Source organism: Deltaproteobacteria bacterium, assembly GCA_022340465.1.
Lineage (GTDB): Bacteria > Desulfobacterota > Desulfobacteria > Desulfobacterales > B30-G6 > JAJDNW01.
Genome location: JAJDNW010000100.1, coordinates 1 through 94,883 on the forward strand (window position 1 = coordinate 1; position 94,883 = coordinate 94,883).

Genomic DNA, 94,883 nt, shown 5'->3' on the forward strand with positions numbered 1-94,883 from the left:
CGAAATTGACCGGGATCATCATGAAGGGCAGATTGAGCAGACGCTGCCTCGCCTTGAGCATCGATGGCCCGGGAATCTCTTCATGCGGGCTGTGGGAAAGAAAGGCGGCCAGAGGCTTCAAGATCCGGTGCATGATAGCAACCAGCAGGCAACTGCTCAACGCGATCAGAAACAGCAGGCCGAAAAACCGCCGAGCAACGATCCGCCCCCATAAAAAGTGGTCGCCCGGCGCCCCGGGATTCAACTGGTCGAGAATGTATTCGAGGGGGGTAAACATATTGAGGATCACGATCACCGTCAGGCCGATGGCGGTCGAAAGAATGCCGATGACATACAGCCCGGCAAGCGATCTTTTCGATTCAGAAATGTTCTGGGCTTTAAAAGACAAAATGATGGCCTACGAAAAGCAATGGGAATAATCGATTCCTAAAAGCTGAAACGCTCACTCCGGATAAAAGATTTCCGAAAATACCCGGGACCCGGAAAAGCGCTCATCCACCAACAGGGTGGCATCCCTGATCATTTCACCCCGGCCGCACAAGTAAAAGTCATACACACCCGCTTCGATGCGGGTGCGCATGTAATCGGTTACACGCCCGTCGAAGCATGCCGGCATCTGTTGCGAGCCACCGGGAATGCAGGCCACATAATGGCCGGCAGCCGCGGCCATGGTCGTTTGATAATAGAGCTCCTCCGGTTGGCGCACCCCGTGCAGCAAGGTAAATCCGGCAATACCGGACCTGGCCATGGCGCAGAACGGGGCGATGCCGGTTCCCGTGCTCACGCAAACGACGCTCCGACCGGATAGATTAAACTGAAAATAGCCCGAAGGCCCTTCGATCCGAAGTTCGGTGCCGAGAGCACACGTCGCCAGCCACGCGCTCATCCTGCCTTCCGGAACATGGCGAATGCACAGGCGGATGACCGGTTCCGAAATACCGGAGGCGATGCTGTAATCTCTACTGATGCCGTCACCGAGAATATTGATCCGCTGCCCGGCTGAAAAAATGAAATTGTCGGGTCGCGTCAACATCAGTTCGAATGCCTTCTGCGACAGCCACAAACGCTCCTCGATTGCCGTGGTATGGACGATTGTTTTCATGGGGCGCTGCATTAGGTCCCCGGGCACCCAGAGCCCGGTACCGAAGTCTGCGATTGTCTGCGGTTAATAATCATTTTCTGCGTTCTCTGCGCGCTCTAACGAAGTGGGCGAGAGATATACTCGCTAATCCAAATAACCCAACAAACCCACTTGCACGCTAACCCGACCACCGACAGCTTACATCCATCCGGCCGGATTCTCACCGCCATTCGATATCCGACTCCCCCTGTATCTGATTGCAATACCGGGCCAGGACAAACAGGTAATCCGACAAGCGGTTCAAATAGCTTAGAATCGTCTCGTGGACACGGTCCCGGGCCGCGGCGTGGTCGTTTCTGAAGATTCGCACGGCCTGGCGTTCGGCCCGCCGGCAGACCGACCTCGCGATATGGGCCCAGGCAGAGGTCATGTGCCCCCCCGGAAGAATGAAGCGGGTGAGGGTCGGCAGGGATTCCTGCAGGGCGTCGATATGCTTTTCCAAAGCGGCAACCCTCTCGTCCTCAAACACCTCGATCTGTTTTGCCGCCGGAGAGCCCGGTGTGACCGCCATCCAGGCGCCCACCACAAACAGCTCGGCCTGGATCCCCCGCAGGGTTTCAATCAGTGCACGCCGATCCGGCGGTAACGCGGCCGCCAATGCACCCAGAATCGAATTCAGCTCATCCACGCTACCGTAGGCTTCGATTTTTTCATCGTCTTTGGCGACCCGCTCGCCACTGAACAGACCTGTGTTTCCCCTGTCGCCGGTTCGCGTGTATATGTTCATTTGACTTCCCTTCTTTCTTTTAACCCGGATAGACCGCAAACAATAACATCTGATATCAAACTGATAGACAATTTCAAATTGCCTACCGCAATCGATCATTCCCGTCAACACGATACCAACCATTTCCTGAGGATTTGTCCACTGCGGCTGATTCGTTTCTCCAAGACCGTCATCACCGTTTCACATACGGGCTTGCATTTTTCCTGTTTTTCATTATAAAGACATTTCTATTTTTCAGGAATCGAGATGAAAATATCCTATATCTGGTTCGACATCGGCTACACCCTTCTGCGCATGAAGCGGGAAGTCACCTATCGCCAAGCCCTGAAAACGTTTGGTGAAGATATTTCCGTGGAAATCCTGGAAAGGGAATTTCACTGGGTGGACAAGCTGTTCATGCGGGAATACCCCGGTGTATTCCTGAAGGGCAGAGGGGTTTACATGCCCTGGTTTCTGGGTGTTCTGAATTACCGCCTGGGCATCAGCCTCGATGTTGCCGAAGTGGACAAGTGCTGGGAAAAAATCCAGCTTGCAACCGAGGATTACTGGATCCCTTTCGGCGATGTGCACGAGGTGCTGGGGGAATTGAGAGACAGTTCCCTGCGCATGGGGGTTATCTCCAACTGGGACCGTTCCGCCAAGTACCTGCTGAAACGCCACGGCCTGATCGGCTATTTCGAGCACTGCATCATCTCCTCCGAAGTCGGCCTCGACAAACCCGACCCGGCCATTTTCAATCTTGCCATGCAACAGGCTGAAGCAGATCCCCGGGAGTGTGTTTATGTGGGCGACAACTATTACGACGATGCCGTGGGCAGCCGCCAAGTAGGCATGCAGGCCCTTATCTTGAACCGTTTCGGCACGCTCGGTGTGGAGGAGATCGATGATGCGCCGATCATTCAGAACCTGGGCCAGATAAAGGACTACATCGCCTAAACAGCAACGTTGCATAAACAAGGGGAGAAATCATGCCTGAACCCATCATCGGCATCGATCGGGGGGCGTCCTTCACCGACCTTGCCGTTCTCAGGGGCAGGACTCTCATCGACCGCCGGAGCCTGGAGACAAGAGACTGGACCGCTATCACGGCCGCCCTGGAAGAACTGCGGGAAAAACACCCGCGCAGCCATCTGGCGTTCAGCGGCGCTGCCAGCGGCATGCCGCCGGGCATCGTGGAACGCGTCACCGTGGTTCCGGAAATCGATTCCATCGGCCTGGGAGGCGCCACCCTGGCGGGCACCCGGAAATGCCTGGTCGTCAGCATGGGAACGGGAAGCGCCATGGTACACGTGGATCAGGACGAGGTTACCCATATGGGGGGAACCGGCGTGGGCGGAGGCACCATCAAGGGTCTGGGAAAGCTCATCTGCGGCAGCGAAGACGTTCACAACCTGGAACGGCTCGCCCTCGAAGGCAATGCCGCCCAAATGAACCTGACCATCGGGGACCTGGGGCTGAATGACCTCAGTTTCCTGTCCGCCGATGCCACGGTTAGCAATTTTGCCGGCATCAAATCCGACGAAACCGAAGACAAAGCCGCCGGTATTCTGTCCCTGGTGGCGGAGACCATCGGCATTATCGCCTCCCTGTGTGCCTTGCACGCCGGCTGCGGCGACCGCATCGTCGCCGTGGGCAAGGTCGCCGCCAACCGGCACATCCGGCACACCCTCGATTTGGTCGGCGCCCTGTACAAAACACGGTTTTCGTTTCCCGATAACGGAGGCTGTGCCACGGCCTATGGTGCGGCGATCAAGTACATGAGCATGGCATGACCTGGATGTTATTTGCACTTCATGCGTCAGCGCTAAATTTGAAACGCTCAACTCGGGTAAAAAGGAGCACACCATCAAACTGACCATCATCGGCTGGTGGGGAGCGTACCCGGATGCCGGACAGGCGACTTCGGGCTATCTGCTGCAAACCGGCGGAAAAAACATACTGCTCGATTGCGGCTCCGGCGTTTTGGGGCGGCTCCAGACATACCTGGCCCTGGAAAACATCGACGCGGTCGTCCTGTCCCATTATCATCACGACCATGTGGCCGATCTGGGCTGTCTGCAATATGCCGCGCGGGTCCTGATGGACCTGGGAAAACGCGGGAAACCGCTGGACATCTACGGGCATGCCGAGGATCATCATTTCGCGTCCCTGAGCTATCATGCGTTTTCCATCGGCCATGCCGTCGACACCGAAAATGCGCTTCTTCTGGGTGAAACCACTTTTTCGTTCTGGCGCAATGTCCACCCGGATCCCTGCTATTCCATGCGCATCCAAGCGGACGGCCGGGTGCTGGTCTACATATCCGACACCGAGTGGCACGACGGATTGGTGGAAGCGGCGCAGGACGCGGATTTGCTGATATGCGAATCCAGCCTTTACAATGAGTACAAAGGCGTGGTAGGCGGACACCTGACAGCCGGTGAAGCCGGCACGATTGCAGAAAAGGCCGGGGTGTCGCGCCTGGTGCTGTCGCACCTGCCGCACTTCGGCCGCCACGCGACCCTCGCCACCCAGGCGGCCGAGGTTTTTCACGGGCCGGTCGAACTGGCCGAGACCGGTAAAAGCTGGGAACTGTAAAAAGCAATGGCATATTGGATTGGTGGGGTAATGAGTGATGGGTAGCGGATAGCTTTTTTTCAGGCCATAATACTTTAAAAAGCACTAGCACGACCGCCATCGAAACCAATATTCCAATACGCCAACACTCCAGTATTCCAGAAAATTTGTTTGTGGCCAAGCCTAATGGCTCTGACCTGGCCCAGAGGGCCACGTTTCAAATACTGGAATGAAAAAATAGCACATCCGATATTGGATGTTCATTATCAATACAGGGGACTATTGCCATTTTACTCTTTGCGCTCAGGCGGTTCGGACGTCTAATTCTGACGGTCCTGATCATATCGACCATCGTCTTCCTGGTAATCAGGGTCATCCCGGGCGACCCGGCCCTGACCATTGCCGGCGTGGACGCGTCGCAAAGCGATATCGCCGCCATCAGGGCCAGGCTGGGCACCGACCAACCCATGTTCAATCAGTATCTGCAGTGGATCTGGGACGTGTTCCGGTTCGATTTCGGCCACTCCATGACGTCGGGCCGGGCGGTCAGCGACCTCATCATGGAAAGGTTCCCTCTCACGCTGACCCTGGCGGTGCTGGGCATTGTGCTTTCCATCTTCATCGCCATCCCCTTAGGCGTCATATCGGCGGTCCGACGCTGGTCTTTCTGGGACTACATCGGGATGCTCTTTTCCCAGGCAGGCATGGCCATCCCCAGTTTCTGGCTGGGAATTCTGCTGCTCCTGCTTTTGTCTATCAAATACAGGGTGTTCCCGCTTTTTGGCTCGGGCAGCATCATGCACCTGATTCTTCCGTCGATTTCCCTGGGGATAGCCCGGGCGGCCGTGCTGCTGAGGCTCACCAGGGCTTCCATGGTGGAGGAACTCAGCAAGGAATACGTGGTTACGGCCAGGGCCAAAGGCCTCACCGAAGGGATGGTCAACTACAAGCACGCTCTTAAAAACGCCCTCTTGCCGGTCATCACCATCGCCGGCATTCAACTCGGTTACATGCTGGGGGGGGCGATTATCATCGAACAGGTGTTCTCCCTGCCGGGTCTCGGGCGCCTGTTCCTCTTTGCCGTGTATCAGCGGGATTTTCCCCTGATTCAGGGCGGCGTCGTCTTCGTGGCTTTTGTTTTTTCGTTCATCAATTTTGCGGTGGACATCCTTTACAGTGTGCTAAACCCCAAAATCCGAATCAGTTGATTTTACCTTGCCTGTGGAAGTCTCCGACTCGTGCAAAATCAACTGCGGGTGCATGAAATTTGATGAACATATTAATTTGAACCGAGATAGCGAGCGCATTCCCTGCAGCTTGCTGCAGGGTAAGCGAGCGAATCATAATTGATAGAATTCCTTACGGTGAAGATTCCCCTTAAGCTTGCTGCGGGGAGTGCTCAATATCGTGAACCGATGATGAATGCATCAAGCAACAACTTGCTGGAAATAAAAAACCTGGATGTCAGCTTTGTGCAGCGACGGGGGACGGCGCATGCCCTGAGGGGGATCGACCTTTCCATCGCGGCGGGCGAAATCCTGGCTCTGGTGGGTGAGTCGGGCTCCGGAAAAACGGTGACATCCATGAACATCATGGGACTCGTCCCCATGCCGCCTGCCCGGGTCAACGCCGGCAGCCTGCTGTTCAAGGGCAGCGACCTTATCGGAAAATCCCATGCGGAAATGCGTAAAATAAGGGGCAATGAAATTGCCATGGTATTTCAGGAACCGGCCAAATACCTTAATCCTTCCCTTAAGATCGGGGAGCAGATTACCGAAATGCTGGTACTGCACCAGGGCATGTCCAAGAAACAGGCCGTGGAAAGAGCCCTGGAATGTCTCGATGTCGTTGGGTTGGGAAAAAGCCGCCGGGTGCTGAACAGCTACCCGCACGAGCTTTCTGGAGGCATGAAACAGCGGGCCATGATCGCCATGGCGATCTGCTGCAACCCCTCCCTGTTGATCGCCGACGAGCCCACCACGGCGCTGGATGTCACCCTGCAGCTGCAGATTTTGAAACTGATCCGCAGCCTCAAGGCGAAATTTTCCATGGGCATCCTTTTTATTTCCCACAACCTGGGCATCGTAAAGGAAATTGCCGACAGGATCTCGGTCATTTACGCCGGCAAAATCGTCGAATCGGCCCCTAACAGGGATCTGTTCGGGAGCACCCTGCATCCTTACACCAGTGCCTTGCTGCAATCCATTCCGGATGCAGGCAAAAGGGGCCACCGCCTGCGGGCCATACCGGGCAGCGTCCCGGATGCAGAGGCCATCCCCGCAGGTTGCAGCTTCCATCCGCGCTGTCCACTGGCAAAAGAAATTTGTGCCCGGGAAATGCCCCTGACCAGGGAATACGGCCATGGCCATTCGGCGGCCTGCCATATGGTATAAAATCGTGTTCCACGATTTTATTAAACGCGACTTCGTCGCTATTTGAAACCGGTATAAAGCGGAAGAGATACGTTGAAGCGCTTCGTCGAAATAAAAAACCTGGAAAAAACCTATTACGGCCGCGGCATCCTCAAGCGGGGAAAAAATGCCGTCAAGGCCGTGGACAGGGTCAGCCTGGGGATCGAAAAAAAGAGTGTTTTCGGCCTGGTGGGCGAATCCGGGTGCGGTAAAACCTCGCTGGTCAGGTCCGTATTGTACCTCGATCCCCCCACCGCCGGTGAGGTTTGGGTCGACAACACCCTGCTCGGGGATCTGTCCCGGCGCGGTCTGAGGACCTTCCGGCGGCGCATGCAGATCGTTTTCCAGGACCCCAACAGTGCCCTCAACCCTAAAATGAACATTCAGGACAGCCTTGAGGAGGGGCTTGTCAATCGCGGCATCGATGCCGTCCAGAGAAAAAAACAGACGACACGCATGCTGGACCTGGTGGGGATTTCCCCCTCGCACAGCGCTCGGTACCCGCACGAGTTCTCCGGCGGCCAGAAACAGCGCATCGTCATCGCCAGGGCCTTGTGCATGGAACCGGACTTTCTGGTGCTGGATGAACCGGTATCCAACCTGGACGTGTCCATCCAGGCCCAGATTATCAATCTTTTGCAGGACCTGAAAAGCGAACTGGAACTGACCTATCTGTTCATCTCCCACGACCTCAATCTCGTGGCCTATCTGAGTGACCGCATCGCCGTCATGTACAAGGGCCGCCTGGTCGAATCCGGTTCCACGGATGAAATCATGGGACGTCCGCTGCACCCCTACACCCTGCGGCTCTTTTCGTCCATACCGGGAATGCAAGCCGATACCGCCCCGGAAGGATTGCCTCCGCAGGCGGAACCCGTCGCGGCAAGTCATAAAAAGACGACCCTCGGCACAGGCGGGTGCAATTACGTCGATTTCTGCCCCATGGGCGACGGGGATTGCACCCTGCGCGAACCGCGGCGGGAGACGATAGCCGGCAGCCACAAGGTTGCCTGCTTCAAGATCGGAAATAACGATTGATTAATATCTATTTTCCTTGAATAATAGTGCCGAACACCTTGGCAATCGACAGTTTAACCGTTCTTCAACAATAAAAGGAGGCTGCCATGAAAAGAACCCTGTTTTTAATCATTGCCTTAACCCTTGCGGTGCTGACCCTGAGCGGGCTCGCCGTGGCCAAGGAGCTCAATTTCGCTCTTTCGGGAAACCCGGATACGCTGGATCCGCACAAAACGTCCGGGACCCTTACCTTTCAGACGCTGAAAAGCGTTTACGACACGCTGGCCGAACCGGACCAATCCGGCAAAATCGTACCGGCCCTGGCCGAAAAGTGGGACATCAGCCCGGACGGCATGACCTGGACCTTCACCCTGCGCAAAGGCGTTGTTTTTCACAACGGCGACAAGCTGACCTCCCGGGATGTCAAAGCCACCTTCGAGCGCATCCAGGCCAAGGAGACCGCATCCCCCAACGCCAATGAATTCGCCGTCATCACCGCCATCGAAACCCCCGACGATATGACGGTGGTGCTCAAGCTTTCGGCACCCTCCGCCCCGCTTTTGGGAACCCTGGCCTCGGGATGGGGCGCCATCCTGCCCAAAGGCCTGATAGACAGCGGCCACGATTTTGCCGCCGAACCCGTGGGGACCGGCCCGTTCAAAATGACCCAGTGGGTCAGGGACGGCAAGATCGTCCTCGAAAAAAACAAGAACTACTGGATGAAGGGCCTTCCAAAACTGGACAAGGTGACCATGCACATCATCCCCGAAAGGGCCGTCCAGGTCCAGGGGCTGATCTCCGGCCAGGTGGATGTCAGCTACATCATCGACCAGGAAGACGTTCCCCTGCTTGAGAGCAGCCCGGACGTGGAAGTCAGGAAGACCCTGACCTCGCTCATCTTGGTCATGCCCATGAACTGCAGCCGCCCACCCCTGGACAATGTCAAGGTAAGGCAGGCCATCACCCAGGCCATCGACAAGCAGAAGGTGCTCGACGTGGCCTACGGCGGCGGCAAGCCCATCGGCACGTTCATGGACTACGGCAACGCCTACTACAAGGACTTCACCGACCTTTATCCCTACAACCCGGCCAAGGCCAAAAAAATGCTGGCGGAAGCCGGCGTGGGCAAGGACACCGAATTAGAAATGTTCCTGCCCCAAAATTATCCGCCGCATGTCAAGGCCGGTGAGATCTACCAGGATATGCTGACCAAAGTGGGCCTGAACGTCAAGATCAAACTGGTGGACTGGTCCACCTGGATCGGGGATGTCTACCGCCAGGCCAAGTACGATTTAACCGTCATCGGCCACACCGGCAAACTCGACCCCAATGGCACCCTCGCCAATTACGGCAAGGAAAAAAGATATGTGCGCTGGGTCAACGCCAAAGCCGCCGAACTCATAGACAAAGCCGCTCAAACAGACGGATTCGAAAACCGCAAGAAGCTTTACGACCAGGCCCTGCAGATCATGGCCGAAGAAGTGCCTTTCATGTTCCTGGGCTCTTCCTACCGCCGCATCGGCCTCAGGAAGAATGTCAGCGACTTCCGCATGACGCCCAGCCTGGACACCTTCGACTTCCGCTGGACGAACGTAAAGTAGAAAAAGAACCCAAGAGGGTAAGAAGGTAAGTAAGCCAACCTTCTTACCTTCTTAAGTTCTCACTTTCTTTTTGAAAAAACGACTTATGAAATCAGACGCTTCAACAATCCTGTTCTACCTTTCGATCCTATTTCTAGTTGTCCTGGGAGTTGCCGCGGCCGCGGCACCCGCCATAGCCCCCTACGACCCGGTGGAACAGAACCTGGACCAGCGGTTTTCACCGCCGGCCGGATCCCACCTGCTGGGGACGGACAACCTGGGCCGGGACGTGTTCAGCCGCATCATCTACGGGTCCCGCTCGGCACTGATAGTGGGAATCGTCGCCGTCGCCATCTCGGTGCTGCTGGGATCGCTGGTGGGATTGGTGGCCGCCCTCTCCAGTGAATTGACCGACAACACCCTCATGCTGCTCATGGACAGCCTGCTCTCCTTTCCCACGATCCTTCTGGCCATTACGGTGGTGTCTTTTTTAGGCTACGGCCTGTTGCAGGTGATGATAGCCATCGGCGTCATTTTCAGTCCTGTTTTCGCCCGGCTGGTGAGAGCCGAGACCCTGGTCATCAAAACCGAGGGCTACGTGGAAGCCTCGCGCTCTTTGGGCAGCCCGGTGGTCAAAATCGTTTTCAAGCATATCATCCCGAACCTCCTGGGCAAGGTGGTTGTTCAGTGCTCCATCACCTTTGCCCTGACCGTGGTCATCGAGGCGTCACTTTCCTACCTGGGGCTGGGGACCCAGCCACCCACCGCCAGCTGGGGACTCATGCTGAAGGATGCCCGCAACTACCTGGCCCTGGCTCCCTGGATGGCCATCTATCCGGGTCTGGCCCTGGCGCTGACGGTCTTCGCCTTCAACATCTTAGGGGACGTGCTTTCGGAAAGGCTGAACCCTAAAATCTAAGAACCCGGGCGAGGCCCGCCCGGATTCTTAAATCGAAAAGGAATAACAGTGAGAATAGGCCTCCTCTCCGACATCCATGTAGACATCAACCGGGACGCCGGCAAACCGGTCATGGAAGGCCTTAAAAAGGCTATCCCATCCAAAAACCTCGACAGGATGATCATTGCCGGAGACATGGCCAGCGACTATGTGTTGACCCTTGCCAGCCTCAGGGAGATAGAAGACGCCACCGGCGTCGAATGCCTCTTCGTGCCGGGGAACCACGATATATGGAACGAAAACCATCCCGGCATCACGGCCTGGGATGCGTATGAAAAGCTGAGGTCGTTCACAGGCAATCTAGCCAACGGCCCACGCGTGTTGACCGGTAACTGGATCGCCATCGGCGACATCGGGTGGTACGACTACTCCTTCGGTAGCCCCGACTATTCCACGGAAGAATTCGACCGCATGCAGATAGACGACCGCCTGTGGCAGGACAAGGTCAAGGCTGTCTGGGACCGCTCCACCGTTGAAATGCACGCCTACTTTTTCGAAAAACTCAAGCGGCAGCTCGACGCCCATCGCGGCAATAAAATCATTCTGGTCATCCACGCCCTCCCCATCCGTGAATTCACGGTCCAGGATCCCGGGCGTTTGTGGTCCTACCTGAATGCCTTTCTCGGCAGCAGTCAATACGGCGCCCTGGCCCTTGAATACGGCGTACGCTATGTTGTCTGCGGGCATGTCCACTACCGCAAAACCGCCCGCATTCGGAAAACCGAGTTTATCTGCAACTGCCTGAATTACAGCGATCAGTGGATCGACAGCGAACCGGACCGGGAGATTGCCGACGTTCTCAAGGTTATCGAAATCGCATGACCCAATACCAAACACTTGCACCGTCCGTTTTTTTTTCGGTAAATAGGCCTCCGCCATCTTCGGCGGCCAATGCAGCGAGCTCCGGCAGAGCCTCAAAATATAGTGAAGGACCATCGAAGGCGCCTGCTCTGCCGTCGAAGCTGATTTGTTTCAAAGAAAACGAAACGATATGCTGATTACCGAATTGCTTACAGAAAATGCGCGTTTATGTGGGAATGAAATCGCGCTTGTGGAAAGGGAACCGCAACACGACAAACGGCGGGTGCTGACCTGGGGGCCTTCGAAGAAGAAGCCAACCGCCTGGCCGCGGGACTCGTGGCGCGAGGCCTGAAGAAAGGTGATCGGGCGGCAGTGCTGATGACCAACTGCCTGGAATGGCTGCCGGTCTATTTCGGAATCCTGAAATCGGGTGCCCTGGCCGCCCCGTTGAACTTCAGGTTCGACGCCGGCACCATCGCAAGATGCCTGGAAACCGCCGACGCCAACGTCCTGATCTTCGGTGAGGAATTCATTGACCGCATTCGCAGCATCAAGCCGGATCTCGACCGCTTTGTGCAGATCTATATTTTCGTCGGTTCCGTTGACGTCATACCGGAATTCGCCGTCCCTAACCGCCAATTCGTGACTGCTGCCAAAGCGGACCTATGCCTTGACGAAAAAAGCCTGTCTCGTTTTTGTGAGGCGCTCCCGCGCTACAAGCGCCCCAAAAAGTTCTTCCTCGACGACGTCCCGCGAAATCCAACCGGAAAAATAGAAAAGCCTGAACTCCGCAACAAATTCGCCGGAAAAACCGAGAATTGCAGCTTCCCCGCAGCAAGCTGCAGGGAATACGCTCGCTATCCCGGTTCAACCACCTTCGGCTGAAGCCGAAGGCTTAACGACATTCTGAAACGCAAACCGCTATTCCGAAAAAATTTCCCTCTGATTTTGTGTGTGATCGATGATGTAGCGCACATCGAAATTTTCCACCAACTCCTTTCTAAGGGAGCCCATCCGGGACCGTTCGATATGGCGCATACGGATATAAACCTTCCGGCGGTTTTCGGACGCCTGATCGTAGGATGAAAGAATGCTGACCATCTGCCCGCCGTAGCCTCTTATCAGGTCGGCAAGCTCTTTGATGCTGCCCGGCCGGTCTTCGACCAGGCAGGCGACCTGAACGCCGCCGTTCTCAATGCCGGTCAGGGAGGTCAGCACCCTGAAGATGTCCGTCTGGGTGATCACGCCCACAACCGATCGATCGGCAACGGTAACCGGAACACCGGATATTTTTTTGTCCAGAAGCAGCTGAGCCGTTTCCTCCACGGTCCATTGAGGATCCACCGTGATCGGATCGCGGGTCATAATCTCCTCGATTTTTATTTTCGTGAGCAGATACAGGAGTTCATGAATCTCCAGGCTGGTGGCGTCCGATGCGGATGCCTTTTTGAGATCGCGGTCCGTGATGATGCCGACCAGCTTGGAGCGTTGCAACACCGGCAGCATCCGAATGCGGTGCTCCTTCATCAGCGCGGTCGCATTCTGCATGGATTCCCTGGCGTCAATGGTCACGACCTTTTTGCTCATCCAATTTTTAACCAGCATAATGACCTCCTCCACCGTTTGTGGTGGCCGTTTGATCGGTTTGAAGTTCCCAGCCGCCCTGCCGAGAAGCGGACGCTTCGCTTTGCCTCGACAACGGGCGGGAAAGGCGGTCCCCAGCGTTGCAACGATGGGGTTATGGCTCAGGCGGTGCTTCCCGACACCCTATGGATGTTACCCTTTCCGCTTCGCTCGCTTTCGCGGTTCACGTCCCTTCCGTGGAGAGCACCTCGGCCAGACAATCCAGAATGATGCCGGCGGTGAAAGGTTTGGCGACGATCTTCCGAACGCCTGCCTGGATGGCCCTTTGTTCGACGGTTTCCGTAGGATAGGCCGTGATGAGAACCTTGACGGCATCCGGACAATGCCGATCGATTTTACTGATAAATTCGATGCCATTCATGCCGGGAAGCTTGTAATCGGCAATAATGATGTCGAACCTCTGGTCCGCCAGCGCGTCCAGGCCCTCCTCCGCGGTTTCAAGGGCAACGATATGGCAGCCTTCCGACTCGAAAAAAATGCACAGCGAATCTCTGATCCACTCGTCGTCGTCGATTAAAAGGATGCACATCCCTCTCAATATGTGAAAAATATCCATGCACTCACCGGGGTATCTCAAGCTATGTCGTCGGGGAGGTCCGCGGGCAGCGGAATGATGAAAACCGGTTTGTGCGTACGGCGTAAAACCCGCTTAGCCGTGCTCCCCAAAAAGGTATGGGCAATCGCTCCTTTCCCGTGCGTTCCCATGAGGATCAAATCGCAGTTGTATTCACTGGCCGTGCGCAGGATTCTTTCCGCCGGGAAGCCCTCGCACAACTCGATCGACAGGTCAAGCGCTTCATAAGCGGGGTCTTTCCGGGCATTCTCGTCAATCACCCGTTTGAGACGCCCCCCTATGATAGCCCGGGTCTGGGCGATTCGCTCTTCGATGAGGCTTTTTTGCTCTTTTCCGGTAATGTAAACATCCAGCAACGGTACAATATGCGGGTAGACTTGCTCAAGCACGTGCAATATGATGATTTCGGCATGATGGTTTTTTGCGGTGCTCAACGCAAAACGGAGGGCGTAAACCGAATTCGGCGACAGGTCCGTCGCATATAGAATCCTTTTTATTTCCATGGCCATGCATCCTCTCTTTGAGTTTCTGAATTCTGACCTCTGACCTCTGCTTGTTACCATACCTGCCCCTCGCAGCAGCATATTGTATGCCAAAAAACATATTTTTTTATTTATAAAATCAAATCAAGGAGATAGTTAAATCTGCGATCTGAACTCACGCGCATCGGCATCCGGAAGTAGCAATAATTCTATGCGTAGTTTGGAAATATCCCGAAAGGGGCTAGTGGGTAGACAATTTTTTACGGCGGTAGCGGAAGGTGTGATGATTCATGCCCAGAAGCCTGGCAGCCTGACTTTCGTTTCCTCCAGCCACCCTGAGGGCTTTCTGAATATAGCGTTTTTCGATGCCTGCAAGTCTGGATGTGAGGCAAAAGCCTTCTTCCGGGAATTCTTCTTTGCAGTCAGGCCAGTCGGCAGCCACGGCATCCCCCCCACCGTCCGGAAAAGCCGGTTCCAGGTCCGCCCGCAGGAGTTCCGGCCCCCTGGCTACCAAAACGGCCGCCTCCATCACATTCTTCAGTTCGCGGACATTCCCCGTCCAGTTGTAATGCAACAGGGCCTGTTGCGCTTCCGTCGAAATGCCGGAAAATTTCTTTCCGAACCTTTCTGAAAATTCCTTCAGGAAATGCTTTGCCAGAGGAAGGACATCATCAGGGCGCTCGTTCAGGGAAGGAATCTTGACCCGGACAACCCCCAGTCTGAAGTAGAGGTCTTTTCTGAAATCACCCGCTGCCATCATCTTGACAAGGTCCCGGTTAGTTGCCGATACCACCCGGGTTTTAATCTCCATCCGTTGGGAGCCGCCCAGGCGGTAAAATTCACCCGACTCCAAAAAGCGCAGCAACTTGGCCTGGGCCTGCGGGCTCAGGTCACCGACCTCATCCAGAAACAGGGTGCCGTTGGCAGCCGCCTCCACCAGCCCCTGCTTTCCGTCCGCCGAGGCGCCGCTGAAGGCCCCCCTGGCGTAGCCGAAAAGCTCGCTCTCGATGAGATCCTTGGGGATGGCGGCGCAGTTGACGGTGGCAAAAGGAGCCTTCCAATGGGGACTGTTGTAGTGAATGGCGGCGGCAATCAGTTCTTTCCCGGTACCCGTCTCCCCTTGAATCAACACCGGCGTGTCCTGGCTCCGGGCAACGGTTTTGATGAATTCCATCACCTCCCGTATGGCTTTGCTTTCACCGATGAAACAGGGGATGTGCTCCTCCAGGTACCTGCTTTGGAGTGCCTTCACTTCCTTTCGCAGGCGAATGGTTTCCAGGGCATTGCCGATGCTGATCTCCAGGCCCTCCATGTGCAGAGGCTTGACCACATAGTCGTGGGCACCGGCCTTCATTGCGGATATAACCGTGTCGATATCCTCGTACGCCGTGATCATGATGACCAGCACTTCGGGATGTTCGCGCTTGATCTTTTTCAGTGCTTCCAGGCCGGACATGCCCGGCAGGCCGATATCCATGAGAATCAGATCCGGGGGCGCCTTCCTCATCGCGGAAAACGCCTTTTCCGCGGTCGCATAGGCGATCATCCGGTACCGATCCTCCAGGCTCATCAGGATGCTGTCCCGAATGGCCTCTTCATCGTCGACAACGGCAATGGAATAATCAGGCATTGGAAGGGCTTTCCTTTTTGACCGGGATTTCGATCGTAAAAGCCGCACCGCCCAGCCGGCTTTTTCCCAGGCGCAAAATCCCGTGATGGTCGCTGGCGATCCGGTGACAAAGGCTGAGACCGATACCCGTGCCATCCCGCTTGGTCGTGAAAAAGGGATCGAACACCTTGTCGCCAATCTCCGCAGATACACCCGGGCCTGAATCCGACACCCTGATAAATATGTGCTTCCCGGAAGAGCCGGATGACACCACAATTTTTTTATCTTTATCAACGTTGCGCATGGCCTCGGCCGCATTGTTCAACAAATTTAGCACAGCCACCTCTATCAGATTGGCATCGGCATAGCAGGGCGCTATGCCTTTATCCAGGCGATTTTCCATCCGAATGCCGCTTTTTCTCAGTGTGACGGCGGTCAGGTTCATGGCGTCCTCGACCGGTTTGTTGGGATCGATCCGGGAAAATTTAGGCTCGCTGGGTTTGGCGAAATCCATGACCTTCTTGATGACCGACTCGATTTTCCGGGAGGCCGACTTCAACTGGGCGATAATCTGAGCCACCTTGTCCCGGCTGCCAGGCTGATCCACCATTTTCTGCAGTGCCGTCAGGTAGATATTGATGCCGGAAAGGGGATTGCGGATTTCGTGGGCGATGCCTGCGGCCACCCTTCCCAGGGAGGCCATTTTGTCCTGCCTGAAAAGCAACTGTTCCAGTTCCATGATCTTGGTCATGTCGATCACATTCACCAGGATCGATTCCCGGCCCTGATACTCCATCGGTAAAACCCGGCAAAAAACCCGTTTGAGGAGAAGTTCTTCACCATCGCCGGCTTTGATCAACCGGAAATCGAGATCGAATTTGGTACGCTGGCCCGATTGGATGGCCCGGCTTGCCTGCATCACCGTCTCGACATCGTCGGGATGAATGTGGTCATAATCGCCGAGCAGCGAGGTTCTGGGCAGAGGCCCCAGCAACTTTTCCTGCTCCCGGTTTTGATAGACGATCCGGTTGCCCTGAATGATGGAGATACCGGTGATGGTGTTTTCCACCAGATTCCTGAAGCGCTGCTCGCTTCTCTGCAGGGCCTCCTCGGTCCTGTGACGTCTGATCATCTTGCATAGGCGCTCGGCCACCGCTTCTAAAAAATCGGCCTCCTCCTGAAAATAGCCCTTGGGTTCATTGGCGATTTCAGGAGATTCATAGAAAACCTCCAACGACCCGACGGCCAGGCCGTCCGTCGTCAGATCACACATCTGCCTGTGGGCGGTTTCTGCAAAATCCCGGGTCGTGAAGGCCCTGCCGTCGAGCAGAATCCTGACCCGGATATCTTCAGACCGCAGCCATGCCCCGGGAAGAATGTCGACAATATCCTGTATCGTTCTTTCCAGGGAAAGATCCTGCTGTTCGACAATCTTGGAAATCGCAAACAGACAATTCAGCTCTTTGTTCCGTTGGGTCAGTCGGTCGATGCTGTTCTTCAGAACGCCGTCCGGATCTTCCATCGTCTCTTTCCCATGCGGCATTGCGCATTTAGGGCACACAGATTCCCCAGCGTTGGGGTCACCTCCTGCTTGAAGGTGATGCTGCCGTCATATCGATTGCCTTAAGTCTGTTCCGGGCTGAAGAGGTCGTCCCTTATATTTTCCGGCAACCACTCTAACCACACAACCCTGTGAGAGCTCGCATACCGTTAAACTTGTATCTCAGGCGGCTCTCCTTTTCAAGCCGGGGGCTGTTCGGTCGTCGATCAATCTCCCACGTCAAGTTTTTTCAGACTCTGCAGAATTTCACGCGGCGACTCTCCGATAGCCACCTTCATCAGGGATTCGATTTTTTTCTCATCGATATTGCGACGGTTCATAACCTTTTTCTTATAGGCGCTGACGAGCACCTCCAAAAGTTTGTCCAGCTCACACGGCTTCTGGAGATAGGAATAGGCGCCTTTACGCGTACAGTCCGCCGCCGATTCGACCGAACCGTGGCCGGTGAGGATCACGATCTCCATCCACTGGTAGGCCTCCTTCAACCGCTGCAGAGTTTCCTCGCCGTTAATGCCCGGCATTTTCAGATCCACCAGGGCAATGTCGATCGGCTGTTCCTTGGCGGCGGCAATCGCTTTTTCTCCCCGATCCACTGCAATCACATTGAACCCGCGTACATTCAGGCGTTTGGAGATGGAATTGAGGAATTGCTCCTCATCGTCAACAATCAGCAGGTTTATGAGTTTTTCGTTCATTGTAATGCTCCTTGTCAGTTGGGTTTCACCATCACCCGGCAACCTTCCTCAGGGTGAATCAGTGCTCCAGCTTCAACCCCCAGCCTTCGAACATGAACATGACGGCAAATCCATACCACAGGGTGTACACCACATAGAATACCAGGGAAAGGGTGACCACCCCCATGCTGCCGCCTATTTTTTTGGCCTCGATGCCGAAGTAGTTATAGGAACATTCCAGCGCTTTTTTCTCCACCAGGGCGACCATTTTAGCTTCCTTGAACTGCTTTCCGGCTTTGAGACCCTTGTCCATCAGCTTGAAGGCGCTCCACCAGTTGTAGATCACCTGCTTGCCGCTGTAACCGTATTTTTGCTGAAGCGTCTCGGAATCATTGCCGTACATGGCGTCGGCATCGTCCAGGCAGCTTTCGATAATGCGGCCCAGATCACCCGCTACGTGTAAGGATTCACCGTTGATTTTCACCCGGGCTCCGGCTGCCTCGTACAGCTTCGCGCTTTGGGCGGCCGCCCGGTCCGAAGGCATTGGCAGCGTGAGATCTACCGTTTTCCCGGCAAAGGCGCTGTTGGCTTCCCGCACTTCGGGAATGTAGTAGGCCGACCCCTTTGAAATGGAATTGTACAGCGCATCCAGGTACTCCAATCCGTTGTTCCCTTTAAAAACAGGCAGAAAAATGACAATCAGCACCGCGATGAATCCCACCATCATGGCCAGGCCCGTGTAGAATTCTTTTTTATTGGCAATCATGCGTCCACCCCCTCTCCCTTCAGGACGTTGATGTTTTTGAAAAACGTGCCGACGACCCAGACACCGAAGCCGCCGATGACCACAAAAAAGGCCCACACACCGATGGTTTCGAGAACGGCGCCCGTCTGTTTGGAAAGTGGAATGACGCCCATATCGGTCAGCTTTGCGGGCAGGGCGAAGATTCGATTCATGAAGCCCGCCAGCACCGCCATGGCGTAAAAACCGCGAATGGTGATGCCGGGAACGACCTTGGTAACCATGGCCCCTATCTGAATGCCCAGCAACGATCCCAGCAGCATTCCGATCGCCAGGGTGTAAAATATGAACCCGTAAACGGCATACTGGCTGATGGCCGCATAGCCGGCGGTAAAAACAATCTGAAAGATGTCGGTGCCCACGGTGGTCATGGATGACACCCCGAGCACATAAACGAAGATCGGGAACGTCAGAAAGCCGCCGCCGACCCCCATGATACCGGCTGCCAGCCCCACCAGAGCTCCGGAAAGCACTAGAAAAACCCACGAGATTTTGCGCCCCTGAGGCGTCAGATCGAAATCGAACCTGATCATGGGGGGGAGATTGAGGGCCTGCAGCTTTTTAGGCAGGCTGCCGATTTCGGCCCCTTCCGATTTGGCACCGTGGAAGTCGCCGCTGTCGCTGGACTTGCGTGCCTTGAGAAAATCGATCATGGCGTAAAGGCCCAAAAAGCCGAGCATCAGGGAATAGATGGTGGTAATGAAGGCATCGCTTAAAACGGGATTGATTTCATAAAGCACTCGATTGATGATCCCGCCGACGGTGGCCCCGATAATCGCCCCGATTAAAAAGACGGCCGCCAGCGGCACCGATACATTGCCCAGTTTGCGATGGATGACACTGCCCATGATCGCTTTTGCAAAAATATGAAACAGGTCCGTCCCTACGGCCAGGATACCCTTGATGCCCGCACTCATCAATGCCGGCGCGATAATGAAGCCGCCGCCGGCACCGATACAGCCGGTTATCAGACCGGCGCCGAGGCCGATCAGGATGGACACCAGAAAGATGGCATTGGTGTAGAATGCCGGGCTGTACGCCTTTTTCCCCCCGAGAACCTCCGGAAGCACACCGCCGGCATCGCCGGCCAGGACGAACCCGCCCAGGATGATCGGAAGCGTCAACAGGCCCAGGATGAGCAACCGCTTGCGGTCACGCAAAATGGTGAAGGCCGTGTCGATTTCCCATCGGGCATGGGCGCGTGCCCCCATCATCATGAACTTACCCCACTGTTTTAAAAAATTCATCGCTTTCTGCTCCTTTCGCGCTTACCGTGACTACCCTCTAAGCCGATTCTCCGTTGTCGCGGATCGGAAGAGATATAGTGAATGAACTTCCTTGTCCCTTCATGCTTTGGGCCACGATCGACCCGCCCAGGGCCTCGACAATACTCAAGGAAACACTCAGCCCCAGGCCGGTTCCCCTGCCGACCTCCTTGGTCGTAAAAAAGGGATCGAATACTTTTTTTATGTCCGACTCGGACATCCCCGTGCCGGAATCACGGATGGTAATCTCAATCTTATCCTCCCGGGAATGGGTCACGATCGTGATTTTTCCGGTATCTCCGATGGCATCGCCGGCATTGTTGATGATGTTCAAGAAAACCTGTCGAATCTGATCTGCATCCAGGAGTGTCTGGGGAAGGTCGGGATCGTAGTCGCGAACGATTTCGATGTTGGCGACCTTGAATTCGCACGCCTTGACACCGTCGATGACCTCGTCCAGGATGGCGTTGACATTGCAGAGTGACAGGCTGGGTTTGTAGTCATGCCCGAAATCGAGCAATTGCCGCGTAATTTTACCTGCCCTGAAAGCGGCCGACTCGATGATGTCGATCTCCTTGATGATCTTCTCCGGTTCAGCGTCCATACCGAATTCCGGATCGAGCATATCCCGGATCACGCCGCTGGTGGAAGTGATGATGGCCAAGGGATTGTTGATTTCATGCGCCACGCCTGTGGCCAGTTCACCGATAGAGGCCAGTTTGGAGGCATGGAGGAGCTGTGACTGCAGGTTCTGACTTTTCTCCAGGAGCACACGATGGCGGTCCACCTGCTTTTTCGTCAGCAGCACGATAATGAAACCGGTGACACCCAGTAGAATGACCAAACTGGTCATCATGATTTTACGTGCCTGATACATCTGTTCATGGGCGATGGCAAAAGGCTGCCGGACCAGAAGCGCCCAATCGGCTTCCTTGAGCCAGGTGTAGGCGATCAGGATGTCGTCGCCCTCGATTTTCATTTCAGTGACGCCGGCGCCGCTGTTTTTCGGAGGGATGAAGGCGCTCATGCCCAAAAGCGGCCCCCGGTCGGGATCCACAATCTGGTAGCGGCCATCGGCGTTGATCAGTGTGGATTCAACCCCTTTGCCATGACTCAAGGTTCTCAGAAACATGTAGAACTTATCGGGATCCAGCGTGGAGCGCATGACGTGCCACCTTCCGTCGATAAGTTGCTTGGTAGCGATGGTGAAATGAGGTTTGTTCCTGAATCCCAGGTAGATGTCACTGATGTAGTAGTCGCCCGCCTGGCCCATGAGGGTTTGAAACCACTGCTCCCTGCTGTAATCCTTGCCCTGCAGATAAGGAAACGGACCGGCATAGCCTATTTGAATCCCGTCGGCACTGAGAAACCCCACGTCCATGAAAGCGTCGCTGACCTGGCGCAAAAGCTGAAGATAGTTGCCCATCTCGAGGCTGCCGGGATGGATGCTGAACTCCCGGCTGTGAAACAGGTTGAAGAGGTTTACCACTCTTTCCTGAAGAAACAGATCGATGGTGTTGCCCTGGCTTTCGGAAAGAGCCGCCAGATTGAGCTTGTCCGTTTTTGTAAGTGAGTCGGTGAACTGGATGTGAAAGTAGAGGGTAAAAAGCGCGTGGGGCACAATGAAGATGGCGATCAATCCGGCGATCAACCGGATGCGCATCTTCTTGAAATAGCGATCCTCCAGTGAACCACCGGGAGCGGCAACCGTCCCTTCCTTGTTTTCAACCGCTTCACCCTCGTTTCTCGTTTTCATCACCCATCCCGCTCCGTGAGTTGAAGACAGCCTGCAGCCAATCAAATAGCAGATTGCATGCCAACCAGGAGCACAACAGGGATGATGGTATTTTCCCTCTTGATATCGATAGGTTAATTTATGTGATCGTCAAGGCGGTTATCGGGGTGAGAAAGGCGCGTGGATTTTCGAACGCGCCCGGATTTGGAAAGATTTAGAAATGCATTTGGAAAAATTTAGAACCTAGCGCATTTGCCATATATATGTTCCGCTTCAACATTCGATTGGAAGGTGGCGGGCTAGAATTTTTTCAACCGATAGCGAAAGGTGTGCAGGTTCATGTTCAGGAGTCTGGCCGCCTGGCTTTCATTGCCTTCGGCCATGGCAAGGGCCGTTTTGAGATAGTGCTCCTCGAAGGCTCGCTGAAGCTCCGGGAAATCAATGCCTTCTTCAGGAATCGGTGGGTAGGGATCGGGGGTTTCCGCCGGGGTGGGTTGGCTGCCGGCGGTCTCCATCCCCAGGTCCTGAAGCGACAGTTCCGGCCCCTGCCCGATGAGGGCGCCCCGTTCGATCATGTTTTTCAGCTCGCGGACATTGCCTGTCCACCGGTAGCCGACCAGGGCCTGTTCCGCCTCGGAATCGATCCCGGTAAACCGCTTGTCGAACTTGTGGCCGTAGTGCTCCAAAAAATGCTTGGCCAGGGGCATGATGTCCCCGGGGCGTGCCTTGAGGGCCGGCACTTCCAGCTTGATGACGCCCAACCTGAAATAGAGGTCGCTTCTGAAGGTTCCCTGCTCGATCATGGCGTCGATATGCTTGTTGGTGGCAGAGATGACCCGGGTCTGGATGACCTGTTTCCGGGTGCCGCCGACCCGGTAGTATTCTCCGTTTTCAAGAAAGCGCAGGAGTTTTGCCTGGGCCTCGAGATTCAAGTCCCCGACTTCATCCAAAAACAGGGTGCCGTTGGCGGCGTCTTCAATCAGGCCCTTTTTCCCTGCAGGGCCCGCACCGCTGAAAGCGCCTTTCTCATAGCCGAAAATTTCACTTTCGATGAGATCCCTGGGTATGGCTGCGCAGTTGACCGTCACCAACCGCCCCCTGTAGTTGGGGCTGCGGTAGTGCAGTGCCTCGGCCAGCAGCTCTTTTCCCGTCCCGGTTTCGCCAAGAATCATGACGGGCGTATCCGGGCTTTTCGCCACCCGGCCCAAAAAACTCATCATGTCCTGAATTTCATCGCTTTCACCGATAAAGCAGGGCAGGTTCTCCTCGATATAGCGTTCCTGAAGGTCCCTGACCTCCTTGCGCAGACGGATGGTGTCCAGGGCGTTTTTGATTGTCACCTCCAGGGCATCCATCTGGATCGGTTTGACAATGTAGTCATAGGCGCCGGTTTTCATGGCGGAAATAACGGTGTCGACCCCTTCGTAGGCGGTAATCATAATGGCCAGCAGGTCCGGGTGCAGGCGCTTCATGATCTTGAGCGCTTCTATACCACCCATACCCGGAAGACCGATATCCAGCAGAACCAGGTCGGGCAGTTCACCGGGAAGGGCTGCCAGCGCGCTTTCGGCATCACAAAACGTCGCCACCCGATAATCGCTTTCAAGAGCCGATGCCAGGCCTTTGCAGATGATCTCTTCGTCATCGACGACAAACAGCGAATAAGGCTTCATTAACGCTTCCTTTACATGGAATCCGTGCGGTCATATTGCCGCTGACGGATAGGTATTTTGACCGTAAAAACGGCCCCCCCCCATTCACTGGTCCCGGCATCCAGCGATCCGCCGTGATCCGTAATAATGCGGTGACAGATGCTGAGTCCGATGCCGGAGCTGTTGTCTTTGGTGGTGTAGAAGGGGTCGAAAATGTTGGCCATGATCTGTTCGGCGATCCCCGGGCCGGAATCGCTTACGGTAATACAGATGGAATCCCCTGCCGGCCGCGTGGTGATTTTGATCTTTTTCTCTGCCGTCATGGAGGCCATGGCTTCCGATGCATTGGCGATCAGATTGAGGATGACCTGTTCGATCATGTGAGGATCCGAGCGACAGGGCGGCAGATTCGGATCCAGATCCGCTTCGATGCGAATGCCCTTTTTATTGAGCGTCAGCGATGAAAGATCGACGGCTTCCTTCACAGGCAAATTGATTTCCGTCAAAACAAATGCCGGCTCCCCCGGTCGGGAAAAGTCCATGACCCGTTTGATTACGGCTTCGATCTTGTTGGAGGCCAGTTGAAGTTGAGACAAAATACCGGTGGACTCCTCGGCATGCTCAGTGTTTGAGCACAATTTATTCAGCGTTTTCAGATAGATATTAATTCCCGATAGCGGATTCCGGATCTCGTGGGCAATTCCGGCCGCCACCCGACCCAGCGACGTCATCTTGTCCTTGATCCTTAGCAGCTGCTCGAGTTCCTTGGCGCGTGAAATGTCCATCAAGTTCAATAGGATGGCCTCTTTTTCACGGTGTTCGATCCTGCAAACCCGGCAGTGAAGCCATCTGAAATCGAAGGCGGCATCGGTGTCCCCCCGGCGGCCGAACCTGAATTCGATGTCGGTCCTCGGCAGGCACTCCCTTGTAAAATCGGATATCGTGCGCTCGACACGCCCGAGGTCATCCGGGTGGATCAGTTCCGAATTCGGCGGAATCAACAGGTTCACGTCTGAACCGAAAATCCGTTCGTATTCCGGGTTGCTGTAGACGATCCGGCCGTTCTGCACAATGGAAATGCACGTCAGTGAATTTTCCACCAGGTTGCGGAAGCGCCGCTCGCTGTTCTCGAGCGCCCTGCGGTCTCTTTTACGTTCGATAATTTTTCCCATGCGCAGAGCTGCCGCTTGCAGAAGCTGCGCCTCTTCTTTATGAAAGACGCCGATGGTATCGAACGGACGCTCCTCCAGGTAGCCCACCTCCAAAAGGCCGATGGCTTGATCGTCGACATGGATAGCCCGGGAAAGATGCCAGTCGGTGCGACAATAGTTTTTCGTCTGATAGGTAAAATCTTCCAACTGGATTCTGGCCCAGGCAATCTCGGGATACTGCATGGCCTCCGGCAGCATGTCGACGCCGCCGCTCAGGATCTCCTCCAAACCGATCTTTGGTTTTTCCACAAGCTTGGAAAAGGAAAACAGATAATTCAACTCATTGACCCGTTTTTCAAGGGCGGCATCCGCCCTGCGATGGGCCTCTTCCCGCTTGAGCCTGTGAATGCCAAAGGCGACATCACCCGCTATTTCATCGATAAGCGCCCGCTCCACATCGTCCGAAACCAGCTCCTTGGGAATCGAGATACACAGCAGACCATATACCCCCCCCCCGTGCATCAAGCGCACCGTGGCCACCCCCCACCCGCTGTGGGCCTTTGACAACGGACAGACACCGCAGGCTTTGGACGGATTCTCCACCCACACCATCTCCTGCCGGGACAAGGCCTTGCGGATACAGGGAATCGTCTCTTTCGGGCTGCCGGAAGTTACGGCGGCTTCGAAGTCACTGCCGATCCCCGCTTCGGCACAGGATTCGGGTTCTCCGTCATCATTCAGCAGGATGATCCAGGCCTTGTCGTAGGTGCGGCTCCTGATCAGCTCACGGCAGACGGCCTTCAGCATCGGGCCAAGCGCCTCCTCCCGGATCAGCAACCGATTGATTTTTCGGATGGTTCTAAGGGCGTCATTCAGGTGCTCGATTTTTGATACGTTCATTGCCATGCGATAAGGTTCGACCCTTTCCAAAGATGCGGCCGCTTTGATTAATTTTATAAAATGAATGGCATCGTTTTGAAATTTTTCTAAACGTATATATAAAATCCGGATGAATGGCAAGCCGACCAGTCACTTCCCGGTCATGTTCGGTAACCATTGCCAACAGGGGTATCAATAGGCTATCCTGTTGAAACAAAAGGAAGTAACCCTCAAATCGGCCTCTCTTTCCCAATTAAGGCATGCTTATTGCTTCCTTGTTGACCAAAGCAGCAACCGTTGTCACGTTTCAGAGAAGGAGACCGATCAATATGGAACCTTTTACCGTTGTTTTCGTGGACGACGAAGCCGATTATGTGGAATCGCTCATCAAGCGGATGCGCCGGCGCAACATCCAAGCCTATGGCGCCGGAAGCGGCGAGGCCGCCCTCACCCTGCTGGCGGACAAGCACCGGGAGATCGATGTCATCGTCCTGGACGTACGCATGCCGGGCATGGACGGCCTGGCCGTACTGAAAGAGGTCAAAAAGCGCCATCCTTTGATAGAAGTGATCATGCTGAGTGGGCATGCCAACCTGGCCGTGGCCAAAGAAGGTATGGAAATGGGCGCCTTCGACTATCTCATGAAACCCGTGGATCTCGATGAACTGCTCTACAAACTCCAGGATGCCCATCAGAAAAAAAGCCTTCAGGAATCCAAGATCGCCGGACTCGAACGGGCCAAAACGATGCCATGACCTTCTTGAACAGACTATACCGGCGGATCACAGGCGAGCCGAAGCGCAAGCCGCAAAGCGATGTCGAAGCGCTGCGCATCGCTTTCAAGACCCGCTATAACGCCTTCAAACGCCTGCTGGCGTCCAACCGAAAGGCCATGGACATCATGGCGGATATCGAATTGCGCCTGGCCGCCGACCACCCGTTTGGCATGTCTTTTGTGCGCGGCAGCGCGACCGGCGTTTCCGTCAATGTTCTTAAAATGATCCGCCTTCTCGCAGAGCTGTCTCCAGGAAAGTTTCCCGGATTGAAACCACGCTTCGAGGAAATCAACAATCAGATCCAGGGACTGATGACCAGCCGTAAACGGCCCTCCGACACACGCCTTATCGTGGATTTTCAAGACATGGATGCAGCGGCGGCCGACGTTGTCGGCAATAAAATGGCCCATCTGATCGAAATTAAAAATCATCTCGATTTGCCGACCCCGGAAGGCTTCATCATCACGGCGGCGGCGTATGAACGCTTGGTCCATGCAAACGACCTCCAGGCCGAAATCGATCGGCGCTGCCAATCGGCGGATACCGCCCACATGGACCGCCTCCACGCCCTGAGCTCGGAGTTGCAGCAACTGATCATCCGCTCCCGCGTGCCCGATGAGATTCGCGAAGCCGTCATCAACGCCCATGCCGACCTCCTGCGCCGACGAGGCCCTGCCACGACCGTGGCACTTCGCAGCAGTGCCATGGGTGAGGATTCGGAGGGAACCGCCTTTGCCGGACAGTACCGCAGTGTTCTCAATGTCGGCGCCAACAGCCTGCTGGATGCCTACAAGGAGGTGTTGGCAAGCAAATACACCCTGCAAGCCATGGCGTACCGATTGAATCTGGGCATTCGCGATGAAGATGTTTCCATGAGTGTCGGCTGCCTCGAAATGGTAAATGCGTTTTGCGGAGGGGTCGTCTACAGCCGCAGCCCGGTCAGCGTGGAAGATGATTCCATTTTTATCAACGCGGCCTGGGGATTGCCCAAATCCGTGGTGGACGGCAGCGGCGGTTTCGATGCCATCGTCGTTTCCAGGAGACCCTCCCTATCCATTCTTCGCATGGAACCGGGCCACAAGACCCACAAGCTGGTCTCCTTCCCGGAAGAGGGCCTGCGCCGGGTCAAATTACCGGACCGTCTTGCAGACAATTTGTCCCTAACCCCTGAGCAGGCTTTGCAGCTGGCTGAAATAGCGATGGAAATAGAATCCTACTACCAGGCCCCCCAGGATGTCGAGTGGGCCATCACCGCCGAAGGCGCCGTCTTCATTCTCCAATGCCGCCCCCTTCAGCAAATGCAGATGGCGCCATCGGCGCCCTTGCCGTCTGCTTTTACCAGCGGGGGAAATGCCCTTTTCAGCGGAACAGGGGTTACCGCCAGCTGCGGTGTGGCCGGCGGAACGGTTTTTCAGGTGAACAAAAACATGGACATGCTCCAATTCCCCCAAGGTGCGGTTCTGGTGACGAGGCAGGCACTGCCCGCCTGGGCCCCCCTGTTGAACCGGGCCGCCGCGGTGATTACCGAAACAGGCGGCTTTGCGGGACACCTGGCCAATGTTGCCCGCGAGTTCGGTGTGCCCGCTCTCTTTGGCGTCAGCGGAGCCATGGACCGCTTGGCCAACGGACGCCTGGTCACCGTGGATGCAGACCGCAGAAGCATATATCCGGGCAAACCCGAGGTCATGCCGGATAGACCGGGGAAAAACCCGAGTCGAATTGTTAGTTCACCGGTCTATACCACGTTGCAAAAAATCAGCCGCCTTATCGTGCCCTTGAGCCTGCTGGACCCCTCGGCACCTGAATTCACGCCGGACAACTGCAAAAGCCTGCATGACATCACCCGCTTTGTGCATGAAAAGTCGGTTCACGAAATGTTCAATTTCGGCAAGTCCCACCATTTTTCTGAACGGTCGGGCAAGCAGTTGCACTACAACGTACCCATGCAGTGGTGGATTCTCAATCTGGATGACGGATTCGTGCATGAAGTCCACGGTAAATATGTCAAGCTGGAAAATATCTGCTCCATTCCCATGCTGGCCTTCTGGGAAGGATACACCGCCGTGGCCTGGGACGGACCGCCGCCGGTGGACGGCAAGGGGCTCATGTCGGTCATGTTCCGCTCCACCATGAACCCGGCACTATCCACGGGGGTGAAATCGAATTACGCGGAACGCAACTATTTCATGATTTCGAAAAACTTCTGCAGCCTTAACTCGAGGTTGGGATACCATTTTTCGATCATGGAAGCGCTGGTCGGTGATCGGATCACCGAAAACTATGTCAGTTTCCAGTTCAAGGGCGGCGCGGCGGACCAGGGCCGCCGCTACCGCAGGGTGGCCTTCATCGGCGACATTCTCGAGGAGCATCATTTCAGGGTCGAAATCAAGGAAGATCATCTGGCGGCCAGGGTGGAAGGCGACACCCGCAGTTTCATGATCGAGCGCCTTAACATATTGGGGTATCTGGCCCTGCACACCCGTCAGTTGGACATGATCATGGCCAACGGAGCCACGGTGGAGCATTACAGAAACAAGATCCACCGGGATTTGGAAAAAATCATCCACGGCACCTAACCCGGATAAACCGGAAATAATATTATCCGAAATCAAAATCTTAGCAAACATGACGGGATTTGAACAAATAAGTACTAATATGGGTGACGAATCATGTGGAATAAGCTGACATTGAGGGGCAAGGTAATGGGAATGCTCGGCACGCTCATGGCCCTGACCCTTTTGGGGGGAGCGGTACTCATCGGGTACACCTATCGCATCGAGGATCTTTTCCTGGAGGTAACCGAAAAGGAACTGCTCGCTTATCAATCCGCCGAAGCACTGGCGACGTCGCTGGTAAACCAGAAGGGTTTCGTTTCCTATTACTTCATGGACGGGGACCCGGACTGGCTCAGACAGCTGGGAGAATACCGCCAGATCTTCAAGGGGCGTCTCAAGGAAGCCCGAATCTATTCGGAGGATGAAAACGAAAGGAGCCTTCTGGACACCATTGCCAGGGAAAATAGGCGTTTCGTCCAGACCCAGGATATCGTTATCTCCCATTATGAGGCCGGGCAGCGCAAAGCCGGCGAAACGCTGCATCACGAAGCCCGCAAGGACTTTTTCCAGATTCTGGAACACTGCGCCTTTTACAAGGACCTCAGAAAAGAAAAAATCATGGGCGCCAAGGAGGCCAATCAGGCACTTGCCCGCCGTCTGCGGATTTCAGCGGTGAGCGGCATCATGGCTTTCCTCCTGGTGGGGTTTTTACTGGCCGCTTTTCTGATCCGGGAAATTCTGCAGCCCATCCGCAGGCTGGCTCTGGAAACCGGTGAGCCGGAACAGTCCGTCGGATCCAAGAACGTTGTCCAGAGCTTGAGTCTCAGGATTCACGACCTGGTGCAGGATTACAATCAAACCTCCGTCCACCTTGAGAAAAGCCGTGCCCACCTCCTCCAGGCCGAAAAAATGGCCATGGTCGGAAAGCTCGCCGCGGGAATGGCGCACAGTATCCGCAATCCCTTTACATCGGTCCAGATGCGCCTTTTTTCATTGAAGCGCTCTTTGGAAATGGACCCGGTGCAACAGGAGGACTTCGACGTCATCGCCGAAGAAATTCAGCATATCGATACCATCGTGCAGAATTTTCTCGAATTTTCCCGAACGCCTAAAATGAAAATCCAAACCGTCAGTCCCTCCACCATCGTCGACAACACCCTGCAGCTCTTGAAACATCGCCTCAATTCCTATGATGTCACGGTTAAATTGACCCGTGAGGAGCCCCTTCCGAAGGTCCAGGCCGATTCCGAGCAGATCAAGGAAGTGCTTATCAACATCATCATCAACGCGTGTGAAGTAATGAACGCCGGCGGCTCGATAACCATTTGCGAGGAGGCCGTCGGAGAGCCCGGGGAACAATCGGCGGTGATTCATCTGACCGACGATGGTCCGGGCATGCCCGCCGCGGTCAGCGAAAAGGTGTTCGACCCCTTTTTCACCACCAAGGAGGAAGGTACGGGCCTGGGTCTCAGCATTGTCAAACGCATCATCGAAGAGCACGGGGGCAGTGTATCCCTTGTCTCCAGCGAGGGAGGCGGGACGACTTTCACCATCGACATCCCTGTCGAAGGAGGCATTCGTTGAATAAAATTTTAATCATCGATGATGACGATCAACTGCGCAAAAGCTTCGAAAGGTTGTTGCGTGAAGAAGGCTACAAGGTCAGCAGCGCCCCGTCGGGGGAAACCGGAATCCGCATGATCGAGGAGGCCTGTCCGGATCTCGTTATCGTCGATGTTCGCCTCCCGGGCATCAACGGGCTGGAAACATTCAGGACTATCAAAGAGATTGAAGCCAAGCTGCCGGTCATCATCATGACGGCTTACGGCTCCACGGAGACCGCCATCGAGGCCACACGCCAGGGAGCTTTCGACTACGTGCTCAAACCCTTCGATATCGACGAAATGCTACGAATCATCAGGCAGGCCTTGGATGCCGGGCGCTTCATGCGCTATGCCGTGGATATGGACGCCGCTCCGGGGCAGATCGAAAAGGATGCCATCATCGGCCGCAGCGAAGCAATGCAGGCAGTCTACAAGGCTATCGGGCGCGTGGCGGTTACCGATGCCACCGTTCTCATCCGGGGAGAATCCGGCACCGGCAAAGAACTGATCGCCAGAGCCGTGTATCAATACAGCCGAAGGGCGGAAAGGCCCTTCCTGGTGATCAACTGCGTGGCCATTCCCGAAACCCTCCTGGAAAGCGAACTGTTCGGCTATGAAAAAGGAGCCTTTACGGGTGCGGCTCACCGGCGTATCGGCAAAATAGAGCAGGCCAACGGTGGAACCATTTTCCTGGATGAAATCGGCGACATGCCCTTGAGCCTGCAAGCCAAGATATTGCGGCTGCTTCAGGAAAAGAGCATCGAGCGCCTCGGCGGCAGACAAACCATTCCGGTGGACGTCCGCATCATCGCGGCCACCAACAGGGACCTGGAGGCATCCATAGCGGAGGGAACGTTCAGGGAAGACCTCTACTACCGCCTCAAGGTGATTACCATATGGCTGCCGCCGCTGCGGGAAAGGGCCGCCGACATTCTCCTGTTGACCAATTACTACCTGACGCGCTACGCTGCCGAGTTGGGTCTGAAAAATCCCGGGATCACCGAAAAGGCCCTGGACCTGCTGTCTGCCGGTGCCTGGCAGGGCAACATCCGCGAGCTTGCCAACATGATTCAAAAAATGCTCATCTTCAATCGCGGTGCCCCCATAGATAAAGAGGATGTCGTCCTTGCTTCGAGCGGAATGCAGCCGGCTGCCGAAGCCGCTCAGAACAGCAGCCTGGAAAACGAAATCAGAATATGGGTCCAGGAAGCTGTCAAGCGGGGCGACCGCCAGCCCATTTTTGAAAGCAGCATGGATAAATTCGCCGGCATCGTGCTCAATGAAGTTCTGACCATAACCCAGGGAAACCGTTCCCAGGCCGCTAAAATTCTGGGGCTCTCCAGGCCGACGCTGCACGCCAAAATTGAAAAATACAACCTCCAAATCGAAACCATGGTAAAAAAGATGACACCTTCGTAAACGCCGGCCGGTGACCCCCTCCACCCAGTCCATACTTTTTTTATTAATTATCAATGGGTTGATAACTAATCCCAGCCTCTTTTGTTTGGCATGGATATTGCTGATTATTTTCGTAAGTCAGGTCAGGCAGCCTGCCTGGTCACACGATGCCCGGCTTTTCGGCAGAAGCGACCGGGACCCGGCAGTAAGCCTTCAACTCCTTAAACGTGTAAGACATGGGCGCTGGTATTCCTATGGTCCGTTCCCACAAGCAGCATCTGATATTGATTGCCGACCGCAACCCCCGTGTACGAGGCTATCTGAAACGCGAAATGCAGCAGGCAGGCTACGAGGTCAAACTCGCCGCCGCCTGCCGGGAGGTCATTGAAGCGTTAACCGTTTACCCGAAAATCGCGGGCATTATCATCGATCCCGATCTACCCGGTGCGGAAACCGATGCCCTGCGGAAAATGGTAACATCAGACCCGCATCGGATACCCATCATCATTCACTCCCTGTTGGAACAAAGTAAACCGGACTTCTTCTTCTGTCCGGAAGAAATCATCGTCGAAAAGGGCGGGGCCAGCGCCGAGCAGCTGAAGCAGGTCCTCTACCGTCTTTTTGGAAGGAGCCGCCCGTCGGAGCGGTTGTCAGCCAACCATCCCGTTTAGCGCACAGGACTGCTCCTGCTATTTTCAAAGCGGCATGCCACAACATTGCCTGTTTGCTACCCGCTCGCTCGTCAAGGGTAAAGCCAGACGACACCCCCTGTAAAGAAAGCCGACACCCTGCCGCTCCCCTCTTTTTAGATCACGACGCAATACAAATAATTTCTACATAATTCAAATGGGTTAGAAAGTACGATCTTTTTTTCCGACTCTTGGTACGGAGCTTGCTTTTTTTGAAACCAGCAACCGCTTCCAGGAGTGTATATGATCGTCAGTTCAGCTAAGAAGAAGGAATACGCATCCATCAACCGCACCGTTCTCACCAGCATGATTCTGGTGCCCATGATTCCCTTTACCCTGATTTTGTGCATCGGGTTCATTCACTTTAGATCCTCGATTCAAACCGGCACCACGACCAACATGCAGCGCATCGTGGAAGACCACTGTCAGCTCATCGAAGCCTTTCTTGAAGAACGGCGCTCGGATCTCGAATTGATTGGCAACGCTGTCCCCTTCGAGGAACTGCGGCAGCCCACCAAGCTCCGCTCCATATACGACCACATGCAGAAAGTTTCGCAGGCCTTTGTGGACATAGGCGTGTTTGACGAAAACGGCACGCACCTGGCCTACCATGGCCCCTACAACCTGGAAGGAAAAAATTACCGGGATGCCGACTGGTTCAAAGAAGTCCTCGACCGGGGATATTACATCAGCGACGTGTTTTTAGGGTACCGGCATGTGCCTCATTTTGTGATAGCCGTTGCCCGCCGGAACACGAAAAACACCTGGGTCATCCGGGCCACCATCGACTCTCAGCTGTTTCAGACGCTTGTCGACAAAATCAGGATCGGCGATACGGGCGAAGCCTATATCATCAACCGCCAGGGGGTGCTGCAGACCCGGCGCAGGTCCGGCGGTGACCTTCTGCAAAGCGTCGAACCGCCGCCGGGTGCATCCCTTTCCGGCCGACAGACCGAATCACACCTGTACCAGGATCAAAGCGGCATCGACTTTCTCTATACGGTCACGCGGCTCAAAACCAAGACATGGTACCTGGTCGTGCGCCAGGAAAAAAAGGATGCTTTCAGGGCGCTGCGTTCAACCGCGTTCATCATCACCGTCATCGCCGTTGCCGGCGGCCTGATCATTATCCTGACCGCCGTATACCTCACCGGACGCATTGTCTGGCGTCTCCAACGCATCGATACGGAAAAAGAGCAACTCAACCAGCAACTGGTGGGGGCCAGCCGCCTGGCCGAACTCGGCGAAATGGCCGCGGGTTTTGCCCATGAAATCAACAATCCCCTCCAGATCATCAGCAACGAACACGTGCTCATCGAAATGGGAGTCGATTCGTTGCGGGAAAGCTGCGCCGATCAGGAACAGGAAGCGTTTCAGGAAATCAGCGAATCTTTGTCACAGGTCAAGCTTCAGCTTTCGCGCTGCGCCAGGATAACCCAGGCCATACTCAAGTTCGGCCGCCAGGGAGAGCCGACCTACGAGGATATCGATTTAAACGCTTTCGTTCGTGAAACCACGGCCATTGTCGCTCAGAAAGCCCGCGTGAACGGCATTCTGCTCAAAGAAAACATCATGACCGACAGGGCCGTCATCCACGGGGATGCCTCGCAGCTTCAGCAGGTGCTCCTGAACCTCTACAACAACGCCTTCGACGCCATTGCAAGCAAACACGGGACGTCCGGCGGCATGCTGTCTGTGGAAACCCTGAAAAAAGATCGAGGCATGGTGGAAATCCGCGTGCAGGACAACGGGTGCGGGATCCGCAAGGAAGATGCTGCCAAGGTGTTTTCACCCTTCTTCACCACCAAGCCGGTGGGACAAGGAACCGGCCTCGGACTTTCGGTCTGCTATGGCATTGTCCAGAAAATGAACGGCAGCATGGAGGTCGAAAGCAGTCCCGGAGCCGGCGCGACATTCATCATACACCTGCCGATAACGTCGGCCGGAGGAAAAAGCAGGCACGGGGGATGACATGGAAGATCTGAAAATCATGCTGGTGGACGACGAGGAGCGTTTCCTGGAAACCACCAAAAAAATTTTGACCAAAAGGGGATACCACGTGGAGACGGCCTCCAGCGGCGTCGAAGCCCTGGAGAAGCTGCGCACCACCCCGGCCCAGGTGGTCATTTTGGACGTCAAGATGCCCGGTATGGACGGCAACCAGACCCTGGTGGAGATCAAAAAGCTCTTTCCCATGGTGGAAGTGATCATGCTCACGGGGCACGCCACCGTTGAATCGGCCATCGCCGGGTTGAAGTCAGGAGCCAGCGACTACCTGATGAAGCCTGCCGACATCGGTGAGGTGATCCAGAAAGCCGAAGAAGCCTTTGTACGGCGTCAGAATCTGGAATCCAAAATTCGAGTGGCCCAGATGCGCCGGCTGATGGGGTCCCCCAGAGAGATTATAGAGACATCCGACTGAAGCCTGCAGCGGTCGCAACCCACAAGGCCTTAAAACGGCAGACACGCGAGGGTGTCGATTCTATTGCAGCGTAAAGGAGCACGGTATGACTGGTCAGAAAAAGCCCAAACCAGCTGGTTATGACAAGTATGTAGATTGGAAGTTGTTCATTATTCCGGTAGTGCTGTTCGCCATTATCCTGGTGTTGCCCACGCCCGACGGCATGCGGGACGTGGGTACTGAATACGCGGTGGGACCCGGGGCGGTGGTCAACCATATTGCCGAAAAGCTTTTTCATAAAAAGAGGAGCGATCTCGAACAGTGGCAGCTTTTGACCGCCCAGATGATGGAGCGCAGCATGTGCATGGGCGCCATGGGTCGGAAGCGCTTTCTCGAACGCGACCTCAAATGGTGCCGGAAGTACAGCATTCAGGCCGACGCCGTCAACCTGGAACGCGGCAGGGACTACATTCAACGCACGGTTTCCGAAGAAAACTTCAGGGCCATCATGCAAGAGGCCCTTCAGCTGAGACAGCAGGACCTCGTTTACGACCAACTGTCCGGATCCGATAAAAAAGCGGCCGACAAAGGAACCTGGCATATCAAGGTGGCCATGGCCATGGTCGTGTTCGTGGTCTTTTGCTTTCTGACCGAGTGCATCCCTCTCCCCGGCGTGGCTTTCTGCATCGGGCTGATCCTCGTCTTTACCGGCGTCACTTCGCGTCAGACAGTAGCCATGCTCTACTGGAGCGATGCCTGCTGGTTCATCATGGGCAGCCTCATGTTCGCGGCCGCCTTCGTAAGAACCGGCGTGGACAAGCGGGTCTGCCTGGCCATCTTCCGGAAACTGGCCGTGCCCAACGTACGTTGGATCACGCTCATCTTCTTTATCATCATCGCGCCCTTGGCCTCGTTCATTTCAGACCATGCCCTCGCAGCCATGTTTCTGCCCATCGGCATCCTTTTGTATCAAAACAGCCTGACCCCGGAAATCCCGGAGGACCCCGAACTGGGTAAAATGCTGATGATCGCCATCGCCATGGCCTGCAACATCGGCGGGTTCGGAGCGCCATCCGGCGGGGCTCGCAACGTGATCATGATGACCTACCTGGAGGACATGTTCGGTTTTGACATCGGCTACTTCCAGTGGGTCAGCTACGCCATGCCCTTTGTCCTGGTGATGATTCCCATGACCTGGCTGGCGGTCAACTGGCGCTTCAAACCCAGAATCACCTCGCTGGCGCCGGCCATGGAACACCTGAAAAGCGAAATCGCCAGGATGGGCGGCTGGAATCGCAGCCAGATCATGGCCCTGATTATCTTCCTGGTCATGCTGTGGGGCTGGTTCACGGAAAAGATTTTCTTCGATCTGGGCATCTATCCGGTGCGCCTGGGTATCGGCGTCATCGCCATCGCCGGCGCCGTGGCCTATCTTTTGACCGGCATCGTCAATTGGCGCGACTATCAGGAAAAAGTGGACTGGGGGGTAGTCTGGCTATATGCCGGGGCCATCATCTTCGGGCGGGTCCTGGATGAAACCGGAGCCGCATACTGGATGGCCAGGAGCTGTATCGAGCTTCTGACGCCGCTGGGGCTGAACGAAGGCCTGCCCCTGATGCTCATCAACAACGGGCTGACCGCCGCCCTCACCAACCTGATGGCCGACGGCCCCGCCGCCGCCGCTGTGGGCCCCATTTCATTAAACATGGCCGGCCTGGTGCATCCGGGCACTACCTTTCTGCCCTTTATCGCCATGGGAACAGCCGCGGCTTCATCCTTTGCCTACTGTATGATCATCGGCACGCCACCCAATGCGATCGTATACGCCAGCGGCTACCTGGGGCCCAAGGATTATCTCAGGGTGGGTTTGATCATGTGGTTTGCTGCCAACTTCGCCCTCATAGCGCTGACCGCCCTTTACTGGATAGTCAGAGGGTTCGGCGGCCTGCCGGCTTTCTAGAAGGCGACGGGGGTAACAGCGATCTTAAAGGAGCACTACCCATGCAAACACAACATACGGCGGAATCGAGCCTCAAAAACGGCAGGACCAAGCGCGGCAGGTTCTACTTCTCCAGGGAAGCGGAACGAAAATTTTTCTTTGTTGCCACCATGCTCATGCTGGTTGCGGGCGTCCTGTTCAAAATCGGCCTGTTTTGAAACACGGCGAACCACCCTTTGAAGGAGATATTCAAAATGAATAAACGCATAAAAGTGTTGATGGTCGACGACGAAGCGCAGTTTCGCACCACAACCCAGAAAATCCTCTCCCGCAAGGGATTCGACACCGTTCTGGCAGCCGATGGAAAAGAAGCGCTTTCCCTGCTGTCTGAAAATCCGGACGTCGTTATTTTAGACATCAAGATGCCGGGTATGGACGGCCTTGCCGTTCTGGAAGAGATCCGGAAGCGGCAGCCCCAAATCCCCGTGATCATGCTCACAGGGCACGGGGGGCTTCCTTCGGCCCACAAGTCCATGGAAGAAGGTGCCTTCGACTATCTGACAAAACCATGCGACGCCGACATGCTGGCTTCGAAAATTACCGAAGCCGTCGAAACCGGAAAAAGGCCGGAAGCCGAAGACGAAAGGCGCGTTTTGGGGGTCATGGTACCGCTGAAGGAGTACACCGTCGTCAACGGTAAACAGTCGGTGCGGGAAGCGGTCATGGCCCTTCAGCAATCGTTCATGAGCAGCATGGCGACCGACCGGATTCTGGAAATCGGCCACCGGTCCATCCTGGTAAAGGGCGACAGCGACGAAGTGATCGGCATCCTGGCGATTACCGACCTGCTAAACCTGATCATGCCCGACTACCTGACTTCACCCAAGCCTTCCCTGGCCGACAGCATTCAGTACTCACCCATGTTCTGGAAGGGCATGTTCTGTAATGAAATCAAGAAAAAGGCCGACCGTAAGGTTGAGGACGTCATGTCACCGGTGCCCCTGACCATCGATGGAACCGCGTGTCTGATGGAAGCGGCCTACAGCATGTATCGCAACAAGGCGAGACGCCTTCTGGTCGTGTTGTCCGGAAAGACCGCCGGGATACTGCGAGAACAAGACCTGTTTTTCGAAATGAAACGCTACCTGGAAAATTGATCTGCGAGGAGGAAGCATGCCGAGCCCAACTACAACCGCTAACACCCCGGAAAAAGACTGGTTTTTGCGAAGCCGGCCCGGATACAAGCCCATCCTGTTCATCATCGCGGCCATCCTGTTTGCCGCCGTGGCCCTGCTGCCCGCCCCCCAAAGCATGGTTGCCATGGTCACCCGGTCCCATCCGCCGGGTTACCAGTTGGGCCGGGGATGTACAACCATCGCCGAGACCGTGAACCAGAAACTGCGCCCGGCCGCTTTTTCACAACAGAAGGAAAATCAGCAGGAAACGGCGGCGCACGATCACGACCCTCTCCTGACCGCAACGGAAGTTGCCGACATGGCCAAGATCATGGTGGCCATCCTTTTTCTGGCGGCCTTTCTGTGGGGCAGCGAGGCCCTTCCCCTGGGGGCCACCGACATCATGGTGGGGGTGCTGCTCTATCTTTTTGCCATTCTGCCCATGAACGATATCTCACGGGCCTACATGAAAGACGCGGTATTTTTCATCTTCGGCATCCTGGCTGTGGCGGTCGGGGTTGCCAAAACCGGCCTGGACAAACGCATCGGACTCATTCTGCTGAGCCGTATCAAAAGTACCAAAGCCTTCGCCTTTCTGTTCCTTCCCATGCTGGCCGTATCCGCCGGTTTTCTCTCCGAACATGCGCTGGTGGCGCTGCTCATACCGGTGCTGATGGGCATATACAAGGTCACCTGCAGAATGTATGGCGTGGAAAAGGACCGCGCCCTGGCCGTATTTCTGCTGCTGGGGGTCTGCTTCGCCGCCAACCACGGCGGGCCGGGATCGCCGGCCGCCGGCGGGCGTAATGCCATCATGGTGGGCTATCTGATGGAATACGGGACGCCGGTAACCTTTTTGGAATGGGTCAAATACGGTATGCCCTTCGTCCCCCTGATGTCGGTGGTGATCGGCGCCTATATGTATATCCGCTGCCGACCCCACTTCAGGGTCGACGGCATCAACCCCAGCGACGTCGTCAGGGCCGAGGTCAAACGCATGCCCAAGTTCGGGGGGCAGGAAGCGGTCATGGCCGTTATCCTGGTACTGCTTGTGGCGGCCTGGATCGTGCTAGGGGAACACGCGGGTCTGGGAGGTCCCACGCTCTACGCGGTGTTCGCCATGTTCGTTTTCCGCATCGTCAACTGGGAGGATGTCCAGGAAGGAGTGGCCTTTGACGTGGTCGGATTGTATGCGGCCGCCTGTGCCATGGGCGTGGGGTTGAAGTTCACCGGCGGCGCCCTGTGGCTGGCCGACACCTTTGTCGGGCTTTTGCCCGATGTCCTGACCCGCGGCGACGGCCTGATCATCGGTGTGAGCCTCTTGACCGGTACCATGACCAACTTCATGAGTGACGGCGCCACGGTAGCCGCTTTGGGCCCCATCGTGCTGCCCATGGCGACCCTGGCCAACGTCAGTGCGGTCAAGGTGGGGCTGATCACCAGCTTCTCCTCCTCTTTTGCCAATTTTCTGGTGGTCGGCACCCCCAACAACGCCATCTGCTTCGGCATGGGCCGTGACCCTGAAACCGGTGAACGGCTCCTTTCGGTGATGGATTTCGTAAAATACGGCCTGCCGGTGACCCTGCTCGCCTGGGCCGTTCTATGGGTCTGGGCGGTTTTCGGGTACTGGAAATTTCTGCCGTGGAATTGAAAAACCCATGGCTTTATCATCGTTGTTCGTGGGCGTGAATTGCCCGAAAAGCGATAACCTGGTATTTTTGATGGACAAACTCGGTACCATGGGGCGTTCCGGCCCCATGGCCCGCCGCCATCGATAAAAGGGGCACCATGTACAGAAACCTGAGAATAAAGATCATTTGCCTGACCCTGATGGTCTCCGTCGCCCCCCTGGTCATTTTGGGAGGGGTGATCTACCAGCAATTTTCCGAGGTGTGCGAACAGAAGGTCAGGGATCAGATCCGGCAGCTGGCCAGGAGTCAAAGCAACGCCATCGATGTCTTTTTGAGGGAACGCACCAACATCCTGATGACCATCGTCAACACCCATACCATCGACGAGCTGAGCCGGCAGGCAGACCTCTCGCGCCTCTTCAACGTTCTGACCCGCCAGACCCAGGGGCTTGGGCTCATCGACATCGGCATCATCGGCGAAGACGGCAGCCATCTGGCATACGTCGGCCCCTACGACCTCGCCGGTTTGAACTATGCCCAGCAGCCCTGGTTTGGCATTACCATGAACAAGGGCAGCTATATCAGCGATGTCTATCTGGGTTTCAGGCAGCTTCCTCACTTCATCATCGCCGTCCGCGGCCATACCGGCTATCGTCACTGGATCCTCAGAGCCACCATCGATTCCGACGTTTTCAACAGTCTGGTGCGAACGGCGCAGGCGGGCAAAACAGCTGACGCCTTTATCCTCAACCGCGCCGGCGTCTACCAGACTCAGCCCCGCTTCGAAGGCACCATCCTGGAGGCATCCGCACTGGATCCCAGGACGTTCGGCGAGGGCACCACCCTGATGGATCCCCCTCCCAGTGGTATGCGTACCGCCTTTATTGCGGGATCCTGGCTCAAGAACGGTGAGTGGTTGTTTGTCGCCACGCAGCAAACCTGTGACGAAGCCGGCTGGTTGGCCAGGGCCCGCAGCCGGGAAATTGCGATCATCATTACCGGCTGCCTGGCGATCGTCCTGGCGACCATTCTGATCGTTCACATGACGGTCAACCGGCTCGAAAAGACTGACAGGGAAAGGGACCGCCTGACATCGCAGCTGCAGCAAAGCGACAAGCTGGCCGCCCTGGGAAAAATGGCTGCCGGCATCGCCCACGAGATCAACAACCCCCTGGCGGTGATCGGCGAAAATGCAGGCTGGATCAAAGACCTTCTCGCTGAAGAAGAGTTGAGAACCAGTCCGAACTTTCTCGAGTTCGAAAAATCGGCGGAAAAGATCGAAACCCACGTGGAAAGGGCACGCAAAATAACCCATAACATGCTCGGTTTTGCGCGGCGCATGGAACCACGGCTGGATGACGTGGACGTCAACCACACCCTTGACGAAGTCATCAGCCTTCTGGAAAATCACGCCCGCACCAACAACATCGAAATACAGACCGTTTTCCACGAAAACCTGCCTGTCATCGCCAGCGACCAGTCCCAGCTTCAACAGGTGTTTTTGAATTTGATGAACAATGCCATCGACGCCATCGGCAAGGACGGGCTGATCGACGTCCTGACCCGGCCCCGTGAAGACACCATCGAAGTGGAAATCCGGGACGACGGCCCCGGCATCCCCAAAGGGTCGGAAGCAAAGATTTTCGACCCCTTTTATACCACCAAGCACAACGGCAAGGGGACGGGGCTGGGGCTTTCCATCACCTACAGCATCATCGAAAAAATGGGCGGCAGTATTCGTTTCGAACGCCGGGAACCGCGCGGCACGGCTTTTTTCGTCAATATCCCCGTCATTATTCCAGAAAAAAAATAAGGAGAAAGCGACCATGGACATGTTTCGAATTTTAGTCGTCGACGATGAGATCGATTTCCTCGAAACCATTATTAAGCGCCTGCAGAAAAGAGAGCTCGACGTCACCGGCGTCAAAAGCGGAGAAGAGGCCGTCGCAATGATCCGTGAAAAGATGTTCGACGTCGTGCTGCTGGATGTCAAGATGCCGGGCGGTATGGACGGCATCGAAACGCTCCGGGAAATCAAAAAAATCAAGCCCTTGACCGAAGTGGTGCTGCTGACCGGACACGCCTCGGTGGAAACCAGCATCGAAGGGATGAAACTGGGCGCCTTCGACTACCTGCTGAAACCCATCAAGATAGAAGAACTGATGATGAAGCTGGCGGCCGCTTTTCAGCGCAAGGACACCCAGGACCAGAAAATCCGCAGTGCCAAGATCAAGGAATTGACGCGGTACCCGGGCAGGGTGTTCGACCAGATCAAGAAAAACGGCGCATAAAATCCGTTCTTCTGTCTGATTTTCGAGAGGGGGAATCAGGTCGTTGGCTGCCGTGGAAACGGTTGACTGCTGATGCCCCTTCTTCACACAAGAAAATGAATTTCCCCCGCAGTTTTTTTGAAGCAATTAAAAAAAGCCGGGTCGTTTGACCCGGCTCATGCGCCTTTGAAAACGATCGGCTAACTTTGTCAAACGGTGCGCCGGTCTTTGCCCGTCCGTCGATCGTGCATTCTTCGTTCAGGAATATGCACGGCACAGCTGAACTGCCGCTGATCGGCACCCGATCGTCTGCCTCCATTATCAAAAAGCGAGTTTCTGTTCACGGTTTAGTTTCTCCTAAAGCGATTTCTGCCGATACCGGCCAGGCCGACAAGGCCTGTGCCGATGAGGAAAAGGGTCGCCGGTTCGGGTACCGACGGTGGTGGGTCATTACTTCTATCATCTCTGGAGGAGAAATTATAGAGAGAGATGTGAGAAAGCCCATACTGACCATCTTCAGTAAAATACTCTGGCAATACCACATCACCAACAAAACCTTCGCCGAGATACCAGACCCAGGACCCGGCATTCCCGGCATCGTATTTGCCAAGAACGTAGGAAAATCCGGTCGCGTCGATTTCACTATCGAAGCCCGCATCCTCACTTTGTTCTTTGACGGCATCAGTCAAGACCGCTGTCGGGAATTCGACGTCGAGATCGCTGCCAATCCGGTTGTATGTTTCGGTTCCGATAACAGTGTCACCCTGTCCATCACTCAAGGTTATCAGATAATTGACGTAGTCTACCTCATTTTCTGGATTGGAAGGGATCCCATCGTTAATGAGACCAACATAGGCGTCATCCCCAAAACTCAGGGCGGAAGCGCTGGTTACTGAAAACAGCGCAAAAAGTATAGAGGCAACAAGTGCCATATAAAATTTTCTCATTTTGGACCTCCTTTCACAACGTTTTGTAACGTTTGCTTTCAGGATGCGGCAGGCTTAACACCACATCGTGGTACTATATGACAGCAAGAAACGGGCCAACAATTATATATATTCAGATAGTAATGATTTTAATGGGTTACGTTTTTTCCGATACGGACAGATGGAAAATTGTGAAAAACAGATAATAAATTCTATCACCTAAATGCCACTATGTGGTATAAATAAACACCATTAATTGACCGCCAAGGGCTTTAAAGGGCGATTGGACGCGCTGCAACGGTTCGAAACTACGGAATCCCGATTTTTTGTCCGCGGGTTAAAATAATGAATGATTTCGAGGGCTAGAAAGTTTTTCGATGAGAAAGAGGCCGCATGCTAGGGAAAAATCCATGGCATGGTGTTCGCGATGACAATTGCCTCGCCCCAATACAGTTTGCGCTGAAAAAAGACAAATAAGGTAAACACAAGCGCAAGAAATAGATGCTCATGCAAGATAGGGTGAGGATATTCCTTACAGGATCTCCGTTTATTTTGTAAGACTTGAATAATGGCAATATATTGTCGGCGCTGGCGAGCTAACCCCGTCCAGGGGTTAGCCAGGGCCTGGCTATCCGGGGCAAGACATTTAGTTGAATTGTTTTCTCAATTCCGTTTTCAATATTTTACCCGTAGGTGTCCTGGGTAACGCATCCGTGACCACCACGGATTTGGGAATTTTGAATTTTCCAATCTTGCCCTGACACCACTCGATCAATTCTTCTTCGGTCAGTGTCTGCCCTGCCTGAACAACCACGATGGCCTTGACGGCTTCACCCCATTTTTCGTGGGGATAACCGATAACCCCCACATCGACGACTTTGGGATGGTTTAACAGGGCATCTTCGATTTCCGCCGGATAAATATTTTCACCACCGGAAATGATCATGTCCTTTTTGCGGTCAAGGATATAGAGAAATCCGTCCGCGTCCATTTTGGCGACATCACCGGTATGCAGCCAACCGTCTTTTATGGCGTCATCCGTCTCTTCAGGCCGGTTCAGGTATCCCTTCATCATGTTGGGTGCTCGCAACAAGACTTCGCCTTTCTCTCCCGGCGGCAGATCCTGCCCGTTGTAATCGACCACACGCACCTCGGTATGAAAAAAGGGCCGCCCGCAGGACCCGACTTTTTCAATCGCATTTTCGGAATCCAGCACCGTGCCGGTGTTGCATTCGGTCAGGCCATAAAGCTGGCGCACTTCGATACCGCTGGCTTGATATTCTTTAATTAAGGTTACGGGGACCGGAGCGGCGTACACCAGGATAGTTTTAACAGAACTCCAGTCATATTTTTCAAAATCAGGTACAAGTTTCAGAAAATCCAGGAGCTGGGGGACTGAACCGAAACCGCTAACCTTTTCTTCTTCGATAAGCTCGAGAAAACGTTGAGGATCCAAAGTTCTCAGCAGGACCACTTTTCCACCCGAGTGAACGACCCAGGGCGGACCCGCCAGAGCACCGATATGAAAAAGCGGCAAAGCGATTAAGGATGTATTTCCGATATCCAGTCCCAGCGTGCACATAAGATTTACCGAGTTCCAGTAATAGTACGCGTGGGTAAGTTCGGCGCCTTTTGGCCTTCCGGTCGTTCCGGATGTATACAGTATAGTTAAGGTGTCATCGTCGCCGCCGACGATTTGCGGTTCCCCGTCGGGTGCGTCACCGATCAACGTTTCGTACGATTTGGCCCAATCCGGTGGATTCTCGGAAATAGCGATGAAATCTTTGGTGGGGATGTCACTGCGGATGGAGTCGACCACCTCCGCGTACTCCGGACCGAATACAAGTACCTTTGAATCGGAATCTGACAGGATGTACTGTATTTCAGGACCTGCCAGACGGTAGTTGACCGGCACCAGGATGGCCCCGATTTTACCCAATCCAAAATACATATCGTAATATTCCGGCTCGTTGAAAGCCAGTATGCCTATGCGGTCACCATGTCCGATGCCCAGAGCTGTCATGGCATTGGCCAGGCGGTTGGCGCGATCGTTTAGGTCTTGATAGGTGCGGCGGACATCCTCACAGACCAATCCCTCTCTGCCGGGAGTTATTCGTGAACGTCTGGTTAAAAAATCTCCGATGTTTATTTTCATAGTTTCCCCCTTTCATTGTAATAACGAAATTACCATAACGTCAGCAGACGGTATGACTCTCGATTTACGGGTGACTTTTTCTTCGAGAGACATGAGATCACCTTCGTAAGGCAAAGGCCGATTGCATTCTCCTTGATTGGTATCTCAATAGAGGGATGTTGTTTGGATACCGCTGGAGCAGGCAAATACTAAATCCCAATTAATCTATTTTCAACAAAACAAGGGGGTCAAGGATTCAAGGATCCGAGGGTATGACCTTAGAGGTCAGAGGTCACAGGCGTATGGCAGGGTTGAAACCCTGCGCTACACAGCCGTAAGCTATATGCTATGTAGACCAGGATGTCAACACGTCATCAAATTAGACTGGCCAACCGACGCACCCCTTCTATAATTTGTTTTTCATTGCAATAGGAAAAATTGAACCGCAGTGCATTATTCTTCATCGATCCTTGCGGATAAAATTTGCTTCCCGGAATAAAGGCTACCTTATTTTCTACCGCACGGGTGAACAAAGCATCTGTGTCGACAGACTCATCAAGCGTGACCCAGACAAATATTCCGCCTTCGGGATCTGTCCATTGCGCGTGGCCGGACATATATACTTCGAGGGCCTTGACCATAGCATCTCTGCGCGGGCGATATAAATCGATAACTCTCTGGATCTGTTCTTGCATGTGGCCCTGCTCTATAAAACGCGCGGCCACACGCTGCGTAACACCTTCGGGACTTACCACGCTTTTCTGGGCCCACTTCACCATCGGTTTCGTTATTTCCGGAGGGCCGGATACAAATCCAAGTCGCAGCCCAGGGCCTAATATTTTAGAAAAAGACTTGGCAATGGTTACAAGCTTGGACTCGTTGAATTCGGTTCGGGCCAATTCCCACAGCGTACAGATATCTTCTCCGTGAAAGCGCAGTTCCCGATACGGTTGATCTTCGAGAATAGGGACCTCATATGTCAGGGCTGTCTCGATCACCGCCCGTCTCCGGTCCAGATTCATGGTTCTCCCGGTGGGGTTTTGAAAGTCCGGGGTGGTATAGATAAACTTAACTCTCTCACCGGTATGAAAAAGCTTTTCTATGCTTGCCTTCAAGCTGTCCGGCTTCATACCGAATTCATCCATTTCGATGCCGACTAGGCGGGCGCCACAGCTTTCCATGGCGGAAAAGGAACCCGGGAACCCGGGCGCTTCACAGATGATAATATCGCCCGGATCGATGAGCGTACGCGTGAAATGGTAGATCCCGCTGGTGGAACCAATGGTAATCATGATTTCATCGTCGGACAGATCGGGCACCCCCTCATACTTTTTCAGGGCGTTTTTCAATACACGATCCCCGTCGCTCGCACCGTACTGTAAAACATCATCCCCTTCGTGGGTGATGACACCTGAATACAGATCTCTAAACACGTCTTTGGGAAACGAAGCTGGACTGGGAAGGCCGCCGGCAAAGGATATCATATCCGGGACGCCCCTGGTCGTATTCAACATCTCCCGGATAAAAGAGTGCTGCATGCATGCTGTCATTTTCGAATAGAGTCTATGTATCGCTTTGTCCATTCTATGGCCTCTCCCGCTTTATTTCCTGATAAAGGCGACCAGACCCGGATGCCGTCATGACAATAGCCCCGGTATGCCGGACAGATCGTTCAGCACAGGATCGATTCCCACTCGTCGAGCCAGATCGGAAGTAAACAGCCCGTCCGGGTCGAGTCGCTTTTTGATCGCCAAAAGTTCTTTGTATCGCGGAAACACGCGGTAGAACTGTTCCGGACGCAGCACCTGATCCTTGGCAAGATGGATCTTGCCTCCCCTCCGAATGGTGGCCTCGATAAGTTGATCTACGGCTTCCCGGCTGGCATCCATGTGGCGCTTTTTCGGGTGGAATTCAAAGTTGAGGCTGTAACCGTCTTCCGAAAAAGATATAAGGCAGTCATCCGGTTTGTGGGACCGCAGAATCGTCGTCACCGGGGGGCAGGGTGACGACTGGCAAATACCCATCAGTTCGACGATGGCCTCCCGCGCCTCTGACCTGGGAAACGTAAGCTGCACCGTGTAGCCGTGGGGTCCGCAGACCAGGTGGGCAGGTGGCACCGTAAAACTGGCCTCGAAGCCGAACCTGAGGAAGAGCTCTGTATTGGAAGAACGCCCGGTGGTCTCCAAAAACCGGCATCCGGCATAGTACATCTGGTTGAACGTATTCATCATGGGGCGCTGAAAATGCAGCATAAGCGACAGCAGGGGACCGAATTTTTCGTGAAGCGCGAGGCCGAACTCGCGGTGCTTTTCAAGGCGTTCGTAGCCTGCAGCAAGGATTTTCCGTCGTTGGGCCGGCGTATCCCGTCGCTCGACCCATTTGGCGGCATGGATCACGGAGCGCCCCACCCGGCTGCCTCTGGCGTAAGCATCCACCCAGACAACCGCCGCATCGTGTGATGTCTCGACACGCGCAATTGTCTTTAGCATCTCGTCGACATCCGGCACGGGTATGCGGTCGATCCTGACAAAGGGAGATGGCACTGGACAAAGTTGCAGCGTCGCGTCTATGATGATACCGATGAGGCCTATACCCCCTAATACGGCATTGAAAAGCTCATGGGAACGGTCTATTTCAAGGGTGCTGCCGTCTGCCAGCATCAGGGTAAAGCGAACGACCTGATGGGCAAAACTGCCGTGGTGCCAGGCGTCCTTTCCGTTGACGTTGACACACATCGCTCCGGCAACGCTGGAGTGTGATTCGGTCGGACTCGCCGGCAGGTAGAGCCGGTGATGGTGAACCACCCGGTAAATATCGATGAGCCGGATGCCGGCCTCCACAGTGATCTGGGCCGCGTCGGCATTGAAGTCGAGTATCCGGTTCATGGCGCTCATGTCCATCAGCGCCTGGCCGTCGTTGAGTGCCAGATCACCATACCCGCGCCCCGCACCGCGTGCGCAGACAGTCATACCCTGTTTGCGGCAGTAGGCAAGCGCCTCGCGGCATTGCTCAATCGATGTCGGCTGCGCAACCAGAGAGCGCGTCTTCATCGAGCCCACTAGAGACTCGAGCGCTTTCCATTTCATAAAGCCCGGTGGGCGTATCGTTCCAGAATTCATCAAGACTCTCCGCGGGCCGCCGGCTGGAAGTTGAGCATATCCAGGGCCTTTGCAAGCACCTGTTGCACCCCGATGCTGGTAAGACACACATTGTCTCCGTCGCAGGGTGAGTTGCGGTGGTTATAGGCTGAAAGACAGGGCGAACAGGACAGGGACGAATGAAATACAACCGCGTTATCGCTTAGGGGCCCATAGAGGACAGGTGTTTCCGGGCCGAAAAATATGATGGTCTTAATGGGTGTCATGGCTGAGAACTGACCCGGTCCACCGTCATTGGTGATGAGCAGCGATGCCAGGTGAAATAGAATCATTAATTCGCGCAACGTTCGTGTGAAGCCGGTAAGGTCGATACAGTCCTTGTGACGGCAATGGGCCTGGATGGTTTGTGCCAGGTGCCGGTCCTCCTTCATTCCGATGATGCCCACGGCGCAGCCGGCCTGCAGCAGTTTATCCGCCAGGCGGCAATAGGATTCCAGGGGCCAGGCCCTTATGGGCAACAGGCCGCCGCTTGGATACAACAGGACCAACGGCTTCCCTTCAACAGCGGGGGCATGGGTATGAAACCGTCTGGTAAATGCCTCGGTCACGGTCGGTGTCAACCGGACCTTTGGCAATGTTGTCTTCACCGGAGCTACCGACCGCTTTGACCGGGGAAACGTTTCTGATTCCATGGCATCCGCCAGCGTGATGAACTGCTGGGATATGTGCTGGTAGGGATTGTAAAGCACCGGGCAATTGATGAAATCCCCCCGGTAGAGACCTTCCTGGGTGTGCCTGTGAAAGCCTACGCGTACAGGCGCGCCGCTCAGATATGAGAGCATGCTGCTGATCCGGTGGAAAAGCTCACAATCGATGGACACATCAAATTTCTGGCGGCGCAGTTCAATCACCACCCGTATAATGCCCACGAACAATCTGGCTGGGGAAGAGGGATCGATGGTGTAAATGTTTTCATTGGGAACAACTTCCATGATCTCCATGATCTCCCTGTTCTCTTTAAACTGCAGTACACTGATGGCTGCTTTCGGATACCTCGATTTCAGGAGTTGAAACATCGGGTGGGCCAGTACCAGGCTACCCATCTCGGACAGCAGGATAACGAGAATTTTCCGGGTGTTCCGTGGGGTTGTCTTTGCTTGACGGCTGAAACAGAACAGGGAGAGGACCCGGCACAGGATTGCCCCTATAACCTGGTCAATTTTGCGCTGCAGTTTAACATTCATGGATAATTTCAACTACATGAACCCGTATACCAAGTCAAGTGAATTAACCGGCATGCTTTTGTTTTTCAAACTTTTCACTTGACCTGGCAATAAATCCCATTATGATAAATCAATTTTTCGAATGGATTTCCATGCTGCCGAAAATGCGGATTGAACCATGCGTTTGCGGTTGAAAAGCTTGGGACGCTTGATGCGTGCAGCCAACGGAAACAACGCCATGGAAAAACAACCAGAGTCCCATGCCCGGGAAGCACCGTTAGGCGAGGATAAAAGCCTCAAGCAGAAAATGTGGAGCTGGCCGACCTATGCCAGCATCGCCGTCTCCATCGTCATTCTTTCCATCCTCGTGTCCATGCTGGACATCAAAGAAATCTGGCGTGAATTCGAAGCCGCCGACAAGTTCTACATCCTCATCGCGGCACTCTCCCACTATGCCACATACCTGGTGCGGGGTATGCGTTGGCGAAATTGCCTGACACGCTTCAATCTTAAAGACGGCTCGTTGAGATTTTCCCTGTTGGTATTCTTTTATAATTTTGTAGACAACGTGGTTCCCGCCAAATTCGGAGATCTCTACGCTTCCCACATGGCACGCATCAACTTCGGTGTCAGACGCTCGGCCGCCATCGGGTCAATCGTTTTTCTGAGAATGATCGACGCCTGGGTATTGCTGATCCTGGCAGGGGTGTCGTCCTGGATCCTGTTTGCCGCCAAACTGCCGAACTCGGTGCTCTGGAGTCTGATCCTTGGCATTGCCATAGCCGTGGGTGCAACTTCGATTATCCTGGTTTTCTTTTTCTTTAAAAAGTCCATCCCCGGCTTCTTACCCGAAAAGGTCGTTGAGATGATTAAATCTTTTCAAGATGGTATGTGGCCTCAACCCGAAAGGCTGATTCTGATCGCCGGTCTCACCGTGGTTATCTGGATGCTGGAATCGCTGTGGATCTTCTTTCTGTGCATGGCCTTCGGGTTCCGGTTGTCAGTGGTCGAGCTCGTTTTCCTGACCATGATTCCCCTGCTGGCCACCTCTTTTCCATTTACCCCTTCCGGGACCGGGGTGGTCGAACTGACCCTGTTCAGTTGTTTGCGGCTTGTGGGTGCTGTTTCGCCGGTGGCGGCCTCCATCACCGTTGTCAACCGGTTCATCGATTTCTGGCTCCACATCGGTCTGGGGCTGGTGGTGTTCGCCTTTCGGCGGATGTTGAACCTGCGCACCTGGCGCGAGGTGCCCATGAAAACGGACAACCTGTCCAGCAGGCCCCCCCAGACACCAAACGTTCAGGAAGGTTCGGAACTATTGACTCGGGTGGAGCCGTGACCTATTTTCATGCTCTCGAGATCGAGGCAGCCGGACACGACGCCTTGCCACGAGATCCAGAAAAGCGAGTCTTACGATAATCCGCGCGCAGTCCAAGGCCTGTAATCGGTCGATAGAAAACGCGTCGCTAATGTAAAGAGAGGTCGAAGCATGACACTAATAGGAAGCGTACCCCGGCGGGCAGTAAACCTGGCACCGGGAACCTTGAGAACCCTCATCAGACACCTGCCGGGCAGCAAGGCCCAGCAGGGGCCCTCCATCGAAGCATTCTATCAGGCTTTCGGCCAATGGCTCGGCACCCCGCATGTATTCGGTGCCGCCTCGGGCCGTTCGGCCTTTCAACTGGCATTGAAATCCCTTGAACTGAAAAAGGGCGCCGAGATCATCTTCCCCATTTTTACCTTCCCGGTCATGCCGATGGTTGCGAAAATTCTCGGCTACCGACCTGTTTTCTGCGAGGTGGATCCCGTGACGTTCAACGCCGGCCCCGAGCATATCGAACCCAAGATCACCGCTGACACGGGTGCCGTGCTGGCCACGCATCTGTTCGGGAAACCCTGCCCGATCAATGAAATCAAAGCGTTGGCCCGGCAACGGGGTATCCGTCTGCTGGAGGACTGTGCCCATGCCTGCGGTGTACGCGTGGACGGGAAAGCGGTGGGGACTTTCGGGGATATCGGCCTGTTCAGTTTCGCCGAGGGGAAAAACATGCCCTGTTTTGGTGGGGGTGCCATTGCCATATCGGATCCTGTGATCGCAGCTAGAGCCGGGCAAATATTGGCCGAATCGGCCATGCAGTCCAAAGATGAAATAGTCAAAAAGGCGATCTCGGTCTGGCTGAAATGGCTGGCTACGATTCCCTGGGTATTCGGCATCACCATGTATCCGGCATTGAGACTCAAACAGATGCTGAACCAGCCGTTGCTGGACTCCTCCGTAGGGGACGACCTGCTCTACCAGTTTGAGCGATCACAACCCCAAATCAAACGCATGTCCAACCTGCAGGCCGCCGTCGGGCTCGTTCAGCTGCGTTACATCGATGCCTTTAACGAAGGCGCGCGGCTAAATGGCCAGGCATTGACCGAGGAGTTGGGGAAGGTAAAATCGGTCACGGCGCCGCCGACCTCGGACAAAAATAACATCTACGTGTACTATCCCCTCTCGGTCTCACCGGAAATGCGCGATGACCTGCGCCATTTTTTGCTCAGGCACGGGATCGATTCGAAGATAACCGATATGTCCGACTGCTCCGTGCTGACACCTTTCCAGAATGGCCGCAACGATGACAAACACCGGGAAGGGCCCAGCGAAGCATCTATCCTGGAAATCTGTGTGTACCCTATGATCTCAACGGCCAAAATGCGTCGTATCGGTCGGGTGATACGAGCCTGGGATGCCGCAAAACACTGACCGCATAAATCGGCGATCTCCGGTAGAGCCTTAAGATATGAAGCAGCCCCCCGAAGGGGCCTGTTCTGCCGCCGGCACTGATTTGTTTGGGGTTGACACAATGCTTCAAAGGACAGCGGTTTGAAACATGATTGCTGCCAGTTATACCGATTCTCATACATCTGTTCTGCTTGAAACGCACGAGCCGCTTTTTTTGCACCCTGTAAAATAAACTGACGATCCCGTCGTCCCCCGGCCACCCGCCCCTCCTTCTCGAGAATTTAATAGTATACATATTTTCAGCATGTTGTGAATTTCGTACGTTTTCCCTGCGGGTGGCACACGGCTTGCATTTCCACCTTTTCAGATCAGCGATCCTAGCAAGGAGACATTGTAAAAGGACATGATGCATAAACCGACCAAGGAGGGACTCAATATGAAGAAAATATTTTTCCATCTGTTTGTCATCATCGCGATCGGCCTGATGGGCGGCTTCTTTGCAGAAACTGACCATGCCTGTGCCGAAGAAGCGATCCGCTATGCCGGTTCCAACCAAATATACAAGGCCTTTGACAGCGAGCTCATCCCGGCCTTCAGTAAAGCCACCGGCGTCCGGGTCCAGGTAAAAACCTCATCGTCCGGATCCGCTTTTTACCGTCTGATGAACGGCTACAGCGATATTGCGTCCATTGCCAGGAAGCTCTATCGCAAGCATGAGGACTACGGATATATACAGATCCCCTTCTGCAAGGACCCACTAGCGGTTATCACCAGTAGCAAATGCGGAGTGGACAACCTGACTGAAAGCCAGGTGCAGGACATCTTCAGCGGCGATATCGTCAACTGGAAAGAGATCGGCGGAAGGGATTTGCCCATTCTGGTAGTGGTCCCGGAAGAGGACACGGCTGCCAACAAAAATTTCCGGCGCCAGGTCATGCGGCACAAGGAAATCACCTATGCGTTTTCCGCCTATGACTCGACCATGGCCATCGAAGCCATCAAGAGCCTGCCGGTAGGTGCGGTGTCCTTTATTGCCAATGGCGCCATTTCCCATGAAGCGCAGATCAAAACGGTAAAGATCGATGGCAGGCTGCCCACGGATGGAGACTACCCTTACTTTCAGATATTCTACTACGTTACCCGTGGAAAACCTGAAGGCAGCCTGAAGGCTTTCATCGATTTCGCCTTTTCGAAAACAGGAAAAGAAATCATGCAGCGCAACGGCATGCTGCCCCTCCCAGATCCGCGTTAATCCGCCCCCCGTATACGGCCCACCCCTATTGAAAGGAGCGGCATGCAGTCTCGGCCGCTCCTTTTCCAATCGATATAATTCTAAAAATTTGAGATGCCCGGCTTGGGTGAAAAGCGGGTTCGCATCACCGGGCCGGCAGGCTGATGGCGTAGGCGACACGCTTGTAAAAAAAATTGACACCCTACGGGTCGCACATTTCGAGCGGGCCCGGGCCCTTTGCAATAACTATTTGAATATAAATGAAATACAACCCAATCTTCTGAGTACCTATACTGGCATGACCATTGCTATACCATGAGGCAAAGACGGGGACGTGTTTTTACCTGAATTAAAATTTTTATTGGCCATCAGCATTCGAACGCAATCCTGCCATGGAACCAACGACAAGACCGGGGCTTGAAAAACGCATATTCTGGGGAGTCCTGATGACGGCCTGTTCCATTCTGGTAGCAGGAACGATTCTCTCCGTGTGGTCATCGAAAGAGGCCCGGACAAGCCTTTCCCGGATGTTCAACGACCAGCAGCTGATCAGCGCCCGTTACGCAGCCGGATTGATCGAGCACCAGTTGGCCTTCATCAGAAAAAAACTCGTTTTTCTGCGCAGCGATATCGTGCTGAATGCCGGCGACCCGGCCCTCGTGGACCAGACGATTCAGAATGGGTTGTCACGGCTTATGGAAAACGGCGTCCGCAAATTCGAAATCATCGACCCGCATGCGCACATCACCAGCGTTCACCTGCCCTATGGACGCAGAGGCGAAAAAACCTGGACCTCGGAAAGTGTGAACCGCCTGCCCCTGCCTCAGTCTATCGAGGCCGGTGATATCTGGAGCGAACCCTATATAGCCAACCCGGGCATCCCCATGCTCGCCATGATAACGTCTCTGAATGACAGGGCCGGAAGGTTCTTGGTCTGCCACATCGACATCGCCTGGTTCATATCACCCTATTTAAAAAATATTCTTTCCGGAAAAACCGGCTACGCCTGGGTTATCGACGACCAGGGCACCTTCCTGTACCATCCCGACGCACGGTTCACCGGGAAAAACGCCTTTGCGGTCCGCAAAGAAAAGTATCCGGAACTCTCCTTTGAAATGATCAACACCATCCAGAAGAAAAAAATGATTGCCGGGAAAGAGGGCACCGGCAGGTATTTTTCAGGATGGCACAGAGGCGTCACCGGTAAGATCGAAAAACTGGTGGCCTTCTGCCCCATCGATGTGTCGGTTCACCCTCCCCGAAAATGGTCCGTTGCCGTGACCGCACCGGTTTTGGAAATCGAAGATGCTCTCAAGGAAGACGAACGGCGCCGGTTGATTTTCCAGGCGCTCACCCTGCTGTCTGTCATTCTCGGCGCGGGTGTAATCCTTTTTCTTGAGGTCCGATGGTCCCGACGGTTGGAAGTCTACGCCGAACAACGCTCCGAAGCCTTTAAGCGCAGCGAGGAGAAATACCGGTCCCTGGTGGAAAGTGCCGAGGATTTGATCTTTACCGTCAATGAAAAGGGCCGCTTCCTGACCATGAACAGCTTTACAGCCGAATGGCTGGGCGGCAGAAGGGATGAACTGATCGGCGGGCAGATTGGCGACTATTTCCCTTCTCGGGCGGCCGAAAAGCAGATGGAGCACATTAAAAAGGTCTATGCATCCGGGAAAAGCCTCAGAACGGAAATCGAGCTTTTGGCAGGGACCGACCGTTCCTGGTTGAGCACCAATTTCATGCCCTTGAAAGACGCCGACAAAAATGTCAGCGCGGTTCTATGTATTGCCAGAGACATCACCGATGACAAAAACCTGGAGGAACAACTGGTAAACACGGAAAAACTCGCTTCACTGGGGACGCTGGCCGCCGGAGTGGCTCATGAGATCAACAACCCGCTTGGTGTAATCCTCGGATTCTGCGACCTGCTGATCGAAAATACCGACAAACAATCCCGGATCCATGACGACCTGAAAGTGATCGAGCGCCAGGGGCTCCACTGCAAGGAGATAGTGGAAAACCTTCTCAGTTTTTCGCGAACGGACAAGCACGAACCTCAAGACGTGGACCTCAACCTGTGCCTGAAAGATTTGATCCAGATTGTGGATCACACCCTCGAGCTGCGCCGCATCGTGTTGATCACCGATCTGGCTGAAGGTATTCCCAATATCAAAGCGGAAGCCCATCAGCTGCAGCAGGTTTTTCTGAACCTGGTCAACAATGCGGCAGCGGCCATGGACAAGGGAGGGGTATTGAAGGTTCGGACCGCCTTTGATCGTACCAACCGCAAGGCCGTCGTCCAGATAATTGACAGCGGTCACGGTATAGCGCCGGAAAACATGGACCGCATCTTCGACCCCTTTTTCACCACCAAACCGGAAGGCGAAGGCACCGGGCTGGGTCTGTTCGTCAGCTACGGTATCATTACCCGCCTGGGGGGAGCTATCCGGTGCGTCAGCCATCAGGCGCCCTCACGGGAAAAGCACCGGGAAGAGGGCGACATGGTGGAACGGGAAACGACCTTTACCATCACGCTGCCGGTGTGACAACCGGCCCCTTACATCCGGTAAAGGAAGCCGGGAAAGGAAAGTCGATGGCTCAAAAAATCCTGATTGTGGATGATGAAAAGGACATGCTGACGCTGCTAAAGCGTATCATCACCACAGACACGCTGCACACCGTCGAGACCCGCCATGACCCTCGGGACGCTTTGGAAGCGTTTAGAGAAGGCGCATTCGACCTCGTCATCTCCGACTTGAAAATGCCCGCCATGGACGGGTTGACCCTGCTGCAGGAGGTAAAAAGACATCGTCCGGAAACAGCCGTGATCATCATGACAGCCTACGGCACCATCGAAACGGCGGTGACATCGATTCAAAAGGGCGCCTTCGACTTCATCACCAAACCCTTCAAAAGGGAACGGGTGCTGGTCACCATCGATAAAGCCCTGGAGTGGCAGAAGGTGCTGGATGAGAACAAGGCCCTGCGCAGTGCCCTGGCAGAATCGAAAGGGTTTGCCGACATGATCGGAACGACGCCGACCATGCTGGAAATTTTTGACCGCATCAAGCTCGTGGCTACCACCGTAGCCACCGTGCTGATCACCGGCCCCAGCGGAACCGGCAAGGAACTGATCGCGCGTGCACTCCACCGGTACAGTTCGAGAAGCAACCGGGAGATGCTGACCGTCAACTGCACCGCCATTCCGGAAAACGTACTGGAAAGTGAGCTTTTCGGCCATGTCAAGGGCGCCTTCACCGGCGCCTGGAAAGATAAAAAAGGGATTGTCGAAAGGGCCCACAAAGGGACGCTTTTTCTCGACGAAATTGCGGATCTGAAACCCGAGCTGCAAACCAAACTCCTGCGCCTTCTGCAGGAAGGGGAATACAAGCCCGTCGGCAGCGAAAGCACCTGCAAGGCCGATATCCGTTTTGTGGCCGCGACCAATCACGACCTCAAGGCCGATATCAAAGAAAAAAGATTCCGGGAGGATCTCTACTACCGTCTCAATGTCATCACCTTTGAACTGCCGGCGCTCAAGGAAAGAAAAGACGACATACCGGCTTTAGGTTTTCATTTCTTAAAAAAATATGCGGCCATCAACCAGAAAATGGTCACGGACATATCCCCTTCCGCCATGCAGGTGCTGACCCAGTATGACTATCCCGGCAATGTGCGCGAGCTTGAAAATATCATCGAACGCGGGGTGATCCTGTGCCGCTCCAATATCCTGTCGGTAAAGGACCTTTCCATCGACAGCAGCCCCTTTACCTGTTTCGACGGAGGGGAAGAAGATCTGTTTCAACTGTCCTTCAGGGAAGCCAAGGATAAAATGAACCACTTGTTCCATAGGTACTACATCCGGGAGCTGCTCAAGCGCAACAACGGCAACATCAGCCACGCAGCCAGTGCCGCAGGAATCCAGCGGCAGTACCTGCACAGGCTGATGAAGGAGGAGGACATCCATGCAGAACCATTCAAAGACAAGTCGTGAGGGTCTTACGAGAAAGTTTTCGATAGTAATATTGCTGATCGCCTTGACACCTCTTTTGATTGTCACCGGGGTCGTCATGGATCAATACCGGGATGCCTACGAAGCCAAAACATACGCCCATCTGACCGAACGGGTTCAAAAGCACGCCCGCCTTATCGACATTTTCTTGCAGGAGCGCCTGGGGGATATCCGCTTTCTCGCGCAAGCCTTTGACGGCGAAGCCCTTACCCGAAAACCCTTTTTGCAGCGCTGCCTGGACCTTCTCCGGAAAGAATGCGGTTCGGTGTTTACGGATATGGGTGTGGTTGAAATCGGCCCCCGGGGCCGCCAAATCAACTACGCCGGCCCCTTTCAGCTGGAAAATGCGCTTTACGGAAAAGCGGGCTGGTTTCAGATAGCCGCCGCCAGAGAGCATTTCATCAGCGACACATTCATGGGGCTGCGCGGCTTTCCCCATTTCATCGTTGCGGCCCGCAAACGATGGGGTGGTGGCGACTGCATTGTGCGGGCCACCGTCGACTTTACCGCTTTCGACAATCTGGTTAAAAGCCTTAAAAGCGGCGTCAGCGGCTATGCCTTTATTATCAATCGGGCCGGCAGCCTGCAGGCCGGCAGCCCGGGGGTGACCCCCCTTCCCGGCAACGCCGAAGTCAATACCCTGTTCGAACTCGCCGACAATCAAACGTTTCTATCCAGCAGTGAGGACAACGCGGCCTTTTATGTTACCGCCCTTATTAAAAACGGCGCATGGCTGCTTGTATACCACCAGACGAAAGCCGACATATTTTCACAGTTGCGCCGCACCCACAAAATTGCCTTTGCCGCTCTCTTTATCGGCAGCGTGGCCATTGTCTGCACGGCACTTTATCTGCCGCTGGCTATTCTGCTAAAAACGGAACAGGGATCCGGAGAACAAAAGCAGAGGTAAAAAAGGAGATTCCATGCCCGAAACCGACGCCCGACTTCTGCTGGTCGATGACGAAACCGTCTTTCGCCGGAACCTCGCCAGACTGTTGCAGTCGCGAAACTTTACGGTTTTCCAGGCGGAAAACGGCCATGACGGCCTCGAGCTCCTGCTCCGGCAGCCTGTCGAGGCGGTTATCCTTGATGTCAAGATGCCCGGCATGGACGGCATAGAAACCCTGCGTCGTATCAAGGCCGGATATCCGGCCATCGAAGTCATTCTGCTTACCGGGCAGTCGTCGGCAGCCGATGGCGTGGCTGGCATGAAAGCCGGCGCTTTTGACTATTTGAGTAAACCCGTGGAGATCGATCACCTGGTCGGTAAACTGAAACAGGTGCATGAAAAAATTGGACTTGAAGAGGCCCATCACCGGGAAGCGGCTTTCCGGGAAAAAATGAAAAAGCGCATGGCGGCTGCGGAGCGTCTCGCCTCCCTGGGAACGCTGTCCGCCGGCCTGGCCCATGAAATCAACAATCCCCTGGCCATCATCGGACAGTCGGTGAAGTGGATTCAACTGCGGCTGAAACCGCACGCCCCGGGCAGCCTGATTGTATCGAGGGCTGACATGGAGAAAAGCCTGGACAATATCAACACCTCGGTTGACCGGATTCGGCGCATTACGCATCAACTGTTGGGATCGGTCCGCCGGCAAACACCCCGGATGGATGAAGTCGACCCGAAGCAGTTGATCGATGAGGCCGTCGAGCTGGTCAAAGGGTTGGCCGGCGACAAAGGCGTCGACATTCGCAAGGATTTTCACGGCGGCCGGCAACGCATCTGGAGTGATCCGGGCGCCTTGCGGCAGGTACTGACCAACCTTATGATCAATGCGGTGCAGGCCTCGGGCAACGGTGGCAGCATCACGGTTTCCACGGACAAGTGGGATGATGGCGTGCAGATGCGTATCGAGGACAACGGCGAGGGCATTCCGGAAGAAAATCTGGAACGCATTTTTGAACCTTTTTTTACCACCAAAGCGCCCGGAGAAGGCACGGGCCTGGGCCTGTTTGTCATCAAAACCATTATGGAAAAGCTTGGCGGAAGCATCGACGTTCACAGCCGTGTGGGACAGCGGACCGTCTTTACGCTGCGCCTGCCCAAAATAGATGCCCGGGACCGGGAGAAGCGGCGCCGATCCTCGAACCCGGGTTGATTTCACCCAAACCTCATCGTTCGGGTAGGGTTGCAGTTTACCTGTTCAGCAGGATCTAATCTGAGCGATTGACGACCTAGGTAGCCGTTGTCATGGTGCGGATAATGGGCGGTTTCCAGGCGTGAGACCATGCGTGGCACCCGGTATTGCGTCGAAATTTCCCGGCAACCGCTATAGTGGCATTCATTTTGCTTAAATAAGCTTAGATAGGCTTAGACAAAAGGCGCAATAAACGGAAATTGATATGTATTAACCCGACATCAGAGGAGGCATTATCTTATGAAACGACCTACCCGCTTAATGATCGTAGACGACGAAAAACGCTTTACCGAAATGCTGTCGCTGACTTTGGGAGAGATGGGGGTGGGCACTGTGACGGCTTTCAGCGGAAAAGAATGCCTCGATAAGCTGGCGGAAAACGATATCGATGTCGTCATCCTGGACATCAAGATGCCCGGCATGGACGGCATCGAAACGCTGAAGGAGATCAAGAAACGGTTTCCTCTGGTGGAAGTCATCATGCTGACCGGTCACGGCACGATCGAAACGTCGGTCAAGGGGATGAAACTGGGCGCCTTCGATTACCTGCTCAAGCCGCCGGAATTCGATGAACTGCTCAGCAAGGTGGCCGACGCCCGCGAACGCAAGGACGCCCACGAAGAGAGAATCCGCCTCGCCGAAAACCAGGAACTGCTGCGGGAAAGCCGCAAGGGAGGCCGGAAACCTTTTTGAGGCGCTTGCGGGGCGCGCGACCGTTTGCATCCATCCCCGCTTAACAATAGTCTTTGAATGGTTACCTATAAGGGGCCGATGGGAAAAAAGCGCGTAGCTCATAGCTGATAGCGTGCCATGAGTTATGACCTGTCAGCTATGAGCTCATCTCTGTTTCTCTCGGCCCCTGGACCCTGTTTCATATGCAGCGGTCAGGTTTATGCCACACTGGGATAGTCTTTTACCTCAAGCCCCAGCGCCAGCAGCGCATCCGTCAGATGGACCACACCGATGGGCTTGCCCCGGCGAACCACGACCATGCGCTGGACGTCGTTTTCCAGCATCTTCTGGACGGCACTGGATATCGTATCGTCAGCCGACAAAGTCGGCCTGACCGGGGTCTGCCCCTTGTAGAGGCGTATAATTTCAATGACTTTTTTTTGTTCCACTCTGGCATCTCATTCTGCGCCAGTTACGCCTTGGCGTGGTTGCCCTCGAACCCGGTTCGGGCTCTTTGCGAACAAAGGCGGCGACATTGCTTACCTTATTTTCACCTAAGTCGATGTGGCTATCAACCTGTAAACCAAATTCCAGTCTGACGGTAGGCAAAGCAAAATAAATGCCAAAGCCGGGAATCGGTTTCCCCCTATAAGCGTGGATGACCGATTCCCCGATATACCTTGCCCTAAGCTCTTTCCACCTGCAGAACACCGGACCCTAAGTCGGGATTAGGTCGAAACAATTCCTCCCCAAAAAACGCCTCGATTGTCTCTTGCGGGGATACACCCCTGTAACCCCCGAGTTGCGTCCCTGCCGACAAATCTCCCTGTCCCATTCGGTCCCAAATAAAAATATCATTTATAATCAATAGATTATCAAATAAAAGCCGCCTGTCCGTCGTTGGCACACCCCTTGAAATAACTGAGGATAAGCAAACCGGGCCGCAACGGGCGCGGTCGACGACAGGTTGATGCCCTGCCGAGCCGCCCATCGGAAAGGAGATCAATCAATGGAAGTAACCATGCTCACTGCTCTGATCATCTTCTGCATCAGCATCGTTCTCGTCATCACCGGCATCATCGACACGGTTATTGCCGCCTTTCTGGGGGTAACGGCCATGATCGCCTTCCATGTCATGACCGATGTTCAGGCCTTCAAGGTCGTTGACTGGAATGTCATCTTCATTCTCATCGGCATCTGGATTATCGCCACCTATCTCGGCAAGACCGGCCTGCCGGAGTACCTGGCCACGCGCCTGCTGATTCTTTCCAAGGGAAGCGTGCCCCTTTTCATAACGCTGATCGGGGCTGCCGCCGGCTTCGTTTCTTTGCTGGTGGACAACGTGGTGGTGGTGCTGATGTTCGCACCGGTCCTCTTTGCCGTGAGCCGCCGGTATGCCTTCCAGGCTTACGGCGCCATTTTGTTCATCGGCCTCTGCTCCAACTTCATGGGGACGGCCCTGCTTCTGGGCGACCTGCCGCCCCAGCTGCTGCACTCCGTAACCGGCATCGAGTTTAGCGGTTTCCTCTGGCATTCCGGGCGGCCCTCCTCCTTTTTCGTGCTGACCGCCACCTATGCCGTCGTGGTAGCTCTTTTTTACTGGATTTTTTCCAGAAAATTCAGAGGGCAGAAAATGAACTTCAACGCCGATGAGGAAAACCCCTCCGAACACCTCAAAAGCCCTCTCTTTGTCTGGATCGTCAGCCTTGCCTTCGTCGGCACCGTGGTGGGCATGGCCATCCGGCCGGTGTTCGGCGTCCACCTGGGCATGATCACCCTGTGCGGCGCCGCTTTGCTGATCCTTTTTCTGGAAATATTCAAAAAGAAACTCGAAGCACCCTCTTTTGAAGAGATCCTGGCCGAACTGGACTGGCGCGCGGTCATGTTTTACGTGGCCCTTTTCGCTTTGGTGGGCGGGCTGGAAAAAGGCGGTGTCATCGAATCCGTGGCCCATTGGCTGGTGCCGTTCATCCAGTCCAGCCTGATTCTGGGAACGACGGTGCTGTTCTGGGTGTCGGCTGCCATTTGCGGCATCGTCGAACACGACGCCTATATCCTGACCCTGCTGTATGTCATCCGCGACCTGGCATCTCAATCGGCGGCCGTTGAACCCTGGCCCCTTTACTGGGCCCTGCTCTGGGCCGGAACCCTGGGAAGCAACCTGACCATCGCTGGAGCACCGGCCCTGTTCGTAGCCGTGAACCTTGGAGAAAAGGAGGACAGGCGCAAGGTGCCCCTGAAGGAGTTTTTCAGCTACACGGTCGTTTACGTGCTGGCCTCTCTGGGCACCTGTTTCATCATTACCATCCTGCTGTGGGTGCTGCCCTATTTGTAAACTGACTGAGGACAACGATGTCACCGTTTAGCACAAAACGATCTTTAACCCGAAAAAAAGGAGGATCATCATGACTGTGGAACAGAAAAAAATGGGATGGGAAGTCGCCCGTGAGCTGGAGGCGAGCAAACCCTCCATGTCCGACCGGGCAAAACTTTCCGGGAAACAGTTGAAGACGCTGCTGATTTATGCCGCTACTTTCGCGGCCCTCTTTCTCGTAGCCGTCTGGCTGGCCGGTAATCCCTTCGAATTCACCCAGAGGCTTCCCTCGGCCTTTGTCAAGGCCAAGGGATGGGTGGGAACCAACAACTGGATGATCGTCTGGTGGGTGGTCCTGGTCTGCGCCTTTTTCGAGTACATGGATTCGGCCGGCGGGATGGGTTACGGCACGGCCCTCACCCCCCTCATGCTGATGGCGGGGTTCGATCCCAAGCAGATCGTCCCCTGCGTCATGATCACCGAGATGTTCACCGGCCTGATTGCGGGGTTGATCCACGGGGAATTCGAAAATGTTTCCTGGCAGTTCAAGCCCATGAACGAAACCACCAAGCTCGTCGTCATCGTGGCCGTCATCGGCATGCTATGCGTCGGATTTTCCATTACGGCGGCCTACAAGATATTCAATGTGGCCAAGTTCTGGATCAAGCTGTACGTGGCGGTGCTGCTCATCGTCATGGGCATCTGCTCTCTGCTGACGGCCAAAACCTTCAAGAATTACCGGCCCAAGTGGATGTGGCTGTTTGCCGGTTTGGCGGGCTTCAACAAGGGCATCGGCGGCGGGGGCTACGGCCCGGTGGTCACCGTGGGCGGCCTGTTCGCAGGCGTGCCCGTGAAAAGCATGGTCGCCGTGACCTCCCTGGCCGAGGGGGCGACCTGTCTCTTTGCGGTGATTGTCTGGTTTGCCCTGCTGACCAGCGGCGTGGTCATCGACTACCTGCTGCTGCCCTCCTTTGTCATCGGCACCGTTCTCGCGGCCGTCGGCGCTCCCTACACCACCAGAATTCTGCCGGAAAAATTCTGGAAATGGGTGGTCCCGATTTACTGCTGCATCCTGGCCGTGCTCTGTTTCTGGAAGCTCTGGCCGGACATTCAGAAACGGCTGCTTTCCTAGTCACAACACGCCCCGTGCTTGGGCACGGGGCGTGTTCACCACGGTCAAAAACGGATGCCCGGAGGCGCTGAGCCACAGCCCTCGCACCCCGGATCGATACGCACGGGCTCCGGGAGAAGGGGAAACCACATGAAAACGATTACGGATTACAACCAAGCGTCTCTGTTCAAGCGCTGGTGGAGCGGCCGTGACTATCTCCAGAAACGAATGATCCGCATGTGTCTGTCCATGCTGGTGATGGTCGTCTGCTTTCCATTGTATTATCTCGGCCTTTTTGGTAGTGTGGAGGGGCCTTTGAACCCCGCCGGCATCGGTGATTTTCTCGCAAACATGGGAATGACCCGCACCCACTTCATGGTGCTCTTTCTTTCCTTTTTGATTATCGCCGTATCCTGGAACTGGATCTACAACGCGGTCAGCATGGGGATCGGAGCACGTCTGACATGCAGTCGCAAAATGGGCGAAGACGGGCATCTGTGCGCCGCCCGGGTGACACGCACGAAAGTGGCCCACAAAAAAACAGGGCGCGTGACCGTCACGTACGTGTGCGCCCGAGGGCACACCGGAACCGATGCGCATTTTCACCCGCTTACAAAAGGAACCTTCAGCCACACGCTTTGGCTGACGTCGCTTTGCTTCTGCGTCATCGTGTTTTTCATGTCATGAGGTAGCTGCCATGGACAAAGGCATTCGGGTTCTACTGGTGGACGATGAAGAAACCTTCGCCCGCAACCTGGAGCGGCTGCTGAAGTTCAGGGGGTTCGACACCGCCGTGGCCCTGGATGGATACAGCGCCCTTGCCTCGCTGCAGGACCCGTCCGGATTCGACGTCGTGGTCCTGGATGTCAAAATGCCCGGGATGGACGGCATCGCCACCCTCAAACAGATCAGGAAAAGCCGCCCCAAGGTGGAGGTGATTATGCTCACCGGCCACGCTACCGTGGAGTCCGGTGTCCAGTCCATTCGTGAAGGCGCCTACGACTACCTGATGAAGCCCTGCGACATCGAGGATCTTGCGGAAAAAATCAGGGAGGCCTGCCGGGTGGAGCAGATCAGGAACAAGCCGGTGCTCTGGCCCCGCAACCGCGTCAAGGAGATCACCTGGCCCGTTTTTTTCAAGCTGCGGACCACGGACCGGCTGCAAAGGGCATTTAACCTGTTTAACCGGGAGAAACGGCTGCCGGCCTGGGAATCTCTCTACATCCTGGACCGTGCGGACCACCTAGTGGGCACCGTCAAGCGCAGCGACCTGATCCAGGCCGCCCGGCAAAAGGTTCCGGACAAGCCCATCGACTGGTCGGACCTGAAGTGCGACCCGGAATTGCTCCCCGATATGGACATTGCAGCCGTCATGCGCACCGGCCCGCACATAACCACCCACCCCGAAGAAGCGTTGACAACGGCCGCCCGGCGGATGATCGAGCACAACATTCGCTGTATGCCGGTTGTGGACAACGACAGGGTCAGGGGATTTATCCGGCTACAGGATATATTTCAACATGCAAACGACACCAGCCAATGATTTTCCCTATTTCAGAAAATTGTGGCGCAGCATTACCGCCGCACTGTTCGCTGCCGCATTTGCCCCGTTGATTCTGATCGGCGGCAGCATGTACTACTATGCGGTTTCGGCGCAGAAGGAGCAAACCGTCACGGCGCTCAGCAGGGAGGTCTATCTCCACCAGAAGGCCATCGACAGCTTTTTAAAAGAGCGCATCCTGGATCTCAAGTCCATGGCCGAAACCAGCGACTTGTGGGAACTGATTCAGCCGGGTGCCCTGCAGAAAGTGTTCAACGCCCTGCAGCCCGGAGCGAACCAAACGCTCTACACCGATCTGGGTATCATCGACCAGGATGGACGGCATGTGGCCTATGTGGGCCCCTACGATCTGATCTCCCGCAATTATAAGAATACGGACTGGTTCCCCGCCGTCATGGCCTCCGATGCCTATATCAGCGATCTTTTCGGCGGCTTCCGCAATGTTCCCCATTTCATCGTCGCCGTGAAAACGAGGCAGAACGACCGCGACTGGATCATGCGGGCCACGATCAAGGCGGAATACTTCAACCGCATGCTCTTCGAGGCGTTCGGTACAAAAGGCGATGAAGTGATGCTGGTCAACCGCCGGGGTGACTACCAATGGATTCCCCACCGGCAGGATCTCATGATGACACCGTCGGGCCTGGAGATTCCCGGACATTTCGACGGCTACCGGATCGCACCGAACGGTTCGAAGCTGACAGTCATGGCCTGGCTCGACAATGTGCCCTGGCTCTGCGTGGTCCGGATGGACAGAAGAGCGATTTTCGCTCCCTTGAACCGCCAGCGCAATGTGGGCATTTTCGTCTTCATCCTGGGGGCCATACTGATCGGTCTGACCATTTTGCTGACAACCAATTACCTTGTACAACGGCTGGAAGATAAACGCAGCAAAATCAACCTTATGAGCCAGCACCTCCGCCAGGCCAACCGGATGACCCTGTCGCTTCACCTCTATGAAGGCTTTTTCCGTCAAATGAACGATTGCCTGGCAAACATCGGCAGTGCCGCGGAATGGATCGGCCAGATCAACCGGGAAGGAGGACGCCACGATGAGATACGCCGCGATATCGAAGCCAGCCTCGTCCAGATTCACGGTGAAATCAAGCGTTCCCAAAAGACCCTCCAGGAGCTTTCTCACTTCAGCCGGACAGAGGACCCCATCGTGCGCCGGGTGGACGTCAACGCCATGCTCGAAGAACTGGTCGACCTGTTCCGGCGGGAATTCTATTTCAAGGCCGTCGGCCTTAATAAGGACTTTGAAAACGACCTGCCCTGGGTCCGCTGCGAGCCGCAGCTGCTGCGCCAGGTGTTTCAGAACCTGATGGTCAACGCCCTGGAGGCTGTCGGGAAAAACGGAGAAATTCACCTGAAAACCCGCACCCAGGGCGCCATGATCCAGATCACCGTTGCAGACACCGGCAGGGGCGTGCCGCCGGATCTCGCGGAGACGCTCTTTGACCCGCTTGTCAGTCACCAACCGGGCAAACTTGGCCTGGGACTCGCCATCTGCAAGGATTTGCTGACAAAAATGGGTGGTGACATCCGGCTGTTGCATAATTCCGGACAAGGCGCTGCATTCATGGTTGACCTCCCCCATGCTTAAAAAGGAACACATCCGCCAGGCCATCCAGGGCATTGCCGCCCGGGACCCGGATATCGGTTACACCCTGGACACCATGCTGGGCATGGGCCGCATCACCCCCGCCCGCTCCGCCCCCCATACGAAAACAGACGCGGGAAGCGGCGGGGATTTTCAGTTTCTGTTCGACGGAGAACCGGTGGCGGTCAGGCGGATCATTTTCTTCAATACCGGCCCGCCCTACCTTGAAGAACTGCTCCTGATCCAATACGGGCGAATGCTGAAAAAGCAGTCCTATGCCCGAAAGGGTGCCGGGGTCGCATTCCAGAAGGCCGCCCGCGAGATCAACACCTTCGGCCTCGAGTTCATGGTGCGCCACAAAATTGACCAGGCATTGGCCCAATTGCGGCAAGACGGCCGCGCTCGGGGCCAAGGTGCCGCCGCCGGGGGCGAGCATGGCTCCGGCGGCCGCCACCAGCAGAGCATCCGTCGCCTGGAAATGCTGAGAAAAAACGAAGCCAGCGATTCGACGCTTCTGCAACTGGCGTCCGCCAAGCCCCCCCCGGAAAACTGTTTCCGGGGCCTGCTCGCTGACGAGACCCCCGCTTTTTTTATGCCGTTTCCCTTTTGCATGGAGGCCCTGACCCAGTCCGCGGACCTGAACCTGGAATTTTTTCACGTGGGGTTCCTGCTGGACTGCCTCGGCCGGGGAGTGGCGGACAACCTCTATGCCTGCCTCGTGGACAGGCGCCTCATGGGCATGGTCTATCTGACCCTGAAAAAGGCCTACACAACCCGAACGCTAAAGATCCAATACATTGCCTCGGCGCGCGCGCGGGCGGGCACGGAAACCCTCGAGCCCACAACGGCGCTGAAAGGTGTGGGCACCCTGCTGGTAGCCGGTGTCTGGATGGTGTGGAAAAACCGACATCCACAAATCAGAGAGCTGGCCCTCGATTCGGAAGTCGGGGCCCGGCAGTTCTATGAGGGCATCGGGTTTCAGCCCCGCGGATTGTCCGGGCTGTTCCTGAAAAAACCGCAGGGACGCCTGGCAGCCGCCATCGTGAATATGGCCGCTCACCGCCGGGAAATGCCTGCAAACCTGATCAGCGAGATTCAAGCCGTCGTCAGGGACCAGGCTAAAATTCTGGCGAAACGGGACTTCTTGCGAAGGAAAAACAGGCGGGAAATGTCCCTGGAGGCAATCAAGGCCTGTTTCAAGCCGGGAATTCCAAACGCTATCCGGTCGACGGCCGGCGACGAGGTGAACCGGCACCGCCGCTCCATACCGGAATATGCAGAGCTGCTGAAACTGATGGGAGAGCCGTGATGGAACCTCTATTGGCCGTTGTCAGCGATTCACGCTACCGCCTTCACCTGGAAAACATGTCTCACCTGGAAAGCCCGCGGCGGCTGCAGGCCCTGGATGCCATTCTGCAGCATGCCCCCTTCGCTAAGCGGTGGATGGGAGTGGAGCCGCGCCTGGCAACGGTCGAAGAAATCGGCTGGATCCATTCGGCAGCCTACATCCAAAAGGTCGAAAAAACATCGGGGTGTCAGCTGTCGTCCTTCGACATCGACACTCAGGCCAGCGCCCGCTCTTATGACACCGCCCGTCTCGCCGTAGGCGGCGTGTTTGCGATGCTGGATGAAATCATTCGTGGGAGGGTGCGGCGGGGGTTTGCGTGTATCAGACCCCCGGGCCATCATGCGGAAAAGGAAAAAGCCATGGGGTTCTGCATATTCAACAATGCAGCCCTGGGCGCACGCTATCTGCAGACGTGTTACGGTCTTGAAAAAATCATGATCGTCGATATCGACGCCCATCACGGCAACGGCATTCAGTCCGCCTTTTACGACAGCCCGGCGGTGCTTTACACATCCTGGCATCAATTTCCCGGCTTTCCCGGAACCGGCAATTTGAACGAAATGGGGAACGGCCCGGGGCTGGGATTCACGGTCAACATTCCCCTGGGCAAGGGGCAGGGGAACCGCGATTTTGCCAGGATTATCCGTTATCTGATACGCCCGTTGGCGTTGGCGTATCGGCCGCAAGTCCTGCTGGTCCCCTGTGGTTTCGACCTATACCGGCGCGACCGCTTAGCCGGCATGGCCTGCACGCCGGAGGGCTACGCCCTGCTGGCCCGGCTTTTAATCCAGATAGCTGAAACGGTCTGCCAGGGTCGCATCGGTTTTATCATGGAAGGCGGCTACAGCTTAAGAGGCATCGAGGCCTGCGGCCTGCGCCTTTTGCAGGAGCTCTGCGACCTGCCCACCCTGCCCGAAAAAACCCTGTGCAATGCCGGTCTGTCCCGCCCCCTGCCCTTTTCCACCCTTTACAAGGTCATTCAGGTACAGAGGGCCCACTGGCCGTCACTACGGTAACCTACTTTTTTTTGGGAAAAACATCGAACACCGCCCGGGGTGATTCCACTACCTTGTGGATGTTCGACTGCATATCGACTTTCTGGGCATCGTCCTTCTTTTTCCAGGCGCCCTCGATCTTTTCCACCAGTTCGTCGATTTCACAGGGTTTGGTCAGGTAGTCGTAGGCCCCCAACTTAATGGCTTCCAGAGCGGTATCGATGGACCCATGGCCGGTCAAAATCAACGTCTCGGTGAAAAGTCCCAATTTCTTTATCTCCTGCAGCGTCGCAATGCCGTCCATGCCCGGCATTTTAAGATCCAAAACAATGACGTCGAAGGACGCTTCCTCCAGTGCATCGATGGCGGTGCTGCCCCGGTTGACCGCGGTGACCCGGTACCCGCGGCTGTTCAATAGCCTCGACATGTTGTTCGTAAAAATTTCTTCATCGTCCACCAGTAAAATTTTGGCTCCAATCATTTTTACGTCTCCTTTTTAGGCAACATGGAAAACTCCCCGCAGCAGCCGGCCAAAGGGGGGCCGCCCTGTGTGGAATGGATCTGTTTCGCCTCTCAACGTTTACCTGGACTCAAGCGGCAACCTCCTTTGCCAACTCCCCGGGGGGACGCAGGGGAAGCCACAACTCGAACTCGGTCTTTCCGGGTTGGCTGGTCACACGGATATCTCCTCCCAGGCGCTGTATAATGCTGTAGCACACCGACAGACCCAGTCCGGTCCCCTTGCCCACCGGCTTGGTGGTAAAAAAGGGATCGAATATTTTTTCCAGGTGTTCCGGACGGATGCCCGCACCGGTATCGGCAACAACGACCCGTACCCCCTGCCTGGCTTCATCGGTCCGGGTGGTTATGTTGATGGCGCCGTAGGGCATACCCTCGTGGGCGTCCCTGGCATTGGTGACCAGGTTCAGAAAAACCTGCTGCAGCTGCGAGGGGTCGGTCTGGATCTCCGGCAGGTCTTCCGCCAGATCCGAAAAAAACCGGATGCCCTCGGAGCGGGCTTCCCGTTCCATCAGCTCCACAATTTCACCGACAAACCCGTTCAGGTCGATGGGCTCGATCATCGATTGCGTCCGCCGGGAAAAGCGCAGCAGGTTCTGGGTAATCCGCTTGCATCGCTGAATCTGCGTGTCTATTTGTGCCAGTGAATTTAAAAACTGTGATTTGAACGCCGCGTCCATGTCGGCAACGCGGCTGCCCTCGTCCAGCAGAATCTGTCGCTCGGTGAGGATGATGGCCAGCGGATTGTTGATCTCATGGGCGACACCGGCGCTGAGCTGCCCGATTGCGGCCATTTTGCTGGCCTGCAAAAATTGCTTGTTGAGCTGGTCGGCTTCCACATCCCTTCGCTTGATCACCGTAATCATGTGCCGGGTCACTAAAACCGTAACCGCCAGAATGATCAGCGCACTCACGTGCAGACCGACGAGGGTGAGAAGGTTGGCATGGTTGACGTCGTTCAGGGCTTCGGCGTAGTCCTGACGGATCATCAGGAGCCATCCGGGTTCTTTCAGCCAGGTCCGGGCGGCGATCTGTCTGGGAATTCGCCTGTTTTCCGCATCCAGGGCATCTTTCTGAATGTCGACACGGATATCCCCGTGAAATTCTCCCGGCGGAAAAGGCGCTTTCTGCATGATGCTGCCGCTGAACTTTGGATTGGTCTGAAACACCCCTTCCCGGTTCATCAGCAGCACCTCGCCGGACTTGCCGACCTTGGCGCTTTCCACCAGGGAGCGGAAAATGTCCGTGTCCACCGTGGCCCTCAAGATCCAGCGCCCGATGCCTTCCTCCTCCCTCACAACGGCGATGATGAAGTGCGGTACCCTCCTGAATCCCATGAACATATCACTGATGAACACCCTGTTTTGCATGGTTTTCTTGAACCATTTTGTGCCGGCATAATTCTTTTCCAGAAGATCGAACGGACCGATGTAGGCCAGATGGTTGCCGGCGGCATCGATGATCCCCAGGTCGGTGATCGATCCGTCTTCGCCGTTGAGGTTTTCAAACACGCGATTCAAGACGGATGGATCCCTCAATTGGTCGAGAGATCCGGTCTGGGCCACCGCGTTCAGCTTGGACACATGTTCTTTAAGAAACAGCTCGATGATGGTGCGGTGGTGGGCGAGCTGGGTTTTCAGGGAATCGATCATGCGCTCCTTGGCAAAACGGGTGTAGTGGATATTGATCCCCCATCCGACCAGCAGCAGGGGGACCAGTGAACAGACCATGGTCATCAGTACAAACCGCCTGAACAGCTTGGCATAATGTGATTTCTTGGGCGATTCCGATTCCACTGGATGGCCCCGGGTGTCCGGGGAAAGTTTAGGCTTCATGGCATTCCTTTCTCGATGTGCGAACCGCCTGCTTTGTGTCCCCTTCGAGGAGTCTCCACATCGTTTTCCCTGCGTGTTGATGCGATGATGACCGGTCATGCATCGATCATGCACCGTCGGGTTTTGGATGATCATTCTTCGGCAGCAGCATATTCAACTCATACTCACCGGCATCCCGGGATCTCTGAATCTTGAACCCCAGCTTTTTACCCAGGGCCAGCATCTCCTTGTTTTCCGCTAAAACGGTGCCCCAAACCCGCTCGATGTTGTGCTCGGCGGCGATGGAAAGGCAGCGTTTGAGCAAGGCCGCCCCGATGCCCTTACCCTGCCAGTCATCCAGGACCATCACGGCAAATTCGGCATTTTTCTGGTTGCGTTCGGTAATGACGCGGCCAACGCCCAACAGCTTGTCTTCGGTGTTTGACTGACTGAAGGCCACCAGAGCGATTTCCCGGTCATAGTCGATCTGGGTGAAACGGGCCAGCAGATGGTGCGGGAACTGCTTTAGCGGCGTAAAAAACCGCATGTAGACGCTCCGCGGGGAAAGCGAATTCAAGAGCTCGGACAATAACGGGGCATCCTCGGGCCGAATGGGACGGATAAAAATGGGAATGCCCGTGCGGGTCCTGGTGTGTGTTTCGTATTGAGCCGGATAAGGGCTGATCGACAGGTGCAACGGGGACCGGATGCCGGAAGGCTTTATGAGAACACGGGCATCGACCGCCAACGGACCCGACGGCGTCAGCACCAGTGGGTTGATATCCAGCGCCTCTATTTCCGAAAAATCGATGGCCAGCTGTGACAGACGGATGAGGATCTCTTCGAGGGCGTTCAGATCTGCGGGCGGCATATTGCGAAATCCCTGCAGCAGCCGGTAGACCCGGGTCTGTTCGATCAGCTTTCGGGCCAAAAGGCGGTTCAGGGGAGGAAAGGCGATGGCATGATCTTCGAGCACTTCGGTAAAAGCACCACCCATACCGAAAAGGATTACCGGACCGAAGTCCCGGTCTTTTTTTATCCCCAGAATCAGCTCGCAGTCTGCAGCCGCGGCCATGGGTTGAATGCTGACCCCGTTAACGCGGGCATCCGCACGATGTGACCGCGCGTTGCCGACGGCCTGGTTGAATGCGCAGCGCACGGCATCTTCATCGTTCAGATCGAGAAAAACCCCGCCGGCATCTGATTTGTGGGTGATGTCCGGGGAGTCGATTTTAAGAACCACCGGAAAACCGATGGCGCCGGCCTGCTGAACGGCTTCCGTTTCCGTGGCCGCCGTAACGATCGTGTTGACCGGGATACCGTATGCCGCCAACAGCGATTTGGATTCCGCCTCGGTAAGCTGCGAATTGGATTCCTGCAGGGCCTTCTGCACGATCAGCCGCCCGGCCTCGCGATCGAACTCCAGTCGTCTGGACAGCCTGGACGGAATCTCCTGCAGCATTTTTATATTTTCGGCATACCGATAAAGGTCCATAAAGGCGCGTACGGCCCGCTCGGGCGTGTCGAACGTCGGTATGCCGGCCCGGTTGAATATATCGTGGGCACGGCGTATGTCTTCGCCGCCGACCCAGGAGGTAAATATCGGCAAGGACTTGCCCTTGATCGAATCGATCAGGGACGCGGCAATGGCCGTCGTGTCGACGAGGGCCTGGGGTGCGGACATGATGAGGATACCGTCGATTTCCGGCGCTTCGACACAGATGTCGACCACCCGGCAATAGGTTTCGGGGGTGGATTCCCCCAGCATGTCAATGGGATTCCCCCGGCTCCAGTGGGGTGGCAGTACCGCGTCCAGCTTCTTTATGGTTTCATCATTCAGTTGAACGGGATCGTACCCGTAGTCGGATAAGGTGTCGGCCGCCATCACCCCCGGGCCGCCGGCATTGGTAACGATGGCCAGGCCGGGTTTCCTGGGATGGGGTTGTTTGGACACCAGCTCGGCGCAGTCCAGCAACTCTTCGAAGGTTTTCACCCGCAGAATGCCGGCCCGTCGGAAGGCGGCGTCATAGACCGCATCCTCACCGGCGATGGCACCGGTATGCGATGCCGCCGCCCGGGCTCCCGCCCGGGTCCGCCCGGCTTTGAGGGCAATGATCGGTTTTACGCGGGAAACCGCCCGGGCGGCGCTCATGAATTTTCGGAACCGGGTCAAGCTTTCGACGTACATGACAATGCTGCCCACGTCTCTCTGCCCGGCCAGATAGTCGATCATATCACCGAAATCCACATCCAGCATATCCCCGAGGCTGACCACATAGCTGAAACCCATGTTTTCCTTGATGGACAGATCCAGAATGGCCGTGCAGATGGCCCCGCTCTGGGAAATAAAGGCCATTTTCCCCGCCAGAGGCATCTGGCTGGCAAAACTGGCGTTCAGCTTGCACCGGTTGGCGATGACGCCCACACAATTAGGCCCGACGATGCGGATTCCCGACGCCTGCGCCTCTTTGCGGATGGCGGCTTCGATGTCCCGGCCCTGGCTACCGATCTCCTTGCCGCCCGACGAAATGATGACGGCGCCGCCCACCCCGGCTCCGGCGCATTCTCTGACAATTTCGGGTGCCGTGACAATCGGCAGGGCGATCAAGGCCAAATCAATCGGTTTCCCCACACCGGCAACGGAGGCGTAGGCCTGCCTGCGCCAGAGGTGCTTATGACGCGGATTGATGGGAAAAATATCGCCATCGAACCCGTGTTCGATCAGATTCTGCATCAAAGCGGCGCCGACACTGCCTTTGCGTTCGCTGGCGCCGACCACTGCAATGGATTCGGGTGCAAATATACGATCCAGATTTTCAATGCCCATGACACCATTCCTTGGCTGTTATCTATACCGTTGCGGTGTTGAGATTTACCCTCAACGTTGCAGAAGCCTGAGGGCTTCAGAGTCAAGACGCCTGAGGGTCAAGTCGTAGTTCTTTACTTCGAGTCCTCAATAACGCAGAATCTGAAGTTCTCAGGCTTTCCCGAAGGGTAAACAACATGGTAAAACAGAAATCATCCTCAGATGCCACAGGGCGTGATATCCAAGGCATGACGCCATCGATAGTATGCTGAAAATAATGACAAAACATTATGTTATCGTTACCATGTTGTTTATGCAGCCATGCGGCTATTATTGGGCCACCTTGTACGGGTTCACCACCATGACCGGTACCGGAGAGCTTCTGACAATCCGTTCGGCCACCGATCCCATGATGATCTTGTCCAGTCCTTTGCGACCGTGGGTCCCCATGATGACGAGATCGATCACGTGGGACAGAATGTAATCCATGATCATTTCCGCGGCATCCCCGGAAAGCACTGAAGCCGTGTATCCGGGTTCATAGGTACCGAAATGGGTGTCGGCAAACTCGTCAAGACTCCGTTCGGCACCTTTCACGATTTCCTGCTCCATGGCGCATATCGAAGCGGCAGGGACGTAGATGCCGCTGAAGTAATCGAAAATCCTGGCGACGAAAAGCAGGTGGATGGTTGCTTCAAACTTCGCGGCCACTGTTTTTACGTAAGGAACGATCCGGGGGGATGACTCCGACAGATCGACCGGATAAAGAATATTGTCGAATCTTTCCATGCAGGCCTCCTTTCTTACCGTCCATGGGCCCCTTCTGGCGGACGCCGATCGTATGGTGCCCAATCAGTAAAACCCAAGCCGACAATCACTCAATTTAGGTAAAAGCAATTGATATGCCAGTTTCCGTAAGCCCCACCTTTTTTTTGGTATGAAAGTTGCTCTCCACATGACAGGCGTGATTGGCGATAAATGATTGTGCTGTTTTTTTAAATTAAACCTAAGGTGAGCGATTGTCGGGGACTGCCCCGCCAAGGGCGGGGTTGCCGCACATACAAGGAAGGAGGATACATTGAAACCATACCCAATTCTGACGCCGGAGGAAGCGGTAGCCGGCATTAGACACCGGCAAACCGTCGCTTTCAGCGGATTCACACCCGCCGGCGCAGCCAAGGCCGTCCCCAACGCCCTCGCCGCCAGGGCCCGGGAGCTCCACGATCGCGGCAAAGCATTTAAAATCCGGGTCCTTACCGGCGCCTCCAGCGGGCAAAGCATCGACAACCATCTGGCCGAAGCCGAGGCTATTTCCTGGCGGGCACCCTACCAAAGCGGTCGCGCCATCCGCGGCCAGATCAATCGTCAGGAGGTCGAATACGTTGACATGCACCTGTCCCACCTGCCCCAGACGGTGGCATTCGGCTTTTTCGGCCCTATCCACTACGCGGTGGTGGAAGCTTCCGAAATCACCGCGGATGGCCGCGTGTACCTGACCACTTCCATTGGTGCCTCGCCGACCTATCTCAAATATGCCGACAAGGTGGTGATCGAATTGAACCGCCGGCAGTCTCCACGCCTGCGGGAAATGGCGGATGTTCTGGTCATGCCGCCGCCGCCCAACCGGAACCCGATTCAGGTCTTCGATCCGCTGACCCGCGTGGGCTGGCCCTATGCCTGGGTGAATCCCGCAAAAGTAGTCGGCGTTGTCGAAACCGACGAACCGGACCACGTCGACAGCTTTACGTCTGCGGATGACATCAGCGAACGCATCGCCGGACATGTCGTCGATTTTCTTCTGGCAGAAGTGCGCAAACAGCGGATCCCCAAGCGGTTCCTTCCCCTCCAGGCGGGCGTCGGCAACGTAGCCAATGCGGTGCTGAAAACGTTGGGGGAGCATCCCGACATCCCCCCCTTTAAAATGTATACGGAAGTACTCCAGGATGCCATGGTCGACCTGATGGGCGAGGAGCGCCTCGAGGCCGCCAGCGCCTGCAGCCTGACAGTCACCGGCCAAAAGTTGAAAACCATTGTGGACCACTTCGATCACTTCGGTCCTAAAATCGTCCTGCGTCCCCAGGAAATTTCCAATCATCCCGGCATTATCCGCAGGCTCGGCGTCATCGCCATGAACACGGCCCTGGAAGCCGACATCTATGGCAACGTCAACTCCTCCCATCTCTTCGGCATGGATATACTCAACGGCATCGGTGGTAGCGGCGAATTCACGCGTAACAGCTATCTATCCATCTTCATGACGCCTTCCATCGCCAGGGAGGGCCGTATTTCCTGCATCGTTCCCATGTGCCCGCACATCGACAACAATGAACACTCCGTGCAGGTTCTGGTCACCGAGCAGGGGCTGGCGGATCTGCGCGGACTGGGGCCCATGCAGCGGGCGAAAACAATCATCGACAGATGCGCCCACCCAACCTTCCGGGACTATCTGCATCGCTATGTCTCGACGGCAAGGGTCGGCCATATCCGTCATGATCTTGCCCGCTGTTTTGAACTTCACCGCAATCTTCTGGAAAAAGGCAGTATGCTTCCTGACTGAACCGCGGCAGAGGACGAATGTGTCCACAATTTTTACACACCTGTAAACAGTTTTACCACAGTAGCGAGCGATATAGTTCTTTTCCGGGACGCCTTCCATGGCCACGGACGGCCGTGGCTGGTTGACATTTTTCGCCGGGGATTACCTCCGGCTTAATTAATGGAGCCATCGGGGAGTTTTTTCCGCCATCCCTGCGTGCCTGTCCTCGACCCGACATCATACCGGGCAGGCACGCAGGAATGACGAGGGTTGTAAGCTAACATTGCCCGGCCTTTCAATTAATTGAAGGCCCGGAGAATGTTGGCAAGGGCCTTGTTCATTGCGTCTGTTGTGTCCGTTGCGTTGGTTGAGTGACTCGCTTGCCCGGTGAACCAGCCAACCCGACGAACCCGTTAGCCCGACAAGCCCGCTACCCCAGGAAACAGATCACCCAAATACTGGTCAAAACATTTGAGCCTGCTTTGGTACAAAGCTTGCAGAAAGCAAAAGCAGGTAGTGGCCGGAAACAGATAGGAAACAGGATGGATTGAAACACACAGCAAAAAGGAGATTGAAATGAATTTTCAAAAATTGCTCAAATTGTACGGTGTTGCCATGTTGATCCTGATGATGGCCGCACCCGTGGTATCCGCCGGGCCCAAACCGGTCGTCATCGGTCTGCAGGGTCCCATCACCGGACCGTGGGCCTATGAAGGTCAAATGGCCCGACAATCCTGTGAAATCGCCGCCAAGCTCATCAACGAGCGGGGAGGCATTCTGAACGGCCGGCCGGTGGAGGTGCGCGTGGTGGATGACGAGGGGCAGCCCAAAACCGGTGCGCTGGCCGCGACCAAGCTCTGCGGCCAGCGGGATGTGGTGGCATCCGTTTCCACCTACGGGTCTTCCGTATGTGAGGCCGCCATGGCCATTTATGAAAAACGCAAAAAAGTGAACATCGGTTACGGGGTGACCGCCGTGCGTCTGACCCAGAAAAATTTTGACTACTTTTTCCGCACCTGCGGCAGGGACGATGCCCAGGGAAACTTTTTTGCCAAAGTTGCCGACGAAAAATTCCATGCCAAGAAAGTGGCCATCATGCATGACAACACGGCTTTCGGCAAGGGGCTGGCCGAGGACGCCCAAAGGGGCCTCAAGCCGCTCATCGACGCCGGCAAGCTGGAGCTGGTGTACTTCGATGCCATTACCCCCGGTGAAAAGGACTTCCACGTTCCCCTGACAAAAATCAGAGAAGCACACCCGGACCTCTGGTATTTTACCGGCTATTATGCGGAAGCGGCCCTTTTAGTCAGCCAGGCCCGGGATATCGGCATCACCTGCCCCTTCGTGGGCGGCAATGCCGCCATTAACGACGAATTCGTAAAAATCGCCGGATTGCAGGTAGCCAAAGGGTGCTTCATGACCAACGAGCCCCTGCCTTCGGACCTGCCCTACCAGGAAGCATCCGCCTTTTTGAAGGCCTATCGGGACGCCTACGGAGAAATCCCCTCCAGCCCTTGGCCCGTGTATGCGGCGGACGCCTTCAGCATTATTGCCTATGCCATCGACAAGGCCGGCACCACGGATTCGGTAAAGCTGGCCGCCTACCTGCGCGACGAGGTGAATGCCGTCGCCGGCATCACCGGCCCGGTTGGATTCACCAAACAGGGTGACCGTGAGGGGTTGCCTTACTATCTCTACATGGTGGACGACCATGGCCACATTGTCATCTCCAACTAAAGCGTTTCCGACGGCTTCTTTGCCGGCCGAAGGCCGGCAAAGAAGCCCGGATTCCGAACCAATCGGCGAACATGCTGATCAGGGGTAAAAAAGATGCAGGTCATTTTTGAACAGATTGTCAACGGGCTGACCCTCGGTGCCTTTTACGGCTTGATTGCCCTGGGGTACTCCATGGTCTACGGTGTTTTGAAACTGATCAACTTTGCCCACGGCGATTTCTTCACGTTGGGCTCCTATATCGGCTACACCCTGTTGGTCGTCGGTTCGGCCATGGTGTCGTCGGTCTTCGGCCTGTGGGGCGGAATTCTGGCGGCTACCCTCGTGGCGGCCTTGTGCCTGGCGCTGGTCGGCATGTTCGTGGAAAGGATCGCCTACCGGCCCATCTACGCTTCCGGCCGTCTGCCGGCGGTGGTGTCCGCATTGGGGGCGTCCATCGTGCTGCAGAACACCATTATGGTCATCTGGGGGCCCCGATTCCAGGCCTATCCGGCAGCACAGATACCCAATATTCGCTTGAACTGGCTGGGAATGAACATCACCCTTTTGCAAGTGGTAATCCTGCTCATGTCGTTCATTATCATGGGCATCCTGTATCTGGTGATTCAAAAAACCATCTTCGGTGCGGCAGTGCGTGCAACGGCCCTGGATCGCGACACCGCCTCTCTCATGGGGATCAACTTCAACAAGGTCATCTTCTTTATTTTCACCCTGGGACCGGCGCTGGGGGCGGTCACCGGCGTAATGGTGGGCCTTTACTATCGCCAGATTAACTTCACTATGGGGTGGAACTACGGCCTCAAGGCGTTTACGGCCACCATCCTGGGCGGCATCGGCAATATACCCGGGGCCATGTTCGGCGGCATTATTCTGGGAATCCTGGAAATGCTGGGAAGTGCCTATATATCCGCCGCCTGGAAAGACGTGTTTGTCTTCTTGATTCTGATCCTGGTCCTCATTTTTCGTCCCACCGGCATCTTTGGTGAAAAACTAGCGGAGAAAGTATAGCCATGCAACAGTCAAGATTGAATGCATTGAAAACATGGTCGACTACCGGCGTCAAAGGGTATGTACTTATAATTGCGGGCGTGCTGCTGTTCCCTTTTCTGGTCAGTGACTACGCTATCGATGTGGTCTTCTTTTTTGGATTGTACGCTCTTTTAGGTTTAAGCCTGAACATCGTGCTGGGTGAAGTGGGGCTCTTCGATCTGGGGCATGCCGGCTTTTACGCCATCGGTGCCTACACGACTGCCATCCTCAACACCATGTTCGACATCCCGGTTCTTTTGTTGCTGCCCGTCAGCGCTGTCACCGCGGCCCTTTTCGCGTACCTGGTTTGCTCCCCGGTCATCCACCTGAAAGGCGACTACCTCTGCATCGTCACCATCGGCATGGGCGAAATCGTCCGGATGGCCCTGCTCAACAACCCCTTCGACCTCACCGGCGGTCCCAACGGTGTTTTCGGCATCGGCAGCCCGTCGTTAGGCGGCTTGCTGGTAATCGAAACCTCACGGCAGTTCTACTTCTACATTTGGATTCTGGTGGCCTGCACGATTATTGGATTGGTGATGCTGCAAAACTCCCGTATCGGGCGGGCCTGGAACTGCATCCGCGAGGACGCAATTGCCGCGGAAGCCAGTGGCATAAACGTGAGGCACTACAAACTTCTGGCCTTCGTTCTCGGCGCCTCTCTGGCCGGGGTAGCCGGCAACATTTTCGCCACCAAACTGATGATCGTGTCTCCTGAAAGTTTCAGTTTTATGGAGTCCTGCATGATGTTCTGCATCGTTCTTATTGGTGGCATGGGCTCCATTCGCGGCGTCCTGATCGGGGCGGCGGCCATCAGTCTGTTTCCTGAAATCTTTCGGCCCTTTGCCATGTACCGCATGCTGTTTTTCGGTGTGGCCATGATCACGATGATGATCTTTCGCCCCGGCGGCATCTGGCCGCGCCAGCGGGGCGCCCTGCACGCCCGTCCGGGGAAAGTCACGCAACCGGCTCACAGCTTGACGGCTGAAACCAAAACCATTGAAAGCGAATGCTGAGAAGGACACCATGAATACATCCCACTCAGGTGAAATCGTTCTGGAAACCAAAGACCTGACCAAACGCTTCGGCGGCCTTGAAGCTGTCAGCGCTTTTGACCTCAAGGTGTTAAGGGGTGAAATCAGCAGTCTGATAGGACCCAACGGCGCGGGAAAAACCACGGTCTTCAATGTGGTGACCGGCATCTATGAACCGGATGAAGGCCACGTCATTTTCCTCGGCGAACCCATTGGAGGCCGCAAGCCTCACCAGATCGTTGAAAAGGGCATTGCCCGTACCTTTCAGAACATACGGTTGTTTCCCAACATGACCTGTCTGGAAAACATCATGTCCGGCCAGCACTGCCGGACGACGTCAGGAACCTTCCGCTCCATTTTCAGAACGCCGCACCAGCGGGATGAAGAAAAGCGCATCCGTGACGTGGCTGAAGCTTGCCTGGACAAGGTGGGGCTCTCCCATTTCAGAAACGAACTGGCCGTGAACATCCCCTATGGCAATCAGCGCATGCTTGAAATCGGCCGGGCCCTGGCCACCCATCCGACGCTGCTGGTGCTGGACGAACCCAGCAGCGGTCTGAACCCCAAGGAATCGGAAGATCTGATCGTTTTCCTCAGGCAATTGGTCAGGGATGACCTCACCCTTTTGATCATCGAGCACGACATGAACGTGGTGATGGGCATATCCGACTGGGTTACGGTCATGGAAGAAGGTCGCAAGATAGCGGAAGGACTCCCCGAAGCGATCTATAACAACCCCAAGGTGATCGAGGCCTATCTGGGCAAAGATGACGAAGACGACCAGGAAACGAATGAGGTGATGCATGCAGCCCCTGCTTGATATTGAAAATCTTCATATAGCCTACGGCTCGGTGGAAGCGATCCAAGACGTCTCCCTCTCTCTGAATCAGGGGGAAATCGTCACGGTGCTGGGAGCCAACGGTGCCGGCAAAAGCACCCTGTTGAGAGCGATTTCCGGAATAACGCCCGTTAAGTCGGGAAACATCACCTTCGAAGAAACCGCTTTGAACACGCTGCCGGCCGATGAAATCGTCCGTCGAGGGATATCACACGCTCCCGAGGGGCGGCGGGTGTTTGCCACCCTGACCGTGGAAGAAAACCTGGCCCTGGGGGCCTACACCCACAAAAAGGAAAAGGAGCGCGTCCAGAAGACCAGGCAACGCGTTTTACAGCTCTTCCCTATCCTGGTGAAGCGGCGAAAGCAGCTGGCCGGAACCCTCTCGGGGGGAGAACAGCAGATGCTGGCCATGGGGCGGGCCCTGATGAGCGAGCCCCGGCTGCTCCTCCTGGACGAGCCCTCGCTGGGACTGTCGCCCATGTACGTTAAGCTGATTTTCAGCATTATCCGGGAAATCAATTCACAGGGCGTGGCCGTTTTGCTGGTGGAGCAAAATGCCCGCAAGGCCCTGGCGGTAGCGAACCGTGGATACGTTCTGGAGACAGGCGCAATGATGACGAGCGGCCCGGCCGCGGACTTGAGACAGGACCAAAAGGTCCAGGAAGCCTATCTCGGCGGTGCGGCTGTAAAAAAGCGGGCATAAACCAGGCTTTTCAGTCCTGCGGCTGCATGCACAACATGGAGTGACTTATGAAAAGTAGACGCATTACCCAACACCCGATTTTGGAAATACCGGCAAGAAAAACGGTGGCTTTTTCCTGGAACGGCGAAATGTTGGAGGGTTTCGGTGGCGAAATGATTTCATCCGCCCTGATTGCCAACGACATCCATGTCTTCGGACATCACCATAAGGACGGCAGCGCCCAGGGAATCTTCTGCGCCAACGGACAGTGTTCCCAGTGCCTGGTGACGGCCGACGGCCTTCCGGTCAAAGCCTGCATGACACCGCTGGCGGACGGCATGCTGCTCGAAAGCGTCGAAGGGTTGCCCCGCCTGCCTCGGGACGATGGCACTCCCGTGCCCCGTCCGATTCCGGTAACCGACGTGGACGTATTGATCATCGGCGGCGGTCCGGCAGGCCTTTCGGCGGCGATCGAACTCGGCAAGCTGGACATCGCGACCCTGATCATCGACGACAAGAACCACCTGGGCGGCAAGCTGGTGTTGCAGACCCACAAGTTTTTCGGATCTGTGGAAGATTCCTACGCAGGTACCCGCGGATTCGAAATCGGTAAAATCCTCAGCCGGCGGGTTGCCGAATTCAGCTGCATACATGTTTGGCTGGAAGCGACGGCCGTGGGCGTGTTTTCCGACGGCCTGGTAGGCATCGTCCAGGGTAAGCGCTACCGTCAGGTACGCCCCAAAAAGCTGCTGGTGGCCACGGGTGCCCGTGAAAAGATGCTCTCCTTCCCCGGGAATACCTTGCCCGGTGTTTACGGTGCCGGGGCTTTCCAGACCCTGGTAAACCGGGATCTGATCAAGGCATCCGAAAGGGTGCTCGTGGTCGGCGGGGGTAATGTCGGCCTCATCGCCGGATACCATGCCATCCAGGCGGGCATCGAGGTCGTGGGCCTGGTGGAAGCCCTGCCCCAGGTGGGCGGCTACAAGGTTCACGCCGACAAGCTCAAACGTCTCGGCGTGCCCATCTACACCGGCCACACGGTGGTCGCCGCCCATGGAAACGACCATGTGGCGTCCGTCACCATCGCCCAACTGGATGACAACTGGAAAACCGTTCCCGACACCCACCGGACCTTCGAGGTGGACACCGTGCTCATCGCCGTAGGCCTGGCGGAAGTGAACGAGTTCTACCACAAGGCCAAAGACTTTGGCATGGACGTGTTTTCCGCCGGCGACGCGCAGCAGATTGCCGAAGCATCGGCTGCCATGTTCACTGGCAGGATAGAAGGCGTCAACATTGCCCGATCCCTGGGATACGCCGTGGATCCGGTACCTGAAGACTGGTACCGCAAAGTGGCCGTCCTGAAATCGAAACCCGGCCAGTTGAAGGAACGGCTCAAACCGGAGCAGGAGGAGGGCGTCTTTCCCGTCATTCACTGTTTCCAGGAGGTTCCCTGCAACCCCTGCACCTCGGTTTGCAAGGCCGGAATCATCCACACGCAGGATGACCGCATCACCGGACTGCCGTATGTGACGGACCGCAGCGCCTGCACCGGGTGCGCCAACTGCGTGGCTGTCTGCCCGGGTCTTGCCATTACCCTGGTCGATTTTCGTAAAGATGCCGAGACGCCGACCGTGACCCTGCCCTACGAAATCTGGCGGGACGAAGTGGCCCTCGGGCAGTTGGTGCCGGTCACCGACGAAGCCGGTGCGATCCTGGGTTATTTCCCGGTCAAAGGGGTGCGGGTAAAGAAGAAATATCCGCGCACCTGCCTGGTCCAGGTCCGAATGGACAAAACCCTGGCCAAACGCGCTGCCGGCATCTGGGTGCAGGAAGCCCAGATCGAGCCGTCCCAAATATATGAAAGGGAACCCCTTCCGGACGACGCCGTCATCTGTCGCTGTGAACGCGTCAGGGCCGGTGAAATCCGGGAAATGATCCGCAACGGCATCCGGGACATCAATCAACTCAAGGCCCTGACCAGGGCGGGTATGGGAGCATGCGGTTCCAAGACATGCCGCCCCATGATCTGGCGCATTTTCCAGGAAGAAGGGATCGACCCGGGAGAAGTCGTGGACCGCACCGATCGACCGCCGTTTGTGGAGGTTCCCATAGGGTATTTTGCCGGCATTCACGGGGAGGAAGATCATGGATGAATTCGATGTGATAATCATTGGAGCTGGATCGGTGGGCGTGCCCACCGCCATGGCCCTGAGTGAAAAGGGTTTCAAATGCCTGGTGCTGGACTGGCGCCCTTCCCAGGGGCAGGGGCAGAACAAACATGCCATCGGCGGTATCCGCGCCACCCATTCGGATCCCGCCAAAATAAAAGTCAGCAAGCGCTCTCTGGAAATTTTCTCCGGGTGGAAAGACACATACGGCGAAGATATCGAGTGGCTTAAGGGGGGCTACACGTTTCCGGTCTACACGGAAGCGGACGCGGACGTCCTGAAGTCGATCCTGCCCATTCAACAATCTTTCGGCCTGAATATCGACTTTGTCGGCCCGGAAGAAATAAGCGCGGTGATTCCCGGCATCAATCCGGAGGGGCTATTAGGGGGCACCCATTCGATGGACGACGGTTCTGCATCGCCGCTGTTGTCCATCAACGCCTTTTACCGGCGGGCCCGATCCCTGGGAAGCGTTTTCAAATTCAGGGAGAAGGTGATGTCCATCATGGTTTCCAGCGACCGGGCCATCGGCGTGGTCACCGAAAATTCTCATTACACGGCGCCGGTGGTCATCGATGCCGCCGGTCCCAGATCCCGGGAGCTTTGCAGCAGTGTGGAGGTCGGCGTACCCGTGTTTGCCGACAGCCACGAGGGCGCCATCACCGAACCGACGCAATCGTTTTTTACGACCATGGTGGTGGACATCAGGCCCGGTCCGGGTTCAAAAAATTACTACTTTTATCAAAACCCCCGCGGACAGGTGGTGTTCTGCATCACGCCCGATCCGCCTATCGTGGGCATGGACATGCGCGAAACATCGCTGTTTCTGCCCCAGGTGTGCTCGCGCATGGTCAAGCTGCTGCCGCGTTTGAAAAACCTGCGCGTCCGCAGGATCTGGCGGGGGTTGTATCCCAACACCCCGGACGGATCCCCTATCGTGGGCTGGAATCCGGATATCGAAGGGCTGTTGCATGTCACGGGCATGTGCGGCCAGGGATTCATGCTGGGGCCCGGAATAGCCGAAGTGGTGGCCAGGCTGGTGGCCGGGCAAAGTAGCGACGACGACCGCAAAATTCTCAACAGCTTCCGGTTGGATCGCACTTTTGCCGGTGAAGAGTCGTTAAAATAAAACCGCAATAACGCAAAGGGGGTGAAGACCATGGAGACAATGAGTTTGAAAACCCGAATTGGATATGGGCGTCCGACGATCCATAACGGTTACGCCGGTCAAACCCTCTATGTCGATCTTTCGGACTCCTCCATCGAAATCAAACCGGTTACCGAAGAGATGAAAAAGATATTCGTGGGGGGCAAGGGCTTCGATCTATGGCTGCTGTGGCAAGCCGTTACGGCGAGCACCCGCTGGAACGCCCGGGACAATGCCGTCTGCATCGCCTCCGGGCCCATGGGGGGAACGCCTAGCTACCCGGGGGCCGGGAAAAGCATCGTCGCGACGCTTTCGCCCCTTACCGGCTCGGTGATGGACTCCAATGTCGGGGGGTACTTCGGACCTTATCTCAAATTCTCCGGATTCGATGCGCTGGAAATCCAGGGCAAGGCCCCCCGGGACACCATCGTTTTCATCGACGGCATTGAAGAGAAAATTGAAATCATCGATGCACCGGGTCTTCCTGAAGACGCCTATGCGCTGTCCCGGCTCCTGACAGGCCATTTCGGCAAAGGCAAACCACGTGACATCTCGGTGGTTTCCACCGGCCCCGGGGCCGCCAACAGCCTTATGGGCTGCCTCAATTTCTCATGGTACGATGCGGCCCGGAGAAGGGCCCGGTACAAACAGGCCGGCCGGGGCGGCATCGGGACGGTCTTTGCCGACAAGGGCATCAAGGCACTGGTCGTCCGCTGGGGCGGCGTTAAACTCGAAACCAATGGCCCCTCCGATCCCGAAGCGTTGAAACGCGTGGCCAGGCTGCACTCCCGGGAAATCTCCGATCTCGACCCCAAGCAGAACGAGATGGCTTCCATCGGCACCACCCACCTGGTGCCCATCATGAACGACTACGATCTGTTACCCACCCACAATTTCAAATTCGGCCGGCACCCGGGTGCCGCTCTCATCGGCAAGGACGCTTACCGCCCGTTATTTGACAAGGGATACGACGGTTGCTGGATGGGGTGCACCGTGGCCTGCGCCCATGGTGTCAGGGACTTTGTCCCGGTAAGCGGCCCTTACCGTGGCAAGCGCGTCTTCGTGGACGGGCCTGAATATGAAACCATCGCCGGGTGCGGGTCCAACATCGGCATTTTCGACCCTTACACCATTTTGGAAATCAATTTCTATTGCGACGCCTACGGCATCGACACCATCTCCTTCGGCACGAGTCTGGCCTTTGCCATGGAGTGCTTTGAAATGGGCCTGATCGGCAAGGATCTCACCCAAATGGACCTCTCCTTCGGCAATCGGGTCAGCGCCCTGGAAGCCCTGCATCAGATGGCTGAAGGCCGGGGCTTCGGCAATATGCTGGGCCAGGGGATCCGGCGCATGAAAGCGATTTTTCATGAAAAATACGGCGCCGATGCCGTCATCATGCAGGATATCGGTATGGAGTGCAAGGGACTCGAGTTTTCCGAATACATGACCAAAGAGTCCCTGGCCCAGCAGGGCGGGTATGGCCTGGCCCTCAAGGGCCCCCAGCACGATGAAGCCTGGTTGATTTTCCTGGACATGGTGCACAACTTCATGCCCTCCTTCGAACAAAAGGCCGAGGCCCTGCACTGGTTTCCCATGTTCAGAACCTGGTTCGGCCTCTGCGGGTTGTGCAAACTGCCCTGGAACGACATCGTCCCCGAAGACAACAAGGACCAGATGGAACCGGCCAAGGTCGTGAAACACGTGGGCTGGTATGCCGAATTTTTTGCGGCGGTGACCGGCAGACAGGTCAAACCGGACGACCTCATCACCATGAGCGAAGCGGTATACAACTTCCAGCGAATCTTCAACCTGAAGATGGGTTTTGGCCGGCGGGAGCATGACAGCATCCCCTACCGTTCCGTGGGCCCTGTCACGGACGAAGAATATCAATCCCGCCGGGAACGCTATGATCGGCAGCTTGAAGAAAAGGCCGGTGTTGACATTCAAGGCAAATCCACCGCCGAAAAAGTGGCCCTTTTGCGCCGGTACCGCGAGGATCAATACGAAAAGCTGAAGGACGCGGTTTATCAACGCCGGGGATGGACCCCAGACGGCGTACCCACCCTCGAAACCGCCAAACGTCTCCACATTGATTTTCCGGACGTGATGGCGCTTCTCGAAAGCCATCAACGCTGAAAGGAGGATGACCCATGGATATAAAAATAGATAAAATTCTTTATGCGACGGATCTCTCTAAAAATTCCGCTTATGCGTTTCGTTATGCCGTCGATTGTGCGGAAAAAAACCACGCCAAAATAATCATTCTGCATGTTCGTGAAGACTTTTCCGCCACAACCAAAATGCTGATGACTTCTTATCTGAACGAAGAGCAGATCAAAAAACTGCATGCCGAAAGCGAGGATTACACCCACGAACGGATCAAAAAAAGGCTGAAGGTTCTCTGCGAAAAAGAGCTGAAATCCGAGATCGAACTCACGGATATGATCGAAGGAATTAAGGTAAAGGAAGGATTCCCGGCAGAAATCATCCTTCAAAGCGCCGATGAACTCGATGTCGACCTGATCATCATGGGAACCAACAGCAAAGGCTTCATTGAAAATACCTTTCTGGGTAGCACGGCCAAAAGAGTTCTGCGCCGCACCCATAAACCTATCTTCATCGTGCCCATACCCAGGGGGGAGATCGATATCTCAGTACCTGAATAAGCCATCGGGAGGAAACATGAAAATTCTGGTTGGATATGACGGCTCGAGAATGGCCGAAGACGCGTTGAAGCTGGCAATCAAAAGGGCCCTGGTCCTGGATGCCCGGGTATTGGTGGCGACCACCATGCCCAAGGCCGACAACAGCCAGTTGGATGAGGTGAACGAAGCCGAGGGCAGTTTGGCCTATGCCAAATCGCTGGTCGAAAAAAGGGGAGTCCCCTGCGAGACACATCTTCTGATTCGTGGTCTTTCCCCGGGTGAAGACCTCGTCCTCTTTGCCCGGGAAAACCAGGTCGACGAAATCATTGTCGGCATCAGAAGACGTTCAAAGGTAGGCAAAATAATCATGGGATCGACAGCGCAGTATGTGATCCTCAAGGCACCCTGCCCGGTGGTGACGCTGAAATAGCCCTGCCAGGCCGCTCTGCTTTATTTTTGCCGGACCGGAACAGCGAGGGCATCTCCTGGCCGCCTGCTGCGTTGGTAAACGAGCGAATCAAACAGACCAATTCCTGACAATGCAGATTCCCCTCGAGCTCGCTGCGGGGAATCTGCATTCCATTGACACCCATGGCGCTGCCGCCCCTACCTTTAGCGGACTATCTAAGTTTTGCGAAATCCCACTTCGCTATTTTTCTAAACACGCGCGCTTTCCGGCGCGTCATACCGAAGCATTGCCGATCTAACAGTTCAATATCATTGGAATTAATCAATTACAATGATGGTGGCATATTTAATGCTACATTGGGAAGACAGCGGGCTCGATTGCGGTTGTTTATTATCATAAACCCTATGGAGGATTGATATTATGGATGCCTTACTCATTATGATTGTTGCGTTTGCCGGCTATATCCTAATGTACCACTTGTATGGCAGGTATATTGGCAAGCATATTTTTGCTTTGTCGAAGGATGCCACAGCCCCGGCAAAGGAGTTTGAAGACGGTGAGGACTATGTGCCCACCAAGAAGGAGGTCATCTTTGGACACCACTTCACCTCCATTGCCGGCACCGGCCCCATCGTCGGTCCGGCCATCGCCATTATCTGGGGGTGGGTCCCGGCACTGTTGTGGGTATTTATCGGCAGCATTGTCATGGGAGCGGTGCATGATTTCGGCGCTTTGATCATTTCCATGCGCAACCAGGGCAAATCGATTTCCGACTATACGGCCAAATATGTAAACAGCCGCACGCGTTTTCTGTTCTTTCTGATCGTGTTCCTGGAACTGTGGATCGTGATCGCCGTCTTCGGGCTGGTCATTGCCATCATCTTTGCCATGTACCCGCAGTCCGTGCTGGCGGTTTGGGTGGAAGTTCCCATCGCTGTCACCCTGGGTTACCTCATCTACAAAAAAGGTAAAAATATCATGGCCTGGTCCATCTACGCTGTTATCGCCATGTATCTTTGCGTCTTTCTGGGGCCCTACCTGCCCTTTAAAATGCCGGCCATAGCGGGTATCCCGGCTACGGGCATCTGGACCATCATCCTTCTGGCCTATGGTTTCATCGCCTCTGTTCTGCCGGTCACAACCCTGTTGCAGCCCAGGGATTTTATCAATTCCCACCAGCTGGTCATCGCCATGGCCCTTTTGGTGCTAGGCGTCCTGGTCGCCGCCTTTGGCGGTGATCTGGAACTGGTTGCCCCTGCTGTTCAGAGCACTCCGGCCAAAGCGCCCCCCATGTGGCCTTTTCTTTTCATCACCATCGCCTGTGGGGCTATTTCCGGATTCCACTCCCTGGTGTCGTCGGGTACCTCATCCAAACAGGTGCGCGGCGAAGAGGATTCCCTTTTCGTGGGCTACGGTTCCATGCTGATGGAAGGGGCTCTGGCCACGCTGGTGATCATCGCCGTGGCCGCCGGCATCGGGCTGGGCTACACCACCAAATCCGGCGAGGTGCTGGCCGGTACGGCCGCCTGGACCGCCCACTATTCTTCCTGGGCGGCCGCCGCCGGGCTGGGCTCCAAAATCAGCGCTTTTGTGGACGGATCGGCTAACATGATCATGGCCATCGGTATCTCGAAAAAGTTCACACTGGCCATCATGGCGGTCTTTGTCGCCTCTTTTGCCGGAACCACGCTGGATACCGCCACGAGGATTCAGCGCTATGTCATCGGTGAACTCGGGCATTCCATCAATATCGACGGTCTGGCAAACAAATGGGTTGCCACGGGGATCGCCGTGGGAACCGCCCTTATCCTGGCCTTTGCCACGGGTGCCAGCGGTAATGGAGCGCTGAAACTCTGGCCGCTTTTCGGTGCCGTCAACCAGACCCTTGCGGCCCTTGCCCTGATCATCATTACCCTCTATCTCAAGGAAAAAGGCGGCCTCAAATGGCTGGTTGCAGGCATTCCGGCCGTTTTCATGTCGGTAATGACCATCTGGGCGGTCATCATGAACCAGGCCACGTTCGGCACCGCCCACAATCTGTTGCTGCAGACCATCAACATCATCATTCTAGTCATAGCGGTGCTGATCGTCATCGAGGGGGTCGTGAAATTTTTCAAAACAGACGTCCCATCGGGGCAAGCTGTCCCGGAGGCACAGTAACCTTAATCATCATGCTTTATCGGCGTGGCGGCCCGGGCATTAATATCGGCTCACCGACCCTCCTTCCAAATGCCCGAGGCTCAGCCACGCCGATATTTTCACCTTAATTGAGCGTTTCAATGAAACGGTTCGGGAAATACACCATGGAGCGACAACTTAAAAAGATCTATTTGGCGATACTGCTGCCCGCGGCAACGGGATTTGTGCTCGTGTACGCCGCAAAAATGCTGGATATCTATCAATTGCCGGTGGCCCGGGCCCATGCGCTGATGCCGCCTGTGTTATTCATACTGTCGGCAGCCTTTGCAGTGGCGGCGCCGACGTTTTACCGTGCGTATTTCGCTCACAAACATCGCCACCGCTCGGCCGTTAGGGAGGAGGAACTGGTCAGGATGGAAGGCCGCAGCATTGCCATGGTCATGGTGGCCCCATACCTGGCCCTTTTGGCCTACGGGTTGAACCTGCCGCGGTTCCACTTTTGCGGAACAGTGATTATGGGTCTTTATGCGGTTTACTACTTCTATCCGTCCAAAAAAAGACTGAGATTCCAGAAAAGATTGTACCGGGTTAAACCCTGAGATTGTATACATGGAAATTCCAGGCATTCGCACTATCCAGGACAAAATTGCGGCGGTTTTCAAGGCGGCGGATGGGGTCATGCGCGGCAAGGCCGTCAGTGTCATGGAATACGAAACCGAGGAACTGGCGCATATCTTCTCACTGCTGGTCCTGGGAATGTTCGTGGGCATTCCCTCACCGCCGATTCACATTACCATGGAGTTGCTTCCCGATATGGAAGACGCATTCGGCCGTATGATCGAAAAGGTCTCCACAGCCCATGACCCTCTCGGAGACCTCTTTTCGGTACTGGAGATCGACTAGCCATGCAGCCTGAACTTCATTTTTTTATCGGCAAGGGCGGTGTCGGCAAATCCACGGTTTCCGCGACCACGGCTATGCATCTTTCATCACTGTCACAAAAGGTCCTGCTGGTGTCCATGGACCCGGCCCACAACCAGCGTGATCTTTTTGAAGGCGCCTTTTCGGAAACTCCCCGGCCGGTCAACACCTTTCTCAGGGTCAAGGAGGTGGACACGGATTTTTGGATCCAAAACTACCTGAAGGAAACCAGAAAGGCCCTCAAGACCACCTACAGTTACGAGAGTGCCTTCAACCTGGACGCATGTTTCAACGTGCTGCAGTTTTCGCCCGGATTGGAAGAATATGCGCTCCTGTTGGCCTTCGAATCCATCATAGCATCCTCACAGGGAACCGCCCACATTGTCTTCGACATGGCGCCGACCGCCCTTTCCCTGCGTTTTCTGGCCCTGCCGGCGGTCACCTTGATCTGGCTGGAAGAACTGATGAAGCTGCGCAATAAAATCATCGCCAAAAAGGAAATCATCACCAAAATCAAATTCGGGAAAAAGCAGATTGAAACCGACAAGATCCGATCCCGGTTAGACAGCCTGATAGAAAGACACCAGCGTCTCTGCCACATATTTCAGTCAGTGAAAACACGCATCAATCTGGTAGTGAACGATGACCGCATGTCATTTGCGGAAGCATTGCGGATCAAGGAAAAGCTGCAGGAAATAAACCTGCGTATTCATACGGTCGTGGTCAACAAAATTATGCATGGAAGCATTCCTGAGACCATCGCCGAAACCTTCAATGAGCAGCACATCACCCTTTTTCCGCTGGCAAAAGATTGTCTGATGGGGTATACTGCTATTGTAAATTACGTCATTGCCAACCCTGCATCCTTTCAGGGGAATGCGTGATCAACTCACAAGGGGGATAAATCAATGAAAATAGCCATTTCATCTACAGGCCCCTCTCTGGACGACCTGATCGATGCGCGCTTTGGGAGGTGCGCCTACTTCATTATCATCGATCCTGCCACCATGGAATACGAGGCGTTCCCCAACCAAAACGTGTCTTCCACCAGCGGAGCCGGCATCTCGTCGGCCCAGTTTGTGGTCGACAAAGGCGTCGGACTGGTCCTGACAGGAAATCTGGGCCCCAAGGCAGCCAACGTATTTGACACCAGCGGCATCCGGGTCCTCACCGGCACAGGTGGCACGGTGGGAGACGCCGCCAGGCAATATGCTGAAGGCGAAAACCTTACCCAGCAGGCAACGCCAAGCCGCCCCCCGGCAGCTGCGGGCACTGGAGTCCCTCAACCGGGATCGGGTATGGGGGCTGGCAGAGGCTTGGGCGGTGGCAGCGGTATGGGACGCGGGTGCCGTAAAACCGGCGGCGGCGGACGCGGTATGGGCGGCGGACGCGGTATGGGCGGCGGACGCGGTATGGGCGGCGGACGCGGTATGGGTGGCGGACGCGGTATGGGTGGCGGACGCGGTATGGGTGGCGACGGTACGGGACGTGGCAGATAATAGCCTGCCGTCACATTGCATGACACCCCGTATCGACAGGAAGGTCGTATGAATATCGGCCTGATTCGCTGCGGAAAAAATGAGACGTCGTGCCCGTTGACCGGTTGTCTTATAAAGCCTCCGGGCGACCAAAGAAGGCTTTGCAGAATATGATAGCGCAAGCATCATGGGGGTGTTTACCTGCCGGAAGGGCATAAGGCAGAGTCGGTATAAAGTTCTACCTGAGTTGAGCGTTTCAAATTGTAAGAATAATCAAAATGAAACTATTTTTAATGAATTAAACCTCAATTTAGGTTCTGTTTCATATCTTGCAATTTTGGGGCATAATGAACGATAACCTGGACCGCTTTGTCGAACAGTTGCAGGAAGAAATATACGAGGTAGAAACCAAGCTGTTAAAGGAGGGAACATGCCTCTCTTTCGTACTTCAACGACCTTCGGGCCGGTGCCGTCGCGACGCCTGGGAATGAGCATGGGCATCAACAACATCCCTTCCAAGGTGTGCACCTACGCCTGCATTTACTGCCAGGTGGGACGCACGACGCTGATGACCAAAAACCGCCGCGAGTTCTACCGGCCGGACGTAATTTATCAGGCGGCCCACAAGCAGTTGGACAAAACCTTCGAATCGGGCGTGCGGACAGACTATCTTACCTTCGTGCCCGACGGCGAACCCACGCTGGACATCAACCTGGGCAAAACCATCGACCTGTTGCGGCCGCTGGGTATTCCCATCGCGGTAATTACCAACAGTTCACTCATCTGGCGCATGGATGTGAGGGAGGAGCTTGCCAAGGCCGACTGGGTATCGGTCAAAATCGATGCCGTCGATAGCAGTGTCTGGCGCAAAATCAACAGGCCCCAGGCCTTTCTGCAGTCCTCTCAAATTCAAGACGGATTGGTTGAATTCGCCAGGCATTTCTCAGGCCGTCTGGTGACGGAAACCATGCTGGTCGGAAATCTGAATGAAAATGACGACCAACTGAAAGATATTGCCGCCTTTATTGAAGTGCTCGGGCCCCGCAAGGCCTATTTAAGCGTCCCCATCAGGCCGCCGGTTGAGGGGTGGGTGAAAAAACCGGATGAAAACAGACTGAACAGGGCCTACCAGATTTTTTCCGAAAAGCTGGCCGGCGTGGAGTATCTGATCGGCTACGAGGGTAATGCCTTTGCCTACACCGGCAATGCCCGGAAAGACATATTGAACATCACCGCCGTGCATCCCATGCGCCGGTCGGCCGTGGAAAGGCTGTTGTCGAAAACCGGTGAACCGTGGACGCTGGTCGATCGGCTCATCGCCTCGGGGAATCTCAAGGAATCGATGTATGAAGGCCACACCTATTATTTGCGAACATTTGGGCCGTCCTGAATGACGCATCTCAACCTGACTATTTTAGTGGACAACCACGCCGAGGCGGGTCTGGCAAGCGAACACGGCCTGTCCATGTGGATCGAACCGGAGGGCGACAAGCCTATCCTTTTCGATACCGGCGCCGGGAAGCTGTTCGTCGACAACGCCAAAAAACGCGGCATCGACGTGTATACCGCCGACCGGCTTGTCTTGAGCCATGGGCATTACGATCATACCGGCGGTGTTGGTTCTTTTCTGCGGCACAACCGCCACAGCCGTATCTACTGCCACCCGGGTGCCGTTGTCCCCCGCTACGCCGTCAGAGGCGGTATGGGCAATCCCATCCACATGCCCCACGAATCCATTGCCGCCATCGACAAATTGCCGGAAACCCGGCTGCACTGGGTCCAGGAGCCGCTGATCCTGTCAGACGATATCGGGCTGACCGGTCACATTCCGCGCAAAACAGATTTCGAAACCCCGGGTGGACCCTTTTTTTACGATCCCGCCGGAAGGCGTCCGGATCCCATCGACGATGACATGGCCCTCTGGGTGCACACACCAAGGGGTTTGGTCGTGGTTGTAGGCTGCTGCCATGCCGGTGTGGTGAACACCCTCGATTACATCCGGTACCTGAACGACGGCATGCACGTGCACGCCCTGGTCGGCGGGTTTCACCTCATGGGTGCCGGCTCCTTGCGACTGGAGCGCACCATGGATGCGTTAAAGACTTTTGATATCGATCTCCTCGTTCCCTGCCACTGCACCGGCGACGACACCGTCAAACTGCTCTCAGACACCTTCGGGGACCGGGTCTCCCCCGGCTTCGCCGGCAAGGTGCTCCAGATCTAACCC

General features: G+C 55.4%; 81 protein-coding genes. 56 read left to right on the top strand and 25 right to left on the bottom strand.

Going from position 1 to position 94,883, the window contains the following annotated elements; translation table 11 throughout:
• The 3 genes from LJE94_14610 to LJE94_14620 all read right to left on the bottom strand — a co-directional run.
• Nucleotides 1–388: hypothetical protein (locus LJE94_14610; GenBank protein ID MCG6911339.1), on the bottom strand; the 388-nt coding region annotated here is incomplete at its 3' end.
• 54 nt (nt 389–442) lie between these two features.
• Nucleotides 443–1,102: a hypothetical protein gene (locus tag LJE94_14615; protein MCG6911340.1), complete on the bottom strand. Its 660-nt coding sequence runs from the start codon at nt 1,100–1,102 to the stop codon at nt 443–445.
• 199 nt (nt 1,103–1,301) lie between these two features.
• Complete coding sequence (locus tag LJE94_14620) at nt 1,302–1,868, bottom strand: cob(I)yrinic acid a,c-diamide adenosyltransferase (protein ID MCG6911341.1); 567 nt, start codon at nt 1,866–1,868, stop codon at nt 1,302–1,304.
• 246 nt (nt 1,869–2,114) lie between these two features.
• On the opposite strand from LJE94_14620, the gene LJE94_14625 reads away from it, so the two are divergent.
• The 10 genes from LJE94_14625 (at nt 2,115) to LJE94_14670 (ending at nt 12,076) form a co-directional block, all read left to right on the top strand.
• A complete protein-coding gene (locus LJE94_14625) occupies nt 2,115–2,804 on the top strand; it encodes an HAD-IA family hydrolase (protein ID MCG6911342.1) in 690 nt (229 codons plus the stop codon).
• A gap of 32 nt (nt 2,805–2,836) precedes the next feature.
• Nucleotides 2,837–3,640 (top strand): hypothetical protein, encoded by an 804-nt coding sequence (locus LJE94_14630; protein MCG6911343.1) that lies wholly within the window; start codon nt 2,837–2,839, stop codon nt 3,638–3,640.
• 88 nt (nt 3,641–3,728) lie between these two features.
• Nucleotides 3,729–4,445, top strand: a complete 717-nt coding sequence (locus LJE94_14635; protein ID MCG6911344.1) for an MBL fold metallo-hydrolase — start codon at nt 3,729–3,731, stop codon at nt 4,443–4,445.
• A gap of 266 nt (nt 4,446–4,711) precedes the next feature.
• A complete protein-coding gene (locus tag LJE94_14640) occupies nt 4,712–5,632 on the top strand; it encodes an ABC transporter permease (GenBank protein MCG6911345.1) in 921 nt (306 codons plus the stop codon).
• Nucleotides 5,633–5,839: 207 nt separating this feature from the next.
• On the top strand, nt 5,840–6,817 hold the full coding sequence (locus LJE94_14645; protein MCG6911346.1) for an ABC transporter ATP-binding protein: 978 nt from the start codon (nt 5,840–5,842) through the stop codon (nt 6,815–6,817).
• Nucleotides 6,818–6,889: 72 nt separating this feature from the next.
• The gene (locus tag LJE94_14650) at nt 6,890–7,873 is read left to right on the top strand and encodes an ATP-binding cassette domain-containing protein (GenBank protein MCG6911347.1); all 984 of its coding nucleotides are present in this window, start codon (nt 6,890–6,892) and stop codon (nt 7,871–7,873) included.
• Nucleotides 7,874–7,959: 86 nt separating this feature from the next.
• Complete coding sequence (locus tag LJE94_14655) at nt 7,960–9,453, top strand: ABC transporter substrate-binding protein (protein ID MCG6911348.1); 1,494 nt, start codon at nt 7,960–7,962, stop codon at nt 9,451–9,453.
• A gap of 85 nt (nt 9,454–9,538) precedes the next feature.
• Nucleotides 9,539–10,351 carry an ABC transporter permease gene (locus tag LJE94_14660; GenBank protein MCG6911349.1) on the top strand — a complete coding sequence of 271 codons (813 nt, stop codon included), beginning with the start codon at nt 9,539–9,541 and terminating at the stop codon, nt 10,349–10,351.
• 48 nt (nt 10,352–10,399) lie between these two features.
• Nucleotides 10,400–11,212: a metallophosphoesterase gene (locus LJE94_14665; GenBank protein ID MCG6911350.1), complete on the top strand. Its 813-nt coding sequence runs from the start codon at nt 10,400–10,402 to the stop codon at nt 11,210–11,212.
• A 270-nt stretch (nt 11,213–11,482) separates the two neighbouring features.
• Complete coding sequence (locus LJE94_14670) at nt 11,483–12,076, top strand: AMP-binding protein (protein ID MCG6911351.1); 594 nt, start codon at nt 11,483–11,485, stop codon at nt 12,074–12,076.
• Between the two features lie 36 nt (nt 12,077–12,112).
• Here LJE94_14670 and LJE94_14675 read toward each other — a convergent pair whose 3' ends face one another.
• From LJE94_14675 to LJE94_14725, 11 genes are all read right to left on the bottom strand, one after another.
• Nucleotides 12,113–12,796: a CBS and ACT domain-containing protein gene (locus LJE94_14675; GenBank protein MCG6911352.1), complete on the bottom strand. Its 684-nt coding sequence runs from the start codon at nt 12,794–12,796 to the stop codon at nt 12,113–12,115.
• A gap of 202 nt (nt 12,797–12,998) precedes the next feature.
• On the bottom strand, nt 12,999–13,391 hold the full coding sequence (locus LJE94_14680; protein ID MCG6911353.1) for a response regulator: 393 nt from the start codon (nt 13,389–13,391) through the stop codon (nt 12,999–13,001).
• Between the two features lie 17 nt (nt 13,392–13,408).
• Complete coding sequence (locus tag LJE94_14685; protein MCG6911354.1) at nt 13,409–13,912, bottom strand: universal stress protein; 504 nt, start codon at nt 13,910–13,912, stop codon at nt 13,409–13,411.
• Between the two features lie 220 nt (nt 13,913–14,132).
• Entirely contained in the window at nt 14,133–15,521 is a 1,389-nt protein-coding gene (locus tag LJE94_14690) for a sigma-54 dependent transcriptional regulator (protein MCG6911355.1), read from the bottom strand.
• Nucleotides 15,514–17,022, bottom strand: coding sequence for a PAS domain S-box protein (locus LJE94_14695; GenBank protein ID MCG6911356.1), 1,509 nt, complete (start codon nt 17,020–17,022; stop codon nt 15,514–15,516). Before LJE94_14695 ends, LJE94_14690 begins: the two co-directional genes overlap by 8 nt.
• A 245-nt stretch (nt 17,023–17,267) precedes the next feature.
• The gene (locus LJE94_14700) at nt 17,268–17,756 is read right to left on the bottom strand and encodes a response regulator (protein MCG6911357.1); all 489 of its coding nucleotides are present in this window, start codon (nt 17,754–17,756) and stop codon (nt 17,268–17,270) included.
• 58 nt (nt 17,757–17,814) lie between these two features.
• Nucleotides 17,815–18,501 carry a hypothetical protein gene (locus LJE94_14705; protein MCG6911358.1) on the bottom strand — a complete coding sequence of 229 codons (687 nt, stop codon included), beginning with the start codon at nt 18,499–18,501 and terminating at the stop codon, nt 17,815–17,817.
• Complete coding sequence (locus LJE94_14710; GenBank protein MCG6911359.1) at nt 18,498–19,784, bottom strand: sulfite exporter TauE/SafE family protein; 1,287 nt, start codon at nt 19,782–19,784, stop codon at nt 18,498–18,500. Before LJE94_14710 ends, LJE94_14705 begins: the two co-directional genes overlap by 4 nt.
• Before the next feature lie 37 nt (nt 19,785–19,821).
• Nucleotides 19,822–21,558, bottom strand: a complete 1,737-nt coding sequence (locus tag LJE94_14715; protein ID MCG6911360.1) for an ATP-binding protein — start codon at nt 21,556–21,558, stop codon at nt 19,822–19,824.
• Nucleotides 21,559–21,836: 278 nt separating this feature from the next.
• Complete coding sequence (locus tag LJE94_14720) at nt 21,837–23,210, bottom strand: sigma-54 dependent transcriptional regulator (GenBank protein ID MCG6911361.1); 1,374 nt, start codon at nt 23,208–23,210, stop codon at nt 21,837–21,839.
• A gap of 11 nt (nt 23,211–23,221) precedes the next feature.
• Nucleotides 23,222–25,246: a PAS domain S-box protein gene (locus LJE94_14725; protein MCG6911362.1), complete on the bottom strand. Its 2,025-nt coding sequence runs from the start codon at nt 25,244–25,246 to the stop codon at nt 23,222–23,224.
• Nucleotides 25,247–25,548: 302 nt separating this feature from the next.
• Between LJE94_14725 and LJE94_14730 the strand changes: the two genes are divergently transcribed.
• The 13 genes from LJE94_14730 (at nt 25,549) to LJE94_14790 (ending at nt 41,678) form a co-directional block, all read left to right on the top strand.
• Nucleotides 25,549–25,974, top strand: coding sequence for a response regulator (locus tag LJE94_14730; GenBank protein MCG6911363.1), 426 nt, complete (start codon nt 25,549–25,551; stop codon nt 25,972–25,974).
• Nucleotides 25,971–28,571 carry a pyruvate, water dikinase gene (locus tag LJE94_14735; protein ID MCG6911364.1) on the top strand — a complete coding sequence of 867 codons (2,601 nt, stop codon included), beginning with the start codon at nt 25,971–25,973 and terminating at the stop codon, nt 28,569–28,571. Before LJE94_14730 ends, LJE94_14735 begins: the two co-directional genes overlap by 4 nt.
• 93 nt (nt 28,572–28,664) lie before the next feature.
• Nucleotides 28,665–30,134, top strand: coding sequence for a histidine kinase (locus LJE94_14740; GenBank protein MCG6911365.1), 1,470 nt, complete (start codon nt 28,665–28,667; stop codon nt 30,132–30,134).
• Nucleotides 30,131–31,573: a sigma-54 dependent transcriptional regulator gene (locus LJE94_14745; protein MCG6911366.1), complete on the top strand. Its 1,443-nt coding sequence runs from the start codon at nt 30,131–30,133 to the stop codon at nt 31,571–31,573. Before LJE94_14740 ends, LJE94_14745 begins: the two co-directional genes overlap by 4 nt.
• Before the next feature lie 215 nt (nt 31,574–31,788).
• Nucleotides 31,789–32,223 (top strand): hypothetical protein, encoded by a 435-nt coding sequence (locus LJE94_14750; GenBank protein ID MCG6911367.1) that lies wholly within the window; start codon nt 31,789–31,791, stop codon nt 32,221–32,223.
• A 261-nt stretch (nt 32,224–32,484) separates the two neighbouring features.
• Nucleotides 32,485–34,212, top strand: a complete 1,728-nt coding sequence (locus tag LJE94_14755; protein ID MCG6911368.1) for a two-component sensor histidine kinase — start codon at nt 32,485–32,487, stop codon at nt 34,210–34,212.
• A 1-nt stretch (nt 34,213) separates the two neighbouring features.
• Nucleotides 34,214–34,663, top strand: coding sequence for a response regulator (locus tag LJE94_14760; protein MCG6911369.1), 450 nt, complete (start codon nt 34,214–34,216; stop codon nt 34,661–34,663).
• Between the two features lie 85 nt (nt 34,664–34,748).
• On the top strand, nt 34,749–36,602 hold the full coding sequence (locus LJE94_14765) for a DASS family sodium-coupled anion symporter (protein ID MCG6911370.1): 1,854 nt from the start codon (nt 34,749–34,751) through the stop codon (nt 36,600–36,602).
• A gap of 41 nt (nt 36,603–36,643) precedes the next feature.
• A complete protein-coding gene (locus LJE94_14770; GenBank protein MCG6911371.1) occupies nt 36,644–36,799 on the top strand; it encodes a hypothetical protein in 156 nt (51 codons plus the stop codon).
• Between the two features lie 36 nt (nt 36,800–36,835).
• Nucleotides 36,836–37,738 (top strand): response regulator, encoded by a 903-nt coding sequence (locus LJE94_14775; protein ID MCG6911372.1) that lies wholly within the window; start codon nt 36,836–36,838, stop codon nt 37,736–37,738.
• A gap of 16 nt (nt 37,739–37,754) precedes the next feature.
• The gene (locus LJE94_14780; protein MCG6911373.1) at nt 37,755–39,407 is read left to right on the top strand and encodes an SLC13 family permease; all 1,653 of its coding nucleotides are present in this window, start codon (nt 37,755–37,757) and stop codon (nt 39,405–39,407) included.
• Between the two features lie 137 nt (nt 39,408–39,544).
• Nucleotides 39,545–41,200 carry a two-component sensor histidine kinase gene (locus LJE94_14785; protein MCG6911374.1) on the top strand — a complete coding sequence of 552 codons (1,656 nt, stop codon included), beginning with the start codon at nt 39,545–39,547 and terminating at the stop codon, nt 41,198–41,200.
• A 13-nt stretch (nt 41,201–41,213) separates the two neighbouring features.
• Nucleotides 41,214–41,678 carry a response regulator gene (locus tag LJE94_14790; protein ID MCG6911375.1) on the top strand — a complete coding sequence of 155 codons (465 nt, stop codon included), beginning with the start codon at nt 41,214–41,216 and terminating at the stop codon, nt 41,676–41,678.
• On the opposite strand, the gene LJE94_14795 is transcribed toward LJE94_14790, so the two are convergent.
• From LJE94_14795 to LJE94_14820, 6 genes are all read right to left on the bottom strand, one after another.
• Nucleotides 41,659–41,976, bottom strand: a complete 318-nt coding sequence (locus tag LJE94_14795) for a hypothetical protein (protein ID MCG6911376.1) — start codon at nt 41,974–41,976, stop codon at nt 41,659–41,661. The two genes, LJE94_14790 and LJE94_14795, sit on opposite strands and share 20 nt — an antisense overlap.
• A gap of 28 nt (nt 41,977–42,004) precedes the next feature.
• Nucleotides 42,005–42,604 (bottom strand): PEP-CTERM sorting domain-containing protein, encoded by a 600-nt coding sequence (locus LJE94_14800; GenBank protein MCG6911377.1) that lies wholly within the window; start codon nt 42,602–42,604, stop codon nt 42,005–42,007.
• Nucleotides 42,605–43,229: 625 nt separating this feature from the next.
• Entirely contained in the window at nt 43,230–44,738 is a 1,509-nt protein-coding gene (locus LJE94_14805) for a long-chain fatty acid--CoA ligase (GenBank protein MCG6911378.1), read from the bottom strand.
• Between the two features lie 353 nt (nt 44,739–45,091).
• Nucleotides 45,092–46,201 (bottom strand): PLP-dependent aminotransferase family protein, encoded by a 1,110-nt coding sequence (locus tag LJE94_14810; GenBank protein ID MCG6911379.1) that lies wholly within the window; start codon nt 46,199–46,201, stop codon nt 45,092–45,094.
• 153 nt (nt 46,202–46,354) lie between these two features.
• Nucleotides 46,355–47,836 (bottom strand): FAD-binding oxidoreductase, encoded by a 1,482-nt coding sequence (locus LJE94_14815; protein MCG6911380.1) that lies wholly within the window; start codon nt 47,834–47,836, stop codon nt 46,355–46,357.
• Nucleotides 47,836–49,059 carry a glycosyltransferase family 9 protein gene (locus tag LJE94_14820; protein MCG6911381.1) on the bottom strand — a complete coding sequence of 408 codons (1,224 nt, stop codon included), beginning with the start codon at nt 49,057–49,059 and terminating at the stop codon, nt 47,836–47,838. Before LJE94_14820 ends, LJE94_14815 begins: the two co-directional genes overlap by 1 nt.
• A gap of 217 nt (nt 49,060–49,276) precedes the next feature.
• Between LJE94_14820 and LJE94_14825 the strand changes: the two genes are divergently transcribed.
• The 8 genes from LJE94_14825 (at nt 49,277) to LJE94_14860 (ending at nt 59,840) form a co-directional block, all read left to right on the top strand.
• On the top strand, nt 49,277–50,377 hold the full coding sequence (locus LJE94_14825) for a flippase-like domain-containing protein (protein ID MCG6911382.1): 1,101 nt from the start codon (nt 49,277–49,279) through the stop codon (nt 50,375–50,377).
• Nucleotides 50,378–50,527: 150 nt separating this feature from the next.
• Nucleotides 50,528–51,787: a DegT/DnrJ/EryC1/StrS family aminotransferase gene (locus LJE94_14830; GenBank protein ID MCG6911383.1), complete on the top strand. Its 1,260-nt coding sequence runs from the start codon at nt 50,528–50,530 to the stop codon at nt 51,785–51,787.
• Nucleotides 51,788–52,202: 415 nt separating this feature from the next.
• A complete protein-coding gene (locus LJE94_14835) occupies nt 52,203–53,018 on the top strand; it encodes a substrate-binding domain-containing protein (protein ID MCG6911384.1) in 816 nt (271 codons plus the stop codon).
• A 371-nt stretch (nt 53,019–53,389) separates the two neighbouring features.
• On the top strand, nt 53,390–55,543 hold the full coding sequence (locus LJE94_14840) for a PAS domain S-box protein (GenBank protein MCG6911385.1): 2,154 nt from the start codon (nt 53,390–53,392) through the stop codon (nt 55,541–55,543).
• Between the two features lie 47 nt (nt 55,544–55,590).
• Nucleotides 55,591–56,991 (top strand): sigma-54 dependent transcriptional regulator, encoded by a 1,401-nt coding sequence (locus tag LJE94_14845; protein ID MCG6911386.1) that lies wholly within the window; start codon nt 55,591–55,593, stop codon nt 56,989–56,991.
• Nucleotides 56,963–57,919, top strand: coding sequence for a cache domain-containing protein (locus LJE94_14850; GenBank protein ID MCG6911387.1), 957 nt, complete (start codon nt 56,963–56,965; stop codon nt 57,917–57,919). Before LJE94_14845 ends, LJE94_14850 begins: the two co-directional genes overlap by 29 nt.
• A 13-nt stretch (nt 57,920–57,932) precedes the next feature.
• The gene (locus tag LJE94_14855) at nt 57,933–59,108 is read left to right on the top strand and encodes a response regulator (GenBank protein MCG6911388.1); all 1,176 of its coding nucleotides are present in this window, start codon (nt 57,933–57,935) and stop codon (nt 59,106–59,108) included.
• A 279-nt stretch (nt 59,109–59,387) separates the two neighbouring features.
• Nucleotides 59,388–59,840 (top strand): response regulator, encoded by a 453-nt coding sequence (locus LJE94_14860; GenBank protein ID MCG6911389.1) that lies wholly within the window; start codon nt 59,388–59,390, stop codon nt 59,838–59,840.
• A 197-nt stretch (nt 59,841–60,037) separates the two neighbouring features.
• Here the strand turns inward: LJE94_14860 and LJE94_14865 are convergent, their stop codons facing one another.
• Nucleotides 60,038–60,268 carry a CBS domain-containing protein gene (locus LJE94_14865; protein MCG6911390.1) on the bottom strand — a complete coding sequence of 77 codons (231 nt, stop codon included), beginning with the start codon at nt 60,266–60,268 and terminating at the stop codon, nt 60,038–60,040.
• 560 nt (nt 60,269–60,828) lie between these two features.
• Here LJE94_14865 and LJE94_14870 point away from each other — a divergent pair.
• From LJE94_14870 to LJE94_14900, 7 genes are all read left to right on the top strand, one after another.
• The gene (locus LJE94_14870) at nt 60,829–62,154 is read left to right on the top strand and encodes a permease (protein MCG6911391.1); all 1,326 of its coding nucleotides are present in this window, start codon (nt 60,829–60,831) and stop codon (nt 62,152–62,154) included.
• Nucleotides 62,155–62,224: 70 nt separating this feature from the next.
• Nucleotides 62,225–63,265: a sulfite exporter TauE/SafE family protein gene (locus LJE94_14875; protein ID MCG6911392.1), complete on the top strand. Its 1,041-nt coding sequence runs from the start codon at nt 62,225–62,227 to the stop codon at nt 63,263–63,265.
• 129 nt (nt 63,266–63,394) lie between these two features.
• Nucleotides 63,395–63,931, top strand: coding sequence for a hypothetical protein (locus tag LJE94_14880; protein ID MCG6911393.1), 537 nt, complete (start codon nt 63,395–63,397; stop codon nt 63,929–63,931).
• Between the two features lie 10 nt (nt 63,932–63,941).
• Complete coding sequence (locus LJE94_14885) at nt 63,942–64,787, top strand: response regulator (protein MCG6911394.1); 846 nt, start codon at nt 63,942–63,944, stop codon at nt 64,785–64,787.
• Nucleotides 64,765–66,411: a sensor histidine kinase gene (locus LJE94_14890; GenBank protein ID MCG6911395.1), complete on the top strand. Its 1,647-nt coding sequence runs from the start codon at nt 64,765–64,767 to the stop codon at nt 66,409–66,411. The genes LJE94_14885 and LJE94_14890 overlap by 23 nt, the downstream gene beginning before the upstream one ends.
• Complete coding sequence (locus LJE94_14895) at nt 66,404–67,717, top strand: hypothetical protein (protein ID MCG6911396.1); 1,314 nt, start codon at nt 66,404–66,406, stop codon at nt 67,715–67,717. The genes LJE94_14890 and LJE94_14895 overlap by 8 nt, the downstream gene beginning before the upstream one ends.
• Nucleotides 67,717–68,772 (top strand): histone deacetylase, encoded by a 1,056-nt coding sequence (locus LJE94_14900; GenBank protein ID MCG6911397.1) that lies wholly within the window; start codon nt 67,717–67,719, stop codon nt 68,770–68,772. Before LJE94_14895 ends, LJE94_14900 begins: the two co-directional genes overlap by 1 nt.
• A gap of 1 nt (nt 68,773) precedes the next feature.
• On the opposite strand, the gene LJE94_14905 is transcribed toward LJE94_14900, so the two are convergent.
• From LJE94_14905 to LJE94_14920, 4 genes are all read right to left on the bottom strand, one after another.
• Nucleotides 68,774–69,232 carry a response regulator gene (locus tag LJE94_14905; GenBank protein MCG6911398.1) on the bottom strand — a complete coding sequence of 153 codons (459 nt, stop codon included), beginning with the start codon at nt 69,230–69,232 and terminating at the stop codon, nt 68,774–68,776.
• A gap of 109 nt (nt 69,233–69,341) precedes the next feature.
• Nucleotides 69,342–71,105, bottom strand: a complete 1,764-nt coding sequence (locus LJE94_14910) for a two-component sensor histidine kinase (protein ID MCG6911399.1) — start codon at nt 71,103–71,105, stop codon at nt 69,342–69,344.
• A gap of 106 nt (nt 71,106–71,211) precedes the next feature.
• Nucleotides 71,212–73,911, bottom strand: coding sequence for a bifunctional acetate--CoA ligase family protein/GNAT family N-acetyltransferase (locus LJE94_14915; GenBank protein ID MCG6911400.1), 2,700 nt, complete (start codon nt 73,909–73,911; stop codon nt 71,212–71,214).
• A 309-nt stretch (nt 73,912–74,220) separates the two neighbouring features.
• Nucleotides 74,221–74,679, bottom strand: a complete 459-nt coding sequence (locus tag LJE94_14920; protein ID MCG6911401.1) for a universal stress protein — start codon at nt 74,677–74,679, stop codon at nt 74,221–74,223.
• A 289-nt stretch (nt 74,680–74,968) separates the two neighbouring features.
• Between LJE94_14920 and LJE94_14925 the strand changes: the two genes are divergently transcribed.
• The 18 genes from LJE94_14925 to LJE94_15010 all read left to right on the top strand — a co-directional run bounded on the left by LJE94_14925 (nt 74,969) and on the right by LJE94_15010 (nt 94,880).
• A complete protein-coding gene (locus tag LJE94_14925) occupies nt 74,969–76,447 on the top strand; it encodes a succinate CoA transferase (GenBank protein MCG6911402.1) in 1,479 nt (492 codons plus the stop codon).
• 555 nt (nt 76,448–77,002) lie between these two features.
• Nucleotides 77,003–78,163, top strand: coding sequence for a branched-chain amino acid ABC transporter substrate-binding protein (locus LJE94_14930; GenBank protein MCG6911403.1), 1,161 nt, complete (start codon nt 77,003–77,005; stop codon nt 78,161–78,163).
• A 93-nt stretch (nt 78,164–78,256) separates the two neighbouring features.
• Complete coding sequence (locus LJE94_14935) at nt 78,257–79,168, top strand: branched-chain amino acid ABC transporter permease (GenBank protein MCG6911404.1); 912 nt, start codon at nt 78,257–78,259, stop codon at nt 79,166–79,168.
• A 2-nt stretch (nt 79,169–79,170) separates the two neighbouring features.
• Nucleotides 79,171–80,205 carry a branched-chain amino acid ABC transporter permease gene (locus LJE94_14940; GenBank protein MCG6911405.1) on the top strand — a complete coding sequence of 345 codons (1,035 nt, stop codon included), beginning with the start codon at nt 79,171–79,173 and terminating at the stop codon, nt 80,203–80,205.
• 10 nt (nt 80,206–80,215) lie between these two features.
• Nucleotides 80,216–81,043, top strand: a complete 828-nt coding sequence (locus tag LJE94_14945; GenBank protein ID MCG6911406.1) for an ABC transporter ATP-binding protein — start codon at nt 80,216–80,218, stop codon at nt 81,041–81,043.
• Entirely contained in the window at nt 81,036–81,764 is a 729-nt protein-coding gene (locus LJE94_14950) for an ABC transporter ATP-binding protein (protein MCG6911407.1), read from the top strand. The genes LJE94_14945 and LJE94_14950 overlap by 8 nt, the downstream gene beginning before the upstream one ends.
• 47 nt (nt 81,765–81,811) lie before the next feature.
• Nucleotides 81,812–83,899 carry an FAD-dependent oxidoreductase gene (locus LJE94_14955; protein MCG6911408.1) on the top strand — a complete coding sequence of 696 codons (2,088 nt, stop codon included), beginning with the start codon at nt 81,812–81,814 and terminating at the stop codon, nt 83,897–83,899.
• Nucleotides 83,892–85,043 (top strand): FAD-binding oxidoreductase, encoded by a 1,152-nt coding sequence (locus tag LJE94_14960; GenBank protein MCG6911409.1) that lies wholly within the window; start codon nt 83,892–83,894, stop codon nt 85,041–85,043. Before LJE94_14955 ends, LJE94_14960 begins: the two co-directional genes overlap by 8 nt.
• Nucleotides 85,044–85,082: 39 nt before the next feature.
• Nucleotides 85,083–87,200: an aldehyde:ferredoxin oxidoreductase gene (locus LJE94_14965; protein MCG6911410.1), complete on the top strand. Its 2,118-nt coding sequence runs from the start codon at nt 85,083–85,085 to the stop codon at nt 87,198–87,200.
• A 14-nt stretch (nt 87,201–87,214) separates the two neighbouring features.
• Nucleotides 87,215–87,730 carry a universal stress protein gene (locus LJE94_14970; protein ID MCG6911411.1) on the top strand — a complete coding sequence of 172 codons (516 nt, stop codon included), beginning with the start codon at nt 87,215–87,217 and terminating at the stop codon, nt 87,728–87,730.
• Between the two features lie 16 nt (nt 87,731–87,746).
• Nucleotides 87,747–88,139, top strand: coding sequence for a universal stress protein (locus LJE94_14975; protein MCG6911412.1), 393 nt, complete (start codon nt 87,747–87,749; stop codon nt 88,137–88,139).
• A 399-nt stretch (nt 88,140–88,538) separates the two neighbouring features.
• Nucleotides 88,539–90,278 carry a carbon starvation protein A gene (locus tag LJE94_14980; protein ID MCG6911413.1) on the top strand — a complete coding sequence of 580 codons (1,740 nt, stop codon included), beginning with the start codon at nt 88,539–88,541 and terminating at the stop codon, nt 90,276–90,278.
• A gap of 143 nt (nt 90,279–90,421) precedes the next feature.
• Nucleotides 90,422–90,856: a hypothetical protein gene (locus tag LJE94_14985; GenBank protein MCG6911414.1), complete on the top strand. Its 435-nt coding sequence runs from the start codon at nt 90,422–90,424 to the stop codon at nt 90,854–90,856.
• Nucleotides 90,857–90,866: 10 nt separating this feature from the next.
• Nucleotides 90,867–91,160, top strand: coding sequence for a hypothetical protein (locus tag LJE94_14990; protein MCG6911415.1), 294 nt, complete (start codon nt 90,867–90,869; stop codon nt 91,158–91,160).
• 2 nt (nt 91,161–91,162) lie between these two features.
• The gene (locus LJE94_14995) at nt 91,163–92,062 is read left to right on the top strand and encodes a TRC40/GET3/ArsA family transport-energizing ATPase (protein MCG6911416.1); all 900 of its coding nucleotides are present in this window, start codon (nt 91,163–91,165) and stop codon (nt 92,060–92,062) included.
• 24 nt (nt 92,063–92,086) lie between these two features.
• Nucleotides 92,087–92,677, top strand: a complete 591-nt coding sequence (locus LJE94_15000; protein ID MCG6911417.1) for a NifB/NifX family molybdenum-iron cluster-binding protein — start codon at nt 92,087–92,089, stop codon at nt 92,675–92,677.
• Between the two features lie 409 nt (nt 92,678–93,086).
• Nucleotides 93,087–94,046 (top strand): radical SAM protein, encoded by a 960-nt coding sequence (locus LJE94_15005; protein MCG6911418.1) that lies wholly within the window; start codon nt 93,087–93,089, stop codon nt 94,044–94,046.
• Nucleotides 94,047–94,880: an MBL fold metallo-hydrolase gene (locus LJE94_15010; protein ID MCG6911419.1), complete on the top strand. Its 834-nt coding sequence runs from the start codon at nt 94,047–94,049 to the stop codon at nt 94,878–94,880. It abuts the gene before it with no gap.
• Nucleotides 94,881–94,883: the final 3 nt, after the last annotated feature.

What these genes read in the sequence shown, in the direction of transcription:
- LJE94_14615 (MCG6911340.1), bottom strand. Translation starts at nt 1,102, where the DNA reads ATGAAAACAATCGTCCATACCACGGCAATCGAGGAGCGTTTGTGGCTG.
- LJE94_14620 (MCG6911341.1), bottom strand. Translation starts at nt 1,868, where the DNA reads ATGAACATATACACGCGAACCGGCGACAGGGGAAACACAGGTCTGTTC.
- LJE94_14625 (MCG6911342.1), top strand. Translation starts at nt 2,115, where the DNA reads ATGAAAATATCCTATATCTGGTTCGACATCGGCTACACCCTTCTGCGC.
- LJE94_14630 (MCG6911343.1), top strand. Translation starts at nt 2,837, where the DNA reads ATGCCTGAACCCATCATCGGCATCGATCGGGGGGCGTCCTTCACCGAC.
- LJE94_14645 (MCG6911346.1), top strand. Translation starts at nt 5,840, where the DNA reads ATGATGAATGCATCAAGCAACAACTTGCTGGAAATAAAAAACCTGGAT.
- LJE94_14655 (MCG6911348.1), top strand. Translation starts at nt 7,960, where the DNA reads ATGAAAAGAACCCTGTTTTTAATCATTGCCTTAACCCTTGCGGTGCTG.
- LJE94_14660 (MCG6911349.1), top strand. Translation starts at nt 9,539, where the DNA reads ATGAAATCAGACGCTTCAACAATCCTGTTCTACCTTTCGATCCTATTT.
- LJE94_14675 (MCG6911352.1), bottom strand. Translation starts at nt 12,796, where the DNA reads ATGCTGGTTAAAAATTGGATGAGCAAAAAGGTCGTGACCATTGACGCC.
- LJE94_14680 (MCG6911353.1), bottom strand. Translation starts at nt 13,391, where the DNA reads ATGGATATTTTTCACATATTGAGAGGGATGTGCATCCTTTTAATCGAC.
- LJE94_14685 (MCG6911354.1), bottom strand. Translation starts at nt 13,912, where the DNA reads ATGGAAATAAAAAGGATTCTATATGCGACGGACCTGTCGCCGAATTCG.
- LJE94_14690 (MCG6911355.1), bottom strand. Translation starts at nt 15,521, where the DNA reads ATGCCTGATTATTCCATTGCCGTTGTCGACGATGAAGAGGCCATTCGG.
- LJE94_14695 (MCG6911356.1), bottom strand. Translation starts at nt 17,022, where the DNA reads ATGGAAGATCCGGACGGCGTTCTGAAGAACAGCATCGACCGACTGACC.
- LJE94_14700 (MCG6911357.1), bottom strand. Translation starts at nt 17,756, where the DNA reads ATGAACGAAAAACTCATAAACCTGCTGATTGTTGACGATGAGGAGCAA.
- LJE94_14705 (MCG6911358.1), bottom strand. Translation starts at nt 18,501, where the DNA reads ATGATTGCCAATAAAAAAGAATTCTACACGGGCCTGGCCATGATGGTG.
- LJE94_14710 (MCG6911359.1), bottom strand. Translation starts at nt 19,784, where the DNA reads ATGAATTTTTTAAAACAGTGGGGTAAGTTCATGATGATGGGGGCACGC.
- LJE94_14715 (MCG6911360.1), bottom strand. Translation starts at nt 21,558, where the DNA reads ATGAAAACGAGAAACGAGGGTGAAGCGGTTGAAAACAAGGAAGGGACG.
- LJE94_14720 (MCG6911361.1), bottom strand. Translation starts at nt 23,210, where the DNA reads ATGAAGCCTTATTCGCTGTTTGTCGTCGATGACGAAGAGATCATCTGC.
- LJE94_14725 (MCG6911362.1), bottom strand. Translation starts at nt 25,246, where the DNA reads ATGGCAATGAACGTATCAAAAATCGAGCACCTGAATGACGCCCTTAGA.
- LJE94_14730 (MCG6911363.1), top strand. Translation starts at nt 25,549, where the DNA reads ATGGAACCTTTTACCGTTGTTTTCGTGGACGACGAAGCCGATTATGTG.
- LJE94_14735 (MCG6911364.1), top strand. Translation starts at nt 25,971, where the DNA reads ATGACCTTCTTGAACAGACTATACCGGCGGATCACAGGCGAGCCGAAG.
- LJE94_14740 (MCG6911365.1), top strand. Translation starts at nt 28,665, where the DNA reads ATGTGGAATAAGCTGACATTGAGGGGCAAGGTAATGGGAATGCTCGGC.
- LJE94_14750 (MCG6911367.1), top strand. Translation starts at nt 31,789, where the DNA reads ATGGGCGCTGGTATTCCTATGGTCCGTTCCCACAAGCAGCATCTGATA.
- LJE94_14755 (MCG6911368.1), top strand. Translation starts at nt 32,485, where the DNA reads ATGATCGTCAGTTCAGCTAAGAAGAAGGAATACGCATCCATCAACCGC.
- LJE94_14760 (MCG6911369.1), top strand. Translation starts at nt 34,214, where the DNA reads ATGGAAGATCTGAAAATCATGCTGGTGGACGACGAGGAGCGTTTCCTG.
- LJE94_14765 (MCG6911370.1), top strand. Translation starts at nt 34,749, where the DNA reads ATGACTGGTCAGAAAAAGCCCAAACCAGCTGGTTATGACAAGTATGTA.
- LJE94_14770 (MCG6911371.1), top strand. Translation starts at nt 36,644, where the DNA reads ATGCAAACACAACATACGGCGGAATCGAGCCTCAAAAACGGCAGGACC.
- LJE94_14775 (MCG6911372.1), top strand. Translation starts at nt 36,836, where the DNA reads ATGAATAAACGCATAAAAGTGTTGATGGTCGACGACGAAGCGCAGTTT.
- LJE94_14780 (MCG6911373.1), top strand. Translation starts at nt 37,755, where the DNA reads ATGCCGAGCCCAACTACAACCGCTAACACCCCGGAAAAAGACTGGTTT.
- LJE94_14785 (MCG6911374.1), top strand. Translation starts at nt 39,545, where the DNA reads ATGTACAGAAACCTGAGAATAAAGATCATTTGCCTGACCCTGATGGTC.
- LJE94_14790 (MCG6911375.1), top strand. Translation starts at nt 41,214, where the DNA reads ATGGACATGTTTCGAATTTTAGTCGTCGACGATGAGATCGATTTCCTC.
- LJE94_14795 (MCG6911376.1), bottom strand. Translation starts at nt 41,976, where the DNA reads ATGGAGGCAGACGATCGGGTGCCGATCAGCGGCAGTTCAGCTGTGCCG.
- LJE94_14800 (MCG6911377.1), bottom strand. Translation starts at nt 42,604, where the DNA reads ATGAGAAAATTTTATATGGCACTTGTTGCCTCTATACTTTTTGCGCTG.
- LJE94_14805 (MCG6911378.1), bottom strand. Translation starts at nt 44,738, where the DNA reads ATGAAAATAAACATCGGAGATTTTTTAACCAGACGTTCACGAATAACT.
- LJE94_14810 (MCG6911379.1), bottom strand. Translation starts at nt 46,201, where the DNA reads ATGATATCCTTTGCCGGCGGCCTTCCCAGTCCAGCTTCGTTTCCCAAA.
- LJE94_14815 (MCG6911380.1), bottom strand. Translation starts at nt 47,836, where the DNA reads ATGAATTCTGGAACGATACGCCCACCGGGCTTTATGAAATGGAAAGCG.
- LJE94_14820 (MCG6911381.1), bottom strand. Translation starts at nt 49,059, where the DNA reads ATGAATGTTAAACTGCAGCGCAAAATTGACCAGGTTATAGGGGCAATC.
- LJE94_14825 (MCG6911382.1), top strand. Translation starts at nt 49,277, where the DNA reads ATGGAAAAACAACCAGAGTCCCATGCCCGGGAAGCACCGTTAGGCGAG.
- LJE94_14830 (MCG6911383.1), top strand. Translation starts at nt 50,528, where the DNA reads ATGACACTAATAGGAAGCGTACCCCGGCGGGCAGTAAACCTGGCACCG.
- LJE94_14835 (MCG6911384.1), top strand. Translation starts at nt 52,203, where the DNA reads ATGAAGAAAATATTTTTCCATCTGTTTGTCATCATCGCGATCGGCCTG.
- LJE94_14840 (MCG6911385.1), top strand. Translation starts at nt 53,390, where the DNA reads ATGGAACCAACGACAAGACCGGGGCTTGAAAAACGCATATTCTGGGGA.
- LJE94_14845 (MCG6911386.1), top strand. Translation starts at nt 55,591, where the DNA reads ATGGCTCAAAAAATCCTGATTGTGGATGATGAAAAGGACATGCTGACG.
- LJE94_14850 (MCG6911387.1), top strand. Translation starts at nt 56,963, where the DNA reads ATGCAGAACCATTCAAAGACAAGTCGTGAGGGTCTTACGAGAAAGTTT.
- LJE94_14855 (MCG6911388.1), top strand. Translation starts at nt 57,933, where the DNA reads ATGCCCGAAACCGACGCCCGACTTCTGCTGGTCGATGACGAAACCGTC.
- LJE94_14860 (MCG6911389.1), top strand. Translation starts at nt 59,388, where the DNA reads ATGAAACGACCTACCCGCTTAATGATCGTAGACGACGAAAAACGCTTT.
- LJE94_14870 (MCG6911391.1), top strand. Translation starts at nt 60,829, where the DNA reads ATGGAAGTAACCATGCTCACTGCTCTGATCATCTTCTGCATCAGCATC.
- LJE94_14875 (MCG6911392.1), top strand. Translation starts at nt 62,225, where the DNA reads ATGACTGTGGAACAGAAAAAAATGGGATGGGAAGTCGCCCGTGAGCTG.
- LJE94_14880 (MCG6911393.1), top strand. Translation starts at nt 63,395, where the DNA reads ATGAAAACGATTACGGATTACAACCAAGCGTCTCTGTTCAAGCGCTGG.
- LJE94_14885 (MCG6911394.1), top strand. Translation starts at nt 63,942, where the DNA reads ATGGACAAAGGCATTCGGGTTCTACTGGTGGACGATGAAGAAACCTTC.
- LJE94_14890 (MCG6911395.1), top strand. Translation starts at nt 64,765, where the DNA reads ATGCAAACGACACCAGCCAATGATTTTCCCTATTTCAGAAAATTGTGG.
- LJE94_14895 (MCG6911396.1), top strand. Translation starts at nt 66,404, where the DNA reads ATGCTTAAAAAGGAACACATCCGCCAGGCCATCCAGGGCATTGCCGCC.
- LJE94_14900 (MCG6911397.1), top strand. Translation starts at nt 67,717, where the DNA reads ATGGAACCTCTATTGGCCGTTGTCAGCGATTCACGCTACCGCCTTCAC.
- LJE94_14905 (MCG6911398.1), bottom strand. Translation starts at nt 69,232, where the DNA reads ATGATTGGAGCCAAAATTTTACTGGTGGACGATGAAGAAATTTTTACG.
- LJE94_14910 (MCG6911399.1), bottom strand. Translation starts at nt 71,105, where the DNA reads ATGAAGCCTAAACTTTCCCCGGACACCCGGGGCCATCCAGTGGAATCG.
- LJE94_14915 (MCG6911400.1), bottom strand. Translation starts at nt 73,911, where the DNA reads ATGGGCATTGAAAATCTGGATCGTATATTTGCACCCGAATCCATTGCA.
- LJE94_14920 (MCG6911401.1), bottom strand. Translation starts at nt 74,679, where the DNA reads ATGGAAAGATTCGACAATATTCTTTATCCGGTCGATCTGTCGGAGTCA.
- LJE94_14930 (MCG6911403.1), top strand. Translation starts at nt 77,003, where the DNA reads ATGAATTTTCAAAAATTGCTCAAATTGTACGGTGTTGCCATGTTGATC.
- LJE94_14935 (MCG6911404.1), top strand. Translation starts at nt 78,257, where the DNA reads ATGCAGGTCATTTTTGAACAGATTGTCAACGGGCTGACCCTCGGTGCC.
- LJE94_14940 (MCG6911405.1), top strand. Translation starts at nt 79,171, where the DNA reads ATGCAACAGTCAAGATTGAATGCATTGAAAACATGGTCGACTACCGGC.
- LJE94_14945 (MCG6911406.1), top strand. Translation starts at nt 80,216, where the DNA reads ATGAATACATCCCACTCAGGTGAAATCGTTCTGGAAACCAAAGACCTG.
- LJE94_14955 (MCG6911408.1), top strand. Translation starts at nt 81,812, where the DNA reads ATGAAAAGTAGACGCATTACCCAACACCCGATTTTGGAAATACCGGCA.
- LJE94_14960 (MCG6911409.1), top strand. Translation starts at nt 83,892, where the DNA reads ATGGATGAATTCGATGTGATAATCATTGGAGCTGGATCGGTGGGCGTG.
- LJE94_14965 (MCG6911410.1), top strand. Translation starts at nt 85,083, where the DNA reads ATGAGTTTGAAAACCCGAATTGGATATGGGCGTCCGACGATCCATAAC.
- LJE94_14970 (MCG6911411.1), top strand. Translation starts at nt 87,215, where the DNA reads ATGGATATAAAAATAGATAAAATTCTTTATGCGACGGATCTCTCTAAA.
- LJE94_14975 (MCG6911412.1), top strand. Translation starts at nt 87,747, where the DNA reads ATGAAAATTCTGGTTGGATATGACGGCTCGAGAATGGCCGAAGACGCG.
- LJE94_14980 (MCG6911413.1), top strand. Translation starts at nt 88,539, where the DNA reads ATGGATGCCTTACTCATTATGATTGTTGCGTTTGCCGGCTATATCCTA.
- LJE94_14985 (MCG6911414.1), top strand. Translation starts at nt 90,422, where the DNA reads ATGGAGCGACAACTTAAAAAGATCTATTTGGCGATACTGCTGCCCGCG.
- LJE94_14990 (MCG6911415.1), top strand. Translation starts at nt 90,867, where the DNA reads ATGGAAATTCCAGGCATTCGCACTATCCAGGACAAAATTGCGGCGGTT.
- LJE94_14995 (MCG6911416.1), top strand. Translation starts at nt 91,163, where the DNA reads ATGCAGCCTGAACTTCATTTTTTTATCGGCAAGGGCGGTGTCGGCAAA.
- LJE94_15000 (MCG6911417.1), top strand. Translation starts at nt 92,087, where the DNA reads ATGAAAATAGCCATTTCATCTACAGGCCCCTCTCTGGACGACCTGATC.
- LJE94_15005 (MCG6911418.1), top strand. Translation starts at nt 93,087, where the DNA reads ATGCCTCTCTTTCGTACTTCAACGACCTTCGGGCCGGTGCCGTCGCGA.
- LJE94_15010 (MCG6911419.1), top strand. Translation starts at nt 94,047, where the DNA reads ATGACGCATCTCAACCTGACTATTTTAGTGGACAACCACGCCGAGGCG.